Origin of the sequence: Streptomyces sp. NBC_00459, assembly GCF_036013955.1 — a bacterium.
In the GTDB taxonomy this organism is placed as follows: domain Bacteria; phylum Actinomycetota; class Actinomycetes; order Streptomycetales; family Streptomycetaceae; genus Streptomyces.
In genome coordinates, this window is record NZ_CP107903.1 from 2683112 (window position 1) to 2798454 (window position 115343).

Annotated in this window: 100 protein-coding genes and 1 tRNA gene (2 of these 101 running past the window's edge); 54 read left to right on the forward strand and 47 right to left on the reverse strand. The window is 70.0% G+C overall.

All coding sequences use genetic code 11. The features are described from left to right. On the reverse strand, positions 1-579 hold the 5' portion of the coding sequence (locus OHN74_RS11780) for a phosphotransferase (protein ID WP_327694512.1). 102 nt of this gene lie to the left of the window's left edge; only the first 579 of its 681 coding nucleotides appear in the window; the start codon lies at positions 577-579; the stop codon falls past the left edge of the window. A 370-nt stretch (positions 580-949) separates the two neighbouring features. Between OHN74_RS11780 and OHN74_RS11785 the strand changes: the two genes are divergently transcribed. The 3 genes from OHN74_RS11785 to OHN74_RS11795 all read left to right on the forward strand — a co-directional run bounded on the left by OHN74_RS11785 (position 950) and on the right by OHN74_RS11795 (position 2752). Continuing rightward, a complete protein-coding gene (locus tag OHN74_RS11785) occupies positions 950-1369 on the forward strand; it encodes a transglycosylase SLT domain-containing protein (RefSeq protein WP_327694513.1) in 420 nt (139 codons plus the stop codon). Between the two features lie 173 nt (positions 1370-1542). Beyond that, positions 1543-2256, forward strand: coding sequence for a YoaK family protein (locus OHN74_RS11790; protein WP_327694514.1), 714 nt, complete (start codon positions 1543-1545; stop codon positions 2254-2256). A gap of 274 nt (positions 2257-2530) precedes the next feature. Beyond that, complete coding sequence (locus tag OHN74_RS11795; protein WP_044473203.1) at positions 2531-2752, forward strand: hypothetical protein; 222 nt, start codon at positions 2531-2533, stop codon at positions 2750-2752. 276 nt (positions 2753-3028) lie between these two features. Here the strand turns inward: OHN74_RS11795 and OHN74_RS11800 are convergent, their stop codons facing one another. From OHN74_RS11800 to OHN74_RS11825, 6 genes are all read right to left on the reverse strand, one after another. Then, positions 3029-5410 (reverse strand): protein kinase domain-containing protein, encoded by a 2382-nt coding sequence (locus tag OHN74_RS11800; protein WP_327694515.1) that lies wholly within the window; start codon positions 5408-5410, stop codon positions 3029-3031. A 180-nt stretch (positions 5411-5590) separates the two neighbouring features. Further along, a complete protein-coding gene (locus OHN74_RS11805) occupies positions 5591-6235 on the reverse strand; it encodes a class F sortase (RefSeq protein ID WP_327694516.1) in 645 nt (214 codons plus the stop codon). Between the two features lie 101 nt (positions 6236-6336). Continuing rightward, positions 6337-6726: a hypothetical protein gene (locus OHN74_RS11810; RefSeq protein WP_327694517.1), complete on the reverse strand. Its 390-nt coding sequence runs from the start codon at positions 6724-6726 to the stop codon at positions 6337-6339. A 123-nt stretch (positions 6727-6849) separates the two neighbouring features. Then, a complete protein-coding gene (locus OHN74_RS11815; protein WP_327694519.1) occupies positions 6850-8946 on the reverse strand; it encodes a sensor histidine kinase in 2097 nt (698 codons plus the stop codon). Next, complete coding sequence (locus tag OHN74_RS11820; protein ID WP_327694520.1) at positions 8933-9715, reverse strand: response regulator transcription factor; 783 nt, start codon at positions 9713-9715, stop codon at positions 8933-8935. The genes OHN74_RS11815 and OHN74_RS11820 overlap by 14 nt, the downstream gene beginning before the upstream one ends. 46 nt (positions 9716-9761) lie before the next feature. After that, positions 9762-11108, reverse strand: a complete 1347-nt coding sequence (locus OHN74_RS11825; protein ID WP_327694521.1) for a glycoside hydrolase family 125 protein — start codon at positions 11106-11108, stop codon at positions 9762-9764. A 234-nt stretch (positions 11109-11342) separates the two neighbouring features. Between OHN74_RS11825 and OHN74_RS11830 the strand changes: the two genes are divergently transcribed. The 4 genes from OHN74_RS11830 to OHN74_RS11845 all read left to right on the forward strand — a co-directional run bounded on the left by OHN74_RS11830 (position 11343) and on the right by OHN74_RS11845 (position 15317). Next, the gene (locus OHN74_RS11830; protein ID WP_327694522.1) at positions 11343-12344 is read left to right on the forward strand and encodes a LacI family DNA-binding transcriptional regulator; all 1002 of its coding nucleotides are present in this window, start codon (positions 11343-11345) and stop codon (positions 12342-12344) included. After that, complete coding sequence (locus tag OHN74_RS11835) at positions 12341-13213, forward strand: ATP-binding cassette domain-containing protein (RefSeq protein ID WP_327694524.1); 873 nt, start codon at positions 12341-12343, stop codon at positions 13211-13213. The genes OHN74_RS11830 and OHN74_RS11835 overlap by 4 nt, the downstream gene beginning before the upstream one ends. Next, positions 13210-14256: an ABC transporter permease gene (locus tag OHN74_RS11840; protein ID WP_327694525.1), complete on the forward strand. Its 1047-nt coding sequence runs from the start codon at positions 13210-13212 to the stop codon at positions 14254-14256. Before OHN74_RS11835 ends, OHN74_RS11840 begins: the two co-directional genes overlap by 4 nt. Positions 14257-14333: 77 nt before the next feature. Beyond that, positions 14334-15317: an ABC transporter substrate-binding protein gene (locus OHN74_RS11845; protein WP_327694526.1), complete on the forward strand. Its 984-nt coding sequence runs from the start codon at positions 14334-14336 to the stop codon at positions 15315-15317. An 82-nt stretch (positions 15318-15399) separates the two neighbouring features. Here OHN74_RS11845 and OHN74_RS11850 read toward each other — a convergent pair whose 3' ends face one another. The 4 genes from OHN74_RS11850 to OHN74_RS11865 form a co-directional block, all read right to left on the reverse strand. Then, positions 15400-17247, reverse strand: a complete 1848-nt coding sequence (locus tag OHN74_RS11850; protein ID WP_327694527.1) for a serine/threonine-protein kinase — start codon at positions 17245-17247, stop codon at positions 15400-15402. A 90-nt stretch (positions 17248-17337) separates the two neighbouring features. After that, the gene (locus OHN74_RS11855; RefSeq protein WP_327694528.1) at positions 17338-17607 is read right to left on the reverse strand and encodes a DUF397 domain-containing protein; all 270 of its coding nucleotides are present in this window, start codon (positions 17605-17607) and stop codon (positions 17338-17340) included. Continuing rightward, a complete protein-coding gene (locus OHN74_RS11860; RefSeq protein WP_327694529.1) occupies positions 17589-18440 on the reverse strand; it encodes a helix-turn-helix domain-containing protein in 852 nt (283 codons plus the stop codon). The genes OHN74_RS11855 and OHN74_RS11860 overlap by 19 nt, the downstream gene beginning before the upstream one ends. A 114-nt stretch (positions 18441-18554) precedes the next feature. Further along, positions 18555-19724, reverse strand: coding sequence for a steroid 3-ketoacyl-CoA thiolase (locus tag OHN74_RS11865; RefSeq protein ID WP_327694530.1), 1170 nt, complete (start codon positions 19722-19724; stop codon positions 18555-18557). A gap of 268 nt (positions 19725-19992) precedes the next feature. On the opposite strand from OHN74_RS11865, the gene OHN74_RS11870 reads away from it, so the two are divergent. The 3 genes from OHN74_RS11870 to OHN74_RS11880 all read left to right on the forward strand — a co-directional run bounded on the left by OHN74_RS11870 (position 19993) and on the right by OHN74_RS11880 (position 23488). After that, positions 19993-21231 carry a cytochrome P450 gene (locus OHN74_RS11870; RefSeq protein ID WP_327694531.1) on the forward strand — a complete coding sequence of 413 codons (1239 nt, stop codon included), beginning with the start codon at positions 19993-19995 and terminating at the stop codon, positions 21229-21231. 165 nt (positions 21232-21396) lie between these two features. Then, positions 21397-22323 (forward strand): phytoene/squalene synthase family protein, encoded by a 927-nt coding sequence (locus tag OHN74_RS11875; RefSeq protein WP_327694532.1) that lies wholly within the window; start codon positions 21397-21399, stop codon positions 22321-22323. A gap of 121 nt (positions 22324-22444) precedes the next feature. Next, entirely contained in the window at positions 22445-23488 is a 1044-nt protein-coding gene (locus tag OHN74_RS11880; protein ID WP_327694533.1) for a helix-turn-helix domain-containing protein, read from the forward strand. A 61-nt stretch (positions 23489-23549) separates the two neighbouring features. Here the strand turns inward: OHN74_RS11880 and OHN74_RS11885 are convergent, their stop codons facing one another. Continuing rightward, positions 23550-25601, reverse strand: coding sequence for a bifunctional glycosyltransferase 87/phosphatase PAP2 family protein (locus tag OHN74_RS11885; RefSeq protein WP_327694534.1), 2052 nt, complete (start codon positions 25599-25601; stop codon positions 23550-23552). Between the two features lie 320 nt (positions 25602-25921). Between OHN74_RS11885 and OHN74_RS11890 the strand changes: the two genes are divergently transcribed. Both OHN74_RS11890 and OHN74_RS11895 read left to right on the forward strand, forming a co-directional pair. Next, positions 25922-26803 carry a metallophosphoesterase gene (locus OHN74_RS11890; protein WP_327694535.1) on the forward strand — a complete coding sequence of 294 codons (882 nt, stop codon included), beginning with the start codon at positions 25922-25924 and terminating at the stop codon, positions 26801-26803. A 77-nt stretch (positions 26804-26880) separates the two neighbouring features. Beyond that, on the forward strand, positions 26881-27552 hold the full coding sequence (locus OHN74_RS11895; RefSeq protein WP_327694536.1) for an O-methyltransferase: 672 nt from the start codon (positions 26881-26883) through the stop codon (positions 27550-27552). A 20-nt stretch (positions 27553-27572) separates the two neighbouring features. On the opposite strand, the gene OHN74_RS11900 is transcribed toward OHN74_RS11895, so the two are convergent. After that, positions 27573-27965, reverse strand: coding sequence for a hypothetical protein (locus OHN74_RS11900; protein WP_327694537.1), 393 nt, complete (start codon positions 27963-27965; stop codon positions 27573-27575). A gap of 156 nt (positions 27966-28121) precedes the next feature. Here OHN74_RS11900 and OHN74_RS11905 point away from each other — a divergent pair, with 156 nt between their 5' ends. Then, a complete protein-coding gene (locus OHN74_RS11905; RefSeq protein WP_327694538.1) occupies positions 28122-28526 on the forward strand; it encodes a J-domain-containing protein in 405 nt (134 codons plus the stop codon). 54 nt (positions 28527-28580) lie between these two features. Here the strand turns inward: OHN74_RS11905 and OHN74_RS11910 are convergent, their stop codons facing one another. Together OHN74_RS11910 and OHN74_RS11915 are read right to left on the reverse strand one after the other, a co-directional pair. Beyond that, complete coding sequence (locus tag OHN74_RS11910; protein WP_327694539.1) at positions 28581-29378, reverse strand: hypothetical protein; 798 nt, start codon at positions 29376-29378, stop codon at positions 28581-28583. A 5-nt stretch (positions 29379-29383) separates the two neighbouring features. After that, positions 29384-29983: a hypothetical protein gene (locus OHN74_RS11915; protein ID WP_327694540.1), complete on the reverse strand. Its 600-nt coding sequence runs from the start codon at positions 29981-29983 to the stop codon at positions 29384-29386. A gap of 175 nt (positions 29984-30158) precedes the next feature. Here OHN74_RS11915 and OHN74_RS11920 point away from each other — a divergent pair, with 175 nt between their 5' ends. After that, on the forward strand, positions 30159-30668 hold the full coding sequence (locus OHN74_RS11920) for a GNAT family N-acetyltransferase (protein WP_327694541.1): 510 nt from the start codon (positions 30159-30161) through the stop codon (positions 30666-30668). Positions 30669-30672: 4 nt separating this feature from the next. Here the strand turns inward: OHN74_RS11920 and OHN74_RS11925 are convergent, their stop codons facing one another. After that, positions 30673-32730, reverse strand: a complete 2058-nt coding sequence (locus tag OHN74_RS11925) for an MDR family MFS transporter (protein ID WP_327694542.1) — start codon at positions 32728-32730, stop codon at positions 30673-30675. Between the two features lie 185 nt (positions 32731-32915). On the opposite strand from OHN74_RS11925, the gene OHN74_RS11930 reads away from it, so the two are divergent. Further along, positions 32916-33917 carry a peptidoglycan-binding domain-containing protein gene (locus OHN74_RS11930; RefSeq protein WP_327694543.1) on the forward strand — a complete coding sequence of 334 codons (1002 nt, stop codon included), beginning with the start codon at positions 32916-32918 and terminating at the stop codon, positions 33915-33917. Positions 33918-34098: 181 nt separating this feature from the next. Here the strand turns inward: OHN74_RS11930 and OHN74_RS11935 are convergent, their stop codons facing one another. Both OHN74_RS11935 and OHN74_RS11940 read right to left on the reverse strand, forming a co-directional pair. Then, on the reverse strand, positions 34099-34770 hold the full coding sequence (locus OHN74_RS11935) for an HAD family hydrolase (protein ID WP_327694544.1): 672 nt from the start codon (positions 34768-34770) through the stop codon (positions 34099-34101). A 183-nt stretch (positions 34771-34953) separates the two neighbouring features. Continuing rightward, positions 34954-35535: a TMEM165/GDT1 family protein gene (locus OHN74_RS11940; protein ID WP_327694545.1), complete on the reverse strand. Its 582-nt coding sequence runs from the start codon at positions 35533-35535 to the stop codon at positions 34954-34956. Positions 35536-35908: 373 nt separating this feature from the next. On the opposite strand from OHN74_RS11940, the gene OHN74_RS11945 reads away from it, so the two are divergent. The 6 genes from OHN74_RS11945 (at position 35909) to OHN74_RS11970 (ending at position 44242) form a co-directional block, all read left to right on the forward strand. Continuing rightward, on the forward strand, positions 35909-36553 hold the full coding sequence (locus tag OHN74_RS11945) for an HNH endonuclease family protein (RefSeq protein WP_327694546.1): 645 nt from the start codon (positions 35909-35911) through the stop codon (positions 36551-36553). 124 nt (positions 36554-36677) lie between these two features. After that, positions 36678-38339: an alkaline phosphatase D family protein gene (locus tag OHN74_RS11950; RefSeq protein ID WP_327694547.1), complete on the forward strand. Its 1662-nt coding sequence runs from the start codon at positions 36678-36680 to the stop codon at positions 38337-38339. Positions 38340-38562: 223 nt separating this feature from the next. Then, positions 38563-40497, forward strand: coding sequence for an FAD/NAD(P)-binding protein (locus OHN74_RS11955; protein WP_327700080.1), 1935 nt, complete (start codon positions 38563-38565; stop codon positions 40495-40497). Positions 40498-40624: 127 nt separating this feature from the next. Beyond that, a complete protein-coding gene (locus OHN74_RS11960; RefSeq protein WP_327694548.1) occupies positions 40625-41065 on the forward strand; it encodes a DoxX family protein in 441 nt (146 codons plus the stop codon). Between the two features lie 234 nt (positions 41066-41299). Continuing rightward, complete coding sequence (locus OHN74_RS11965; RefSeq protein ID WP_327694549.1) at positions 41300-41926, forward strand: DedA family protein; 627 nt, start codon at positions 41300-41302, stop codon at positions 41924-41926. Between the two features lie 330 nt (positions 41927-42256). Next, entirely contained in the window at positions 42257-44242 is a 1986-nt protein-coding gene (locus OHN74_RS11970; protein ID WP_327694550.1) for a ricin-type beta-trefoil lectin domain protein, read from the forward strand. A 52-nt stretch (positions 44243-44294) separates the two neighbouring features. Here the strand turns inward: OHN74_RS11970 and OHN74_RS11975 are convergent, their stop codons facing one another. Next, positions 44295-44540: a DUF2277 domain-containing protein gene (locus OHN74_RS11975; protein ID WP_327694551.1), complete on the reverse strand. Its 246-nt coding sequence runs from the start codon at positions 44538-44540 to the stop codon at positions 44295-44297. A 139-nt stretch (positions 44541-44679) separates the two neighbouring features. Here OHN74_RS11975 and OHN74_RS11980 point away from each other — a divergent pair, with 139 nt between their 5' ends. Both OHN74_RS11980 and OHN74_RS11985 read left to right on the forward strand, forming a co-directional pair. After that, positions 44680-45642: a ketopantoate reductase family protein gene (locus OHN74_RS11980; RefSeq protein WP_327694552.1), complete on the forward strand. Its 963-nt coding sequence runs from the start codon at positions 44680-44682 to the stop codon at positions 45640-45642. A 108-nt stretch (positions 45643-45750) separates the two neighbouring features. Beyond that, a complete protein-coding gene (locus OHN74_RS11985; protein WP_327694553.1) occupies positions 45751-46098 on the forward strand; it encodes a hypothetical protein in 348 nt (115 codons plus the stop codon). Between the two features lie 34 nt (positions 46099-46132). On the opposite strand, the gene OHN74_RS11990 is transcribed toward OHN74_RS11985, so the two are convergent. Further along, on the reverse strand, positions 46133-47722 hold the full coding sequence (locus OHN74_RS11990) for a serine/threonine-protein kinase (RefSeq protein WP_443060375.1): 1590 nt from the start codon (positions 47720-47722) through the stop codon (positions 46133-46135). Positions 47723-47849: 127 nt separating this feature from the next. Further along, positions 47850-47924 (reverse strand) — tRNA-Val (locus OHN74_RS11995). Between the two features lie 222 nt (positions 47925-48146). Between OHN74_RS11995 and OHN74_RS12000 the strand changes: the two genes are divergently transcribed. Together OHN74_RS12000 and OHN74_RS12005 are read left to right on the forward strand one after the other, a co-directional pair. Continuing rightward, on the forward strand, positions 48147-48926 hold the full coding sequence (locus OHN74_RS12000; RefSeq protein ID WP_327694554.1) for a DUF4097 family beta strand repeat-containing protein: 780 nt from the start codon (positions 48147-48149) through the stop codon (positions 48924-48926). Between the two features lie 144 nt (positions 48927-49070). After that, positions 49071-50501: a hypothetical protein gene (locus OHN74_RS12005; RefSeq protein ID WP_327694555.1), complete on the forward strand. Its 1431-nt coding sequence runs from the start codon at positions 49071-49073 to the stop codon at positions 50499-50501. An 87-nt stretch (positions 50502-50588) separates the two neighbouring features. On the opposite strand, the gene OHN74_RS12010 is transcribed toward OHN74_RS12005, so the two are convergent. The 3 genes from OHN74_RS12010 to OHN74_RS12020 form a co-directional block, all read right to left on the reverse strand. After that, positions 50589-51782 carry an amidase domain-containing protein gene (locus OHN74_RS12010; RefSeq protein ID WP_327694556.1) on the reverse strand — a complete coding sequence of 398 codons (1194 nt, stop codon included), beginning with the start codon at positions 51780-51782 and terminating at the stop codon, positions 50589-50591. Between the two features lie 158 nt (positions 51783-51940). Continuing rightward, complete coding sequence (locus OHN74_RS12015) at positions 51941-53254, reverse strand: hypothetical protein (RefSeq protein ID WP_327694557.1); 1314 nt, start codon at positions 53252-53254, stop codon at positions 51941-51943. Between the two features lie 41 nt (positions 53255-53295). After that, entirely contained in the window at positions 53296-55272 is a 1977-nt protein-coding gene (locus tag OHN74_RS12020; RefSeq protein WP_443060545.1) for a transglycosylase domain-containing protein, read from the reverse strand. A gap of 311 nt (positions 55273-55583) precedes the next feature. Between OHN74_RS12020 and OHN74_RS12025 the strand changes: the two genes are divergently transcribed. Next, entirely contained in the window at positions 55584-55814 is a 231-nt protein-coding gene (locus OHN74_RS12025) for an FmdB family zinc ribbon protein (RefSeq protein ID WP_006382627.1), read from the forward strand. Between the two features lie 70 nt (positions 55815-55884). After that, positions 55885-56649, forward strand: a complete 765-nt coding sequence (locus tag OHN74_RS12030; protein WP_327694558.1) for a DedA family protein — start codon at positions 55885-55887, stop codon at positions 56647-56649. Here the strand turns inward: OHN74_RS12030 and OHN74_RS12035 are convergent. The 3 genes from OHN74_RS12035 to OHN74_RS12045 form a co-directional block, all read right to left on the reverse strand. After that, positions 56576-57382 (reverse strand): HAD family hydrolase, encoded by an 807-nt coding sequence (locus tag OHN74_RS12035; RefSeq protein ID WP_327694559.1) that lies wholly within the window; start codon positions 57380-57382, stop codon positions 56576-56578. The two genes, OHN74_RS12030 and OHN74_RS12035, sit on opposite strands and share 74 nt — an antisense overlap. Then, positions 57379-59862, reverse strand: coding sequence for a phosphoribosyltransferase (locus OHN74_RS12040; protein WP_327694560.1), 2484 nt, complete (start codon positions 59860-59862; stop codon positions 57379-57381). The genes OHN74_RS12035 and OHN74_RS12040 overlap by 4 nt, the downstream gene beginning before the upstream one ends. An 89-nt stretch (positions 59863-59951) precedes the next feature. Further along, entirely contained in the window at positions 59952-61124 is a 1173-nt protein-coding gene (locus OHN74_RS12045) for an HpcH/HpaI aldolase/citrate lyase family protein (protein ID WP_327694561.1), read from the reverse strand. 194 nt (positions 61125-61318) lie between these two features. Between OHN74_RS12045 and OHN74_RS12050 the strand changes: the two genes are divergently transcribed. Next, positions 61319-62092: a TerD family protein gene (locus OHN74_RS12050; protein ID WP_327694562.1), complete on the forward strand. Its 774-nt coding sequence runs from the start codon at positions 61319-61321 to the stop codon at positions 62090-62092. A gap of 113 nt (positions 62093-62205) precedes the next feature. On the opposite strand, the gene OHN74_RS12055 is transcribed toward OHN74_RS12050, so the two are convergent. The 6 genes from OHN74_RS12055 to OHN74_RS12080 form a co-directional block, all read right to left on the reverse strand. Then, complete coding sequence (locus tag OHN74_RS12055; RefSeq protein ID WP_327694564.1) at positions 62206-62943, reverse strand: TerD family protein; 738 nt, start codon at positions 62941-62943, stop codon at positions 62206-62208. A 132-nt stretch (positions 62944-63075) separates the two neighbouring features. Further along, a complete protein-coding gene (locus tag OHN74_RS12060) occupies positions 63076-64224 on the reverse strand; it encodes a DUF475 domain-containing protein (RefSeq protein ID WP_327694566.1) in 1149 nt (382 codons plus the stop codon). 50 nt (positions 64225-64274) lie between these two features. Next, positions 64275-64850 (reverse strand): TerD family protein, encoded by a 576-nt coding sequence (locus OHN74_RS12065; RefSeq protein WP_327694567.1) that lies wholly within the window; start codon positions 64848-64850, stop codon positions 64275-64277. Between the two features lie 102 nt (positions 64851-64952). Next, positions 64953-65528: a TerD family protein gene (locus tag OHN74_RS12070; protein WP_327694568.1), complete on the reverse strand. Its 576-nt coding sequence runs from the start codon at positions 65526-65528 to the stop codon at positions 64953-64955. Positions 65529-65650: 122 nt separating this feature from the next. Next, a complete protein-coding gene (locus OHN74_RS12075) occupies positions 65651-66109 on the reverse strand; it encodes a peroxiredoxin (protein ID WP_327694569.1) in 459 nt (152 codons plus the stop codon). Between the two features lie 184 nt (positions 66110-66293). Beyond that, the gene (locus OHN74_RS12080) at positions 66294-66731 is read right to left on the reverse strand and encodes a DUF3052 domain-containing protein (RefSeq protein WP_327694570.1); all 438 of its coding nucleotides are present in this window, start codon (positions 66729-66731) and stop codon (positions 66294-66296) included. A gap of 467 nt (positions 66732-67198) precedes the next feature. Here OHN74_RS12080 and aceE point away from each other — a divergent pair, with 467 nt between their 5' ends. Together aceE and OHN74_RS12090 are read left to right on the forward strand one after the other, a co-directional pair. Next, positions 67199-69931, forward strand: a complete 2733-nt coding sequence (gene aceE, locus OHN74_RS12085; protein WP_327694571.1) for a pyruvate dehydrogenase (acetyl-transferring), homodimeric type — start codon at positions 67199-67201, stop codon at positions 69929-69931. Between the two features lie 130 nt (positions 69932-70061). Then, on the forward strand, positions 70062-70835 hold the full coding sequence (locus tag OHN74_RS12090; RefSeq protein ID WP_327694572.1) for a potassium channel family protein: 774 nt from the start codon (positions 70062-70064) through the stop codon (positions 70833-70835). 234 nt (positions 70836-71069) lie between these two features. Here OHN74_RS12090 and OHN74_RS12095 read toward each other — a convergent pair whose 3' ends face one another. Next, complete coding sequence (locus OHN74_RS12095; RefSeq protein WP_327694573.1) at positions 71070-72689, reverse strand: MFS transporter; 1620 nt, start codon at positions 72687-72689, stop codon at positions 71070-71072. A gap of 136 nt (positions 72690-72825) precedes the next feature. Between OHN74_RS12095 and OHN74_RS12100 the strand changes: the two genes are divergently transcribed. The 3 genes from OHN74_RS12100 (at position 72826) to OHN74_RS12110 (ending at position 75767) form a co-directional block, all read left to right on the forward strand. Further along, on the forward strand, positions 72826-73494 hold the full coding sequence (locus OHN74_RS12100; RefSeq protein WP_327694574.1) for a TetR family transcriptional regulator: 669 nt from the start codon (positions 72826-72828) through the stop codon (positions 73492-73494). Positions 73495-73606: 112 nt separating this feature from the next. After that, positions 73607-74851: an alpha/beta hydrolase gene (locus tag OHN74_RS12105; RefSeq protein WP_327694575.1), complete on the forward strand. Its 1245-nt coding sequence runs from the start codon at positions 73607-73609 to the stop codon at positions 74849-74851. A 58-nt stretch (positions 74852-74909) separates the two neighbouring features. Next, positions 74910-75767: a DUF4429 domain-containing protein gene (locus tag OHN74_RS12110; RefSeq protein WP_327700083.1), complete on the forward strand. Its 858-nt coding sequence runs from the start codon at positions 74910-74912 to the stop codon at positions 75765-75767. A gap of 102 nt (positions 75768-75869) precedes the next feature. Here the strand turns inward: OHN74_RS12110 and OHN74_RS12115 are convergent, their stop codons facing one another. Together OHN74_RS12115 and OHN74_RS12120 are read right to left on the reverse strand one after the other, a co-directional pair. Beyond that, the gene (locus tag OHN74_RS12115) at positions 75870-76904 is read right to left on the reverse strand and encodes an aldo/keto reductase (RefSeq protein ID WP_327694576.1); all 1035 of its coding nucleotides are present in this window, start codon (positions 76902-76904) and stop codon (positions 75870-75872) included. Continuing rightward, entirely contained in the window at positions 76901-77413 is a 513-nt protein-coding gene (locus OHN74_RS12120) for a MerR family transcriptional regulator (protein ID WP_327694577.1), read from the reverse strand. Before OHN74_RS12120 ends, OHN74_RS12115 begins: the two co-directional genes overlap by 4 nt. Positions 77414-77508: 95 nt before the next feature. On the opposite strand from OHN74_RS12120, the gene OHN74_RS12125 reads away from it, so the two are divergent. Both OHN74_RS12125 and OHN74_RS12130 read left to right on the forward strand, forming a co-directional pair. Beyond that, a complete protein-coding gene (locus OHN74_RS12125) occupies positions 77509-77979 on the forward strand; it encodes a GNAT family N-acetyltransferase (protein WP_327694578.1) in 471 nt (156 codons plus the stop codon). Between the two features lie 19 nt (positions 77980-77998). Then, entirely contained in the window at positions 77999-78838 is an 840-nt protein-coding gene (locus OHN74_RS12130) for a serine hydrolase domain-containing protein (protein WP_327694579.1), read from the forward strand. Positions 78839-78979: 141 nt separating this feature from the next. Here the strand turns inward: OHN74_RS12130 and OHN74_RS12135 are convergent, their stop codons facing one another. After that, entirely contained in the window at positions 78980-79633 is a 654-nt protein-coding gene (locus OHN74_RS12135; protein ID WP_327700084.1) for a pirin family protein, read from the reverse strand. 60 nt (positions 79634-79693) lie between these two features. On the opposite strand from OHN74_RS12135, the gene OHN74_RS12140 reads away from it, so the two are divergent. The 5 genes from OHN74_RS12140 (at position 79694) to fabF (ending at position 84679) form a co-directional block, all read left to right on the forward strand. Then, positions 79694-80899, forward strand: a complete 1206-nt coding sequence (locus OHN74_RS12140) for a PucR family transcriptional regulator (RefSeq protein WP_327694580.1) — start codon at positions 79694-79696, stop codon at positions 80897-80899. 89 nt (positions 80900-80988) lie between these two features. Next, positions 80989-81945, forward strand: coding sequence for an ACP S-malonyltransferase (locus OHN74_RS12145; RefSeq protein WP_327694581.1), 957 nt, complete (start codon positions 80989-80991; stop codon positions 81943-81945). A 14-nt stretch (positions 81946-81959) separates the two neighbouring features. Beyond that, the gene (locus OHN74_RS12150) at positions 81960-82955 is read left to right on the forward strand and encodes a ketoacyl-ACP synthase III (protein WP_327694582.1); all 996 of its coding nucleotides are present in this window, start codon (positions 81960-81962) and stop codon (positions 82953-82955) included. A gap of 89 nt (positions 82956-83044) precedes the next feature. Continuing rightward, positions 83045-83293, forward strand: coding sequence for an acyl carrier protein (locus OHN74_RS12155; protein WP_055525601.1), 249 nt, complete (start codon positions 83045-83047; stop codon positions 83291-83293). A gap of 114 nt (positions 83294-83407) precedes the next feature. Next, positions 83408-84679: a beta-ketoacyl-ACP synthase II gene (gene fabF, locus OHN74_RS12160; protein WP_327694583.1), complete on the forward strand. Its 1272-nt coding sequence runs from the start codon at positions 83408-83410 to the stop codon at positions 84677-84679. A gap of 70 nt (positions 84680-84749) precedes the next feature. On the opposite strand, the gene OHN74_RS12165 is transcribed toward fabF, so the two are convergent. After that, a complete protein-coding gene (locus tag OHN74_RS12165; RefSeq protein WP_006374635.1) occupies positions 84750-85244 on the reverse strand; it encodes a DUF3145 domain-containing protein in 495 nt (164 codons plus the stop codon). Positions 85245-85514: 270 nt separating this feature from the next. Between OHN74_RS12165 and OHN74_RS12170 the strand changes: the two genes are divergently transcribed. Next, positions 85515-86417 (forward strand): SGNH/GDSL hydrolase family protein, encoded by a 903-nt coding sequence (locus OHN74_RS12170; protein WP_327694584.1) that lies wholly within the window; start codon positions 85515-85517, stop codon positions 86415-86417. An 18-nt stretch (positions 86418-86435) separates the two neighbouring features. Beyond that, positions 86436-87413, forward strand: a complete 978-nt coding sequence (locus OHN74_RS12175) for an aldose epimerase family protein (protein WP_327700085.1) — start codon at positions 86436-86438, stop codon at positions 87411-87413. A gap of 106 nt (positions 87414-87519) precedes the next feature. Here OHN74_RS12175 and OHN74_RS12180 read toward each other — a convergent pair whose 3' ends face one another. Continuing rightward, positions 87520-90006 carry a beta-glucosidase gene (locus OHN74_RS12180; RefSeq protein WP_327694585.1) on the reverse strand — a complete coding sequence of 829 codons (2487 nt, stop codon included), beginning with the start codon at positions 90004-90006 and terminating at the stop codon, positions 87520-87522. A 137-nt stretch (positions 90007-90143) separates the two neighbouring features. On the opposite strand from OHN74_RS12180, the gene OHN74_RS12185 reads away from it, so the two are divergent. Then, positions 90144-91430, forward strand: a complete 1287-nt coding sequence (locus OHN74_RS12185) for a pyroglutamyl-peptidase I family protein (protein WP_327694586.1) — start codon at positions 90144-90146, stop codon at positions 91428-91430. Here the strand turns inward: OHN74_RS12185 and OHN74_RS12190 are convergent. Then, complete coding sequence (locus tag OHN74_RS12190) at positions 91403-92209, reverse strand: EI24 domain-containing protein (protein ID WP_327694587.1); 807 nt, start codon at positions 92207-92209, stop codon at positions 91403-91405. The two genes, OHN74_RS12185 and OHN74_RS12190, sit on opposite strands and share 28 nt — an antisense overlap. Positions 92210-92336: 127 nt before the next feature. Here OHN74_RS12190 and OHN74_RS12195 point away from each other — a divergent pair, with 127 nt between their 5' ends. Continuing rightward, positions 92337-94928: a M14 family zinc carboxypeptidase gene (locus OHN74_RS12195; protein ID WP_327694588.1), complete on the forward strand. Its 2592-nt coding sequence runs from the start codon at positions 92337-92339 to the stop codon at positions 94926-94928. 8 nt (positions 94929-94936) lie between these two features. After that, positions 94937-96124, forward strand: coding sequence for a serine hydrolase domain-containing protein (locus OHN74_RS12200; RefSeq protein WP_327700086.1), 1188 nt, complete (start codon positions 94937-94939; stop codon positions 96122-96124). An 82-nt stretch (positions 96125-96206) separates the two neighbouring features. Here OHN74_RS12200 and OHN74_RS12205 read toward each other — a convergent pair whose 3' ends face one another. Beyond that, entirely contained in the window at positions 96207-97229 is a 1023-nt protein-coding gene (locus tag OHN74_RS12205; protein ID WP_327694589.1) for an NADP-dependent oxidoreductase, read from the reverse strand. Between the two features lie 121 nt (positions 97230-97350). Here OHN74_RS12205 and OHN74_RS12210 point away from each other — a divergent pair, with 121 nt between their 5' ends. Together OHN74_RS12210 and OHN74_RS12215 are read left to right on the forward strand one after the other, a co-directional pair. Next, complete coding sequence (locus tag OHN74_RS12210; RefSeq protein ID WP_327694590.1) at positions 97351-97788, forward strand: MarR family winged helix-turn-helix transcriptional regulator; 438 nt, start codon at positions 97351-97353, stop codon at positions 97786-97788. A 145-nt stretch (positions 97789-97933) separates the two neighbouring features. Continuing rightward, positions 97934-99577: a subtype B tannase gene (locus OHN74_RS12215; protein ID WP_443060376.1), complete on the forward strand. Its 1644-nt coding sequence runs from the start codon at positions 97934-97936 to the stop codon at positions 99575-99577. 136 nt (positions 99578-99713) lie between these two features. On the opposite strand, the gene OHN74_RS12220 is transcribed toward OHN74_RS12215, so the two are convergent. The 6 genes from OHN74_RS12220 to OHN74_RS12245 form a co-directional block, all read right to left on the reverse strand. Further along, a complete protein-coding gene (locus OHN74_RS12220; RefSeq protein WP_327694592.1) occupies positions 99714-100517 on the reverse strand; it encodes an SCO2400 family protein in 804 nt (267 codons plus the stop codon). A 187-nt stretch (positions 100518-100704) separates the two neighbouring features. Next, on the reverse strand, positions 100705-101730 hold the full coding sequence (yjfF, locus tag OHN74_RS12225) for a galactofuranose ABC transporter, permease protein YjfF (protein WP_327694593.1): 1026 nt from the start codon (positions 101728-101730) through the stop codon (positions 100705-100707). Further along, positions 101730-102839: an ABC transporter permease gene (locus OHN74_RS12230; protein ID WP_327694594.1), complete on the reverse strand. Its 1110-nt coding sequence runs from the start codon at positions 102837-102839 to the stop codon at positions 101730-101732. Before OHN74_RS12230 ends, yjfF begins: the two co-directional genes overlap by 1 nt. Further along, positions 102836-104374 carry a sugar ABC transporter ATP-binding protein gene (locus OHN74_RS12235; protein ID WP_327694595.1) on the reverse strand — a complete coding sequence of 513 codons (1539 nt, stop codon included), beginning with the start codon at positions 104372-104374 and terminating at the stop codon, positions 102836-102838. Before OHN74_RS12235 ends, OHN74_RS12230 begins: the two co-directional genes overlap by 4 nt. A 147-nt stretch (positions 104375-104521) precedes the next feature. Then, positions 104522-105523 (reverse strand): ABC transporter substrate-binding protein, encoded by a 1002-nt coding sequence (locus OHN74_RS12240; RefSeq protein WP_327694596.1) that lies wholly within the window; start codon positions 105521-105523, stop codon positions 104522-104524. A 212-nt stretch (positions 105524-105735) separates the two neighbouring features. Continuing rightward, the gene (locus tag OHN74_RS12245) at positions 105736-106752 is read right to left on the reverse strand and encodes a LacI family DNA-binding transcriptional regulator (protein WP_327700087.1); all 1017 of its coding nucleotides are present in this window, start codon (positions 106750-106752) and stop codon (positions 105736-105738) included. Positions 106753-107239: 487 nt separating this feature from the next. Between OHN74_RS12245 and OHN74_RS12250 the strand changes: the two genes are divergently transcribed. From OHN74_RS12250 to OHN74_RS12280, 7 genes are all read left to right on the forward strand, one after another. Beyond that, positions 107240-108397 carry a mandelate racemase/muconate lactonizing enzyme family protein gene (locus OHN74_RS12250; protein ID WP_327694597.1) on the forward strand — a complete coding sequence of 386 codons (1158 nt, stop codon included), beginning with the start codon at positions 107240-107242 and terminating at the stop codon, positions 108395-108397. Then, positions 108394-109398 (forward strand): zinc-dependent alcohol dehydrogenase, encoded by a 1005-nt coding sequence (locus OHN74_RS12255; protein WP_327694598.1) that lies wholly within the window; start codon positions 108394-108396, stop codon positions 109396-109398. The genes OHN74_RS12250 and OHN74_RS12255 overlap by 4 nt, the downstream gene beginning before the upstream one ends. Positions 109399-109555: 157 nt before the next feature. Next, positions 109556-110524 carry a hypothetical protein gene (locus tag OHN74_RS12260; RefSeq protein WP_327694599.1) on the forward strand — a complete coding sequence of 323 codons (969 nt, stop codon included), beginning with the start codon at positions 109556-109558 and terminating at the stop codon, positions 110522-110524. Between the two features lie 144 nt (positions 110525-110668). Next, positions 110669-111781, forward strand: coding sequence for a multiple monosaccharide ABC transporter substrate-binding protein (gene chvE, locus OHN74_RS12265; protein WP_371659694.1), 1113 nt, complete (start codon positions 110669-110671; stop codon positions 111779-111781). Positions 111782-111813: 32 nt separating this feature from the next. Next, positions 111814-113364 carry a multiple monosaccharide ABC transporter ATP-binding protein gene (gene mmsA / locus OHN74_RS12270; protein ID WP_327694601.1) on the forward strand — a complete coding sequence of 517 codons (1551 nt, stop codon included), beginning with the start codon at positions 111814-111816 and terminating at the stop codon, positions 113362-113364. Next, positions 113361-114602 (forward strand): multiple monosaccharide ABC transporter permease, encoded by a 1242-nt coding sequence (gene mmsB, locus OHN74_RS12275; protein WP_327694602.1) that lies wholly within the window; start codon positions 113361-113363, stop codon positions 114600-114602. Before mmsA ends, mmsB begins: the two co-directional genes overlap by 4 nt. 64 nt (positions 114603-114666) lie before the next feature. Beyond that, on the forward strand, positions 114667-115343 hold the 5' portion of the coding sequence (locus tag OHN74_RS12280) for an aldose epimerase family protein (RefSeq protein WP_443060377.1). The gene runs 403 nt beyond the window's last position; 677 of the gene's 1080 nt are visible here — the first part of the coding sequence; the start codon lies at positions 114667-114669; its stop codon lies beyond the right edge, outside the window.

Consider the following 115343-nt stretch of genomic DNA (forward strand, 5'->3'; position numbering starts at 1 on the left):
CAGACCCTCCGCCGTCCGGCCCGCCTCCGGCACGGCGGACGGGGCTGTCAGCAGAGCGGTCAGCATCGCACGGGCCGGTTCGGCCAAGGGATCCACGGATACCGCGACCTGGGCCAGGATCACGGCGGACATCGCCCGGTCCAGGCCCGGCGCCCCTTCCTCCGAGTTGGCCCAGTCGATGACCCGGGGGCCGTCGGGAGTGAGGATCACGTTCTCCGGATGCAGGTCGAGGTGGAGGACGCGGGTCCCGGGTTCGGCGGCCGGGTCCAGGGGCGGGACGCCGTGCAGACCGCGCAGGAGCGTCGCCAGCAGCTCGCCGCTCTCGCGCGCGTCCAGCAGGCCCGCACCGAACGCCTCCAGCATCGTCGGGCCGGACAGCCGTTCCAGGACCAGGTCGGTCCGAGTCGCCGTGCGCACCTCGGGCACCGGGTATCCGTGGCCGCGTACGTGCTCCATGACCGCCGCCTCGGCCACCGCGTCGCCGTATCCGTCCCGGTAGCGGCGCAGCACCCACGTCGGCTCGTCGAGTTCGTAGACATCGGCGGTGCGCCCCGAGCCGAGCAGTCTCCCCATCAGCATTTGATGAACATATCCGGGCCGCCTTCGAGAGCCAGGTCACTTCCGAGGTGCCCGGCGCGTGAAGCGGCCCACAGGACGCAGATCACCTACGAGGCGGATTAGTAGACCGAAGTCCATGTCATGCCCACACAGAAACCGCCTCTGACCTGCACATTGAGAGCCAGGTCACAAAGTGCAGTTATCAACCACATACGAACACAACTAGCAAAAGGGGTGATTGCGGACGACCGTCGGGTTTGTTTCTCTGGAGCAGTCGCACGGCGCCGACGAACCCTCACGGGTCGCGGCGCCGCCGCATGTCACCGCCACACGAGCAGCACGTGGCATCGGCTTGCCCGCGACGGTCCTGACCCCGAAGAAAAGGTTCTCCGTGTTCGTCTCCCGTATCGCCCGCACCATCGCCTCCCCCAAGAAGGCCCTCACCACCGCCGCCGTGGCCGCCGCCACCGCCGGCATGGTGCTGGCCGCGGCTCCCGCGGAGGCGGCGACCACCGCTTCCGCGTCCGACGCCAAGGCGATCGCGCAGAAGCTGATCCCGAACGACGCGCAGTTCAACGCCTTCAGCAAGATCGTCGAGCACGAGAGCGGCTGGGACGTCGACGCCACCAACGCCTCCTCCGGTGCGTACGGCCTGGTCCAGGCCCTCCCCGGTTCGAAGATGGCCTCGGCCGGCTCCGACTGGAAGACCAGCGCCGCCACCCAGATCAAGTGGGGCCTGGACTACATGAACGACCGCTACGGCAGCCCGGTCGGCGCCTGGAACTTCTGGCAGGCCCACCACTGGTACTGAGCCGGCCCAGCAGGACGCGAGTACGAAGGCGCCGGTCCCCGATCACTTCGGGGGCCGGCGCCTTCGTGGTCCCTCCGTATCCCGCCGCCCCTGCCCTCCGTGCCCCTTCCCCCCTGTCTCTCCGTACCTGTCCCTCCGTACTTCTCCGCGCCTCCCCGTGGTGGACTGACCCGATGAGCGCAGAGGCAACCGAGCCGACCCAGCCGCAGCCGTCGTCACCGCCGTACGATCCCGAATCGCGCGGTCTGCGTCTGGTGGCCGTTCTGCTGGTGCTGACGGTGGTCAGCGGGCTGATCGACGCCGTCAGCTATCTCGGGCTCGGCCATGTCTTCACCGCGAACATGACCGGAAACGTCGTCGTACTGGGCTTCGCCGCCGCCGGGGCACCCGGGTTCTCCGTACCGCACACCCTGGTGTCGCTGAGTGCGTTCGTGGTGGGCGCGGTGGCCGGCGGGCGCGTCGCGGGACGGCTGGGCGGTGGCTCGCGCCGGAGGTGGGCCCGGGTCACGCTCGCCGTCGAGGCGGTGTTCCTGGGCGCGTCCTCGGCGGTGGCCTTCGCGGCACCGGACGCGACGGTCACCGTCTACACACTGATCGCGGTCACGGCCTTCGCGATGGGCCTGCGCAACGCCACCGTACGAAGGCTGGGCGTCCCCGACCTGACGACCACCGTCCTGACGATGACCCTCACCGGTCTCGCCGCCGACTCCCGCGCGGCCGGCGGCACGGGCAGGCACTCCCCGCGCCGCTCGGCGTCGGTGGTGGCCATGGCCGTGGGCGCGCTGCTCGGCGCGTGGCTGGTGGTCCATCACGGTCTCGGAATTCCGCTCCTCGTAGCGGCTGTCGTGGTGGCCGTGTTGGCGGTGTGTACGTCGGGGCGGGAGTGATCGGGGCTCGCGCCATGCCGTTCGATACCGCGAAAGTGGCTACCGATTCATAACTCTTCGCGATCATGCTGCGTAGGGCGAGGCCGTCCGACGGGCCGCCGCAGAGGCTCGCACCGGCTCTCCGCACCCCGCGTGACCTGCGCGATCCATGTTCGCGAGTGACCCCGTGCCCGTCCTCGCGCGCCCGTACGCGGGGAGGGCGCGAGCATGGCCCGCAAGAGTCGGGGGTATCCATCGGGCCCACGACAGGCCCGCGCGGAGCATACTGGAGTCAATGACAAAGACAGCGGTAACGCGGGCCCATCTGGCCACCAGCCCCTTCAAAGCCCCTGTGGCACCCCCTACCAAGCTGTTCGCGGTAGGCGACCGAGTCACTCACGACGTCTTCGGCCTCGGCCGGGTGACCACCGTGGAGGACGGCATCGCAGTACTCGTCGACTTCGGCGGGCGTCAGGAACGGATCATCAGTCCCTACGCCAAGCTGACCGTTCTCTGAGTTCCGCACTGCCGCATCGAGGATCAGGAGACCCTTCCATCGAGCTGACATCTCTGTTCTCCGCGCCGGAACCGACAGCGTTCCACGCGAGGACCGATTCGCCGACCCCGGAGATCGACCCCTTCCAGGCGCCGGCCTTCCGGGAGGGCACTCCCGGCGCCTCCGCCACCCTGGCCGATGACCCCGGCAGCTGGGAGCAGCTCTGAGCCGCGGCGCCACGCTCGTGTGACCGCCGACCGAATCGCCCAGTAACGGGTCGCGGGCTCCCGGGTGCCTTCAGGACCGAGGCATCGGAAGCGCGTACACCCTGTCGAAGTGCTGGGCGATCAGCGGGTGATCGGTGCCGCCGTCGGCGTCGCAGGAGAGCTGCCAGTCGTTGATGCCCGTGTCCCGGCCATCCGTGAAGTTCCACAGCAGTTCGCCCCGCCGGGCATCGATCGCGTAGAAGCCGTCCTTGTTGGCCGCGGCCGTGACGAACACCGCGTCGCCGCCCGCGACGAGCGGGTTCTCCAGGTCCAGCCTGGGGGTTTCGCAGAACCAGCGCCGGGAGCCGTCTGCGGCGTCGAACGCCTCGACGCCGTGCGGGTTGCTCGTCGTGCAGTACACCGTGCCGTTCGCCGCCGCGACAGAGGCGAAGCCGCCCTTCTCCTCCCGTACTCGCCAGCGCAGCGCACCGGTCTCCAGATCCACGGCGACGAGCTCGCTGTCCGCTGCGAACACGGTCCCGTCCAGCACCACCGGGGCCGACCGGCCTTCCGAGTCGGACGCCATGGGCTGGCTCCACAGCACGCTTCCGCGGGCGTCGCCGCCACGGGCCGTGAGACGGTGCAGCCCGTCCAGGTAGACGAAGCGGACGGAGTCGATGAACGGTTTCAGGTCGAGGCCGATGTCCTCCGGGCTGATGGGGATCACCTGGGCCAGGCGCGCCCGCAGATTCGTACCGAGGACGACGTTCGTCGAGGTGGCCGAGCCCCGCGACCCGTCCGCGTTGTCCTGGCGGTCGAACCGGATTCCGACGATGGTGGCCGAGCCGGCGGCACCGCCGAGCAGCGTGTCGAACCGGAAGTCCTCGCCGAAGTCCAGCGAGTAGCGCTCCGTTCCCGTGACCGGGTCGACGCCGAGCACGGTCGCGCCGGTGCCGAGGGCGACGACGACGTCCGAGACGATCAGGGGCGAGGTGGGTGACTGGCTGATGCCCCGGTAGGTCCACCGGGGACTGGTGCCGTCGGCGAGGCCCAGGCAGAACAGGGTGCCGGACTGCGTCTTCAGCAGGGTCGTGCCCTTGTAGAGGACCGCCGGTGCCTGGACGAGCGGGTCGCTGCGGTACGTCCACAGCGGTTCCGGCGCCGGACCGGCAGGTGTCGCCGCACCGCTCGGCCCGTCGTCCTTCGATCCGTGCAGCAGTGCGACGACACCGGTCCCCAGAGCGAGCGCGGCGGCGGCGAGGACCCCTCGGCGGGAGGGCGCCGGCCGGGACGAGCGCGGAGCGCGGTGGGCGCCCCGGTCGGGCGACTGCTCGGGCTGCTGCGGCGGGGACTGCTCGCGCGTCGGGCCGGGCTTCGGCCGGTCGGGGAGTTCGTCGGAGCCGGGGGGTTCGGGGAGTTCCGGGAAGACGACGCGTTGGGGGCTGCCCGGGCGCCCCGCGACCAGTCGTTGAACGGCTGCCAGGCGCGGGTCGACGCGGAGGCCGCCACCGGAGCCGGGGGCTGCTCCCACGGTGGCAGGGGCGGACTGACGCCCGAGGGCTTCCGACTTCGTGTCCAGACCGAGGTCGAGATCCATGAGGGCGGCGCCCTGGCGTCTTATCGCGCCGAGGACGGCTTCCGGAAGCCAGCCGTCCCAGTCCAGCGCGTCGGCGCCCCCGGGCGCGCACGCCGCCGACACCCGGTCCGGACTGGGCCGGGCCACCGGGGACTTCTCCAGACACAGCCGCATGATCGTGTCCAGCGGTTCCTGGACGCCTGTCAGGTCGGGCGTGCCGTGCACCACCTGGTACAGCAGGGTGGCCGCCGACGCGCCGTCGAAGGGCGCCTTCCCGGTGGCCGCGTACGCCAGGACCGAGCCGAGGCAGAACACGTCGCCCGCCGGGCCCATCGGATCCCCGGTGGCATGCTCGGGGCACATGTACCGCGGGGAGCCCAACAGCACGCCGGACAGGGTGAGTTCGTAGCCGTCGGTGGCGCGGACGATGCCGAAGTCGATGACCCGCGGGCCCTCGGCGGAGAGCAGTACGTTGGACGGTTTCAGGTCGCGGTGCACCAGCCCGGCGGAGTGCACGGCGATCAGTGCCTCGGCGAGTCCGGCGCCGAGGGCCAGCACGGATCTCGGGGGCAGCGGCCCGTACGCCTCGACCGCGTCGGCCAGCGTCGGGCCGATGATGTGTGTGGTGGCCAGCCAGGGGACGGGTCCGTCCGGGTCGGCGTCCACGACGGACGCCGTGTAGGTGCCGCTCACCGCCCGCGCCGCGTCCACCTCGCGGCGGAACCGGTCACGGAACGCCCTGCCCGAGGCCAGCTCGGGACGGATGACCTTGACGGCGACGGTCTGTTGCCTGTCGTCCTTGGCGAGGAAGACCTCGCCCATCCCTCCGGCGCCCAGGCGCGCGACAGGACGGTACGGCCCCAGCCGCTCCGGATCCGTGGGACGAAGTGGCTCCATGGTCCTCAGCTCGCCTGTTCTCCGTCTGTCCCCGTCGAATGGTTTTGGAGGGAGAGTAGGTGCTGGAGGGACGGTTGGCGCACGCAATCGAGCAACTCGTGGCCAATACTTGAGACTTCATGCAGGGACTGTCCGGACGTTACTCGTGACGACAGGGCGAATCGGACACGCGAACGGCCCTCAGCTCGCTGTCGCGTACACGATGAGGTTGTCCACCGGATGCCCCTGCGCGTCGAAGTCGCCGTCGCACGTGATGAGCCGTAGAGCACGCTCCTGGGTCGGCCCGTAGACCTTCTCCGTCGGGAAGGCGTTCTTGCTGACGCTCTCCGTGGCCGTGACGGTGAAGTGGAGGGCTTTTCCCGTCGCGTCGGTGACGGTGATGTCCGCCCCCTCCTCGATCTTCTTGAGGTCGTGGAAGACGGCTTCGCCGAAGCGGGTGTCGTTGTGGCCGATGATGACGGCCGCGCCGACCTCACCGGGCACCGCACCGCCCGTGTACCAGCCCGCGGTCATCCCCTTCTCGGCCGGCGGGACCTCGACCTTCCCGTCCGTGTTGAGGCCCAGCTCCATCAGCGGACCGGTGATCCCCACGGAGGGGACGGCCACCTCGGCAGGGGCCGCCGGAGCGTCGGGGGCCGAGGGCTGTCCGGACTGCCCGGACCGCGGAGCGCCCGACGCGGCGGCGGGGGCGGTGGGGGCGACCCGGACCGTCGGATCGGGGCCGGTCGAGCAGCCGCTGAGCACGGTGCCGAGGGTCAGCAGGGTGAGGATCGCGAGGCGGGTCCGGGACAGGGCAAGACGGTGTACACGGTGTACAGGGGGCAACTCGGGCTCCAGAACAGGGTGCGGGGGTTCGCCGGAACGCACAGGGCGCCGCCTGGTGAAGGGCGGCGCCACCGTTTCGTACGAGAGGTCGTGCCGCCGGGTCAGCCTTCGCGGCGGGCGGCGGTGCGGCGGCGCAGTACATAGGTGCCGGCGCCCGCGAGCAGCAGCGCGCCCGTGGCCGAACCGATGAGCGTGCCGGTGTTGTCGTCCTGGGCGGGGGCCTCGCCCGCGTCGACACCGCCCCGCGGGTAGTCCTTGCCGAGCTTCTGGGCTTCCCTGGCCTTCCGGGCCTCGGCCTCCTTGAGGGTCCTGGCGTCCTCGGCCCTCTTCTTCTCCAAGGCCTCCTTGTCGGCCGGGGTCGCGTCGGTCGCGCCCGGCGTCGGGGTCGGGTCGGAGGCGAAGGCCGCGCTGGCCGGGACGAGCAGCGCGCCGGCCGCGACGCCGGTCAGGACAGCGATACGCAGCGGGCGCAGGGTGAGACGGCGGGACATGTAAGGGCTCCAGTTCCAGCCCGGCTTGGTCGTTCCTGGTTGCCGATCCGCACCAGGTTCCGGGCATGGCTTCACCCTGACGGCCACTTGTGAGGAAACTGTCAGAGCGCTGTCGTCATCCCATCAGGGTCGACCGGGGCTCTCCGTCCTCTCCGATCCGGCTGTCGGCAGCCTCAGGGTGAAGATGGCTCCCTCCCCCTCCGTGCTCGCCACGTCCACCGTGCCGCCGTGGGCCTCGGCGAGCTTGAGGACGATCGCCAGGCCGAGACCGCTGCCGCCGGTGCTGCGGTTGCGGGACTTCTCCGCCCGCCAGAAACGGTCGAACACATACGGGAGATCGCCCGCCGGGATGCCGCTGCCGGTGTCGGACACCTCGACGGCCAGTTCGTCCCCGGCCTCACTGACGTACGAGCGCAGGGTCACCGTGCCGCCGGCCGGGGTGTGGCGCACCGCGTTGGAGAGCAGGTTGCTGACGGTCTGGCGCAGCCGTACGGGGTCGGCGTCGAGAAGCGGTGGGCGAGGAGTGACCGGCGGCGGTGCCAGGACCGTGAGGGTGACGCCCGCCGTCTCGGCCAACCCCTGGTGCGCGGAGGCGACCTGGCCGAGCAGCTCGTCGATCCGTACCGGCTTCCGGTGCAGCCGCAGGGCGCCCGCGTCGGCCGCGCCCAGGTCCTGGAGGTCGTTGATGAGGTGCTGGAGCTGCACCGCCTCCTCCAGGAGCGAGGAGACGAACGCCGGGTCCGGGTCGGCCAGTCCGTCGTGGGCCGCCTCCAGCCAGCCCCGGATGTTGCTCAGCGGCGTCCGCAGCTCATGGGCGACATCGCTGACCATCACCTTGCGCTGCTCCTCCAGGCGGGCCCGGTGCGCGGCCATGTCGTTGAAGGCCGCCGTCAGCCGCCCGATCTCGTTGTCCGAGACGACGGGCACGGGCACCGGCGTCGCGTCGAGGCCGTCCCGCATGCGCTGGGCCGCGCCGGTGAGCGCGTGCAACGGGCGGACGAGCCTGGCTCCGGCGAGGACCGAGGCACCGACGGTGAGGGCGAGGACCAGGGCGGTGACCCCGGCGATGCGTGCGGTTTTGGCCCGGGAGAGGTCGAAGCCGGGTACGCCGGCCGCACCGGGGCCGTCGATGAACAGGAGTGCGGACTCGGCGACATAGCCCGTGAGCTGTTCCCGGCGGGCGCTGCCGACGCATGCGGCGACGGCCCTGTCGTACTCGCTGTCGCGGATCTCGTAGGGGGTGTGGTCGAGCGCGTCGCCGGCCGCCGCCGCCTTCCGCGCTGCCGTCTCGGCGTCCTCCCTCTTCTTGGCGGCCAGGGCTGCCGCCTCCCGCTCGCTGAGACCCTTCTCGATGCCGAGGGCCACGTCGTCCCGCCCGTATACGTAACTCCGGTCCCAGGACAGGTCCAGGTTGAGTTTCACTGCCGCCCGGCCCTTTCGTTTCAGGCAGGCGTCCGCCAGTTGGTTGAGGGCGCTCAGGGCCTTTTGCTCGGTCGGGGTGGGTCCGACCGGGAAGGCCTCCAGGCACTTCGCTTCCATGTCACGGTCGATCTCGCTGTCGGTGCCGGCCTCCGTCTCGTCGCTCACGAACTGGACGCGGGGGCGTCCGCCCGGGCTGTCGACGACGTCGGCGGCGATACCCATCCTGCTGAGGCACTCCACCCTCCCGGCGGACGCCTTCCGCAGCGCCGCGCGTTCCCTCGCGGGCAGCCGGAAGGGCCCCACGGCCCGTGGATCGACGCGGTTCGCGCCGGCCTTGGCCGCGTCGGGCACCAGCACGGTGTCGACGGCCAGCGGATCCACGACGGCCGAGGGCTGCGGGGCAAGTGAACCGGCGGACGAACCGCCGCCCGGCGAGCGCGAGTAGGCCGAGTCAACGAACGGGCGTCGGTCCTCGTCGGTGAGCACGATCCGGCGCCCGGACTCGCTCGCCAGTTCTCGCACGGTGGTGTCGACGCCGTCCCAGCCGGGGTGGGTGGCCGCGTAGCCGAGGAGGGTGTTGTAGATCTTCGCGTCGGACTGGAGGGTCTGCCCCTGCTCCTGGCGGATCGCGACGGTGGTCGTCTGCACGGCCAGCCAGGCGGTCGCGGCGACCGAGCACGAGGCAACCAGCGCCGACACGGTCAACAGCCGCCCCGCCAGGCTCTTGCGCAGCGGCAGCCGGGCCCCCGCCGCTCTGCCCCCCTTGTCGGGCCTGTCGGGCCTGTCAGGAAGACGCATGGCGCACGTTCCTTGCGGGGTCCGTGAGTTTGTAGCCGACGCCGAAGACGGTGATGAGGCGGGCGGGCCGCCGCGGGGCGCGTTCGATCTTCTTGCGCAGGTTCATGACGTGCACGTCGACGGTCCGGCCGCTGATGTACTTGTCGAAGCCGTGCAGCTCGTCCAGGAGCCGCGCCCTGGTGAAGACCCGGCCGGGCTCGGCCGCCATCGCCGCGAGGATACGGAACTCACCGGGGGTGCACTCGACGGGTGCCCCGGCGACCCACACCTCGTGCCGCGAGGGATCGACCCTGAGCGCGCCGACCGTCAACACCTCGTCTTCCGGGGCCACTTCGGGCTCCGAGACGGGAGCGGAGGTGGAAGCGGGGGCGGGTGCGGCAACCGGAGCCGGGTCGGTGCCGCGCCGGTTGCGGCGCAGCAACGTCCTTACCCGGGCCGTGAGTTCGCGCGGGCTGAACGGCTTGGTCATGTAGTCGTCGGCGCCGAGGTCGAGGCCGAGCAGCAGATCGTCCTCGGTGCTGCGGGCCGTCAGCATCAGCACCGGCACCTCCCGGCGTTCGGCGCGCAGGATCCGTACGACGTCGAGGCCGTCGGCTCCGGGCATCATCACGTCGAGGACGACCAGGTCGGGTTCCTGCTGCCGGACCGTCTCGAGAGCCGTCCGGCCGTCCTCGACGACCGTGACGGTGTGACCCTCGTGCTCCAGGTAGCGGCGCACCAGTTCGGCCTGCTTCGCGTCGTCTTCGGCGACCACAATGTTTGCGCACACGCCGGAGATCGTAGCGACCGCCGGCGCCGGGAGGCCGGAAGTGCGCTTACCGCGAGGGCAGTTCGGTGGTGGACAGGCGAGGGTGCAGGCGGGCCGTCGAGCGGCCCGTGAGGTCGAGGAGCAGCTCGGCGAAGAGGGCGTCGCCCCAGCCGAACCAGGGGCGGGTGAAGGTCGCGGGATCGTCGACGTGGAAGCTCTCGTGCATGGAGCCGGTGCCCCCGTCGGTACTCAGCAGCAGCTCGGCGAGGCGGGTCCGCTCGGCCTCGTCGTCGCTGGTCAGCGCCTGCATGGTGAGGGAGAGCGGCCAGATGTGGCCGGGCGGGGTGTGCGGGCTGCCGATGCCGGACGCCGAACTGCCCGCGTAGTAGAAGGGGTTGGCGTCGCTGAGGACGAACTCGCGGGTGCGCAGGTAGAGCTGGTCGCCCGGGTCGCACCAGCCGAGGTAGGGCAGCGAGAGCAGGCTCGGGATGTTGGCGTCGTCCATCAGCAACTGCCCGCCGAGACCGTCGACTTCGTACGCGTACACCGTCGGGTCTGCCCCTGCGGTCACCCCGTGCGTACGCACCCCGGTGGCGATCTCGCCCGAGAGGGCGGTGGCGTCGGCGGCGAGGCCGGGGTCGCCGATCGCCGTCGCCAGCTCGGCGAGACCGCTCAGCGCTACGGCCGCCATGGCGTTGGACGGGACCAGATAGCCGTGGTGGCAGCGGTCGTCGCTGGGGCGGAAGCCGGACCAGGTCATGCCGGTGGGCGCGACCGGCGCGCCCCGGCCGCCGCGCGGCAGCGAGTCGAACGCGTCGTCGCCGAGACGCCGGAACTCGTACGGTGAGCGGTTCTCGTGGTCCTGCTCGACCCGCCACAGGGCGATGATGCGGCGCGCGGCGCGGACGAAGCGGTCGTCGGCGGTGAGGTGGCCGAGGCTGCCGGTGGCCCGCCAGATGCCGTAGGCCAGCTGGAGCGGGGCGCAGAGCGAGTCGACCTCGTACTTCTGCTCCCAGACCAGCGGGGCGGGGGCCGGCTCGTCGACGTAGCCGGCGCCGGAGCCGTCGGGTTCGGCGTTGAAGGCGTTGGCGTACGGATCGGCGAGGACGTACCGCAGCTGGCGGCGCAGGACGCCGGTGAGCGCGGCGGCGACGGCGGGGTCGTCGGCGGCGAGGAGGTACGGGCGGACCTGGGCGGTGCTGTCGCGCAGCCACATCGCGGGGATGTCGCCGGTGAGGACGAAGACCTCGCCGTCGGGGAGCGGGCGCATGGCCCTGCCCCAGGTGCCGGTCAGCAGCCCGGTGAAGCGGTCGGCGGCGTGCGGGGCGAGGGAGCGCAGCTCGCGGTGCACATCGGCTCGCAGAGCCCGGAGGCCTTCCGGCAGCTCACCTTCCGGTTCGTCGATCGACCGCATGATCATCCTTTCGCGCACTTCCCACAGCGCTTCTCGAGGATTCCTCAAAGCGCTTCTCACACACTGAGACAACGTTGTTTCGAAACAACGTTGTCGGACCCTACGCACCGACCCCCGTACCGCGCAAGGGCATGCAAAATCCCTGTTCCGATCCATTGACAACGTTGTTTCACGGAGGTTTGCTGTGCGGCACACAGCGACACCCAAGTGACCCTTTTCGGAGTGATGCCGGACATGCGAACGCCCACCATGCGGGAGGTCGCCGCCCTCGCCGGGGTGTCGATCAAGACCGTCTCCCGGTTCGTCAACGGTGACGAGACGGTCTCCCCCGCGATCGCGGAACGGGTGCGCGCTGCCATAGACGAGACCGGCTACCGCCGTAACGACCTCGCCCGGAGCCTGCGCCCCGGGCAGCGCAGCACCACCCTCGCGCTGCTGGTCGGCGACCTGTCCAACCCCTTCTACGGCTCGATGGCCAACGGCGTCATGGGTGTGGCCCGCGCCCACGGCCACAACGTCGTGCTGGCCAGCTCCGACGAGGACCCCCAGGCCGAGCGCCGGGGCATCGACGACCTGCTCGGGCAGCGCGTCGCCGGGCTGCTGATCGTGCCGGGCGCGATGGACTACGGCTATCTCGGCCGCGAGGTCGCCCAGGGCACCCCGGTGGTCTTCCTCGACCGGCCCGCGCTCGGCCTGGACGCGGACACCGTGCTGCTGGACAACCACGGGGGCGCCCGGAAGGCCACCGAGCATCTGATCGCCGCGGGTCACCGGCGGATCGGCGTCCTGGTGGCGGCCAGCTACCACACCACGGGCCGCCGACTCGACGGCTATCTGGAGGCCATGCGTGCCGCCTTCGGCGAGGTCGACGAGGCCCTGATCGCGAAGCTGGAGCACGGCACCCGGGCGGAGGCCGAGGAGGCCGCCGTCGAACTGCTGGCACTGCCCCCGGACCGGCGCCCCACGGCGCTGTTCACCACCACCAACTTCCTGACCCACGGCGCGCTGCGTGCCATGGGCCCGGGGCAGGGCCTGGCCCTGGTCGGCTTCGACGACTTCCCGTTCGCCGATCTGCTGCCTACCCCCGTGACGGTCGTGTCCGGGGACGCCTACGAGATGGGCCGCGAGGCCGCCCGACTGCTGCTGGCCCGGATCGCGGGCGAGAGCGGACCACCCCGCCGGGTCGAGCTCGGCACCGTACTGACCCCCCGTGGAAGCGGAGAGCAGAAGCCATGAGCACCCCAACTCCGGCCACCCCGACTCCGGGGTACGCCGGCCCGAAGCCGCACGGGGCCACCGCCGTCGCCACCCCGGTCCTCGAACTGTCCGGCATAGTCAAGAGCTACGGCCAGGTCCAGGCGCTGCGCGGTGCCGCGCTCACCGTCTACCCGGGCGAGGTGGTCGCGCTGGTCGGCGACAACGGCGCCGGCAAGAGCACCACCATCAAGGTCATCTCCGGGGTGATCCAGCCCGACGCGGGCGAGATACGGGTCGACGGCAAGCCTGTCACCATCCCGGACCCGATCGCCGCCCGCCGTCTGGGCATCGAGACCGTCTACCAGGATCTGGCCCTCGCCCCCGACCTGGACCCCGCCGAGAACCTCTTCCTCGGCCGCGAGATCATGCGCCCCGGGCTGCTCGGCAGGCTCGGTTTCCTGGACCGGAAGGCCATGCGGGCCAAGGCCGACGAGGCGTTCGGCTCGCTCGGGGTCGGCATCCAGGACACCGCCGCGCAGGTCGTCACGATGTCCGGCGGCCAGCGCCAGGGCATCGCGGTCGGCCGGGCGGTGAACTGGGCGGACCGGGTGCTGCTGATGGACGAACCGACGGCGGCACTGGGCGTCGTACAGACGGAACGGGTCGGACAGCTGATCCAGCGGGTCCGGGCCTCGGGCGTGGCGGTGGTGCTGATCAGCCACAACCTGCCGTTCGTCTTCGAGTACGCGGACCGTATCGAGGTGCTGCGGCTCGGACAACGGGTGGCCCGGCTGTCCGGGGAGACGGCCACCAGCGAGAACGTGCTCGGCGCCATGACGGGCGCGCTCACCTTCGAGGACGCCTCGGATCCCGCCCTCGACCCGGCAGACAGCGAGGACCGGTCATGACCCCCACCACTGAGGTGAAGTCCGCTTCGGAACCCGCCGAGGACACGCCCCGTTCCCTCCGCTCGGCGGCCCTCGCCTCCGCCTGGCGCAACATGAAGGGCACCCGGAGCCTGGCCCTGGTCGTCCTGCTGGTGCTGCTGGCGGTGTTCGGCGCCATGTACCCGGACAACTTCCTCACCGCGTACAACCTGCGCAGCGTGGCCATCGAGGCCGCCTCCTACTGTGTGCTGGCCATCGGGATGACGTTCGTGATGACCACCGGGGGCATCGACCTGTCGGTCGGCTCGGTGCTGATCTTCTCCGGGGTCGTGGGTGTGAAGGTGATGTCGGCGCTGGGCGGCGGCGGCCCGCTGACGCTGCTGGCGGGCCTGGTGACAACGATGGCAACGGGTCTGGCCTGGGGTGTGCTGAACGGCCTCCTGGTCACGAAGGCCAAACTCCCGCCGCTGATCGCCACGTTGGCGACCCTCTCGGCGGCGGGCGGCGGCGCCCTGGTCCTCACCAACGGCCTGGACCTGCGCGGGGTCCCCGACTCCCTGGTCAGCGGCCTCGGCTTCGGGCGCTTTCTGGGCATCCCGTACACGGTCTGGCTGGCCATCGGTCTGACCATCGGCGGCGCGATCGTGCTCGGCCTGACCCGCTTCGGCACCTACACCCGCACGATCGGCTCCAACGTCGAGGCGGCCCGCCGCGCCGGAGTCGCCGTCGACCGCCATCTGATCAAGGTGTACGCGCTCTGCGGACTCCTCGCCGGAATCGCCGCGTACGTCAACCTGGCCCGTTTCTCCACCACCACCGTCGGCGGCCACACCGGGGACAACCTCCAGGCGATCGTCGCCACCGTGCTCGGCGGCACCAGCCTCTTCGGCGGTGTGGGCAGCGTCCTGGGCACCGCCTTCGGCTCCCTCATCCCGGCCGTGCTGAGCAACGGCCTGGTCATCATCGGCCTCCAGCCGTTCTGGCAGCAGGTCGCGGTCGGCGCGGTCCTGGCGGGGGTCGTCTACGTCGACCACGTCAACCGGCGCCGCCGCACGCTGCGTTAGCACCGCCGACGCCCTCCCGATCGCCCCCCGCTCGACGCCCCTCGCTCAATGTCCCGTCGCACCAATGGAGTTGCACCATGAAGACCGCCCACGTCACCCTCAGAGGCGCTGCCCTCGCCACCGTCATCGTCCTCGGGGCCACCGCCTGCGGGTCCGGCGACTCCTCGTCCTCCACCGCGAACCCCAAGGTGACCGTCATCCTCGGCACCGCGTCCGACTCCTTCTACAACACCCTCGGCTGCGGGGCGAAGGCCGAGGGCAAGAAACTCGGCGCCACTGTGGACGTCCAGGGCGCGACGACCTTCGACCCGGCCACCCAGACGCCGATCCTGACCAGCACGGTGGCCAAGAAGCCGAACGCCATCGTCATCGCGCCGACGGACTCGAAGGCGCTGGGTACGCCGTTGAAGCAGGCCAACGAGGCCGGCATCAAGATCGTGACGGCCGACACGGGCCTCGACGACACGAGTTTCCTCTCCTCCGCCGTCTCCTCCAACAACGTGGAGGGCGGCGCCGAGGCGGCCCGCACCCTGGCCGAGCTCGTCGGCGAGAAGGGCAAGGTCGTCATCATCGGCGGCACCCCGGGGGTCACCACGGCCGACCAGCGGATCAAGGGCTTCGAGGACGAGATCAAGAAGTACCCGAACATCTCCTTCGTCGGCGTCCAGCCGTCCACGCCCAGCGGTGGCGTGGTCGAGGCGGCCCGTCTGACCGCCGCGTCCCTCTCCAAGGACCCCGACCTGGCGGGCATCTTCTCCATCAGCACCCCGGCGAGCGACGGCGCCAACAACGCCATCAAGGACGCCGGCAAGGTCGGCAAGATCAAGGTCGTCGGCTTCGACGCGGGACCCGCGCAGGTCGAGCAGCTGAAGAAGGGCACGGTCCAGGCACTGATCGCCCAGAAGGCGGAGGAGATCGGCGCCCAGGCGGTGCGGCAGGCGGTGAACGCGATCCAGGGGAAGAAGGTGACGAAGTCGATCGGCACGTCGTTCGTGTCCATCACGGCGGCCAACCTCGGAGACGCAAACGTGAGCAAGTACGTGTACCGGTCGACCTGCTGACGCCTCGTCACCTCACGTCAGATCCGTGTGTCGCGTTTCGGCGCCAACCGCCGGGTGACTCCGTCCCGTTACCGGGGCGGAGTCACTTCGACGCCCGCAGGTTGTCCCAGGTCACCCGCTTCACGATGCCGTTGACGGCCAGTCCCTTGTCCACCTGGAAGTTCTTCATCGCGGCCTCCAGGCCCGTCCCGAACACACCGTCCACGCCGGTGCCGCCGATGTCGTACCCGCGCAGCATGAGGATGCACTGGACCTGCTTGACGCGCTTGCCGGTGTCGCCGATGGCCGTGCGGACCTTGCCCGCGTAGTACGTGCAGTCGGTGGTCCAGGGCGCCGAGGCGGGCTCGGTCGTGGAGGTGACCGGGGACGGTGTGGGAGTGGGGGTGGTGCTGGTGCCGCCGTCCGTTCCGGTGCCGGGGTCGGAGCCCGGGTCGGAGCCCGTCCCCGTACCTGCGGTCGGGTCAGTGTCCGTAGACGTGTCAGGGCCCGCGGGGTCGTTCCCGGAGTCGCCGTCACCATCGCCGTCGGTGCCGTCGGAGACCTGGGAGGGGTCGGCGGGGCCGTCGGCGGTCTCGGTGCCGTTGCCGGACGTGCTCGGGACCGACTTTCCGTCCGAGGTGCCCGGCTTCGGCAGGGCGTTGCCCGCTTCGGCCGCGGTGTCGGCGGAGGCCGCCGGGCCGACTCCCGGCGGCGCGGCGGTCGCCTGGGCCTCCGGGCGGGTGAGTACGAAGCCCATCGCGGCCAGGGCGCAGAGAGCGAGGGCCACCGCCGCAGCCGGCACGGGCCGTCTGCGGGCCCAGGCAAGAGCTCCGGTCGGGCGTCGCTGCCCCAGGGACGTCTCGGCGGACGCGGCGGCCGGAACGGCCGACTCCGCTGCCGGGACGGGGGCAGCGTCCTTCGCCGGAACCGGCAGTGCCGACGCCGGCACCGGGTTCGGGCGGTGCCCCGGGAGGCGCAGCTCGGCCGCCCGTGCGACGGGGACGCGGTAAAGGACGTCGTACGCCCGCTGCCGCTCCACCACCCTGCCGAGCAGCGGTTCCGGCCATCTGGACGCCTCCGCCGACTCGCCGGCACACTCACGCGCCGCCTGGATCAGCACCCTCGGCGTCGGCCGCAGCTCGGGTTCCTTGGAGAGGCAGGCGGCCAGCAGCGCGCCCAGCGCCGGGTCGGTCGCCGTGATCTCGCCGATCACCTCGGCGTCGGGCTCCTCGAACGCGACCCGGTGCATCACGTCGACGCCGGTGCCGTCGCCGAAGGGGGCCCGGCCGACCGCCGCGTAGATCAGTGTCCCGGCGAGCGAGAACACGTCGGACGTCGCGTCGCAGTGGCCGGTCCGCAGATACTCCGGGGACATGTAGGCGGGCGTTCCGACCCGGTTGCCGGTGCCGGTGATCGCGCTCGCGTCAGCGGCCTTGGAGATGCCGAAGTCGATGACGTGGGCGCCCCGGAGGGACAGCAGAACGTTGGACGGCTTCAGATCCCGGTGCACGATCCCCGTGGCGGCGAGGTCGGCGAGCGCCTGCCCCAACTCCGCCACCAGCCGCCAGACGGCGCCCGACTCCAGGGCACCGTCCTCCCGTACGGCTTCCGTGAGGTCGAGTGCGGCGAGGTACTCCGTGGCCATCCACAGCAACTCGTCCTGGAACCCCGTACCGCACAGCCTCGGCGCGCGCGGGGAACGGACCCGGCCGTGCACCAACGCCTCCTGCTCGAACCGGCGCCGGAACGTCGGGTCCTCGGCGTACTCCGGGCGGATCACCTTGACCGCGAACAGGCCGGGACCGTCGTCCGCTGGGCGCGCCAGATAGACCCGCCCCATGCCACCGCTGCCGAGCAACGCCAACGGCACGTAGGGACCGATGCGTTCAGGGTCGGCGGGACGCAGGGGGGTAGCGCCGGCTTGCCGCAGCGCGGCAGCTTCGACTGTCACAAAACCCCCGAAGTGATGTTCTACATACGCCAGTTCGCCTCACTGGCACAACGAGGCTAACTCAGGTCTCGCGTACGCACAGGGTTTCGATCAGTTCCGCAGGGTAATGACGAAGGCTGCCCAGGCTTCGGCGGGGAACAGGAGGGCGTGGCCGTGGGGGTTCTTGGAGTCACGGACGGGTACGAAGGGGAGGTTTTCGGCGACTTCGAGGCACGCGCCGCCGTCCGGATTGCTGTAGCTGCTCTTGCGCCAGGAGGCAGCGCCCAGGAAGTCGTCGGAAACCTCGACGCACTCGCCGCCGTCCGGATTGCTGTAGCTGCTCTTGCGCCACGTCGCAGCCGTCAGGTCGATGGATCGCACGGTGCTTCCTCCAGCATTTGGCCGATGAACTTCCGCGACTCGGCGGGAGTCAGAGCCATGTCGCGCATCGAATCGTACGCACGTTGCAGGCGCTCAACTCGCGCGTTTTCCTCGATCAGTTCACCTTGGTAAGCGGTCTCGGCGTAAGCCCTGGTTCGGCCATCGCCCAGGCGCAGGAACATCACGGCGGTACCGACCAAGCCGTGCACGCCGACGGCCAAGGGCAGCACATGGAGCGTGACGTTCGGACGGTCGGCCATCTCCACGAGGTATTCGAGCTGATCCCGCCAGGCCTTGGCGTCCCGCAGTGGTGTGCGCAGCACCGCCTCCGACAGGATGGTGCGGAACACCGGCGCGTCCTCGCCCAGCAGCAACGCCCGTCGGCCGGCGCGTGCTTCCACCTGCTGGATCAGCGCCTCGCCCTTGGTGCCACCCACCGCGAGCACTTCACGCCCGTACTCATCCGTCTGCAGCACACCCGGCAGGATGCTCACCGCGAAGTGCCACAAGCTCACCGCCTCGGACTCCAGCTGCATGTACTCGCGGTACTGCTCCTTGAACTCGGCCTTGTCCCCCAGCGCCAGCTCCCACAACGTCACCAGCAACGTGCCCGTGTCGTAGTACTGGTCGAGCGCCACGACCACATCCGCGCTGCCGAGGGTGTGGCCGTTCTCCATCTTGCCGAAGAGGGAGAAGTCCCAGCCCACCTTCTCGGCCAGCTGCCGCAGGCTCTCCCCGCTCGCCTCGCGCAACGCCTTCAGCTCCTCGGCGAACCGTTGACGCGGCTCCTGGCTGCGGCTCGTCACCGTACGTCGCTGTGGTCGCTGCGGCATCGCACCCTCCCCCTACGCACCCAGTGGATTCTCACGCACCGTAATCCACCGAATGCACAGGGCACGGACAAACGCCGAACAACCCCCTCCACGAGTGAGCCGCAGCCGCACCCCTCACAACCGCTGGATGATCGTCCCCGTCGCCAGCGCCCCGCCCGCGCACATGGTGATCAGCGCGAACTCCTTGTCCACGCGCTCCAGTTCGTGCAGCGCCGTGGCGATCAGCCGCGCCCCGGTCGCGCCCACCGGGTGCCCGAGGGCGATGGCCCCGCCGTTCACGTTCACCTTGTCCAGGTCCTGCTCGAAGACCTGCGACCAGCTCAACACCACGGAGGCGAACGCCTCGTTGATCTCGATCAGGTCGATGTCCTTCAGCGTCATGCCCGCCTTGCCGAGCACCGCCCGGGTCGCGTCGATGGGACCGTCGAGGTGGAAGTGCGGGTCGGAGCCGACCAGCGCCTGGGCCACGATCCGGGCCCTCGGGCGCAGCTTCAGCGCTCGCGCCATCCGCTTCGACGCCCACAGCAGCGCCGACGAACCGTCGCTGATCTGGGAGGAGTTGCCCGCCGTGTGGACAGCGGCCGGCATGATCGGCTTCAGGGCGGCCAGCGCGTCGGCCGACGTGTCGCGCAGCCCCTCGTCCCGGTCGACCAGGCGCCACATGCCCTGCCCGGCGCCCTGCTCCTCCTCCGTCGTGGGTACCTGAACGGCGAACGTCTCCCGCTTGAACCGCTCCTCCGCCCAGGCGACCGCCGCCCGCTCCTGCGAGAGAAGCCCCAGCGCGTCCACGTTCTCCCTGGTCAGTCCGCGGTGCCGGGCGATCCTTTCCGCCGCCTCGAACTGGTTGGGCAGGTCCACGTTCCACTCCTCCGGGAACGGTTTCCCGGGGCCGTGCTTGGACGCCGATCCCAGCGGCACCCGCGACATGGCCTCGACCCCGCAGCTGATGCCGACGTCGATGACACCCGCCGCGATCATGTTGGCGACCATGTGCGAGGCCTGCTGGGAGGAGCCGCACTGGGCGTTGACGGTGGTCGCCGCGGTCTCGTACGGCAGGCCCATGGTCAGCCAGGCGGTGCGGGCGGGGTTGGCGGACTGTTCGCCGGCCTGGGTGACCGCGCCGCCGACGATCTGTTCGACGCAGTCGGCGGGGATGCCGGTGCGGCCCAGAAGTTCGCGGTAGGTCTCGCCCAGGAGGTAGGCGGGGTGCAGATTGGCGAGTGCGCCGCCGCGCCTGCCGATGGGGGTGCGTACGGCTTCGACGATCACGGGTTCCGCGGCCATGATGGGGAGTTCCTCTCCTCAGGTCACCCGCGCGGCGCGGGCGTCCCGGCCACCCGCCACGCAGAACTAGTACGCGTTCTAGTTCTGCTTGCAGTCTGCTGACGGCCCGTCCGACACCGCAACCCCCTTGCAGCGCCCGATAGCACAAGCCATGCCCGGAATTGGTGGCGTCGCACCCCTTGCCTCTTCTAGAACCCGTTACTACCTTCGCGGCACCCACTCATTCCTGATGGACCGTCAGATACTGGTCAGATGACGGGAGTTTCCGATGGCGTCCTGTCCCGCGATGCCCGAAGGGTTCGACTTCACCGACCCCGACCTGCTCCAACACCGCGTACCTCTCCCGGAGTTAGCCGAGCTGCGCGCCACCGAGCCGGTCCACTGGGTGCCCCAGCACCACAACATCGCGGGCTTCGCCGACGACGGCTACTGGGCCGTCACCCGGCACGCGGACGTCAAGTACGTCTCCACGCACCCGGAGTTGTTCTCGTCCACCACCAACACGGCGATCATCCGCTTCAACGAGCGCATCGAGCGCGACGCGATCGACGCCCAGCGGCTGATCCTGCTCAACATGGACCCGCCGGAGCACACCCGCGTCCGCCAGATCGTCCAGCGCGGCTTCACCCCGCGCGCGATCCGCGCCCTGGAGGACAACCTGCGCAGCCGCGCGCTCGCCATCGCCGCGAACGCCGCCGCCCGCAGCGGCCCCTTCGACTTCGTCACCGAGGTCGCCTGCGAACTGCCCCTCCAGGCCATCGCCGAGCTGATCGGGATCCCCCAGGAGGACCGCCTCAGGATCTTCGAGTGGTCCAACAGGATGATCTCGTACGACGATCCGGAGGTCGCGATCACCGAGGAGATCGGCCAGGAGTCGGCCATGGAACTCATCGGGTACGCCATGAACATGTCCGCCGACCGCAAGCAGTGCCCGGCGAAGGACATCGTCACCACGCTGGTGGCCGCGGAGGACGAGGGCAACCTCGCCTCGGACGAGTTCGGCTTCTTCGTGCTGATGCTGGCCGTCGCGGGCAACGAGACGACGCGCAACGCGATCACCCACGGCATGCACGCCTTCCTCACCCATCCCGACCAGTGGGAGCTGTACAAGCGCGAACGCCCGGCGACCACCGCCGAGGAGATCGTGCGCTGGGCGACCCCCATCGTCTCGTTCCAGCGAACGGCCACCCAGGACACGGAGTTGGGCGGCCAGAAGATCAAAGAGGGCGACCGCGTCGGCCTGTTCTACTCCTCCGCCAACCGCGACCCCGAGGTCTTCGACTCCCCGGACGTGTTCGACATCACCCGCGACCCCAATCCGCACCTCGGCTTCGGCGGCGGGGGCCCGCACTTCTGCCTCGGCAAGTCCCTGGCCGTCATGGAGATCAACCTGATCTTCAACGCCCTCGCCGACGCCATGCCGGGCCTCACCCTGGCGGGCGACCCGCGCCGACTGCGCTCGGCCTGGGTCAACGGCGTGAAGGAACTCCAGGTGAGCGCGGGCTAGCCACAGCCAAGCGAGAAGGCCGCGAGACTCGGGCCGGCGGCCTCCCGGCGTCGCCGGCCCGTCCCGACGTGAGGCAGGGGCACATCCCACGCCCCGCCCCTGCCTCCGTCCACCACCCCCCGTAGACTGCGATGGCAAGTGCAACTACGACGGTGAGGCGTGCCGGTGCGATCCTGGCAACGTTGTCTGGACGCGGCGGGAGTGGCCGGCGGTGGCGACCGCGCCGCCTATCTGAAGGCCAAGCAGTTCATGCTGCGCCGGGAACCCGCCGGCCATGCCGCGGTCCGGCTGCTGACGCCCGCCCGCCTCCAGCCCCACATCCTGGCCGGATACGCGTTCGCGTCGTTCACGGACGACCTGTGCGACCGGGGCACGGTGGAGGAGCGGACGCGCCGCTACGCGGGCTGGGCCGAGCAGGTACGCGCGGCGCTGGACACCGGAACCGCCCGGCATCCCCTGCTGCGGGCCTTCCTGCACACCGCCGGGGCACGTGAACTGCCGCGTTCCTGGGTGGACTCGTATCTCGTCGGGGCCGAGATCGACCTGGACTTCGGCGGGTTCACGACCGAGGACGACTACCAGGCGTACATCGACAAGCTCACCTGGCCGTTCCTCATGATCACCTCGGGACTGTCGATGCCGGGCGGCGGCAGCCGGGCGTACGCGGACAGTTGCCGGCTGCTCGCCGACGCCTGCCAGCGCACCGACTTCCTCACCGACCTGGCCGAGGACCTGCGCGACGGACGCCTCTACCTCCCCACCGACGACCTGGAGAAACACGGTGTCGTACGGGCCGACCTGGAGCGCGGCCGGGACCTCCCCGGCGTCCGCTCCCTGCTCTCCGCCACGGCGGCGACCGCCCATGCCACGCTCCGCGAGGCCACCCGGATCGTCGCCGAACTCCCGGAGGAACAGCGGACGTTGACCCGCTTCGTCATCCTCCTCCACGACCAGCGTCTGCGCCGGGCAGCCGCCATGGGCGCCGCGGTCACCCGCCGCCCCGTCCGAGACAACCCGGCCGTCTGCCTGGCGCTGCTGGCCCGCTCGCGCCGCCCGGACCTGACCCTGCCCGCGCTGCGAGCCGCCTCCTAGTCCGTCGGCACACGCTCTCAACTACGCTTTCGGGCGAGCACATTGAAGCCTGTCGGGGCCCCTGCCGCAGTTGTCTGCGACGGGGAGGGGCGAGGTGGATGAGGACAGGGGTGCGAGCACAATGATCGGGACGGTGTTCCGGAGTGAGGACGTGGCGGCGGAGGACCGGTTCGAGTACTGGCGGGAGTTGATCGGCCGGACGCACGCGCCCAGCGACATGAGCAGCGACTACGCCGCCGACTTCTGGGCGGAGCAGCGGCTGTTGCAGCTGGGGCCGGTGACGGTGTGGCCGGGGGCGTTCCGGCCGATGCGGTTCAGGCGGACCGCGCGGATGGTGCGGCAGTCGGACCCGGAGTTCTACCACGTGTCCCTGGTGCTCGGCGGCGGCCTCGGGGTCGACCATGCCGGGCGGGCCGACACCCACGGCCCACAGGACCTGTACGTGGTCGACACCTCACGGCCGTACGACGTGGGGCCCCCGGAGGACAATTCCGGGGTCAGGGGCGTGGGGGTGGAGATCCCCAAGGCCCTGGTACCCGTGTCGCCGGACCGGGTCGCGGATCTGCTGGCCAGACGGCTGTCGGCGCAGGAGGGGGTGGGCGCCCTGCTCTCCGGCTTCCTCACCGGCGTGGCGCGGCAGGCCGACACCCTCAAGCCGTCCGACGTGCCGCGCCTGGGCACCGTGGCGCTCGACCTGCTGCTGGCCTGGTTCGCCCAGGAGCTCGACACCGAGTCGGCCCTGACCCCGGAAACCCGGCAGCACACCCTCACCGCGCACATACGGGCCTTCATCCGGCGGAACCTCCACGACCCGGACCTCACCCCGCCCGTGATCGCCGCCGCGCACCACATCTCCGTCAGCTATCTGCACCGCCTCTTCCAGCAGCAGAACGGCGGTGAGACGGTCGCGGCCTGGATCCGCGCCCAGCGGCTGGAAGGAGCCCGCCGCGACCTGGCGGACCCCGCCCTGCGCGCCATGCCCGTGCAGACCGTCGCCGCCCGCTGGGGCCTGAGCCGCCCCGCCGAGTTCAGCCGGGCCTTCCGTACCGCCTACGGCGTGCCGCCCACCGAGTACCGGCTCCGGGCAGCGGCGCCGACCGCACCGCCGGACACCGCGAAGGGGTTCGTCGGCGGACAGGTGGTCCGGGTGCCGAGCGGGAACTGAACCCGCCGGGCGGGCCCGGCCGAGTGCTGCCGCGGCGACGGGCCCGGTGACCGGTGACCGGTCAGGTGCGGCTTTTCGCCGCCCAGGCAGGCCGCGGCCTGCCGTCGCTCTCCGCCGCCGCCACGACCGTACGAGCACGCGGGCCCATGAACACGTACGACAGTCCGAATCCGGCGAGGACCACCGCCGCCCCGCCCACCGCGTCCAGCACCCAGTGGTTGCCGGTCGCGACGATCGCGGAGACGGTGAAGAACGGATGCAGCATCCCCAGCGCCTTCATCCACCACTTCGGGGCAACGATCGCGATGACGAGCCCGCACCACAGCGACCACCCGAAGTGCAGCGAGGGCATCGCCGCGTACTGGTTGGTGAGGGCCGTGAGCGTGCCGTAGTCCGGCTTGGAGAAGTCCTGGACGCCGTGCACGGTGTCGATGATGCCGAGGCCCGGCATCAGGCGCGGCGGGGCCAGCGGGTAGAGCCAGAAGCCGACGAGGGCGAGCAGCGTGGCGAAGCCGAGGGAGGCCCGGGCCCAGCGGTAGTCGACCGGGCGGCGCCAGTAGAGGACACCGAGGACCGTCAGGGGCACGAAGAAGTGGAACGACGTGTAGTAGAAGTTGAAGAAGTCCCGCATCCAGCCGATCTTCACGACCGTGTGGTTGACCCAGTGCTCGATGTCGATGTGCAGGAACTTCTCGATGTCGTGGATCTGGTGGCCGTGCGCCTCGGCGGTGGACCGGCCACCCGTGGTCGTGCCACCGGTCGCGGCCAGCCGGACCTTCTGGTACGCGGCGTACGTGACCCGGATCAGCAGCAGTTCCAGGAGCAGGTTCGGGCGGGTGAGCACCCGGCGCAGGAAGGGCATGAGCGGGACGCGCCCGAAGCGGGCGGGGACCGGCGCCGCGAAGTCCGTCGGGACCGGTGAGCGGTAGTGCTCCGAGGTCCGGGACAGGAACGGTACGACGGTGGCGGCGGCGACCGCGGCCAGCAGCACGATGTTGTCGCGGACCGGGTAGAGCGCGCCCATGTTCGGGATGACCATCTTGGCGGGCAGCGTCATCACGATGATGACGGCGACCGGCCACATGTAGCGGTCGGAGGCGCGCTTGCCGACCCGGCCGACGACCGCGAGCAGCACCCACAGCAGCTGGTGCTGCCAGGTGGTCGGCGAGACCGCGATCGCGGCGCAGCCGGTGATCGCCACGGCCAGCAGCAGCTGGCCGTCCCGGGCGTAGCGCACGGCCCGGCGCAGGCCGAGGGCGGCGACGCCGGCGCCGAGCACCAGGAACAGGGCGATCTCGACGGGGCCCTCGACGCCCAGCCGCAGCAGGGCGCCGTGCAGGGACTGGTTGGCGAGGTCGTCGGCGGCGCCACCGAGCCCGGCCCCGCCCATGTGGTGGACCCAGTAGGTGTACGAGTCGTCCGCCATCGCGGCCCAGGCGAGCGCGGTGCAGGCGGCGAAGGTGATCCCGGCGGAGACGGCGGCCCGGCGCCGGCCGGTGAACCAGAGCAGCGGCGCGAACAGCAGCACGGTGGGCTGGAGGGCCGCGGCGAGGCCGATCAGGGCGCCGGCGGCCCGTTCCTCGCGCGCGACGAAGCAGCCGAGCAGGACCAGCAGTACGGGGATGATGCTGGTCTGGCCGAGGTAGAGGGTGTTGCGCACGGGCAGCGACAGCATCAGCAGGCTGATCGCGACGGGCGCGGCGAGCAGCGAGGTGCGACGGCTCACGGGCGCCGGCAGGGCACGGGCTGCGACCACACCGAGCGCGACGACCAGCAGCAGCGTGCCGAAGGTCCAGCCCCAGCCGAGGGCCTGTTCGGCGGCCCGGGTGAGCGGCTTGAGGACGAGTCCGCCGAAGGGTGTGCCGGTGAACTGCGTCGAGTCGTAGAGCGAGCCGTTCACATGCAGGACGCCGTCGGGTCCGACCCAGGTCTCCAGGTCGGTCAGCCGGTCGGCCTTCGGGGTGCCGAGGACGGCGGCCACCTGTCTGACCGCGAGAACGGCGACCATGAGCCAGAGCGCCGCACGGGCCACTTTCAGCCGTGCCTGCACCGTCCCGGAGGCACCCGTTCCGAAGGCACCTCCCGCTCCACCACCGTGCTCTGCGTTCGCCACGCCTCGCAGGCCTCCCGCCCGGTAAGTCCCATACACGCGATGGGAGCCATTTGTCCCATACGTATCATCCTGTACGAATCCCCTGTGGATCGCACCGCCCCTGATGTGAGACGCGAGCAACCCCCGCTTCACCTGAGGGATCCCGGCCGTTGGTCCGGCCTTCTGTCCGGTCGACGATAGTCGGCCCGGATTCCGCTTCCGTCGCTCGGTCGTGGCGCGGACCGCACGGGCGCCGGAAACCGGTCGTTTCCAGGCTGGATCGAACAATCTCGGACCTGAGACGACCGCGGCCTGTCGGGGCCCGGAGTAGCGTCGCCGGGATGCGGATCCTCCATCTCTCCGACACCCACATCGATCACGCCGGCGCACCCAACCGCCACGGCGTCGACACCACCGAGTCGCTGCGCCGGATACTCGCCGACGTCCGCCATCTCACGGGCCTCGGGGCCGTCGTCGTCAGCGGGGACCTCGCGGACAGCGGGGCGCCCGAGGAGTACGCGGTCGTACGGGACCTCGTGGGCGGGTTCGCCCGGGAGCGCGGCATCCCGGTGTTCTGCACCACCGGCAACCACGACGAGCGCGGCGCGTTCGCGAAGGCGCTGGGCAGCGGACACCTGGACCCGACGGGCGAAGACCGCGCCGAGACCCGGCTCACCTCTGCCGACGGCGAGCTGGCTGCTTCGAGCGTGGTCGACGGGCATCGGATCGTCACGCTCGACTCGCTCGTACCGGGCAAGGTGTACGGGTACCTCGGCACCGCCCAACTCGACTGGCTGCGCGAGGTGTTGCGTACCCCAGCGCCGCACGGCACGACGGTCGTCCTGCACCATCCGCCGGTCACCCTCGACAACGCGCTCCAGCGGGCGCTGGGACTGGGCAACCCGGCGGACCTGGCCGACGCGGTCCGGGACAGCGACGTACGGCTGATCCTGTGCGGCCACTTCCACCTCCAGATCATGGGGTACCTGGAGTCGGTGCCGGTGTGGGTGACGCCGGGAGTGGTCAACCGGATCGACCTGACCGGCCCGGCGGACACGGAACGGGCGGTGCGCGGGGCCTCGGCCACACTCGTCGACCTGGGCTCGCCGCACGGCCCGCTGTTCCACACCCTGCACGCCCGCGACCCCCGGGCCGGCGAGACGGTCTACGAAATCGACGGGGCGCGGATCACCGACGTGATCGCCCGTGAGGGCTACAAATAACAGGGGGCACAACCCGCAGGGCTACGAAAGACTCGGCAGACACCGCACCAAGGTCACGAACGGAAGGCACGGCTCTCATGAGCGAGTCCCAGCACTGGGAAGACGTCGACGACTACTTCACCGGCCTCCTGGCCCCGGCCGACGAGGCCCTGGAGGCGGCGCTGCGCGACAGCGACGCGGAGGGGCTGCCGCACATCAACGTCGCCCCGAACCAGGGCAAGCTGCTCCAGCTCCTCGCCCAGATCCAGGGCGCCCGCCGCATCCTGGAGATCGGCACGCTCGGCGGCTACAGCACCATCTGGCTGGCCCGCGCGCTCCCGGCCGACGGCAGGCTGATCACCCTGGAGTACGACGCGACCCACGCCGACGTCGCCCGGCGCAACCTCGCCCGGGCCGGCCTCGACGGCATCACCGAGGTGCGGACGGGACCCGCCCTGGAGACGCTGCCCAAGCTGGCCGACGAGAACCCCGCGCCGTTCGACCTGGTCTTCATCGACGCCGACAAGGCCAACAACCCTCACTACGTGGAGTGGGCCCTGCGGCTGACCACCACGGGCAGCCTGATCATCGTCGACAACGTGGTGCGCGGCGGCGCGGTGACCGACGCGGACTCCGCCGACCCGGGCATCCGGGGCACCCGCGCCGCGCTCCGACTCATCGCCGAGCACCCGAGGCTGAGCGGCACGGCGGTGCAGACGGTGGGCAGCAAGGGGTACGACGGCTTCGCGCTGGCGAGGGTCGTGGCGTAGCCAGAGATCCTCGCCGGGCATCAACCCTCGTGGTAGAAGCCCACGTTGACGCTGCGCGGCCCGGTGCGGTCCTGGACGATGATCTCGCCGGAGCCGCCCCGGGGCAGCGGGACGCTCCCTCCGTACGGCACGGTCTGGGCGTACTCGCCGACCACCAGCCGGACTTCGGAGGACGGGTCGGACTGGGAGCCCTGCAGCCAGGAGAGGTGCCAGGTGCTGTCGGGGCCGCACAGGAACTCCAGGTGGACCCGTGAGACGAACAGCCAGTCGTCGGGGGTCACGAGACGGCACACCGCCTTGTCCCGGCCCACCCGCATGATGGCCCCCGGTTCGCTGGGCGCCTCGGCCATGAGCATGCCGGCCGTGGCGCCGGCGTCCGTCCCGGAGACGGTGGCCATGGTGAGTTCGAGCACGTGCGCTCCTTCTGAACGGTCACCGGAGGTGACCCGACCGCTCCGCGCGGAACAGTCGTTGCTGAACAGTCCCTGTACGGCAGCCATGTTGCCGTACGACGCCGCATGATAAATCGCCCCATCGTCGGGTAGGGCCAGGTCCGGCACAATGGACACATGACCGAACGCAAACCACCCGGTGTGAGTTTCGAGTCCTGGGTCGACCGGCAGATCCGCGAGGCGGAGGCGCGCGGGGAGTTCGCCGAGCTTCCCGGTGCGGGCAAGCCGCTGTCCGACGGTGCTGACACGCCGTACGACGAACTGTGGTGGATCAAGCAGAAGATGGCCCGCGAGGGGCTGTCGGTCCTGCCGCCGACGCTGGCCCTGCGCAAGGAGGCGGAGGACGCGCTCGCGGCAGCGCGCAAAGCCCCCTCCGAGGGGGCGGTGCGCCGGATCGTGACGGAGATCAACGTCAAGATCCGCGACATGATGTTCAGGCCGCCGCCCGGCCCCCCGCTGGGTCTCAAGCCGTACGACGTCGACGAGGTCGTACGGGAGTGGCGGGAGGCGCGGGCGGGCTAGGCGGGGCAGGCCGACTGGACGGGCGGTGCACAGGCCGCAGCGGTGTGCGGGGGCTCAGCTGTGCAGCAGCCGTTCCGCCAGTTCGCGGTAGTCCCGCATGGCGAGACGGAGCCGCTCGGTGTCGCCGCCGGTGTCGTTGGCACCGGTGGACTGCAGGGTCGCGCGGACGGTACGGCGGCTGCGCGCCACCGCCTCCGCGAGGCGCTCGGTGATCTCCTCCAGTACCCGGTCGGCCTCCTCCACGGACTCCTGGGGGCCGTCCACGAACCCGGTGACGGCGTGCTGGAGCCGCAGTGTGAGCTTGTCCCGCTCGTCCTGCGCGAGCAGCGCGGTCCCGTGGGACGACCGGGCTTCGTGGGAACGGGTGGGAGCGGGCGCGGAGCCGGGCGGCCGTATCGCGGCACCATCGACCGACTTCCTGTCGTCCGACCGTTCGGTGGCCGACCTCTCGGTGACCGACCTCTCCGCGGCCGACCGTTCACCGGCCGACTTCCTGGCGTCGGACCTGTCGGCGGCCGACCGTTCGCCTGCCTGCCTGTCGGCGGCCAACCCCTCGCGGCCAGCCCGCTCGCCGGTCAGCCTTCCACCGGCCGACTTCTCGGCGGCGGACCGCTCGCCGGCCGGCCATTCCCCGGTCGCACTCGTGGTGCCCGACCTCTCGGCGGCCGACCGTTCGCCGGTCTGCCTCCCGCCGGTCGCGCTCCCGGTGCCCGACCTGTCGACTCCCGACCGGTCGCCGGTCGCCCGCTCGGCGGCCTGCTTCTCGGCGGCCGACCTCTCCGCGGCCGACTTCTCCGGATCCAGCCTCTCGGTGTCCGGCTTCGCCGCGTCCCGGTTGCCGTTGTCCGTCATATCCGTCAACTTCCCTTCAGCTGAAGCTTGTTGAGTCGCGACTTCGACTTCGGCCGGGGCCGCTCCCGTTCGTCGACCAGGTCGTCGAAGAAGGCGCGGGCCTCGATCATCGCCGTGCGCATCTCCTCCGTGTCGGCCCGCTCGTCGTGGGCCGCGCTGTGCACTCGCCGGTAGCCGTGCACATGCTCGGCGTGGTGGACCGAGAGCGCCGCGAACTGCTCCTCGTACTCGCCGCCCTTGGGGAAGCCACGGACACCGGCCAGCTCGCCGAGGAGCTGATCGGCTTCGGCGACCGCCTGCTGCGGCGACTCGACGAACTGTTCCTGGGCAGCCGCCCAGCGCGCCGTGAAGCGTTCGCGCTCGGCGGGATCCAGCGGGTGTTCCCGCAGGTCACCATGGCGCTGGACACGCTCGGCGAGTTCGTGGTCGGCCGCCTTGGTGTCTCCGTCGTGACGGGAGACGACCCGGTCGTACTCGGGTCCGAAGCGCCGTTTCAGGTTGTGCGGACCGTGCGCGCCGCCGGCCCGCCGGTTCAGGGCGACCGCGCCTATGACGACGGCCGCGACAATGATCACGATCAGAACGATGAGCACTCCTGTGGACATGAACGCCTTCCGGATCTCTCGACCGACTTCTCGACCGGCCCGACCGACGGTCCGAACAGGGCGGTCAAAGTCCCGGGTTGCCCGGATGCCGCTCCCCAAACAGCCGGGGGCCGGACTCGCCGGTCACGCATATTCGGTTGCGCACCCGCCGGGGCTGTTCCCGAGAATGCGGGTCATGACCTGGACCATCGCCCCGGAACCCTTCGACTCCCCTGTCGCCGCCGCGCTCTGGCGGACGTACTACACGGAGGTCAGCGACCGCTGGTACCTCCTGCACCAGGGCCGGCGTACGGAGCCCGGCGAGCTGGAGCGCGGGGTCGCTGCCGACTCGGGTGCCGAACTGGCGCCGCCGGGCGGGCAGTTGCTCGTCGCCCGGTACGACGGTGAGCCGGCCGGCAGCGCGGGGGTACGGCTTCTCGACGCGACGACCGGTGAGCTGAAGCGGGTCTTCCTGCGCGAGGAGATGCGGGGCAAGGGCGGCGCCGCGCGTCTCGTGGCCGCGGCGGAGAACGCGGCGCGGGCCCTCGGTGCCCGGGAGTTGGTCCTCGACACCCGCTCCGACCTGGTCGAGGCACGCGCCCTGTACACACGCCTGGGCTACTCGGAGACCGCGCCCTACAACGACAACCCGTACGCCGAACACTGGTTCCGCAAGAGCCTGGACGACGATCAGGAGCGGCGGTAGTACCTCAACTGAGCCTGTCCACCGACCCGTTGTGCGGCTGTTCCGCGTCCGAGCCGCACAGCTCCTCGTTCAGCAGCTTCACCAGCTGCACCAGGTCGGTGGGCCGGTCCGGGCCCCACCAGTCGCCCAGCAGCTCGGCCAGGGACTCCTCACGGGCCTGTGCCAGCAGTTCGGCGGCCGAGTGGCCCTCGGCGGTGAGGCTCATGTCGAGGCCCTCGCGTACGACGAGCCGGCGCTCCTCGATCTGCCGGGCGGCCTTGATGATCACGGCCGGCGGTACGAGGCTGCGCTCGGCCAGCACCGCGGGCTCCGCCCACCCGTACCGCCGGATGCGCAGCAGCAGCCAGCTCGCCGCCGGGTACAGGTCGAGGCCGGCCCGTGCGGTGATCGTCCGGTAGATCTCGCGGCGCCCCTCCCTGGTGCCGAGCACGGACAGCGCACGGCACACCTCGTCGTACGACGACCGCTGGACCGGGTTGCTGGCCAGGGTCTCCGTGACGTCGGGCGCGGTCACCGAGCCGCGCAGCTTGTCCTCGCGCAGGAACCAGGCGAGGACGAAGCCGAGAACGGCGACGGGAGCGGCGTACAGGAAGACGTCGGTGATGGCGGACGCGTAGGCGTGCAGCGCGGGCGGGCGCAGCGCCTCGGGGAGGGCGGCGATGCCGCGCGGGTCGGACTCCAGCGCGTCCGCCGAGATCCCGGCGGGCAGTCGTACGCCCCGGAAGGCGTCCGTGAGCTTGTCGCCGAGGCGGCCGGCGAAGACCGTACCGAAGACGGCCACGCCGAAGGAGGCGCCGATGGAGCGGAAGAAGGTGGCGCCGGAGGTGGCGACGCCCAGATCCTCGTACGAGACCGCGTTCTGCACGATCAGCACCAGGACCTGCATGACCAGGCCGAGGCCCAGGCCGAAGACGAGGAAGCAGGCGCTCATCTCGGCGGTTGAGCTGTGCTCGTCGAGCCGGTGGAGCAGCAGGAGGCCGAGGGCGGTGACGCCGGTGCCCGCGATGGGGAACACCTTCCAGCGGCCCGTGCGGCTGACGATCTGGCCGGAGACGGTGGAGGCGAGGAGCAGGCCGAACACCATCGGCAGCATGTGCACACCCGACATGGTCGGCGAGACGCCCTGGACGACCTGGAGGAACGTCGGCAGGTAGGTCATCGCGCCGAACATGGCGAAGCCGACGATGAAGCTGATGACGGCGGTGAGGGTGAAGGTCCGCAGCCGGAAGAGTTTCAGCGGGAGGACGGGTTCGGCCGCCCGTCGCTCGACGGCGACGAAGGCGAAGGTGAGGACGACCCCCAGCACAGCGAGGCCCACGATCCGCGCCGAGCCCCAGCCCCAGGAGGCGCCGAGGGAGGTGACGAGGATCAGACAGGTCGCGACGGAGGCGATGAGCAGGGTGCCCAGGTAGTCGATGACGTGCCGTGCGGACCGGCGCGGGATGCGCAGGACGGTCGCGATGACGGCGAGGGCGACGACGCCCACGGGAAGGTTGACGTAGAACACCCAGCGCCAGCTGAGGTGTTCGGTGAAGAGCCCGCCGAGCAGCGGGCCGAGCACACTGGTCGCCCCGAAGACGGCACCGAACAGGCCCTGGTAGCGGCCTCGTTCGCGCGGCGGCACCAGATCCCCCACGATCGCCATCGACAGCACCATCAGTCCGCCGCCGCCGAGCCCCTGCAACGCCCGGAAACCGATCAGCTGGGGCATGTTCTGCGCCATGCCGCACAGGGCGGAGCCGATCAGGAAGATCACGATCGCGGCCTGGAACAGCCGTTTCCGGCCGTACTGGTCGCCGAGTTTCCCCCAGAGGGGGGTCGCGGCGGTCGACGCGAGCAGATAGGCGGTGACCACCCACGACAGGTGATCCATTCCGCCGAGATCGCTGACGATGGTCGGCAGCGCGGTCGACACGATGGTCTGGTCGAGGGCGGCGAGCAGCATCCCGAGCAACAGGGCACCGATGGAGACGAGCACGTTCCCGGGCACGTGTTCGGGCCCAGGAGTCGCCGGTCGCTCGTCCGCGACATCCCCCGTCCTACCGCGTGCTTCCCCGGCCATGAAGTCCTCCTGTGACTCTTGCGACATCCCCATCGTGGTCGGTGTGACCGGTTATGGCCTGTCGAATCCTCACGGGATTCGCTGGAAGCCCGGATTCCGGGGGTCGCCGGGAGAAGGTGTGAAGAGGCTTTGGATAACCTCTGAGATTCGTACGGGGGTTCGTACGCGGAAGGAATCGACGCGCAGTGAACGATCCGAAGGGGCATGTGTGTCCGGAGTGCGGCGCGCCCCGGGGGGCCGACAACACGCCCTCCTGCGCCTGCGCCGAACGCGCCGCCGACGCCCACCTCGAAGCACGCACGGCGGAGGCCGCGGCGGCGGAGGACTTCGACCCCCTGCGCATACGCCCGTACGTGGAACTGACTCCGGAATCACCCGCACCGCCCGCGTCGTCCGAGCACCTGCCCCCCGACCGGGCGGCCGAGGTCACGATGCCGATGCCGGCGGTCCAGGAGACCGGCTGGGGGACGGAGGAGGCCGCGACCGCGGCGATTCCGGCCGTACGACACCCCTCGGACAGCCCCGCCCAGTCCTTCCAGCCCGCCCAGCCCGCTCTCTCCGCCGAGGACGAGCAGCCGGGCGTTCCGGGCCGCCGCCCCCGGGTCCTTCTCCTCGGCGCCGCCGGAGCGGTCGTCGTCTTACTGGCGGCGGGCGGACTCGTGGGCGGAGTGTTCACGTACGACAAACCGGACCGGAACGACACGGCCGCCCAGGACGTCCGGGAGAGCGTGCCGGCGGCGACGACCAGCGCGGCGTCCCCGACCCCGTCCGACATTCCTACGCCGTCGGTGTCGCCGTCACCCACCCCCGTCCCGTCCCGCAGCGCGACCCCGACCTTCTCCCCCACACCGACGGCCCCCTCCGCGACCCCGTCCAGGTCGGCCACCCCGACCCAGGCACCGACGACCGCCCAGGCCACCGGCACGATCACCCCGGCCCCCGGCGGCGAGGACAAGGACACCGCCCCTGTCCTGCGCCCCGGCGACCGCGGCGACGAGGTCCTCGAACTACAGCTGCGGCTGCGCCAGTTGGCCATCTACCTCAACGACACCGACGGCGTCTACGACGACAACGTCGAGACCGCGGTGACCACGTACCAGACGACGCGGGGCCTCACCCCGGACGAACCCGGCGTGTACGACCGCACCACGCGCGAACGGCTGGAGACGGAGACGACAGAACCGTAGGGCTGCGTAGAGCTGCGCAGGCTTGGCGGGTGGCACCGGCGTCGGCCTGGACGCGACTGGGGGCTGCGCCCCCAGACCCCCGCATCGGCCCTGAAAGGGCCTCGTCCTCAAACGCCGGACGGGCCGAAGGTGCGGGCCGGCGCTCAAGAGGTGCCGCCTGACCGGAGTCACTCCCCCGGGATCAAACCCCGCCCACCCCGAAACTCACCCGCAGTTCCCCGTCCCCCACGCGCTCGACCCGTACCCCCACCAGATCCGGCACCACCACATCCGGCCGGTGACGGTGGGCCCGCGGCCCGACCCCCACCACACGCATCCCCGCCGCACGGCCCGCCGAGATGCCCGCCCCGGAGTCCTCGAAGACGACACACTCCGCGGGGTCGACCCCCAGCTCGGCCGCGCCCTTCAGGAACCCCTCGGGATCCGGTTTGCTCGCCCCGACCGACTCCGCGGTGATGCGGACATCGGGCAGACCCAGCCCCGCCGCGGCCATCCGCGCGGTCGACAGACCCACATCCGCGGAGGTCACCAGCGCATGCGGGAGCCCGCGCAGGGAGGCGAGAAACTCGGGCGCTCCCGGGATCGCGACCACACCTTCCAGGTCGGCCGTCTCCTCCGCGAGCATCCGCGCGTTGTCCGCGTGGTTCTGCTTCATCGGCCGGTCGGGCAGCAGCACCGCCATGGAGGCATAGCCCTGCCGTCCGTGCACCACCTTCATCACCTCGTCGCCCTCCAGCCCGTGCCGGTCCGCCCAGCGGCGCCAGATGCGCTCGACGACGGCGTCCGAGTTGACGAGGGTGCCGTCCATGTCGAGGAGGAGGGCGCGGGCGGTGAGCACGGTGGTGGCCGTCATCGGCAGGGCTCCAAGGAACAGGTACGGGACCAAGGCGGCCCCGCCCGCCGGTCAGGGAAAACGGGCGGGAGCCACTTTGTTCCTACACGGTACAAAAGAAACCGTGCCGCCCGCTACCGTCTGAGGCAATCGTTCACCGACCGGTCACCTCCGGGGCGCCCCAGCGGGGCGCCCGGTCCCCGCCTACCCGGCCACCGCCTCCCAAAGACTCCACACCCCGAGCCCCAGCATCAGCACGGCCGCGACCTTGGTGATCAGATCCAGCGGCACCCGCTTCATCAGCGCACGACCGCCCACGATCCCGAGCCCGGCCACCGCCCACAGCGCGAGCACCGCACCCAGACCGACCGAGAGCGGATCGTCGTAGCGGGCCGCGAGGTTGGCCGTCATGATCTGCGTGAGATCGCCGAACTCGGCGACGAGGATGAGCATGAAGCCGGTCCCCGCGACCTTCCAGAAGGACTGGTCCTCGGGGCGCGGGACCTCCCCCTCGCCCTCGTCCTTCTTCATCAGCAGCACGGCTGCGCCACCGAGGAACAGCACACCGGTCAGCGCGTGCACGATCTGCTGCGGCAGCAGCGTGAGGACACTGCCCGCCGCGACGGCCAGCGCGACATGGACGGCGAAGGCGGCGGCGACGCCCGCGAAGACGTACGAGGCCCGGTAGCGGGTGCCGAGGACGAGCCCGGCGAGGGCGGTCTTGTCCGGGAGTTCGGCCAGGAAGACGACGCCGAAGACGAGCGCCATGACACTGAAGCTGATCAAGGTTCCTCAATCGGTAGGGGCTGCCCCACCGAGAGTGCGACGACTGCACGCTCACCGCGCTGCGACACCTCGGCACGGCAGCACACGTGACACGTAAACACGTATTGCTGCTCTGCCGAAGGTCTCGCTGGCCGGCCCGCACAGACTGTGCGGAACCTGCCTCCGGGCGCCGGCTCAGACGAGCTGAGCAGTATGTCGACGGTCCGGCGAAGAGCTACTCCCCTTCTGCACCGTCCACGATAACCGACCCCAGAGGGTTGTTATGTCATGCCCACGTCACTAACTTCTTACCGATCGCACATCTCACGGCAATCAAGCGACGCGACGATTCACTCGCCCGCGCTCAACACCCCCATCCCCCGAGGGAGTTCGCATGCCGAAGTTCTACGCGCGTCGACGGCTCAGCATACTCGCGGCGCTCACCGGGCTCATAGCCTCGGTCGGACTTTTCAATGGTCCGACCGCCTCCGCCGCTCTCCCCACCCCGGTCAGCGCCGCCACCGCCCGTACCTACCTCGCCTCGCTCACCGTGGCGACGGAGGACCGCACCGGCTACGACCGTGACCTGTTCCCGCACTGGATCACCATCTCCGGCACCTGCAACACCCGCGAGACGGTCCTGAAGCGGGACGGTACGAACGTCGTCACCAGCTCCGCCTGCGCCGCCACCAGCGGCAGCTGGTACTCCGTCTACGACGGCGCCACCTGGACCGCGGCCTCCGACCTCGACATCGACCACCTCGTCCCGCTCGCCGAGGCCTGGGACTCGGGCGCCGACGCCTGGACCACCGCCCAGCGCCAGGCGTTCGCCAACGACCTCACCCGGCCCCAGCTCATCGCCGTCACGGACAACGTGAACCAGCAGAAGAGCGACCAGGACCCGGCCGAGTGGATGCCCCCGGTCGCCTCGTACGCCTGCACGTACGTCCGCGCCTGGGTCCAGGTGAAGTACTACTACGACCTCTCGGTCGACTCCGCCGAGAAGACCAAGCTGAGCTCGGTACTCAGCGGCTGCTGACTGACTGCGCCATGCACGGAACCTCCCCGCCCTCCGTCGTCGTTCCGTACCGTACGGGGCGACGTCGGATGGCGAGCCGAACAGGCACGCCCGACCATGGAAATGGAAAGGGCCGGGAGATCACGTGGCGAAACTTCGCCTGGGACCACTGCTGAGGTACGCCGACAGTTCGTCCGCGACCGTCTGGGTCGAGGCGAACCGTCCCTGCGTCGCCGAGGCGCGCTGCGCGGACGGCGTCGGCGGTGAGACCCGCACCTTCCAGGTCGCCGGGCACCACTACGCGCTGATCCCGGTGACCGGCCTCACCCCGGGCACGACAACTCCCTACGAGGTACTGCTGGACGGCGTCCGCGTGTGGCCGCTGCCCGACTCGCCCTTCCCGCCCTCCGTCATCCGCACCCCCGAGGAGACAGCGGGCGAAGGAGGGAGCGACGACGCGTTCCGGGTCGCCTTCGGGTCCTGCCGCTGGGCGGCACCGGCCGCCGACGACAAGGACCCGGTGGGCGCGGACGCCCTGGACACCCTGGCGGCGCGTATCGCGGCCGACCCCACGGCCGAACGCCCGGACGTCCTCCTCCTGCTGGGCGACCAGGTGTACGCCGACGAGGTGTCCGACGCGACCCGCGACTGGCTGGCCGCCCGCCGCGACCTGTCCGAGCCGCCGGGCGCCGAGGTCGCGGACTACGAGGAGTACACCCACCTCTACTACGAGTCCTGGCTGGACCCCGAGGTCCGCTGGCTCCTCTCCACCGTCCCCAGCTGCATGATCTTCGACGACCACGACGTCATCGACGACTGGAACACCAGCGCCGCCTGGCTGGCCGACATGCGGGAGACCCCCTGGTGGCGCGAACGGCTGCTGAGCGGCCTGATGTCGTACTGGGTGCACCAGCACCTGGGCAACCTCGCCCCGGACGAGCTGGCCACCGACCCGCTGTACGCGGCCGTGCGCGAGAGTGCCGACGGTACGGACGCCGTGCGCGCCTTCGCCTCCCGGGCGGACGCCGACCCGGCCTCGGTCCGTTGGAGCTACCGGCGCGACTTCGGCCGCGTACGGCTGCTGATGGTGGACAGCAGGGCGGCCCGGGTCCTCGACGAGGACGAGCGCGCGATGCTGGACCCGGGTGAGGAGGCCTGGGTGCGGGAACAGGCACTGGCCGATCCCGGCTCCTACGACCACCTCCTCATCGGCACCTCGCTCCCCTGGCTGCTGCCTCATCTGGTGCACGACGCCGAGGCGTGGGACGAGGCTCTGTGCAGGGGCGAACGGGGCGCGCGCTGGGCCCGGTTCGGGGAGAAGCTGCGTCGCGGGGCCGACCTCGAACACTGGGCGGCCTTCAACAGCTCGTTCACCGCCCTGGCCGACCTGATCGCGGAGGCCGGCTCGGGTCCCGAGGCCCCGGCGACGGTGCTGGTCCTGTCGGGGGACGTCCACCACGCGTACGCGGCCGAGGCCACCTGGCCCGAAGCGGCCCGCCCGGACGCCCGCGTCCTCCAGCTGACCTGCTCCCCGGTCCACAACGCCATCCCCCGCTACATCAAGGTCGGCTTCCGCCTGGGCTGGAGCGGTCTGGGCCGCGCCCTGGGCCGGCGCCTGGCCCGGCACGGCAGGGTCCCGCGTCCACCGGTCACCTGGCGCAAGACGGGCGGCGGCCCCTGGTTCGGCAACATGCTGATGACCCTGACCCTGCACGGCCGTTCGGCCCGGCTGCGGCTGGAGCGGACGCAGGGGCAGAAGGACAGCGCCCGGCTGGAGACCGTCATGGAGTCGAAGCTGAGCGGGTGAGGGATCCCACACCGGCGGCGAGCCCGGTCCCCGGTGCTCGGTTCGTGTGGTCGCCGACGGCATGATGAGGCGGACCGTCTGCTTCCGTTTGACGGTTCGCTGCCAACGCGCCCCACACGCACGGGAGTTCCCCACGATGTCTCCAGCACCCGCCGAGCCGTCCAGGACCGCCTCAGGGACCGGCTCGGGGTCCGCCTCAGGGACCGCGTCCGGCCCCCTCGTCATGTCCGTCGCCCTGGTCGGTGCAGGGCCGCGCGGCACCAGCGTGCTGGAACGCCTGTGCGCCTCCGCTCCCGAACTCCTGCCGCGCGGGGCCCGGTTGACCGTCCACGTCGTCGACCCGGCACCGCCGGGCGCCGGCCAGGTCTGGCGCACCTCGCAGTCGCCCCGGCTGCTGATGAACACCGTGGCCTCCCAGGTGACCCTCTTCACCGACGACAGCGTGGACTGCTCCGGCCCGGTCCGGCCGGGCCCGAGCCTGTACGAGTGGGCGCGCGACTCACCTGGTGTGACAGGCGAGTTGGGTCCGGACGACTATCCGACCCGCGCCCACTACGGCCGCTACCTGGAGTGGGTGTTCTCCAAGGTCGTGCGCGAGGCGCCGCCCGCCGTGCGCGTCCGGACGCACCGGGCCCGCGCGACCCGCCTCGACGACGCCCCCGACGGCAGCCAGACCCTCACCCTCGCGGACGGCCGCACCCTGACCGCTCTGACCGCCGTCGTCCTGGCCCAGGGCCACCTCCCCCTCGTCCCCGACGACGAACAGCGCCGCCTCGCCTCGTACGCCCTGCACCGCGGCCTGTGCCACATACCGCCCGCCAACCCGGCCGACGTCGACCTCTCACCGCTCGCCGCCGGCGAACCGGTCCTGCTGCGCGGCCTCGGCCTCAACTTCTTCGACCATCTGACCCTGCTGACGACGGGCCGCGGCGGCCGTTTCGTTCGCGACACGCCCAACTCCGGCGCGGGCGGGCTGCGTTATCTGCCCTCCGGGCGTGAGCCGCGGCTCTACGCGGGTTCGCGGCGCGGCATCCCCTACCAGGCACGCGGCGACAACACGAAGGGGCCGTACGGCAGGCACACCCCGCTCGTCCTCACCGACGAGGTGATCGCCCGCTTCCGCAAACGCGCCGACTCCGGCGAGGCACCCGACTTCCGCGGGGAGATATGGCCGCTGGTGGCGAAGGAGGTCGAGACGGTCTACTACGAAACCCTGCTGCGCACACGGGAGTTGACGGACCGCCCGCTCGACGGCTTCCGGGACCGCTTCCTCGGCACCCCGCACCGCGACCCCCAAGAGGCGGCCGTACTGGACGAGTTCGGCGTACCGGAGGGTGAGCGCTGGTCCTGGGAGCGGATGTCACGGCCGTACGCCGGACAGGTCTTTCCCGATACCGCCGCCTGGCGGAGCTGGCTGCTCGCCCATCTCCACGAGGACGTCGCCCAGGCCGCGTCGGGCAATGTCGACGGGCCCGTGAAGGCGGCCCAGGACGTACTGCGCGACCTGCGCAACGAGTTGAGGCTGATCGTCGACCACGGCGGGCTGGCGGGCGACTCGCGCCGGGACCACCTGGACCGCTGGTACACCCCGCTCAACGCCTTCCTGTCCATCGGACCGCCCCGTCGGCGCGTCGAGGAGCTGGCGGCGCTGGTGACGGCGGGCGTGGTGGAGATACTCGGGCCCCGGCTCGACGTACGGGCCGAGGACGGGGCCTGGGTGGCACACTCCCCCGACGTGCCGGGCTCGGCCGTACGCGTGACCTCGCTCGTGGAAGCACGGCTGCCGGAGGCCGACCTCCGCCGCACGGCCGACCCACTCCTCGCCCGACTGCTGAGCACCGGCGGGGCGAGGCCTCATGTGAGCGACGGCCACGAAACCGGCGGACTGGACGTGACACCGCGTCCTTATTTCCTGATGAACCGTCAAGGACGTTCACATGCAAGGAGGTTGGCGTTCGGAGTGCCCACGGAGGGCGTGCACTGGGTGACGGCGGCCGGGGCCCGCCCCGGTGTGGATTCGGTCATACTTTCGGACGCGGATGCGATGGCGCGGGCGGTACTGCGGATGACCCCACCGACGCTCCCCACGTGCGGAGACCGGCGAATCGGAAGGGCGGGCGGAGGTCCGTCAAGAGGCAAAGCAGTGGCCAAATGTTGAACTTGTAAGCATTGATCAGGCCCCCCTACGGTGGATTACCCGCTCGGTTCCGCCCCCGGACCGATCCGCCCTCAGGTCTCGAAACCTTTCGGACGGAACGGTCCCGACCGAAGGAGACATCCCCCACATGTCCGCTCGCCTCAACAACGCTCAGCCCTACGCCATCGGCCTCTTCCGGATCGTGGTCGGCCTGCTCTTCGCCTGCCATGGCGCCCGGTCGCTCTTCGGCGTCCTCGGCGGCGAGGAGACCGTCGCGGCCGGCACCTGGCCCGGCTGGTACGCGGCCGTCATCGAGCTGGTCGGCGGCACCCTGGTCCTGCTGGGCCTCGGCACCCGTGCCGCCTCGTTCATCGCCTCGGGCGCGATGGCGTACGCGTACTTCGACGTCCACCAGCCGAGCGCTCTCATGCCGATCCAGAACCAGGGCGAACTGGCCGCCGCCTTCTGCTGGGCCTTCTTCCTGCTCATCTTCACCGGTTCCGGCGCCTTCGGCCTGGACCGGTTCCTCGCGAAGCGCTCGTCGGGCGCGACGAAGGGGTCACGGGAGAAGACCCCGGTAGCAGCCTGATCCATCCGGTCCATCCGATCCATCGCTCGTTCGCACGCCGGTGCCCATCCCCGCATCCCGGGGATGGGCACCGGCGTGCGTCAGGGTGAACATCGTGTGCCGAACACATGCGCCCCCCGTGGATCTCCTGTCAGACCCGCCGCGTACGCTGTATGGCTGTCACAGGCCGCCCGCCGCTCCCCCGCGAGGTAGCGGCACGGATCGGGCCGACGGGGGAGTTTCGGGGAGTCTGCGGTGCTTGAGAGTGTGGGGTCCCTGACCGGAACCCCGTGGATCTACGCCCTGGTGGGTGTGTCCGTCCTGTTCGACGTCCTGGTGCCGGTACTGCCGAGCGGTGTCCTGGTCATCACGGCCGCCACGGCGGCCGCCGCCGGTTCGGGCGCGGCCACCGGGCAGGTGCCGCAGGAGGTCCCCGACATCCTCGCGCTCACCCTGTGCGCGGCCACGGCGTCGGTCCTCGGCGACCTGGTGGCGTACCGGCTGGCCTGGCACGGCGGGGCCCGCCTGGACCGCGCGATCGCCCGCTCCCGGCGCCTGACCAGTGCGCAGGAACGTCTCGGCCAGGCCCTCGCGCACAGCGGCGGCATCCTGGTCGTCGTCGCCCGCTTCGCCCCGGCGGGCCGCTCGGTCGTCTCCCTCGGCGCGGGCGCCGCCCACCGCCGGGTCGGCGAGTTCCTCCCCTGGTCCATCGTGGCCGGGCTGGCCTGGGCCGCGTACAGCGTCGCCCTCGGCTACTTCGGCGGCCAGTGGCTGGGCGCGACCTGGCTCGCGACAGGCGTGTCCGTGGCCGCCCTCTTCGGCGCGGGCGCGGGCGCGGCCTTCCTGATGCGCCGGCCGAGGGTGACGGGCGCACCCCTGTAGGCGGTGCCGTGTTCAAGGACACCTGTTGTCGGGCGCCGAGAAGACGCGCCCGACCGGGGCGCGGGGCTGTGTCATTTTGCGGCTCCGCCGCGGAGCACGACAAGCCACAACGCCGCCGCACCCGCCATACAGCAGCACCCGCGCGCTCATAGGCGCCCCAACCCCCGCCCGAAATCCCCCGGTTGGGAACCCCACTCCTGCCACACCCGTTGACTTAACCCTCCCGTGGCTCTAATTTCAGCGCGCCCCCTCGTTCGGTTCGCCGATCGCGGTTCGAAATATCGACCAAAGCTCCGGGAGTCGCACCGTCGCGCCCCGGAAAGGAGCCGCATGTATCCCCCGCCGCGCTCGTCCCTCTTCAGACGCACCGCCATCCGCGCCCTCGCGCTCGCGACAGCGGCAACCGCCGCCCTCCTCTTCGCCCAGCCGCAGGCCGATGAAGCCACCGCCCTCGACAGCGCCGCCCCCGTCGCCGCCTCCACACGCCAGATACCGGTCCCCACCGCCCCCATGGGCTGGGCCTCCTGGAACAGCTTCGCGGCGGTCATCGACTACAGCGTGATCAAGGGCCAGGTCGACGCGTTCGTCGCCTCCGGGCTGCCCGAGGCCGGCTACAAGTACATCAACATCGACGAGGGCTGGTGGCAGGGCACCCGGGACAGTGCCGGCAACATCACGGTCGACGAGTCCGAGTGGCCCGGCGGCATGAAGGCCATCGCCGACTACATCCACAGCAAGGGCCTCAAGGCCGGGATCTACACCGACGCGGGCAAGGACGGCTGCGGCTACTACTTCCCGACCGGCCGCCCCGCCGCCCCGGGCAGCGGCAGCGAGGGCCACTACGCCCAGGACATGCTCCAGTTCTCCACGTGGGGCTTCGACTTCGTCAAGGTCGACTGGTGCGGCGGTGACGTCGAAGGCCTCGACGCGGCGACGACGTACAAGTCGATCAGCGACGCGGTGGCGACCGCCTCCGCCACCACCGGGCGCCCGCTCACCCTCTCCATCTGCAACTGGGGCTACCAGAACACCTGGAACTGGGCCCCGGGTCTCGCCCCCATGTTCCGGACCAGCACCGACATCATCTTCTGGGGCAACAACCCCTCGATGTCGAACATGCTGTCCAACTACGACCAGGGCCTGCACCCCACCGCCCAGCACACCGGCTACTACAACGACCCGGACATGCTGATGGTCGGCATGACCGGCCTCACCGCCGCCCAGAACCGCACCCACATGGCCCTGTGGGCCATCTCCGGCGCCCCGCTGCTGGCCGGCAACAACCTCTCGACGATGACCGCCGAGTCCGCCGCGATCCTCAAGAACCCCGAGGTCGTCGCCGTGGACCAGGACCCGCGCGGCCTCCAGGGCGTCAAGGTCGCCGAGGACACCACGGGCGCGCAGGTGTACGGCAAGGTGCTGTCCGGCACCGGCAAGCGTGCCGCCGTGCTCCTCAACCGCACCTCCTCCGCCCAGAACATCACCGTCCGCTGGGCCGACCTCGGCCTGACGAGCGCGTCCGCGACCGTCCGTGACCTGTGGAGCCGCACGAACATCGGCTCGTACGCCACCGGTTACACCACCAGCGTCCCGGCCGGCGGCTCGGTCCTGCTCTCGATCACCGGCGGCACGGAGGCGGCGAGCAGCGCGTACGAGCCCGACTCGTCCGCCAGTTACACCGGCGTGAGTGCGGCGAACACGGGTGTCGCGGTCGCCGACTTCACGTACACGAACAACACGAGCACCGCCCGCACGGCGACCCTCAAGGTCAACGGCCAGACGGCCACCACGGTGTCGTTCCCGCCGACCGGCTCGACCCCGGGCACGATCTCCGTCCAGGTCGCCCTCTCCAAGGGAGCCACCAACACGCTGGCGGTCACCAACGGCCCGGCCTTGGGCACACTGACCGTCCAGCCGGTCCCCGGCACGAACGGCAACCTGATCGTCGGCAAGCAGTCCGGGCGCTGCCTGGACCTGTTCAACAGCACGATCACCAACGGCACCCAGGCCGAGCTGTGGGACTGCAACGGCGGCTCCAACCAGGCCTGGACGTACACCTCCCGCAAGGAACTCGTGGTGTACGGCAACAAGTGCCTGGACGCCTACGACAGCGGCAAGACCAACGGTACGAAGGTCGTCATCTGGGACTGCCACGGCGGCAACAACCAGAAGTGGAACGTCAACACCGACGGCACGATCACGAACGTCAACGCGGGCCTCTGCCTGGACGCGTACGGCGCGGCCACGGCCAACGGCACACAGATGGTGCTGTGGGCATGCGGCACGGGCGACAACCAGAAGTGGACGGTCAGCTAGAGGTTCGGTGGCCTGGAGGCTCAGCCAGTGACCTCACAGCCCGGCGCGCGTCTCAGGACGCGTGCCGGGCTGTCGTCGTACTGCCGCCCCCGCCTCGCACCTCGATACCGGCCAGCAGTTCCGCCGTGGCCGCCGCGATGACGTCGACGGCGTGTTCGAAAACCTCACGGTTGTGGGCGGCCGGAGCCCGGAAGCCGGAGACCTTGCGGACGTACTGCAGGGCGGCGGCCCTGATCTCGTCCTCGGTGGCCTCTTCGGGGAGCACGGGTGGGCGAAGGGTCTTGATGCTGCGGCACATGCCTCCAGTCTCGCGCGTGCCCGGCGATCCGCGCCGCCCGCATGCTGAAAGGGGAGTGCCCTTCGCCGCCACCGGCTGCGATCATGCTCCGCGAAGCGGCCACCTGTCAGGGGCCGACCGAGGAGAGGTTCGACCAGTCATGCAGACGAACACACCCGCAGACGTACGCCAGGACACGCTCACCTTTGCCGTACTCGGCCCCGGAGGCGTCGGCGGCCTCCTCGCCGCCCTTCTCTCCCTGGCCGGTCACCGCGTGCTCTGCCTCGCCGGGGACGACACCGCGCGTACTCTCCGCGAGGGCGGAATCCGCGTCCGCAGCGGCCGGTTCGGCGAGTTCACAGCGAGGGTGGACGCGGCGACCGAGCTGCCGGAGGCATCGGACCCCGCCGACGCCGTGGACTCCTTCGGCGCCGTCGACGCGGTCCTCGTAGCGGTCAAGCACACCAACCTCGACGCGGCCCTGGCCCGCGTCCCGGCGAAGGCGCTGGGCGACGCCCTGCTCGTACCGTTCCTGAACGGCGTCGAACACCCGGCCGCACTGCGCGCCCGCTACGGCGCCGACCGTGTCGCCCCGGCCGTGATCCGGGTCGAGTCGACCCGTACGGCACCCGGCGTGATCGAACACGCGAGCCCCTTCGTGGAGATCGACCTGGCCGGCGACCCGGTGCCGCGTGAACGTCTCGACGCGCTGTCCGCCGCTTTCGCGGCGGCCGGACCGGCCACCCGCGTCCTGCCCGACGAGGCGGCGGCACTGTGGGCGAAGATGTCGTTCCTCGCCCCCTTCGCCCTGCTGACCACGCTGTACGGCCTCCCGCTGGGCGACGTCCGCACCCGCCACCGCGACGAACTGACCGCCCTGGTCGAGGAGACGGCGGCGGTGAGTCTGGCCTGCGGCGGCCCGGCGGACCCCGCCCAGGCCCTGGCCCGCTACGACACCTTCCCGCCCGCCACCAGGTCGTCGATGCAGCGCGACGCGGAGGCGGGCCGCCCGCTGGAGCTGGACGCGATCGGCGGAGCCCTGCTGCGCGCGGCCGAACGGCACGGCGTGGACGTACCGGTGGCCACGCGGGTGGTGCGGGAGCTGGCGGCCGGGGGCCGCTGACCGCCCTCCCCGGCACAGTCCGGCGGCGGTCACCCGTTCGCGTGAAGACAGGGAGGAAGTCCCCGGAGGAACTCGCTTCTCAAAATCGAACAGGCGTACCATTACCGCGTGGCGACGACCTATGACTTCCCGAGTGACCTCCTGGCCGGTCAGGAGGAGCTGCATCAGGTCCGGGCCGAGCTGTCCGCCCTCCTGAAGCGGCTCCCCTGGTCGGTCGAGCCGCTGGACGGTTTCAGTGACACCGGCGGCTGGCGCAAGGTGGAGCGCCCCGCGTCACCGGGCTGGTCGGCCGATGAACAGGCCGAGGTGGAGAAGCTGCGGCGGCGGGAGCACGAGCTCGCGGTGTTCGTGAGCGGCCACCGCTTCTGGGCCGAGGTCACGGGACCGGACCGGGTCGACGCACGTACGCGGCTCAAGCACGCACACGAAGACACGGACGAGGGGCTTGAGGCCTGAGATCTGAGGTCTGAGGTCTGAGGCGACCCGGGAGTCAGGACGTGGAGGCGATCCGGAAACCTTCCCGGACCCGGTCGAAGACCGGCCGGTAGGTGTCCCACTGCGCCTCGGGCGCCGAGACGTAGATGTCGTACTCCCGGCCGCCCTCCTGCCCGAAGCCGAGGTTGATGGCGTGGAACACGCGCGCCCGGCCCTCGATGGTGAACTCCCAGATGGCGGCCTTCTGACCCCGGTACGTCGTGCGCTGCATGTAGATCTTGCGGTACTTGTCCCCGGGGTAGTTGAGCTTCGTGTTGGCCTCGATGTCCTTGAAGTGCGCCAAGGTGTCGCCGGCCGGGTCCACCATGCCGATGCTGAGGCTGACCAGGCGGGTCTCGTCGATGTAGACGACCCCGTCGGACTTCCGCTTGCTCAGCTGCCAGCCGTCCGGCACCGGGAAGGCGACACCGAGCGCCTTCTCCGTGACCAGGTGGTAGCCGTCGGGAACAGGTGACGGCGCGTAGGTCGTCGGGGTGGGGCTGGTCCCCGAACCCGCGCTCTGTGTGTCCCTGCCGGACGAGTTCACGTAGTAGAGGCCGCCCGCGGTACCCCCTGCGACCAGGATCACCGCGACCGCGCTCCAGAGGACGGTGAGGCGCCCACGCCCGCCGCTCGGTCGTACGGGAACCGCCTCCCCTGTGTCGCCGGTCCTCCTCCGCGTGCCACCGGTGCGGTCCGGATCCGGGGCCCGTCCCCCCGGGACCGACAGCAGAACGGGCGCCGTCCACGCACGCGGCTCCGTATCCTCGGTCACCGACCGCAGCGCCAGTTCCGTCTCCTGGGCCGAGGGCCGCTCGGCGGGGTCCTTGGCCAGCAGGGCCGTGATCAGCGGCTCCAGCGGGCCGGCCTGCTTCATCGGCTCCAGGGGGGCGGTGACGATGGAGTACGCCGTCTCGACCGGCGTCAGCCGACGGAACGGCGGCCGGCCCTCCACCGCCTGATAGAGGGTCGCGCCGAGCGCCCAGAGATCGGAGGCCGGGCCGGGGGTGTCGCCCTGGATGCGCTCCGGTGCCATGAAGTCGATGGAGCCGACGATCTCGCCGGTCCGGGTGAGGGTGCTGGTACCGGTCGCCGTGGCGATGCCGAAGTCGGTGAGGACGACCCGGCCGCCCTCGGTGAGCAGGACGTTGCCCGGCTTGACGTCACGGTGCAGTACGCCGGCCTCGTGGGCGGCGCGCAGCGCGCCGACCATGCCCCGACCGACCCGGGCGGCCTCCTCGGGCGAAACGGTTCCGCCGCTCTTGAGCAGGGCGCCCAGCGTGGTCGAGGGCACGTACTCCATGACGATGCAGGGCAGCCCGTCGTCCTCGACGACGTCATGGACGACGACCACGTTCGGGTGCGCGATCCGGGCCGCGCTCTGCGCCTCGCGGCGGGTGCGCTCGTACATCAGGGCCAGTTCGTCGTCGGCGTACCGGGAGTCCTCGTGCAGACGCTTGAGCGCGACCCGGCGGTTGAGCATCTCGTCGGCGGCCAGCCAGACCGTGCCCATGCCCCCACGGCCGATCTGCTCGGTCAGCCGGTACCGCCCGGCGATGAGCCGTCCCTCGTCCGACACGTCCGACACGGCAACCTCTCTGATCACGCCGTCACTTCCACTCACGATATCCGGCACGCTTACGAGGGTGATCCGAAGGTCGCGTTCACCACACCTGGCCACACGAAACAGCCCCTCGGCGAATCCGCCGAGGGGCCACTCGTTACGTTGATCCTGGTGGGCGCGGACGGTTTCGAACCGCCGACATCCGCCTTGTAAGGGCGGCGCTCTACCACTGAGCTACGCGCCCAGGACGAGTCGTCAGCCTACATTGCCCGGGGCCCTGCCTCGCAAACCCGTATCCGCCCCGGAGATCGGCGGCCCCGGATTCGGGGGTTTTCCCCCGTACGCATCGGGGAGCGTCCCGGATGCCCCGGCGGGCGTCGGCTCCGTACGGTCGAAGAGTGTCGCAGGACCGGCTCCACCGATCGCCGATCACCGGTCCCGCGTTCACCTCAGGGGGATTGGGACCATGGCCCGTTCAGCATTTCCGCGCACCCGTGTCATCGCCGTCACCGGCGCGGTGGTCGCGCTCGTCGCCACCGCGTCGGCCTGCTCCTCCGCCGGGGACGACAAGGATCCGGAGCACCGTTCCTTCGCCCTGCAGGGGCGCACGCTCACCGTCGACTCGAACGAGTCCGCGCTCGACATCGTCACCGCGGACTCCGGCAGGTCGGGCCGGATCGAGGTCACCCGCTGGTTCCAGGGCTCCGTCACCATGGGCAAGGACCCCAAGGTGACCTGGTCCATGGAGGACGACCGGCTCAAGCTGCGGGTGAAGTGCTCGGGCGTGGTCGCCGACTGCTCGGCCAAGCACCGGATCGAGGTGCCGCGCGGTGTCTCCGTCGTCGTGCGGAACGGGGACGGGAGGGTCACCGCACGCGGCTTCGACCAGGCCCTCGACATCCGTTCCGAGGACGGCTCGGTCACCGTCAAGGACTCCACCGGCCCGCTGAAGCTGCACACCGACGACGGTTCGATCCGTGCCCTCGGTGTGCGCTCCCAGCAGGTGCGGGCACATTCCGAGGACGGCTCGGTGCGGCTCGAACTCGCCTCCGTGCCGGACCTGGTCGAGTCGAGCAGCGACGACGGCTCGCTCACGATCGAGCTGCCCCGGGAGACGTACCGCGTGACGGCGGACTCCGACGACGGCTCCGTGAAGGTGTCCGTGCCGCGCGCCGAGAACAGTGCGCATGTGGTGTCGGCGAAGACCCAGGACGGGAGCATACGGGTGCGGATCGCCGGGGGGTGAGCCTCGCGGTGGCCCGGTCTGCGCTCGGTACTCGACCGGATTCGTGACCGGGTACGCGCAGCGCGAACCGATCGGCCCGTGTGTTCGTCCTCAACCGGTGGGAGAATGAACCGGGCAGGGCAGATCACAGCACGGGAGAGGGATGTGACGGCGATCACTTCTGAGCCGCACACGCCGATTGCGCCGCGCGCGCGGCAGTCACCTCACCGCTCGCCGCACCGCCCGCCCGAGGCCTCTCGAACCGGCGTGCGCGCCACGGCGCGGGACGTGCTGACGCTCGTACTGCTGCCGTTGCCGCTGCTCCTCGCCCTGCCCGCGGCTTTCGCCGGTGGTGGTACGCGGCGGTGGTTCGGTGGACGGGCCGAGAGCCAGCGCGCCGAGGCGCAGGCCGCGAAGGACGCCGCCGCCGCTGCCTTCTACGAACTGGACACCGCCCAGCGGGATCTGCGGATCTCGATAGAGACCATCAAGGCCGTCGACGACACCCCAGCGGCCCGGCGGGCGGTCGCCGACTTCGAGGGGCTCGGGCGCCGGATCGACGAGGCCAGCGGCCGGTACATCACCGCCATCGACGCCCATGACCTCGACCGTGACGACCTGGAGGCCTCGGCCGCCACCCACGCCCGGTCCGAGCTGACGAAGGCCAAGGAGGAGCTGGGGCGGGTCAAGCAGGACCTGGACCGCTTCGCGGACGGGCTCGGGCCGCTGCTCGGCAAGGCCGAGACGCAGTTGGCCCGGCTCGCACCCTCCGTGGAGCGCGCCCGCCAGTCCCTGCTGGCCGCGTCGAACGCCCTGGACGCGGTCCGGGGATCGGGGCTGCGGGCGGACGACCTGGCCGCCCGGCTCGCCGCCCTCGGGCCCGAGCTGACCCGGCTCAACCAGGGCGCCGGGCAGCACGGCGTGCCGGAGACGCTGGAGCGGGCCGACCGGGTCGCGCGCGAGGCGGAGGCGGTACGGGCGGAGGCGGCGCGGCTGCCCGAGCGGGCCGCCGAGATCGATCACCGGCTGGTGTCGCTGCGTACCCGCGCCGAGGCGCTGACCACGCGGTCCGGGCAGGTGGAGCCGCAGCTGAGCGAGTTGCGCAGACGGTTCTCGGCGGCGTGCTGGCAGGACCTCCAGCATGTACCGGAGCAGGCGACGGACCATGTGCGGCAGGCCGAGGCCAGGCTCAAGGAGGCGCAGGCCGCGCGGGACGCCCAGCGCTGGCCGGACGCGACGGCGCTGTTGTCGACGGCGCGGGCGCTGCTGAACACCACCGACGAGGCGGTGTCGGCGGCCGGGGACCGGCTGCGGCAGCTGAACGCCGTGCAGAAGGACCCGCGGGGCGAGATCGACCGGACGCGCTTCGCGATCCGGGACGCGCAGCGGCTGGCCATGTCGGGGCGCAACACCCCGGACCCGAGGGACGCCCGTCCGCTGGACGAGTCGGTGGCCCGGCTGGAGCGCGCGATCGCCGGGCTGGAGGGCCGCCACCCCGACTACTGGCACTTCCTGACGGAGACGGAGGCCGTACGGCGCACGGTGGCCGGCGTGGTGAGCCGTATCCGCGAGGAACGCGGGACGACCGCCCACTGAGCGCGCGCTACAGGGCTGCGGGGCGGTCGGACCATGTGTCCCGCCGCCCCGGCCCGGGAAGGGGCCGGCGCGGCGGGACCGGGGCGATCAGGTGCGGTAGGCGTAGTAGTAGGCGTTCGGTTCCGACGCGATGATGCTCGCCACCGACCTGCGGTAGGTGTTGGCGGAGTGGTACGTCAGGTACGGCACGCCCTGTGCGTTGCGGTACGTGACGATCATCGTGTGGTCCTTGGACCCGTCCTTGTCGAAGTCCATCTGAAGCACGTCGCCGACGTCCATCTGGTAGACGTACGCGAGGCTGGTGGTGCGCTTCGAGTTCTGGGCGAACCAGGACCACTCGTTGACGCCGACGAAGGAGTCCGACTGGATCTCGGCGTTGCCGAACCACTTGGTGTAGTCGTAGACGTAGCCGGGTGCGTGCTTCCAGCCGCCGGCCTTCAGGGACTGGCTGACGAAGTTGGTGCAGTCGCCGCCGGCGCCGTGCCCGTTGAAGTTCGGGTAGGCCTTGTTGTAGGTGCTCCAGTACTTCTCCGCGTACGTGGCCATGGCCTTGTAGTCGAAGGCGCCGGTGGTGAGGTTCTTGGCCTTGGCCGGTGTTGTGCGGGTGGTGGCCGCGCGGGGGGCGTTGGGCGTGGCGCCGGCCCTGGCCGTGCGGACCTTGGCCGTGACGGACGGCTTGGCCGGCTGGTTCACCGCGATGTCGGCGGCCGGGTCGGTGTTCCGGATGGCCGTCAGCTGCCAGTCGCCGCGCGCGCCGGCGGTGAACGTCAGCTCGTGGTGGGCCTGGAAGCCGGTGGTCCCCGGCTCGTCGCCGCGGACCTTCCGGTAGGTCAGGGCCGTGGTCTCGGTGACCTGGACCCTGGCGGTGGTGCCCTGGAGGCGGGCGCTGTTCAGGGTGACGACGGTGTCGGCCTTGCTGTACTTCTCGCCGAGCGCCGCGAGGCGGTTCTTGCGCAGGTCCAGCGAGGACAGTGCGGCCTTCTCGCTGCGGGCCAGTGCGGCGGACAGCCTGACGTCACCGGAGAAGCCACTGGTCAGCGGCTTCTTCCGGTCGCCCTGCCCGCCGTCGACCAGCGCGTCCGTACGGTCGGTGAGGACCGCGTCGGCCAGGCGCTGGAAGGTGGCCCTGGTCTGCTGGTCCACGACCGGGGCGGCGGAGCGCGCGGTCGCCGCGCTCGCGCTTGCGGCCGGCAGCAGCGCCGCTCCCGCGGCGACCGAGGCAGCGGCCGCGACGACTATGGCGGCGCGGCTGCGCGTACGGCCCATGTTCCTTGACTTCACGAATGTTTCCCCTCTTGCCCCGGCGATGGGGGATGCCGGGTTGTGGAATTTTTGCATGCCATGTGGAGCTTCGGTGAACGGGGATACCCGTTGCCGGCAAGGGAGTTGACGAATCGTCAGATATCGGTGGTCAGTCCAGGACGGTCACTTGGCGGCGGTCACTTCACGACCGTCGACCAGTCCGGCGACTGCGCCGGGTCCAGGCCGCGCAGCCGCTCCAGCGTCGCCGGGGTCTGCACGTCGAGCCAGTCGGCGAGTTCCTTGAAGGAGACGCACTTGACGTCCTTCTTCACGCACATGGTCGCCATGACCTCGTCGACGGCCTTCATGTAGATGCCGCCGTTCCAGTCCTCGAAGTGGTTGCCGATGAACAGCGGGGCGCGGCTGCCGTAGTAGACCCGGTCGAAGCCGGCCATGTAGGCGTCGACGGTCTCCTGCTGCCACCGCGGGTAGTTGGCCGGAGCCCCGTCTGTCTCACCCTCGGACTGGTTGTAGAGGAAGTTGAAGTCCATGGACAGGCCCTGGTACTCGCCGCCCTCGTACGGGAGCATCTGCAGCGGGAAGTCCCACATGCCGTTCTTCTTCGTCGGCCAGATCTGGAAGTCGCCCGCGGAACTCGCGTCGTAGCGCCAGCCGTAGCTCTCGGCGGCCTTCAGCAGGTTCTTCTGGCCCTCCAGACAGGGGGCGCGCCCGCCGGTGACCTCCTTCTTGATGTCGAACGGCAGCGGGTCGAGGTCGGTGTAACCGGTGTTGGTCTTCCACTTCTGCACGAAGTCGAAGAACTGGTCGATCTCGCTCTTCCACTCGGCGACGCTCCAGTCGTCGCCGCCCTTCGCACCGCAGAAGTGGCCGTTGAAGTGGGTGCCGATCTCGTTGCCCGACTGCCACGCCCTGCCGAGCTGTTCGAGGGTGGTGCGGATGTGGTCGTCGGTCGCGTAGCTGATCGCCGCCGAACCCTCGGGGTGCTGCGGGGGCTTGTAGAGCTCCGCCTTGCTCTTGGGCAGCAGGTAGATGCCCGTGAGGAAGTACGTCATATGGGCGTTGTACTTCTCGGACAGCTCCAGGTAGTGCGCGAAGAGTTCGTCGTCGCCCGCCAGCGCGCCGTCCCAGGAGAAGACGACGAACTGCGGCGGTTTCTCACCGGGCTTGAGCGGTACGGGCTTCAACCGGCCCTGCTGCGGGCCGGTGTAGGAGGTGGAGCCGTCCCCCAGGACCTTGGTCCTGCCGTCCCACTTCGGTTCGCCGGTCGCCTGCGCGGGGGCTTTCACGGTCTCCCCGGACCCCACGGAGGCTGTCGGTGCGGTGCGGTCGGCGCGGACCAGCGTGAGGTATCCGGCGGTCAGGGACGCCATGGTCAGGGACGCGACGACGAGGTACGCCGCGATCCGCGGGCGGGTCGGGGCGGGGCGACGTGTCGCCGGGGCCTTGCGACTTGCCGGGGCCTTGCGACGGCGGCCCGACGCTTGTCTCATGTCGTGCTCATTTCGAGGGGGGTGGGGGCCCCGTCCGGTGGTCAGCCGAGCGGGCTCATGGCACCCGACCAGATGCCGAACGGAACGCTGTCGTCGTCGGTGCCGGCGAGGCCCTTCAACGGCAGCGGTTCGAGGCTCTTGGCCAGGTCGATGCGGTAGACGACGACGGCCGTGGACACGAACTTGTGCGTGCCGACGAACCAGGAGGCGGTGTCGTCCTGGGTGGTCCCCGCCTTCCCGGCCACGTTCCCGTCGGCGGACGCGGCGGTGTCGGGGTGAGCGGTGCTGAAGGCGTCGATGAGCGCCGAGGTGACCTCCTCGGCCACGTCGGCGCTGATCGCGCGGGTCGGGGCGGGCGTGTCGAGGGGCATGCCGATGCCGTTGCGGGTGATCTTGCGCACCGAGTACGGCTCGGTGCGCTTGCCGCCCGCGACGAAGGTGGTGTAGCCGCCGGCCATGCGGATCGCGCTCGGTGTGGAGGTGCCCGTCGACAGCGCGGGCACCTGCGCCCCGATGCTGGCGGGCAGCAGGCCGGCGGCCTCGGCGGTCGCGCGGACGTTGTCCAGGCCGGTGTCCATGCCGAGCTGCATGAACGGCGTGTTCACCGACAGCTCCAGCGCGCGGTGCAGCGAGATCTGCCCGTAGGACAGGTCGCCGTCGTTGCTGGCGGCCACCTTCTTGCCGCTGCGGTCCCAGTAGGGCCCCTCGGGAGTGGTCACGGGCACGTCGTCATTGCCGTTGTACAGGGTCTCCCCAGTGACACGTGTCGCTTCGTCGTCCCGGCTCTCGTGGACGCCGTGTTCCAGGCCGGCCGCGTAGACGAACGGCAGGAAGGCCGAACCGGCGGGAACGGTGCTGGAGTTGGACTCGTTGTAGCCCTGCGTACGGTGGTCGGGGCCGCCGTAGACGGCGAGGATCCGGCCGTCGGCGGTCACCGAGGCGGCGCCGTAGTGGGCGGTCTTCGCGGCGTTCGGATCGGACTTCAGCGCCTGCTTGCGGGCCTTGGCCACGGCGTCGGCGAGCTTGCGCTCCCGGGTGCGGTCGAACGTCGTGTAGACCTGGTAGCCGCCGAGGTCGAAGTCCTTGTCGGAGATCCCCCCGGCCTTCCTGGCGTACTGCGAGGCCACCTCCACCAGATAGTCGGTCTGCTCACCGGTGTCGTACAGCGGGTTGCTCTTCAGCGGCTCGGGGAACTTCGTGTACGTGGCCCGCTCGGCCTTCGTCAGCCGGCCGATGTCGACCATCCGGTCGAGGGTCCAGGACCAGCGTTCCACCGCGCGAGCCCGGTTGGCCTTGCTCAGGGTCGGGTCGTACAGGCCCGCGCCCTTGAGGAGGGAGGCGAGGAACGCGCCCTCACCGGCGTCGAGTTGGCTGACGTCCTTGCCGTAGTAGGCCTGGGCGGCACGCTGGATGCCGTAGCAACCGCGGCCGAACCAGCTGGTGTTGAGGTAGCCCTCAAGGATGTCGTCCTTGCTCATCCGGTTGTCGAGCTTGAGGGCGATCATCGCCTCGGTGAACTTACGGCTGATCGTCTGGTTCTGGCTGAGATAGACGTTTTTGACGTACTGCTGGGTGATGGTGGATCCGCCCTGGGTGTCACCCTGGCCGACCGTACGGAAAAGGGCACGGCTGATGCCCTTGAGGGAAATGCCGGAATCGCTGTAGAAACTCGCGTTCTCGGCGGCGAGCACCGCCCAGCGGACGTCCTCCGGGATCTCCTTCAGCGGCATCGCCTGCCGCTGCACCCAGCCGGTCCGGGCCATGGGTGTCCCGTCGGCCCAGAAATACACGTTGTCCTGCTGGGTGGCGTACGTGTTGAGGTTGTCGGGGATGTCCGTGGCCGCGTAGGCGATGCCCAGGAGCAGGCAGCCCAGCCCCACGGACGTCAGGACGCCTCCCAGCCACTGGCGCCAGGAGGGAATCCAGCGCCGCCAGCCGGTGCGGCCGGGCCGCGGGTACTTCGGCGCACGGGACGCGACGACCGACCGGAGGCGGGCAAGGAGGTGAGGGAGGGATATTCGGCGGGCTTTACGAGCTAATCGGGCTTTACGCCTGTTTCCCGGTACGGGCGGTTCCTTCCCGCCGTCGGGAATGTCCGGATCTAATATCCGAAATTGCAGAGTGGCATCCGATTCATCCGATTTCTGGGTCACGACACACCCCTCCGCACTCCGTGCAAACCCTGAATTCCCCGACCTCACGGCTCATCGCGGCGTACACAAATTACCAGCGACCTTCGCAGGTTCTCCACATGGGGAATGAACGGAAAGGATCACCGTCGGAACCGTCGGGCTCCGCGCGGCGAGCAATTGGGGACTAATCTGTCCGCATGCCTCGCTACGAGTACCGCTGCCGCACCTGCGGTGACACCTTCGAACTCAGCCGCCCGATGGCCGAGTCGGCCGCCCCCGCGGACTGCCCCGCCGGTCATGACGACACCGTGAAGCTTCTGTCGACGGTCGCCGTCGGCGGCTCGGCGTCCGCGCAGGCCTCGGCGCCGCGCGCGAGCGGCGGTGGCGGAGGCGGCGGCGGTTGCTGCGGCGGGGGCTGCTGCGGCTGAGGGCCCGCACCGCAGGGCGGCTCGGAGGTCCTTCAGGCTGGGTTCAGGTTGGGTTTCCTAGCCTGGCCGTATGACAGCCACGACGGCCGCACCCCAGTGGGTCACCGACCTCATGGACACGCTGGGCGCCCCCGGCGCTGGCCTCGCCATCGCGCTGGAGAACCTCTTCCCGCCGCTGCCGAGCGAGGTGATCCTGCCGCTCGCCGGTTTCGCGGCGAGCACCGGGCAGATGAGCCTGCTCGCCGCGCTGCTCTGGACCACGGCCGGCTCGGTCGTCGGCGCGCTCGCCCTGTACGGGGTCGGCGCGCTCCTCGGCCGTGACCGCACCGTCGCCCTCGCCGCCCGGCTGCCGCTGGTCAAGGTGTCGGACATCGAGAAGACCGAGGCGTGGTTCCTCAGGCACGGTACGAAGGCGGTGTTCTTCGGCCGGATGATCCCCGTCTTCCGCAGCCTGATCTCCGTACCGGCCGGCGTCGAACGCATGCCTCTGCCCGTGTTCCTCGGCCTCACCACCCTCGGCAGCGCACTGTGGAACACCGCCTTCGTGTGCGCGGGCTATCTGCTGGGCGACAACTGGGCCGAGGTCACGACCGCCGTCTCCGCGTACTCGAAGGTGGTGCTCATCGGGGCGGCGGTGGCGCTGGCCGCGTTCATCGCCGTACGGGTCACGCGACAGCGCCCTGTAGAGGCGCGGAGAATCGCGCGACCAGCCACGACGGCGCCGCAGCGACCCGACACCCCCTCACCGCACCCCCAGCCCGCTAGCGCGTCTCCCTCAGGAACTCCCGAAGGATCCGCTCCCCCGCCGCGACCCCCCGCTCGGGAAGCGCGGTGACCGTATCGGCCACCCACTCGGTCTCGGCCAGTTCCCCGTGCCCCGGGCGCCAGCCCCGATCGGCGGCAAGGAGCAGATCGGCGTCGAGGAGCGAGTCGCCGGCGGCGAGAGTGAGCGTCGCCCCGGAACGACGTGCGACCTCGTGCATCGCCGCGCTCTTGGTGAGCGGCTTCGGCACGGCGTAGATCTTGCGGCCCTGGAGGGAGACCGTCCAGCCACGGCTCTCCGCCCAGACGGCGAGCTCCTTCACCCACTCCTCGGGCAGCAGTTCGCGCTCGACGACGAGGTAGGCGAAGAAGTCCTCGGCGATACGGTGCTTGCGCACCCAGAGCGGGTCGGCGGTGGCGGCGAGATGGTCCCTGACCTCGTCCAGGGGCGCGCACTCGTCCGCGAGCCGTGTCTGCACCCGATCGTGCCAGTCCTGGTCGGCGACACCGTCGACGAGGATGTGACCGCCGTTCGCACAGATCGCGTACTTCGGTGCCGGGCCCGGCAGGTTGATGCGCAGGTACTGCTTACGGGTCCGGGTGGTCGTCGGCACGAAGACGGCCGCGTCGCCGAGTTCGGTGAGCAGTCCGGCGGCCACCTCCGTCATGTACGACAGCGGCCGGGCCTCGTGCACCTCGACGCAGAGCAGCCGGGGCGCGCGGGCGTCCGGCATGGTCAGCGCGAGGGCCGCGGCGGAGTAGATGAGCGTGCGGTCGAGATCGCTGGCGACAAGGACATGGCTCATGCCGACACCGCCTTGCCGTCGGCACCGGTCGCGCCCCGCGTGTATTTGGGGTGGATCAACCCGACGCAGGTGTAGGGGAGTTCGGCCACCTCCTCGACGGGTACGCCCCGCTGCTCGGCGAGCAGGCGTACGTGGTCGAGGTCGGCGCCCGCTCCGGCGCGGGCCAGGATCTTCCAGGGGACGCGGCGCAGCAGCACCCGGGTGGTCTCGCCGACGCCGGGCTTGACGAGGTTCACGTCGTGGATCTCGTACTCCTCGCTGATCCGCTCGACCGCCGCCCAGCCCTCCCAGGTCGGTGCCCGGTCGGCGGCGAGCAGTTCCTTGACCGAGCTGTCGACGGCGTCCGCGACCTCCGGGAAGCGGGCGGCGACGGCGTCGAGGAAGTCCACCGAGACGTCGGCGCCTGCGAGTTCGCGGTAGAACTTGGCGCCGTGGAAGTCGTTCGGGCCGACCAGGTCAGCGCGCAGGACGGTCCGCGAAATCAGCCCCGACACCGTGGAGTTGAGGCAGGCGGAGGGGATGAGGAAGTCCTCGCGGGTGCCGTACGTACGGACGCAGGAGCCCGGGTCGGCCAGCACCGCGATCTCCGGGTCGAAGCCGGTGATGCCGTCGGAGGCCTCGAACTCCTCGATGGCGTCGGCGAGTTCGCGGGTGATGGCACCCTTGCCGGTCCAGCCGTCGACGAACACGACGTCGGCGGGGTCGTGGTGGGCGGCCAGCCAGCGCAGCGCGTTGGCGTCGATTCCCCGGCCCCGGACGATCGACACGGCGTAGTGGGGCAGTTCGAGGCCGTGGCGGTGCTTGGCCCAGCGGCGCATCAGCACACCGACGGGCGTCCCGGCACGGGCCAGCGACACCAGCACCGGACGCGGTGAGCGCTCGGCGAGCACCAACTCCGTGACCGCGCCCACGGCTTGGGCGATACGGGCGGCGGAGGTGTCGAGGGCGGCGCGGAACAGCTCCTGGTACTGGTCGCTGGGCTGGTACTCGACCGGCAGCGACTCGGCGTAGTGGGCGCCGCCCGCCTGGATCGCCTCCTCGCGCTCCTCGGTGGGCGCCTCCAGGCTGACGTCCGAGAGATCCCGAAGCAGCCAGCCGACCTCGTCCGGTGGGTACGAGGAGAACGCGGGTCCACGGAGGGGCTCGGGCAGCATGCGGGGCCTTTCGGGTACGTGCGAGGCAGCGGGTACGTACGAGGGGACGACGGCGAGCACGACGTTCGGCGTGTGCGCGGCGAGCGTGGCCAACAGGCCGTCGGGGGCGTGCAGTTCGGGTGTGTCGGCGGCGGAGTCCACGACCGCGACGACGGCGTCGAAGCCGGCGCCGGCCACGTTGTAGGCGTAGCGCTCGCCGGGCCCGTCGGCCGGGTCGTCGTGGGCCGGGAAGACGAGGCGGCTGCGGATCGCGTACCCGGGGTCGTCCACGGCGAGGACCGGTGAGCGGGTTGTCGTCGAGTAGCGGACCTCGACGCCCTCTGTCACCTGCTCCAGCTCTCGGGCGAGGCGGAGGGGGGCGTACATCAGCTCTTCGAAACCGAGAACGAGGATGCGGTGCGCGTCCGCTGGGAGGGCTTCGGCGAGCCTTGCCGCCATCGCGGGCAGCGCGGCCTCCATGCGTATTCGGTGCCCGGGCGTGAAGCCGTGGCGACCGCCGTCCGGGATGCCTCGGGGCCAGCGCAGTTCGACTCGGGTGAAACGGTTGTGTGGCGGCTGCGGGTCGGTGGGGGCCGTTCGCGCAGTTCCCCGCGCCCCTGAGGGGGGATTCTCGTACCGCTCGACGAGTTCCTGCCCTTTTTCCAGCACGCCCTCCGGCAGGCGGACCGTTCCGTCGGCCGTGGTGACCAGGTCGACACGGGCGCCGATCTCGTCGGCGAACACGTCGAGGCGGCCGGCGTCCGCGGCGGACCGCATGTCGACGAGGGCGACTATGACGTACCGCTCGCGCGGGTAGCGCTCGTGCAGGGCTCGGATGGTGTTGAGGACCGTGTTCCCGGTGGAGAACTCGTCGTCGACGAGGACCAGCGGGCCGGGGCCGGCCAGCAGCGCGGGGTTCTCCGGGAGGAGGAGGTGGGAGGTGGCGTGCGAGTGGGACTCCTCGAAGCCGCCCGCCCGGGCGACGCCGTCGACCGGGCGCCGGGTGGAGTGGAGGTAGGGCGCCAGGCCCACGCCGTCGGCGACGCAATGGCCGAGCCCGGTGGCCGTCTCGGCGTACCCGAGGACGACGGCACGCCGCGACTCGTCGGCGCCCAGCAGCTCACGGACGCGCTCGCCCAGGGCGAAGCCGTGGCCGTAGACGACGGCGGGCGACTGCGGTACGTGCTTGCCGAGCACGTTCGAGACCAGCAGGTGCGCCCGCTTGGGGTTGCGCCGCAGAGCGAGCCCGAGCAGCTCGCGCAGGTCGTCGCCGCCGACCAGCTCGACCCCGAGCCGCTCGGCGACCCAGGTGCCGGACCAGACCCCGTTGTGCACAGCGTTGTTCATGAATCCCTATGTGTGGTCGTCGGGGGTGCCAGGTCGAGAATGTCGGCCATATCAGTCATATCAGTCGCACAGGTGATCGAACGCGGTGATCAGTCGGGGATACCGGCGGTGAGCAGTTCCACGAAGCCGATGTCCTCGTTGGCGACGCCGAAGACCTCGGCGCGCAGCAGGGTCCGCTCCGCCCAGGCGCGGTGCGGCTTCACCTCGTTCATCTTGTTCGTGTACGCCGACCGCAGGACGCCTCCGCCGCAGCGCTCGGGCCGCAGGATGTCCTGCGCGTCACTGAACTCCTCGTGGCTGACCACGGACAGGGTGTGCACGGGCAGCACGTGCGAGGGGTGGATGCAGGTCTTGCCGAGCAGCCCGTTGGCCTGGTCGAGGCTGATCTCGCGGAGCAGCCCGTCCATGGCGTGCTCGATCAGCGTCTCACGCAGTTCCTCGGCCTGGCCCTCCAGGAAGGGGCTGCGGCGCAGCTGTGGCTTGAACATGCGCTCCTGGACCCGGAAGTACTCCCAGACGGGCCCGGTGACGGTGTACCCGGTGCCGTCGGCCCGCCCCAGCATGTTGACGACGTCGGCGATGACGGAGGCGACGACGTGGACGTCGTACGCGGTCATGTCCGGGGCTCTGCGCAGCCCGTACGAGGAGCAGAAGTCGGTGACGCCGAGGCGGAGGGCGAGGACGCGGTCGCGGTACTTGTCGACGGCGCGGGAGATGCCCTCCAGGGTCTCTACGCGCGTCTCCCGGTACATGAGCTCGGGGGATTCGAGCACCGGCATGCCGAACAGACGGTGGCCGCTCACGGCCTCGGCGTCGGCGAGGGCCTCCAGGAACGGCATCCCGCGTTCCTCGGTGAACTTCGGCATCACGAACCCGGAGAGCAGCCCGACGGTGGACCCGAGGCGCCGTACGAGGTCGGGGATCTGTTCGGGCGTACGGACCCGGATGAACAGCAGCGGCAGCCCGGTGGCGGCGTCGGGGCGCTCGGCGAGCACGTCGAACTCCCGCACCAGGTTCTCCTCGGCGTCCGCGACCTCCGAGTCGTCGATCGAGTCCTCCAGGCACAGCACCATCGAGACGACACCGCGGGCGACCTGCTTGACGATGGCGTCGGCGAGGTGCGGGCGGGTGGCAGGGCTGTAGAGGGTGGCCCCCAGGGCCGTGGCGAGCAGCCGGGCCGGGGAGTCGGCGGTGAACTCGCACGGCTCCTGGTGGAACAGGCGCTGCCGTACCTCAGGCGCGATGTGCCCGAAATGACGCATGAAATTCCCCCGTGGCGGCTGGACGGCCGGTCGAGTGGTGATCGAGTGTCGGTCAGTGTTGATGGGTGGCCGGTAATAGTACGTAGGGATCCATGTCAGGGGTTCCCACTGAGAATGAAGTTCAGGTAACGCGGACAAGCAGAACCGATGCCCCCGCGTTGTCGTGACCAGGACCGAGAAGGCAGGATGACCGCATGACGCACGCGATGCTGAAGGGGTCGAACATCCCGCTCGAAGCCACGACGGTGCGGGCTGTGCTGCGCTGGACGCCCGGGCAGGGGGTTCCGGATGTCGACGCCTCGGCGCTGCTCCTCGGCCCCGACGGTCGTGTGCGCTCCGACGAGGACTTCGTCTTCTACAACCAGCCCCGCCACCCCTCGGGCAAGGTCTGGCGCCTCGGCAAGAAGCGCGTGGCCGAGGGCCTGACCGACACGATCCAGACGGATCTGACCGGTGTCGAGTCAGGAGTCGGACAGATTCTGCTGATCGCCTCGGCGGACGGCGTTCCCTTCGACCGCGTACGGTCTCTGCGCATCGTGCTGTACGACGGTGCCGTCGCGGACGGCGAACCGCTGGCGTACTTCGACGTCAAACCGGAGACGGGCGAGGAGACGGCGCTGATCTGCGGCGAGCTGTACCGGCGCGGCGACGGCTGGAAGTTCCGCGCCCTGGGCGAGGGCTACTCGAACGGCCTGGAGGGCCTGGCGACGGACTTCGGTATCTCGGTGGAGGACCAGCCGGCCGGGGATCCGTTCCCGGACACCACGGACGCCCCGCCCTCGGACACCTCCGCGGTCACCACCGTCCAGCATCCGCCCACCCTCCCTCCGCAGCCGACCTACGGCTACCCGCAGCCCACAAGCCCGAACGCGACCCAACCGGCGTACGGCTACCCCCAACCGGTGGGAACATCCCCGTCCCCGGACTTCCACCTGCCGCCGCAGGGCCCACAGTTCATCGGCCGGTAGGACAGGCGCCCCTGAGGGGCGCGGGGAACTGCGCGATCAACCACACACAACCCGCAGCCGCCACTCCACAGAACCCCCCGAGCTCCACCAGGGCGCCCCGCCAGGACCAGGCGTCAGCGCTCAGCCTTCGTCTTGTAGCCCCTGCCCCACTGCAACCCCCACCCGTACAACCGGTCGAGCTCCGCCTGGAACCCGTAGACGAACTTCACTTCCCGCCGGACGATCAGCTCGTTCTTCACGTTCTCGATGAGCACCACCGCACACGACCGGGCCTGGGAGTGCCGCTCGTCGAGGCCTATCTCGATACGCGGCCCGTTGCTGGGATAGAGCGTCACGATCGCATGGGTCCGGTCGAACGCCGGCGTCTGGTCGTAGATGTACACGAACACCAGCAGCCGCTTGATCTCGTCCCGGTGATCAAGGTTGACGTACGCCGTCTCCCCGGACGCCGACCCGAACCGGTCGTCACCGCTGAGCTTGACGTACGGCGGGGCGTTCGTGTCGCCGAGGAACCCGCCCAGCGGCTGTACGACCCCCTTCGTGCCGTCGGCCAGCTCGTACAGGATGCCCAGGTCGAGGTCGACGTTGACCATGCTCTGGGTGTGGCCCTTGACCTCCTCCGGCCGCAGGGCCTGGAGGGGGTGTCGCCACAGGCTCTGCCGCTTGGGGCCGCCGATGTCCGACGTGCGCATCCGCCAGGACAGATTGATGCGCAGGTGACCGGTCGCGGCGCCCTGCCTGGTGAGCGAGACCCGCTGATGCCGCTTGGTCAGCTCGATGGAGTTGCTCGCCGCACTGCCGGCGTCGAAGTCCGTCGTACGGCCGCGCCACAGATCGTCCCAGAAACTCATCCCGCCCCCACCCGTCCAGCCCCCGCACGTTCGCCCGTGCCGTCGGTCCACTGCCCACAGAACCGCGGGGCGGCCGACGAGGACGATTCCTCGTAGCCGCCCCGCTCAGAGCGTTCCTCACTGCGGAGGTTGTCACACCCCGGACGAGACCTCAGTCTTCTCGTCCGAGCCCGTCGCTTTTCCCTCTGCCGCTGCCAGCTTGGTGTTGCGGCGCACGGAGGACCAGAAGGACCAGGCGATCAGGACGACACCCACCAGGCCGGTGATGACCTCGTGGATCTCGTACTGGATGGTGACGAGCAGGATGGCGGCGAGGGCGCCGATCGCGTAGTGCGCGCCGTGCTCCAGGTAGACGTAGTCGTCGAGGGTGCCCTGGCGGACCAGGTAGACCGTGAGCGACCGGACGTACATGGCGCCGATACCGAGGCCCAGGGCCATCAGCACGATGTCGTTGGTGACGGCGAAGGCGCCGATCACACCGTCGAAGGAGAAGGACGCGTCCAGCACTTCGAGGTAGAGGAACATGAAGAACGCGGCCTGGCCGGCGAGGACGATGGCCGGCTTCTTCTTGCCGGTGCGCTCGGCCTCTTCCTCCTCCTCGTGCTCGCGCTCCTCCTCTTCCTCCAGTTTGTCCTCGAAGTAGCCGGAGAGCCCGCCGACGATCATGTACGTGATCAGACCGGCGATGCCGGAGATGAGTACCGTCTGCGCCTTGTCGACGTGGGCGCCACCGTGCTGGTGGGCGTTGGTCGCGAAGGTCATGGCGGAGATCATGAGCACGATCAGGGCGATGCAGACCGACAGCATGTCGACCTTGCCCAGCTTGGCCAGCGGGCGTTCCAGCCAGCCGAGCCACTTGATGTCCCGGTCCTCGAAGATGAAGTCCAGGAAGATCATCAACAGGAACATGCCACCGAAGGCGGCGATCGCCGGGTGGGCGTCGGTGACCAGCTGCTGGTACTGGTCCTTGTTGTTGAGCGCGAGGTCGACCGCGTCGATCGGACCGATCTTGGCGCTGATGGCCACGATCACGACGGGGAAGACGAGCCGCATACCGAAGACGGCGATGAGGACACCGATGGTGAGGAAGATCTTCTGCCAGAAGGCACTCATCTTCTTCAGGATTCCGGCGTTGACCACCGCGTTGTCGAAGGACAGCGAGATCTCGAGGATGGAGAGGATCGCCACGATGCCGAAGCCGGTCCACCCCCCGTAGAAGACCGCCGCGACCAGGCCGAGCGCGGTGACCGCGAACGACCAGCCGAAGGTTTTCAGAATCACTGGCTACCCAATCGTGTGTTTACGGGTCTCCCCCGCTGCCGTACTCGGCTTTACGAAACGTTGACTCCGAAGTCTAGAGCGATGCCCTTCAGACCCGACGCGTACCCCTGTCCAACTGCACGGAACTTCCACTCGCCCTGATAGCGGTACAACTCCCCGAAGATCATTGCGGTCTCCGTCGACGCGTCCTCGCTCAGGTCGTAGCGCGCCAACTCCTGGCCGTCGGCCTGGTTGACGACCCGGATGAAGGCGTTGCCGACCTGGCCGAAGGTCTGGCCGCGGTTGTCCGCGTCGTGGATCGAGACCGGAAAGATGATCTTGTCGCAGGCGGCCGGCACCCTGGGGAGGTCGACGATCAGCGACTCGTCGTCGCCCTCGCCCTCGCCGGTGAGGTTGTCGCCGGTGTGCTCGACCGAGCCGTCAGGGCTCGTGAGCTGGTTGTAGAAGATGAACCACTCGTCGCCGAGTACCCGTCCACCGCCGCACAGCAGCGCGCTGGCGTCGAGGTCGAAGGGTGCGCCGGTGGTGGAACGCGCGTCCCAGCCGAGCCCGACCAACACCTGGGTGAGGTTCGGTGCGGCTTTGGAGAGGGAGACATTGCCCCCCTTGGCAAGCGTGACGCCCATAGTGCTGGTCCTCCCCGAGGTCATGCGAACAGATGTACCGAGCGCGTCCGGCGCCGCACCCTGGAGTGCGGCGCCGGACGACGGAGCCGGAGGGAGTCCGGCTCAGACGTTCACGCCGAAGTCCTGCGCGATGCCGCGCAGGCCGGACGCGTATCCCTGGCCGATGGCACGGAACTTCCACTCCGTACCGTGCCGGTACAGCTCGCCGAAGACCATGGCGGTCTCCGTCGAGGCGTCCTCGGAGAGGTCGTAGCGGGCGAGCTCCGCCTCGCCCGCCTGGTTCACCACGCGGATGTACGCGTTGCGCACCTGCCCGAAGGACTGCTGACGGTTCTCGGCGTCGTAGATCGAGACCGGGAACACGACCTTGTCGATGTCGGCCGGGACCGCCGCGAGGTTGACCTTGATCTGCTCGTCGTCGCCCTCGCCCTCACCGGTGGTGTTGTCACCGGTGTGCTCGACGGAGCCGTCGGGGCTCTTGAGGTTGTTGAAGAACACGAAGTTGGCGTCGGAACTGACCTTGCCGTCCGCGTTCGTCAGGATCGCGCTGGCGTCGAGGTCGAAGTCGGTGCCGGTGGTGGAACGCGCGTCCCACCCCAGACCAACGATGACCGCGGTGAGACCCGGGGCCTCCTTGGTCAGCGATACGTTGCCGCCCTTGCTGAGGCTGACTCCCACGAGTCCTCCATTGGTGTCTCGTCTGCGTCCAGGGGCGGTGTGCCCCCTCGTGCGCCGGTATCGGATCAACGTGTCGATCCTAGTGACGGGTTCCCGCCCAACGCAGGGCCGGAACCGAAGAATCACAGGGTGTCGAGGGCCGTCACGTACTCGTTCAGGTCACGCGCGTCCGGCAGGCCGTTGACCACGGTCCACCGCACGACGCCCTCCTTGTCGATGATGAAGGTCCCGCGCACCGCACAACCCTTGTCCTCGTCGAAGACGCCGTACGCACGCGAAATGTTGCCGTGCGGCCAGAAGTCGGACAGCAGGGGGTAGTCGAAGCCCTCCTGCTCGCCGAAGACGCGCAGGGTGTGGATGGAGTCGTTGGACACGGCGAGCACCTGCGTGTCCCGGTCGGAGAACCTCGGCAGGTTGTCCCGCAGGTCGCAGAGTTCGCCGGTGCACACACCTGTGAAGGCGAAGGGGTAGAAGAGCAGCACCACGTTCTTCGCGCCGCGGAAGTCCGAGAGCCGCACGGTGGCGCCGTGGTTGTCCTTGAGCTCGAAGTCCGGGGCCTTGTCGCCGACCTCGATCGCCATGATCCTGCATCCCTTCGATGGGCTGTTCGGGTGAGAACACCCTAGTGACCACCCACCGAGGGTCGTATAAGCCCGTCCGGGGACTCCCCCTCCGGGGGAGGCTGAGGACGAGGCCGTTCAGGCCGAAGCGGGGGTCCGGGGGCGACAACCCCCGGCGGACGCCCGCTCCGGCACACGGTGACTGCTACTTCTTCGACTTCGCTGCCTTGGGCGTCGCCAGACGACTCCCACTCCAGTCCTTGCCCACACTGACGCTCTTGGTCGCCGACAGACCCGCCGTCGTCGCGGCTTCAGAGATGTCGCTCGGCTCCACGTAGCCGTCACGGCCCGTCTTGGGCGTGAGGAGCAGGATCGCGCCGCCTTCTTCGATGTACGCGGTGGCGTCCACCAGCGAATCGGTCAGGTCGCCGTCGTCGTCGCGGAACCAGAGCACCACGGCATCTGCGACGTCGTCGTACTCCTCGTCAACGAGATCGCTGCCGATGACTTCCTCAATGGCCTCGCGGAGCTCCTGGTCGACGTCGTCGTCGTAGCCGATCTCCTGGACCACCTGCTCGGGCTGGAACCCCAGCCTTGCGGCAGGGTTAGTCCGCTCCTCCGCGTGGTCCGCGGTCGCGCTCACGGGTTGCCTCCTGATCATGTTTCGAGAATTGTCCAGCCACGCGCGTGCGCGAAGCATTGGCCGTAGTCCACACGGGCGGGGCGGATCGCGCAAGTACCCGGCCGCCGAGACCGCCGAAACGGTGACGATCCTGGCGGTGTCGCCGCAACTTCAGACAGCGACTCCCGGGAACTAGTGACGCACACCACACCATTCTGCCCGCTTTGCGGTTTTGCTGCTCCCGAGTGGCTCCCGAACCTCTCACACATGCGTACGAGATCCGAATCGCTTTACGGAACACGTCACGGACTGGGCGTATCGTTGCGATTTGGCTGCGGACACCCCGCCCGGCGATCTCCACCGGGCCTACTTCTGAGTAGAGGTGACGTACCCGGCCTCGGGGTACACGATGGGGCCAGTGCATTCGCAGCCCCGGGACAGGCCCACAGCGTGCCCCGGATCAAGCCCTCCGAGAGCGAAGGAACAGCGTGGCTTCCGGATCAGATCGCAACCCGATCATCATTGGCGGCCTTCCGAGTCAGGTTCCTGACTTCGATCCCGAAGAAACCCAGGAATGGCTCGACTCCCTCGATGCCGCGGTTGACGAGCGCGGCCGGGAGCGGGCCCGTTATCTGATGCTGCGGCTGATCGAGCGGGCCCGCGAGAAGCGCGTGGCCGTGCCCGAGATGCGGAGCACGGACTACGTCAACACGATCGCGACGAAGGACGAGCCCTTCTTCCCCGGCAACGAGGAGATCGAGCGCCGCATCCTGAACGCGACCCGCTGGAACGCGGCAGTGATGGTCTCGCGCGCCCAGCGGCCCGGGATCGGCGTCGGCGGCCACATCGCGACCTTCGCCTCCTCCGCCTCCCTGTATGACGTGGGCTTCAACCACTTCTTCCGGGGCAAGGACGAGGGCGACGGCGGCGACCAGATCTTCTTCCAGGGCCACGCCTCCCCCGGTATCTACGCCCGCGCGTTCCTGCTCGACCGGCTCAGCGAGCAGCAGCTCGACGCGTTCCGCCAGGAGAAGTCGAAGGCGCCGTACGGCCTGTCCTCGTACCCGCACCCGCGGCTGATGCCGGACTTCTGGGAGTTCCCGACCGTGTCGATGGGCCTCGGCCCGCTCGGCGCGATCTTCCAGGCGCGGATGAACCGCTACATGGAGGCGCGCGGTATCGCGGACACCTCCAAGTCGCACGTATGGGCGTTCCTCGGTGACGGCGAGATGGACGAGCCGGAGTCGCTCGGCCAGCTGTCGATCGCCGCGCGCGAGGGCCTCGACAACCTGACCTTCGTCGTCAACTGCAACCTCCAGCGGCTCGACGGCCCGGTGCGCGGCAACGGCAAGATCATCCAGGAGCTGGAGTCCCAGTTCCGGGGCGCCGGCTGGAACGTCGTCAAGCTGGTGTGGGACCGCAGCTGGGACCCGCTGCTCGCGCAGGACCGGGACGGCGTGCTGGTCAACAAGATGAACACGACCCCCGACGGGCAGTTCCAGACGTACGCCACCGAGACGGGCGCGTACATCCGCGACCACTTCTTCGGGGACGACACCCGGCTGCGCGCGATGGTCGAGAACATGAGCGACGACCAGGTCCTGCACCTGGGCCGCGGTGGCCACGACCACAAGAAGATCTTCGCGGCGTTCGCGGCGGCCAAGGCGCACAAGGGCCAGCCGACCGTCATCCTCGCCAAGACCGTCAAGGGCTGGACTCTCGGACCCAACTTCGAGGGCCGCAACGCCACGCACCAGATGAAGAAGCTGACGGCGGCCGACCTCAAGGGCTTCCGCGACCGGCTCCACCTGCCGATCTCCGACAAGGAGCTGGAGGGCGGCGCGCCGCCGTACTTCCACCCGGGCCGGAACTCGGAAGAGATCCAGTACATGCACGACCGCCGCAAGTCGCTCGGCGGTTATGTCCCGACCCGCGTCGTCCGTGCCAAGCCGCTGACCCTGCCGGCGGAGAAGACGTACGCGAGTGTGAAGAAGGGTTCGGGCCAGCAGTCGATCGCCACGACCATGGCGTTCGTCCGGCTGCTCAAGGACCTCATGCGGGACAAGGAGATCGGCAAGCGTTTCGTGCTGATCGCGCCGGACGAGTACCGCACGTTCGGCATGGACTCGTTCTTCCCGAGCGCGAAGATCTACAACCCGCTCGGCCAGCAGTACGAGTCGGTCGACCGGGAGCTGCTGCTCGCGTACAAGGAGTCGCCGACCGGCCAGATGCTGCACGACGGCATCTCGGAGGCGGGCTGTACCGCCTCGCTGATCGCGGCGGGTTCGGCGTACGCCACGCACGGCGAGCCGCTCATCCCGGTGTACGTCTTCTACTCGATGTTCGGTTTCCAGCGCACCGGAGACCAGTTCTGGCAGATGGCCGACCAGTTGGCGCGCGGTTTCGTACTGGGTGCGACCGCCGGCCGTACGACGCTGACCGGCGAGGGTCTCCAGCACGCCGACGGCCACTCGCAGCTGCTCGCCTCGACGAACCCGGGCTGTGTGGCGTACGACCCGGCGTACTCGTACGAGATCGCGTACATCGTGCAGGACGGTCTGCGCCGGATGTACGGGCCCGACAGTGAGGACGTCTTCTACTACCTCACCGTCTACAACGAGCCGATCCAGCACCCGGCCGAGCCTACGAGCGTCGACGTCGACGGCATCCTCAAGGGCATCCACCGCGTGGGCGAAGGGACTTCGGGCACCATCCCGGCCCAGGTCATCGCGTCCGGTGTCGCGGTGCCGTGGGCGCTGGAGGCGCAGCGGATCCTCGCCGAGGACTGGGACGTCAAGGCGGACGTCTGGTCGGCGACCTCCTGGAACGAGCTGCGGCGCGAGGCGGTCGCGGTGGAGCAGCACAACCTGCTGCACCCGGAGGAGGAGCAGCGCGTCCCGTACGTGACGCGGAAGCTGAGCGGTGCCGAGGGCCCGTTCGTGGCCGTGTCCGACTGGATGCGTTCGGTTCCGGACCAGATCTCGCGCTGGGTCCCGGGGACTTACCAGTCACTGGGCGCGGACGGCTTCGGCTTCGCGGACACGCGGGGTGCGGCGCGGCGGTTCTTCCACATCGACCCGCAGTCGATCGTGGTGGGGGTGCTGACCGAGCTGGCGCGGGAGGGCAAGGTCGACCGTTCGGTGCTGAAGCAGGCGATCGACCGGTACCAGCTGCTCGACGTGGCGGCGGCGGACCCGGGCGCCGCGGGCGGCGACGCGTAGCGCTCCGCGGGTCGGGCGGTAGTTCGTCTGCGGGGCCGTGGTGGCTGGTCGCGCAGTTCCTCGCGCCCCTATGAGGCTGCCCCTTCGGGGCGCCTTATAGGGGCGCTTCCGGACCCTTACGATGCGGGGCATGAAGGAACCGTCGGCACAGGTCCGTTGGGAGCGGCACACCCAGCGGCCTCTGATGGCGCTCGCGGTCGTGTTCACCGTCGCCTACGCGGTGCCCATCGTGGACAGCCCAGCGAGCCGCTCCGTGTCGGTCGCGTGCACGATCGCGGAGTGGACGGTGTGGGCCGCGTTCGCTGTCGACTATCTCGTCCGGATAGCCCTCGCCGACCGGCGCCGGGACTACGTACGACGGCACTGGCTGGACCTCTTCGCCGTGCTGCTGCCGCTGCTCCAGCCACTGCGGCTGCTGCGGGTCGTCTCCACGCTGATGCTGGTGGGCCGGCGGGCCCAGATGGCGTCCCAGGTCCGGCTGACGACCTACGTCGGCGGGGCCGTGGTGGGACTGCTGATGTTCGGTTCGCTGGCCGTGCTGTCGGTGGAACGCGCGTCGCCGGAGGGGAACATCCGAACGCTGGATGACGCGCTGTGGTGGTCGTTCACGACGATGACGACAGTGGGGTACGGGGACCACGCGCCGACGACCGGCGTGGGCCGGATGCTCGCGGTCGGGCTGATGCTGTCCGGGATCGCGCTGCTCGGTCTCGTCACCGCGAACATCGCCGCCTGGTTCATCTCCCGGTTCGAGATGGACGACGTGGAGGAGAAGCGCCAGACGGCGGCGATCTCTGCGCTGACGGACGAGGTGCGGGCGCTGCGGGCCGAGGTGGCCGCGCTGACCGTCACGAGGGACACAAGAGACACAAGGCAACGGGTGAGTGAGGAACAGTCCCGTTAGCCCTGGCCCACAACCGGGTTCACTCTTCGGCGGGCCCGCCGGCGCGCTGTCCCCCTCCGGCAGCGCGCCGCGGCCCGGCCGTCCTCCCGGCCATGTCGTGGTGACCATGTCGTGCGGAGGACTTGACTAACTGTGACCTGTCGCGTGGGCCGAAGGGGAGGAATCTTTAGGGGAGTCACCCTGATAGGGGAACTCCCCCGCGTCGGCCGTAGATATATGCGCGATATATGCGCCTCAGATGTGCGCCGCGCCCGCGCCCGCCTCCGCGTTCTCGCCCCGCTTCGTCAGCAGCGCGACCAGGATCGCGACCACGGCCACGCCCGCCGCGACCAGACAGGCCAGGCTCATGCCGGAGATGAAGGTGTCGTGGGCGACCTTCGTGATCTGGGCGACGACCGTCTCCGGCGTGCCCTTCGCCACCGGCGGTACGCCGACCTGGACCGCTTCCGAGGCCTGCGCCTGCTGTTCCGGGGTGAGCTGCGGGAGGCCCGCCGCCGTCCAGTTGCCCGCGAGGTCGCTGTCGACCTTGGAGGCCATGACCGCGCCCAGGACCGCCGTACCGAGGCTGCCGCCGATCTGCATCGCCGCCTGCTGGAGGCCGCCGGCGACACCGGAGAGTTCCATGGGGGCGTTGCCGACGATGACCTCCGTCGCACCGACCATGACGGGGGCGAGGCCGAGACCGAGCAGGGCGAACCAGACCGACATGATGCCGCTGCCGGTGTCCGTCTCCAGCGTGGACATGCCGAACATGGCGATCGCGACGCACGCCATGCCGCCCGCGAGCGGGATGCGCGGGCCCGTCTTGCTGATCATGGCGCCGGCCAGGGGCGAGCCGACGATCATCATCCCGGTGAGTGGGAGCAGGTGCAGACCCGCGTCGATCGGGCTCATACCGTGCACGTTCTGCAGGTAGAAGGTGACGAAGAAGAGGCCGCCCATGAAGGCGATGGCCATCAGGACCATCAGGACCACGCCCGCCGAGAGCGGGACCGAACGGAACAGGTTGAGCGGGATCAGCGGCTCCTTGACCTTCTGCTCCCAGAACGCGAAGAGCCCGAAGCCCGCCACCGCGACAAGCAGGAACAGCCAGGTCTTGCCGTCGCCCCAGCCCCACGCGGGTGCCTTGATGAGCGCCCACACCAGACAGAACATCGCGCCGGAGAGCAGGGCGATACCGAGGAGGTCGAAGGAGCGCGGGGCGTTCTCGGCGCGGTGGTCGACCAGGATCACCAGGCCGATGACAAGGGCCAGGATGCCCACCGGCACGTTGATGAAGAACACCGACTGCCAGCTGACGTGCTCGACGAGCAGTCCGCCGAGGATCGGGCCGCCCGCGGTGGACGCACCGATGACCATGCCCCAGATGCCGATGGCCATGTTCAGCTTGTCGGCGGGGAAGGTGGCGCGCAGCAGACCGAGCGCCGCCGGCATCAGCAGCGCGCCGAACAGCCCCTGGAACACCCGGAAGGTGACGACCAGGGCGATACTGCTGGACAGGCCGATGGCCGCCGACGCGGTGGCGAAGCCGACGATGCCGATGAGGAAGGTCTGCCGGTGCCCGAACCGGTCGCCGAGTTTGCCCGCTGTGATCAGCGTGACCGCGAGCGCGAGGAAGTAGCCGTTGGTGATCCACTGGACGTCGGCGAAACTCGCGCCCAGGTCCTTCTGGATGGCCGGGTTGGCGATGGCCACGATGGTGCCGTCGAGGGCCACCATCATGACCCCCACGGCCACGGATATCAGGGTCAGCCACGGATGGCCGCGCAAGCCCTTGCCAGGCGTGTGTTGCGACGGAGCGGCCGGCGTTCCGTCCCCCGGCTCCGTCGTGTCGATGGTGGTCTGACTAGTCATGCGTTCGAGGCTAGTGACAGCCACTGACAATTGACAAACGGGTTCACAAGTCGGTAACTGACACGTCACTCACCGAGAAGAAGCACGAAGAGAAGCAGAAGCAGCAGTACACGAGGAACGGAGAGGCCCGATCGTCATGAGCGCCGCCGAAACCGAGGTGGGTCCGGACTCCGGCCCCGGCCTGCGCGAGCGCAAGAAGCAGCGCACCCGGGACGCGCTGATGCGCGCCGCCCTCACCCTGTTCACCAGCAACGGGTACGAGCACACGACCGTCGACGAGATCGCCGACGCCGTCGAGGTCTCGCAGCGCACCTTCTTCCGCTACTTCGCCGGCAAGGAGGACGCCGCCTTCGCCGTACACCGCATCGCCGAGGCCCACTTCATCCAGGCGCTACGCGAACGCCCGCCGCACGAGGCCCCCCTGGAGGCGCTGCGCCAGGCGGTGCTGGAGGGCTGGCACACGATCCACGAGGCCGTGGAGTCCGTCGTACCGGCGGAGTTGCAGATGCGTATGTACTACCTCGTCGAGTCGACGCCGACGCTGCTCGCCGCGCACATGCGCCGCTCCGCCGAGACGGAGGAGGCGGTGGCGCGGCTGATCGCCGAGCGCGAGGGCGTCGACGTGGACCGCGACCTCCGGCCGCGGGTCGTGGTGGCCCTGTTCAGCGGGCTGATGCGGCTGACGGAACGACGGTGGGGCGCCGGGTCGGACATGAGCGTGGCCGCCATGCGCGAGCTGACCAGCACATATCTCGACGCGATGGGTCCGGCACTGGCGGGGAACTGGCGTACGGAACGGCCGTGACGCCCCGTACCGGCATACGTACGGAGTGACTTGACCAGCGTCGGTTATCGAAACGTGATCCCCGTCACTCGGTTACCGCGAGACCCTCTCGTTCTCCTAGTGTGTCCTTTCAGTGACTTCCTTCGACACCTCCCCGCAACTGAACGTCTGGCGCGCACTGCTCGCGCTGGCCGTGGTCTTCGTGATGCTCGCGACGACCGGCTGGACCGCGGTCCGCAGCCATCGCACGCCTTCGCCGCTCCAGGCGTCGCTCTCCGCGTGGGAGCACGGACGGATCGGCGGTCACGCGCTGCCCGACCCGGACGAGGCGCCCGCCCGGCTGGCCCGGTTCTTCGCCTCGCTCACCGACCGCCAGCGCGACCGGCTCGTCCGCCGCTACCCCCTGGCGCTCGGCAACATGAACGGTGCTCCCGTCGTACTGCGCTATCGCGCCAACCGTGTCGCGCTGTACACGGCCCGTGAGACCGAGCGGGTGCGTATGCACGACGACCGGCTGTCGGCCGTCGGCCAGTACGCCGCGGGGCGGCGCATGCACCGCTACGACGCGCTGCTGGAGAGCGGCCGCCAGATCCTGGCGTTCGACCCCGAGGGCTCGGGCCGTGTCGCCGAGGTCTTCGGCGACCTCGACAAGGCGCAGCGCGTCTCGGTCGTGGTCCCCGGCGTGGACACCGACCTCCTCACCTTCCAGCGCACCAACCGCAAGTACTCGGCGCCCGTCGGCATGGCCTCGGCGCTGTACCGCGCCGAGTGGGAGGCGAGCCCCACGACGCGTACCGCCGTGATCGCCTGGGCCGACTACACCGCGCCCAACGGGCTCGGTATGGACGCGGCCACCGCGATGCGCGCCAACTCCGGGGCGCTGCGGCTGAACGCGCTGGTGCGCGGGCTGCCCGGCCGGGCGCCGGTCGCGCTGTACTGCCACAGCTACGGCTCGGTGGTGTGCGGTGTCGCCGCGCACACGCTGCCGCGCCGGGTGACCGACATCGCGGTGGCCGGCAGCCCCGGCATGCGGGTCGAGAACGCGGCGGGGCTGCACACCGACGCCCGGGTGTGGTCGATGCGGGACTCCGACGACTGGATCCAGGACGTGCCGTATCTGGAGGTCGGCGGCCTCGGACACGGCGCGGATCCGGTGTCGTCGGCGTTCGGCGCGCGCGTGCTGTCCGCGCGGGGCGCGAAAGGGCACGGCGGCTACTTCGAGCCGGGTACGGAGAGTCTGCACAACTTCGCGGAGATCGGCGTCGGCGCGTTCGGCGCCGTGCGGTGCGCTCGGCGGGATCAGAACGATCAGCGGGACCGCAAGGATGACGTGTGTCTGAAGGGTTTGCCCGACGGGGCTATGGCCGGACGCGCGTAGAGGACGCAGAATTCACGGTGTGCCTGGGGAGGGGACTATGAAGCTCGCGCCGCATACGATGAGCCGCATGGGTGACGTACTGGCCGGATTGCATGCCGCCTGGGAGTTCGAGTCCGACTCCGTGCTCATCCGCTTCGAACGGGGCATCCGCACGCCGAAGCTGTTCCAGGCGCTCGGCGAACGCCGTATCCCCCTGGAGGCGATCGCGGGGGTGACACTGACCCCGGGCAAGCGCGGAACGGTGGTTCTGCGTGCCGAACCCCGCCCGGGCGCCGACCCGTTGATGGAGGCGGCCGACGGCCAGCTCAAGGAGGCCTGCGATCCGTACCGGCTGGTGCTGCCGGCCGAGCGGGAGACGCTCGCCGAGTACTACGCGGACGAACTGCGCGGCCAGCTGACCCAACAGGGGCCCGCTGAAAGGTTCCTGGTGGATGCGCCCGAGGTGCCGCGGGCGTTCAAGGCGTACGACGCGAAGGCGTCCTTCGACGGGCGGGCCGTCTCCTTCCGGTGGTTCTGGACGGGCGCGTCGTCGGCGAAGTGGAAGGCCGGCGACCAGACGTTTCCGGTCGCCGACCTGAGCGGGGTGGAGTGGCGGTCCCCCGAGGTGTTCGAGGGTCATCTGCGACTGCTGAGGCGTACCGATTCTTCTGTCACACCGGTCGACCAGGACCCCGCGTCCGTGGTGTTCGGGCTGGGGTACGGGCCTGTGCACGAGTCGTTGCCGTTCGCGGCGGCGGTGTTGGCGGCGGTTCGGCGTTCCTCCGGAGGTTCGGCGGTGGTCGGCGTGAACTCCGGTCGGCGTGATCCTGCGGATGTCGCCGAACGGATTCGGCATCTTGGGGAGTTGCACGAGGCCGGGTTGGTTACGGACGAGGAGTTCTCGGTCAAGAAGGCTGAGTTGTTGGCGGAGTTGTAGCGCCTGTGGGGGGGGTGGGTTCGGCGTGTTCGGCGGCTGCGGGCTCGTCGTGGCTTGTCGCGCAGTTCCCCGCGCCCCTGAAAACACACCGGTCCCGCGCCTCTAGGGGGTTTCCCTGGCCGCCGATGTGAACGTCATGTCGGCGTAGCGGGCCCCCGCGACCTGCGCCGCGATGGGTTCCAGCTGAGCCATGTCCTTCTCGCCCAGCACGATGCGGGTCGCCGCCGTGTTCTCCTCCACCCTCGTCCTCCTGCGGGTGCCCGGGATCGGGACGACCGGGAGGTCGTGGATGGTCGCCTGCTGCTGGACCCAGGCCAGGGCGATCTGGCCGACGGAGGCGCCGTGGGCTTCCGCGACCGTCCTGATGGGGTCCAACAGGGCGGCGTTCGCTGTGGCGTTGGTGCCCGTGAAGCGGGGCTGCGTACGGCGGTAGTCGTCCGCGGTCAGTTCCTGGTCGGCGTCGGTGAAGGAGCCGGTCAGGAAGCCTCGGCCGAGCGGGGAGTACGGGACCAGGGTGACGCCCAGTTCGCGGGCCACCGGGACCACGCCCGCCTCGATGTCCCGGCTGAACAGGGACCACTCCGACTGGAGGGCGGCGATCGGGTGCACGGCCTGGGCCGCGCGCAGCTCCGGGCCCGTGACCTCGCTCAGGCCCAGCTGCTTGACCTTGCCCTCGCGCACCAGCTCGGCCATGACCCCGACCGACTCCTCGATCGGGACGTTCACATCGCGCCGGTGCATGTAGTAGAGGTCGATGACGTCCAGGTCGAGGCGCTTGAGGCTGGCCTCGACGGCCTGGCGTATGTAGGGGGCGTCGTTGCGGATGATCCGCCGGGTCGGCTCGCCGGGCGGGATCGCCAGGGCGAACTTCGTCGCGACGACGACCTCGTCGCGGTGGGCCCGGAAGAACGGGGACAGGAAACGTTCGTTCTCCCCGTCCGCGTAGGCGTCCGCGGTGTCGTAGAGGGTCACGCCCAGTTCGAGTGCGCGTTCCAGCGTGGCGCGGGCCTCGTCGGCGTCCGTGGGGCCGTACGCGAAGCTCATGCCCATGCAGCCGAGGCCCTGCACGCCGACCTCGGGGCCGCCGGTGCCCAGCGGGGCCGTGGTGAGCCTGCCGGCGGTGTCGTCGTTCGTCATCGAGCCCTCTCCATCTCACGGACGACGCGGACAAGGCCCGCGTCCTGGTCCGCTTCCGCGTAGAAACTGATCTTCCGGTCGAGTACCGCGAGCGTGTCCTGGAGTTCGGCGATCCGGTCCAGGACGGCCCGGCGGGTCGATTCGAGCAGTTCGAACCGCTCGCCGTACGTGTGGTCGCCCTCGCGCACGAGTTCGGCGTACCGCACCATGTCCGCGACCGGCATCCCGGTGAGCCGTAGCTTGCCGACGAGGTCGAGCCAGTCGAGGTCGCGGTTGCTGTAGCGGCGCTGGCCGGTGTGCGAACGATCGATGTGCGGCATCAGCCCGATGCGCTCGTACCAGCGCAGGGTGTGCGCGGTCAGCCCGGTGAAGACGACGACCTCGCTGATCGTGTAGTGGTCCTGTCCGTCCGGGCGCCGGTCGGGCCGCCGCGGCCCCGCGCAGCCGTCGGCCGTGGCGGGATCCGTCGTGGTGTCCGTGGTGGGGTCTGTGGTCTCCAGCACCGTCATGACCCCCACGCTAAAACCTTGGAGTGCACTCCAAGCAAGCGGATACCGCGATATTGCGGAGACTTGGCCGGTGCACGCTCATTACCGTACGGATCATGACTCTCGTACGCCGTGCCCAGCCCGAGGATGCCGGAGAGCTGCTGCGACTGCGCCAGGTGATGATCGACTCGATGTCCGGTGCGGACACCGACACGGGCTGGCAGTCGGCGTCCCTGGCCACCGTGACCGCGAGGCTCGCCGATCCGGCCGGGGGCTTCGCCGCGTTCGTGGTCGACCATCCGGAGCGGTCCGGCTCGCTGGCCGCGCTGGTCGTGGGGACCGTCGAGTACCGGATCGGGCGGGCGGGCAATCCGCACGGGCGGATCGGGTACGTCTTCAGTGTCGCCACCGATCCGGACGCGCGCCGCCGCGGATACGCGCGAGCCTGCATGGAGGCGTTGGTGGACTGGTTCCGGGAGCAGGACGTCGGCCAGATCGACCTCACCGCCTCCGCGGACGCGGTTCCGCTGTACGCGTCGCTGGGCTTCGTCCGGCAACCCGACCCCTTGATGCGGCTCCGGTTCTGAGGCTCCTAAGCTCGACGGCATGTCGTCGAAGTCGTTGTCGCCGTTGAAGAGCCTCGCGCTGATCGAGAACTGGCCCGTGCCCACCGCCGCCGCTGCCGTCGTTCGGGCGGACGGTGCCGTTCTCGGCGGCCACGGCCCCCTCGACCACCGGTTCCCGCTCGCCTCGGTCACCAAGCCGCTCGCCGCGTACGCCGCCCTCGTCGCGTACGAGGAGGGCGCCATCGAGCTCGACGAGCCGGCCGGGCCGCCCGGATCGACGGTCCGCCATCTCCTCGCGCACACCTCGGGCCTCGCCTTCGACGAGCACCGGGTGACGGCTCCGCCCGGGGAGCGGCGGCTGTACTCCAACGCCGGGTTCGAGGTGCTGGGGGATCACGTGGCGAAGGCGACGGAGATCCCGTTCGCGGAGTATGCGCGGCAGGCGGTGCTGGAGCCGCTCGGGATGACGTCGACGGGGGTGGAGGGCTCACCCGCGAAGGACGGCGTGTCGACCGTCGAGGACCTGGTGCGGTTCGCCGCCGAGGTACAGGCTCCCCGGCTGCTCGATCCGCGTACGGTCGCGGAGGCGATGACCGTGCAGTACCCGGGGACGAAGGGTGTCCTGCCGGGGTACGGGCATCAGAACCCCAACGACTGGGGGCTCGGGTTCGAGATCCGGGGCGCGAAGTCGCCGCACTGGACGGGGAGTTCGTCGTCGGCGCGGACGTTCGGGCACTTCGGGCAGTCCGGTACGTTCCTCTGGGTCGATCCGGTGGCAGGGGTGGCGTGTGTCGCACTGACCGATCGGGCGTTCGGGGCGTGGGCGGTGGAGGTCTGGCCGGGGTTCACGGATGCGGTGCTGGCGGAGGTGCGGGGCTGAGGCCGGCGGTTTTCGCCCCCGCCGCCCCTACCCGTCCCATCCCTGGGGCTGCGCCCCCAGACCCCGCTGTCGGCCCTGAAGGGGCCTCGTCCTCGAACTCCCCCAGAGGGGGGACCCCCAGACGGGCTGAAATGCCCCCGCTCAGGGCCCCATTTCCCACAGCAGCAGCTCCGTCGGCGTCACCCCTACCGCCTCCAGGCCCTCCGCCGCCGTGATCCGTGCCGCGTCCCCCGGGCCCAGTTCCTCCGGGCCCAGGCGCACCTCACCCCGTACGACATGGACGTACACGTACGCCGCGTCCGGCACCGCCGTGCGCTCCCCCGCGGCCAGCCTGCGTACGTGCAGCATCGCGCCCGCCTCCGGGACCGCGTACGGCGTGGAGTCCGCGATGCCGTGGACGGTCTCGTAGGACGGGGTGCCGCCGGGGGTGAGCGGGGCCAGCCAGGTCTGGACGAAGGTCAGGGGGGTGGCCCCCTCGTTGCGTTCCACATGGCGCACGCCCGCCGCCGCGCTCAGGCGTTGCACGTCCCCCGGGAGCACCACCGTCTCGTGGCCCGTCGAGTCGCGGTGGGTGAGCGCCCCTTCCGTCACCCAGGTCACGATCTCCGTGTGGCTGTGCGGGTGTTCGTCGAAACCGGCGCCGGGCGCGAGGCGCTCCTCGTTGCAGGCGATCATCGCGCCGAAGCGGAGGTTGTCCGGGTCGTAGTGGGGGCCGAAGGAGAAAGCGTGCCAGGATTCGACGCCGGTTGCCGGGTCGCCCCCTGGATAGCGCTCGTGCGCGCGCCGTACGTCCATCACCCACCCACCGTAGACCCGACGCCGCACACTCCCGTCCCGATAAGGCAGTCTTGTTCCGTGCCCGAACCCGAATCCCATCGCCCCGAGCCCACCGCACGTCCCGAGCACCCGCACCCGGCGACCCTGAGGCGGCTGGAGAAGTCGTCCGGGAGTCTCGCCGCGCAGGCGATCACGCGCATGGACGAGACGCTGTCGTGGTACCGGGCCATGCCCCCGGAGAACCGTTCCTGGATCGGGCTGGTCGCCCAGGCCGGTATCGCCGCCTTCACCGAGTGGTTCCGGCATCCCGACGCTCCGCAGGCCATCTCCACGGATGTCTTCGGCACCGCTCCCCGCGAGCTGACCAGGGCGATCACCCTGCGCCAGACCGTCGAGATGGTCCGAACGACCATCGAGGTCATGGAGAGCGCCATCGACGAGGTGGCCGCTCCCGGTGACGAGTCGGTGCTGCGCGAGGCGCTGCTCGTCTACGCCCGTGAGATCGCCTTCGCCACCGCACAGGTGTACGCCCAGGCCGCCGAGGCACGGGGTGCCTGGGACGCCCGGCTGGAGTCGCTCGTCGTCAACGCCGTGCTCAGCGGTGAGGCCGACGAGGGGGCGGTTTCACGGGCCGCCGCGCTCGGCTGGAACTCGCCCGACCATGTGTGCGTGGTGCTGGGTACCGCGCCCGACGGCGACAGTGAGCTGACCGTCGAGGCGATCCGGCGGGCCGCCCGGCACGCAAAGCTGCAGGTGCTGACCGGTGTGCTGGGCGATCGGCTCGTCGTCATCGCGGGCGGCAGCGACGATCCGCTCGCCGTCGCCAAGTCGCTGATCGGGCCTTATGCCGCCGGGCCCGTGGTCGCGGGCCCGATCGTGCCCGATCTGCTCGCCGCCACCCGGTCCGCGCAGGCCGCCGCCGCGGGGCTCAAGGCGTGTTCCGCCTGGCAGGACGCACCGCGTCCGGTGCTGTCGGACGATCTCCTTCCGGAGCGCGCGATCGCCGGTGACCCGGGGGCGCGCGACCAGTTGGTGGAGGAGATCTACAGACCGCTGGAGGAGGCCGGATCCGCGCTTCTCGAGACCCTCGCCGTCTATCTCGAACAGGCGAGCAGTCTCGAGGGCGCGGCCCGCATGCTCTTCGTTCACCCCAACACCGTGCGCTACCGGCTTCGACGTGTGACTGACGTCACCGGATGGTCACCTTCAGATGTACGATCCGCATTCACACTGCGGATCGCGCTGATCCTGGGGCGCCTGGCCGATGGGGATCTCCAGCCCTAGGGTTTTGTCGGGGGCCTACAAAACCCCCTGCTGTTCTTCGTCCCTGTCCCCACGGGCGGCCGTGCCCGTACCCAAGAGAGAGTGTGAGAGTGCTCGTACTCGTCGCTCCCGGCCAAGGCGCCCAGACGCCCGGCTTCCTGACTCCCTGGCTCGAACTGCCCGGTGCCGCCGAGCGCGTCGCCGCGTGGTCCGACGCCATCGGGCTCGACCTCGCCCACTACGGGACCGAGGCCGACGCCGACGCGATCCGCGACACCGCTGTCGCCCAGCCGCTGCTCGTCGCGGCCGGGATACTGTCCGCCTCGGCACTGGGTGCCATGGGCGGTGACGTCACGCCCGGCGCCGTCGCCGGTCACAGCGTCGGTGAGATCACCGCGGCCGCCTTCGCCGGCGTACTGGACGACACTGCCGCCCTGACCCTCGTACGCAAGCGCGGTCTAGCCATGGCCGAGGCCGCCGCCGTCACGGAGACCGGGATGGCGGCGCTCCTCGGTGGTGACCCCGAGGTGACCGTGAAGCACCTGGAGAAGCTGGGGCTGACCCCGGCGAACGTGAACGGCGCAGGGCAGATCGTCGCCGCGGGTACGGTCGAGCAGATCGCGGCCCTCGTCGAGGACAAGCCCGAAGGGGTGCGCAAGGTCGTCACGCTGAAGGTGGCCGGTGCCTTCCACACGCACCACATGGCTCCCGCCGTCGACGTCCTCGCCTCGGCCGCCGCTTCGCTGACGCCCTGCGCCCCGAAGATCACGTACGTCTCGAACAAGGACGGACAGACGGTCTCGGACGGCTCCGAGGTGCTCGCCCGGCTGGTCGGGCAGGTCGCCAACCCGGTGCGCTGGGACCTGTGCATGGAGACGTTCAAAACGCTGGGCGTGACCGCGTTCATCGAGGTGTGCCCCGGCGGCACCCTCACCGGTCTCGCCAAGCGCGCGCTGCCCGGGGTGAAGACCCTGGCCCTGAAGACCCCCGACGACCTCGACGCCGCTCGTGAGCTCATCGCCGAGTCGCTGACCTCGACCTCTGCCGCTGACGCGGCGGGCGCCTGAAAGGAGCCCGGGCAATGTCGAAGATCAAGCCCAGCAAGGGCGCCCCGTACGCGCGGATCCTGGGTGTGGGCGGGTACCGGCCGGTCCGGGTCGTGCCCAACGAGGTGATCCTGGAGACGATCGACTCGTCCGACGAGTGGATCCGCTCGCGCTCCGGCATCGAGACCCGGCACTGGGCCTCGGACGAGGAGACCGTCGCCGCGATGTCCCTGGAGGCGTCCGGCAAGGCGATCGCCGACGCGGGGATCACCGCCCAGCAGATCGGCGGCGTGGTCGTCGCCACCGTCTCGCACTTCAAGCAGACCCCGGCCGTGGCCACCGAGATCGCCGACAAGCTCGGCACGGCCAAGGCCGCCGCGTTCGACATCTCGGCCGGCTGCGCGGGTTTCGGCTACGGCCTGACCCTGGCCAAGGGCATGATCGTCGACGGTTCGGCGGAGTACGTCCTTGTCATCGGCGTCGAGCGGCTGTCCGACCTCACCGACCTGGAGGACCGGGCGACCGCTTTCCTCTTCGGTGACGGCGCGGGCGCGGTCGTCGTGGGCCCGTCCCAGGAACCGCACATCGGTCCGACCGTGTGGGGCTCCGAGGGTGACAAGTCGGACACGATCAAACAGACCGTTCCATGGAACGAGTACGACAGTTCCGGCAAGTTTCCTGCGATCACGCAGGAGGGCCAGGCGGTGTTCCGCTGGGCCGTGTTCGAGATGGCGAAGGTTGCCCAGCAGGCGCTGGACGCGGCCGGGATCACCCCGGACGACCTGGACGTCTTCATTCCCCACCAGGCCAACGAGCGGATCATCGACTCGATGGTGAAGACACTGAAACTGCCGGAGCACGTCACGGTCGCGCGCGACGTGCGCACCACCGGCAACACGTCGGCAGCCTCGATCCCGCTCGCGATGGAGCGGCTTCTGGCGACCGGCGAGGCGAAGAGCGGCGACACCGCGCTCGTCATCGGCTTCGGGGCGGGTCTCGTGTACGCCGCGACGGTCGTTACCCTCCCCTAGGCACCCCGCACCGGATCCGGATCATCGGAACCGGGACGGGGACAACTGCCAACCCTCTCTGGATAGATACACAAGAAGGAGCGCCTGCCATGGCCGCCACTCAGGAAGAGATCGTCGCCGGTCTCGCCGACATCGTGAACGAGATCGCCGGCATCCCGGTTGAGGACGTCCAGCTGGACAAGTCCTTCACCGACGACCTGGACGTCGACTCGCTGTCCATGGTCGAGGTCGTCGTCGCCGCCGAGGAGCGCTTCGACGTCAAGATCCCCGACGAGGACGTCAAGAACCTCAAGACGGTCGGCGACGCCACCGAGTACATCCTCAAGAACCAGGCCTGACCGCCGCGGGGCCGGCTCTTCGGCCGGCCCCCCAGCCCCGCCACCCGGCGGTGGCGCCGTTCTCCCCGCCTGTGCGGGGGTTGTCCTCCCGTATCAGTTGGAGAAGGAATTCCCGTGAGCCCGACCAATCGCACCGTGGTCGTCACCGGTATCGGCGCAACCACACCGTTGGGTGGCGACGCGGCCTCTACCTGGGAGGGTCTGATCGCCGGCAAGTCCGGTGTCCGTCCCCTGGAGCAGGAGTGGGCGGCCGAGCAGGCCGTCCGTATCGCCGCGCAGATCGCCGTGGAACCGTCCGAGGTGATTCCGCGGCCCCAGGCCCGCCGCCTCGACCGGTCGGCGCAGTTCGCGCTGATCGCCGCCAAGGAGGCGTGGGCCGACGCGGGCTTCACCGACCGGGCGGGCGAGGGCGAGAGCCCTGCCGTCGACCCGGACCGGCTCGGTGCCGTCATCGCCTCGGGCATCGGCGGAGTCACGACTCTGCTCGACCAGTACGACGTGATGAAGGAGAAGGGCGTACGCCGCGTCTCCCCGCACACCGTCCCGATGCTGATGCCCAACAGCCCCTCCGCCAACGTGGGCCTGCTCGTCGGTGCCCGCGCCGGCGTGCACACCCCGGTCTCCGCCTGCGCATCGGGCGCCGAGGCCATCGGCTACGCCATCGAGATGATCCGTACCGGCCGCGCCGACGTCGTCGTCGCCGGTGGCACGGAGGCGGCCATCCACCCGCTGCCCATCGCCGCGTTCGGCAACATGATGGCGATGTCCAAGAACAACGAGAACCCGCAGGCAGCGTCCCGTCCCTACGACACGGGCCGCGACGGCTTCGTGATGGGCGAGGGCTCAGGTGTGATCGTCCTTGAGTCCGCGGAGCACGCCGCCGCGCGCGGTGCCCGTGTCTACGCGGAGGCGGTCGGCCAGGGCATCTCGGCCGACGGCCACGACATCGTGCAGCCGGAGCCGGAGGGGCGCGGTATCTCCGCGGCGCTGCGGAATCTGCTGGCCGCGACCGACCTTGATCCGGCGGAGATCGTGCACGTCAACGCGCACGCCACGTCGACTCCGGCGGGCGATGTGGCCGAACTGAAGGCGCTGCGGAATGTGTTCGGCGACGATGTCGACCACATGGCTGTGTCCGCGACGAAGTCGATGACCGGGCATCTGCTCGGTGGCGCCGGCGGAGTCGAGACGGTCGCGACCGTCCTCGCCCTCTACCACCGGGTCGCCCCGCCGACGATCAACGTCGAGAACCTCGACCCCGAGGCCGACGCGGACATCGTGCGTGGAGAGGCTCGCAAGTTGCCTGTCGACGGGCGTATCGCCGCGCTCAACGACTCGTTCGGGTTCGGTGGGCACAACGTGGTGCTGGCGTTCAGGTCGGTCTGACGGACACCGGTACAGATGTGAGTACGCGAAGGCCCCCCACCGATCGGTGGGGGGCCTTCGCGTGCAGAAGTCACACCACCTGGTGCAGCCATCGCACCGGAGCGCCCTCGCCCGCGTACCGGAAAGGCTCCAGTTCGTCGTCCCAGGGTTTGCCCAGAAGCTTGGCCAACTCGGCCTCCAGGTCCGTCTCGCCCCGCTGCGAGCGGGTGAGGGCGGCGCGGAGGCGGTCCTCGGGGATGAGGATGTCGCCGTGGATGCCGGTGACGGCGTGGTAGATGCCGAGATCGGGGGTGCAGCTGTAGCGCTCGCCCTCGGCGGTTGCGCAGGGTTCCGCGGTGACCTCGAAGCGGAGCAGCTGCCAGCCGCGCAGGGCCGACGCCAGCTTGGAGGCGGTGCCGACCTGGCCCTTCCAGGAGAACTCGGAGCGCCAGGTGCCGGGTGCGGCGGGCTGGCGGATCCAGTCGAGGCTGACGCGCGTGCCGAGGACCCCGGCGACGGCCCACTCGACGTGCGGGCACAGCGCGCGCGGCGCGGAGTGCACGTACAGAACTCCACGTGTCGTCACTGCAACCTCCGGACAGAGCGGGACATCTTGCGAACTGGCTGAGCAGCGGTGGCGGGCAGCCGCGTTGATGGCGAGGCTACCGTGCGACGGCGCAAGGAGTGTGACGTACCGTCGGTCCCGATGCCATGAAACGCCCGCCATTCACCCAGGGGGACGCCTGTACGGGTGTGCGACGTTGCGACGTTCGGCGCATTTGTTGTTTCGGTTCGGGAACTGTCGTGCGTTGTTAAGGACGAGGGCCATCGCACGTCGACCGAGGGGACCCGAAGGATGCGGAAACGAAGTCACCGTTCGCGGGCCGTCGTCGCCGTGGTGTCGGCGGCCCTGCTGGGCGTCGCCGGGTGTGACGCCGCCGGTGGCACGTCTCCGGCTCCGGACGGCACGCGGGCGAAGGCGAAGCCGTCCGCCACCCCGACGTCCGCCTGGGACGGCAGCCCGGCCTCCGTGGCCGCCGTGGGCGATTCCATCACGCGTGGTTTCGACGCCTGTTCGGTGCTGTCCGACTGTCCCGAGGTGTCCTGGGCGACCGGCAGCGACAAGGACGTGAACAGTCTGGCCGTACGGCTGCTGGGGGCGTCCGGGGCTGCCGCGCGCAGCTGGAACTACGCGGTCACCGGGTCCCGGATGGCCGATCTGCCCGCCCAGATGACGAAGGCCGCCGCCCGGAAGCCCGCGCTGGTGACGGTGATGACGGGGGCCAACGACGCGTGCCGGGCGTCGGTGGCGGAGATGACGCCGGTGGCCGACTTCCGGTCGTCGTTCGAGAAGGCGCTGCGGACCCTGCGTACGGCGGCGCCCAAGAGCCAGGTGTACGTGGCGAGCGTGCCGGATCTCAAGCGGCTCTGGTCGCAGGGGCGGACCAACGAGACGGGCAAGGCGGTGTGGAAGCTGGGGCTCTGCCCGTCGATGCTGGCCGACCCGGACGCGGTCGACCCGGTGGCGACCACGCGGCGGGACGAGGTGCGGGGGCGGGTGGAGGAGTACAACTCGGTGCTGAAGGAGGTGTGCGCCACGGACCGGCTCTGCCGGTTCGACGGGGGCGCGGTCTTCGACTACGACTTCGGGACGCGGCAGCTGAGCACCTGGGACTGGTTCCATCCGAGCCGCGACGGACAGGCGCGGCTGGCCGAGATCGCGTACCGCGGGGTCACGGGCGAGAAGGCGGTGACCTAGGGTTTTCGCATGGCCCACATCAACGAGCTCTTCGGCACACTTCCCGACGGCACCCCCGTCCACCGCTGGACGCTGGAGCGGGCCGGGGTCAGGGTGCGCGTGCTGTCGTACGGCGGGATCGTGCAGGCGGTCGAGGTTCCGGACCGGGACGGGCGGCTCGTGGACGTGGTGCTGGGGTTCCCCGACCTGGCCGGTTATCTGGCGCACCCGGAGCCGTACTTCGGCGCGCTGGTGGGCCGGTACGCGAACCGCATCGCGGGCGGCGCCTTCGCGCTGGACGGCCGGATGTACCGGCTCGCGCAGAACAACGCGCCCAACTGCCTCCACGGGGGCGTCCACGGTTTCGACAAGCGGGTGTGGGACGCGGAGCCGGTCGAGCACGGGGTGCGGCTTTCCCGGGTGAGCCCGGACGGCGAGGAGGGGTTCCCGGGGCGCCTGGAGCTCTCGGCGACGTACACGCTGGACGCGGACGGGGCGCTGCGGATCGCGTACGAGGCGGTCACGGACGCGCCGACGGTGATCAACCTGACGAACCACACGTACTGGAACGTGTCGGGGCACGCATCCGGCAGCGCGGCCGGGCACGAACTGCGCATCGACGCCTCGCGGTACACCCCGGTCGACGCGGACCTGATCCCGACGGGCGTCGAGCCGGTGGCGGGCACCCGCTTCGACTTCCGCAAGGAACGGGAGGTGGGTGCCTGGTACGACCACAACTTCGTCCTCGACAAGGGGCGGACGGACGGTTCGGTGGCGGTCGCCGAGTTGTACGACCCGGCCTCGGGGCGGTTCCTGACCGTGGCGACGACCGAGCCCGGCCTTCAGCTCTACACCGCCGACCACCTGGGCGAGCCGTTCGGCCCCCGGCGCGGCATCGCGCTGGAGACGCAGCACTTCCCCGACTCGCCCAACCGGCCCGAGTTCCCGAGCACGGAACTGCGGCCGGGGGGCACCTACCGCTCGGAGACGGTGTACGGGTTCGGCGTACGGGGCTGAGGGGCGCGGCACTCCAGGGTGCGCGGTCCGTGCGGGCCGCCGGCGAGCCCCGGTCCGGGGGTCAGGTCCCGGGCCGGGGCCGGCTGGTGGGGCGGACTGCCCTCGGTCAGACCGTAATCGGCGCGGTGAGCCTGCGGTCGGTGATCGAGCGGCCCACCTGGATTTCGTACGAACCCTTCACAAAGGCCCAGCCGTTGGCGGCCTCGTCCCAGATCTCGAAGGCGCGGCGCGGGAGTTCGAGGACTGCTTCCACCGTTTCGCCCGGCCCGGCCTCGATCCCGGCGAAGGCCGCCAGCCGGCGGGCCGGGCGGTCGGGGTCCGGGGCGGTCGGTGCGAGGTACACCTGCACGACCTCACGGCCCACGCGCGCGCCCGAGTTGGTGACCCGGACGGTGACCGTCACCCCGTCCGCCCGACTGAGCGCCGCTTCGGCCGTCTCGTACGTCCAGTCCGTGTAGCCGAGGCCGTGGCCGAAGGGGTACGAGGGGCTGCGGCCCTCCTTCTCCCAGGCGCGGTAGCCGATGAAAACGCCCTCGGTGTACGGGAGTTCGCCGTCGGTGGGGGTGACCCGGGTGACCGGGGCGTCGGCGAGGGCGCCCCAGGTGGTGGGGAGCCGGCCGCCGGGTTCCCGGTCGCCGGTGAGGACGTCCGCCAGGGCCGCGCCGCCCTCCTGGCCGGGGAACCAGCTCAGCAGCACGGCGGCCACCTCGTCGCGCCAGGGCAGTTCCACCGGGGAGCCGGAGTTGACGACCACGACGGTGTTCGGGTTGGCGGCGGCGACGGCGCGTACCAAATCGTCCTGGCGGCCGGGGAGTCGGAGGTCGGTGCGGTCGAAGCCCTCGGACTCGACGCGGTCGGTGGTGGCGACCACGACGACAGCGGTGTCGGCGGCGCGGGCGGTCTCGGCGGCCTCGGCGATCAGTTCGTCGGGGTCGCGCTGCGGTTCCTGGTGGCACAGGCTGAAGCCGATGGACTTCATGGCGGCGCCGGCGGGGAAGGTGACGCCGTAGGTGAGGGACACCTCGACCGGTGTGTCCGCGGTGAGCGGGACCTCGGCGCGGGGTTCGGGGTCGCCGAAGAACGAGATGAAGGGGTCGTCGCTGTCGGTGGTCTGGACGTCGTCGTAGTACGTCGTGCCGTCGACGGTGAGGGTGAAGGCGCCGAGGCCCTTGATGCCGAAGGTGTGCGGGCCGGTGTCGCGCGGGGTGAAGGTGCCGGTGAGTTCGACGGAGTGGAGCCGGTCGTGGGTGACGCCGTCGGGGAGGTCCGCGCCCATCCAGTTGATCTGGCCGCTGGGCGCGGAGCCGGTGCCGAGGACCGTTCCGGCGGTGTCGCGGCAGACGGCGCGCAGGGCGAACCCCTTGTCGGCGACGGCGAGTTCGGTGTTGGGGTCGGCGCCGACGGCGTAGGTCAGGGTGCCTTCGGGGAGGGCGGCGGTGAGGCCGTCGAGCGGGGAGACGACGCGGGCCGGGAAGACGGTGGCGGAGCCTCCGCCGAGGACGCGGGCGTCGCGGGCGGCGGCGCCGATGAGGGCGACCGTACGCCCTTCGGGCAGCGGGAGGGCGCCCTGGTTACGGACCAGGACGAAGGAGCGGTGGGCGATCTCGCGGGCCAGGGCCTCCCCGTCGACCGGCGCGGGGAGGTCGGTGTCGGCGACGGCGGGTTCGGCGCCCGCCAGGATGCCGACGCGGGCGGCGAGGCGCAACACGTTGCGTACGGCTCCGTCGAGGGTGGCCTCGGGCACGTCTCCGTCCCGTACCGCCTGTGCGAGAGGGGCGCCGTACACGGTCCTCGGGCCGGGCATGGCGACGTCGAGCCCGCCCTCGATCGCGCCGGTGGTCGAGCGGGCGGCCATCCAGTCGGAGACGTTGTAGCCGTCGAAGCCCCATTCGCCGCGCAGGACCTCGTTGACCAGGTAGCGGTGCTCGCTCATCGTGGTGCCGTTGACCGTGTTGTAGGCGGTCATGATGCCCCAGGGATGGGCGTTCTCCACGATGGCTTCGAAGGGGGCCAGGTAGAGCTCGCGCAGGGCTCGTTCGGAGACGAGGTTGTCCACGGTGAAGCGGTCGGTCTCGGCGTCGTTGGCGACGAAGTGCTTGACGGTGGTGCCGACACCGCCGGACTGGACGCCGTTCACATAGCCGGCGCCGATCCGCCCGGTGAGGTACGGGTCCTCGCTGTACGCCTCGAAGTGCCGGCCGCCGAGCGGGGAGCGGTGCAGGTTGACGGTGGGCGCGAGGAGCACGTGGACGCCCTTGCGGCGGGCCTCCTGGGCCAGCAACACCCCTGCCCTGTGGGCGAGTTCTGGGTCCCAGGTGGCGGCGAGCGCGGTCGGGGAGGGCAGGGCGACGGAGGGGTCGTCGGCGGTCCAGCGGGTGCCGCGCACGCCGATCGGGCCGTCGGACATGACCAGGGACCGTAGCCCGATCTCGGGCAGCTCGGGCAGCGACCACATGTCCTGCCCGGCCAGCAGCCGGGCCTTGGCGTCCAGGTCGAGCTTGCCGAGGGCCGCCTCGACGGCCGCCTCACGCGCCTTGTCGCTCGGTGCCTGCGATACCTGTGATGCCTGGGGTACCTGCGGTGTCTTCGTCACGTGGGCGCCTCCTCGTCGAAGTCCATGAACGTCTCCCGCCTTCCACTATGGCGTAGACCACTTCCGCCACGCGATACTGCGGCCGTCCGGCAGCACCCCACCGCTGTGTCCCCACGACGACGGAAGGCTGAACTCCCTTGAATTCCCCACGTGTTCGGATCGGCATACTCGGACTCGCACTGCTGACAGGGCTCTCGGCGCCCGCCACGGCATCGGCGGCGGAAACCTCGGTCGCGCCGCCCACGGTCGAGGAGCAGCGGCTCGACAAGGCGGCGCCGCAGGAGATCCTCCGGCGTTCCGGGTTCGACGCCGTGGCCCCGGCGTTCGCCCGGGCGCTCGGCGGCGCACGCTCCTACGCGGACGCCCGCGGACTCGTCGTACGCCGGGGAGCGGCGCTGTGGCAGCGGGCCGTCGACCGGGCGCAGGGGCGCGGGCCGGCCGGCGGTGATCTCAGCCGGGACGACGACCGGCCGCTGTACTGGGCGCGGCTCGGGATGACCCGTGAACTGCGGGCATGGCAGCCGTCGTTCGAGGTCAGTGACGCTCAACGAGCTGCGTTGCTGGGCGAGTTGGAGCGGAACTCGCGCGGGCAGACGTCGATCCGCTATCCGTGCGGCGGGGCGCTGAAGCGGGTTCTCGTCACCGGGTTCGATCCGTTCACGCTCGACCGGGACATACGGATCTCCAACCCGTCCGGTGCCACCGCACTGGCGCTGGACGGCACGGTGATCGAGACGGCGGAGGGCCGGGTCAGGGTCGAGACCGCGGTGTTCCCGGTGCGCTGGCAGGACTTCGCGGAGGGCACGGTGGAGCGGACGCTGAAGCCGTATCTGCCGAAGGTCGATCTGTTCGCCACCGTGAGTCAGGGGCGGGTCGGGCGGTTCGACGTGGAGCGGACCAACGGGGCCTGGCGGGGCGGCTTCGCGGACAACGAGAACGTCGGCCGGAAGGAGACCGTTCCGGTCAGCGACCCGGTCTCGCAGCCGCAGTGGACGTCGACGACCTTGCCCTACAAGGCGATTGTCGCCGCGAACACCGGGCGGTTCCCCGTGTACGACAACACGAGCGTGACCGAGATACCGGCGGGAGGCACCGATCCCGTCGTACGGGCCGACGGTCCCACCGCCGGGTCGACGGCGCGTGCCGGGGGCGGCGGGGACTACCTGTCCAACGAGATCGCCTACCGGGCGACCCTGTTGCGCGACCGGCTCGGTCTGGGCGCCTCGCTTCCCGGCGGGCATGTGCACACGCCCGTGCTGCAGTTCGGGACGGGCAACACCGATCCGGCGACCGGGGCCGTGACCGACCCCGAGTTCGTGCGGAACCGGCTGGACATCATCGCCCAGGTGCGGTCGATCCTGGCCGTGGCGGTGGACGCGTCCGGTGACTCCTCCGGTCAGGAGGCCGCTGCCGACGTCTCCTGATCGTCGGAGTCCTCGTCCTCCGAGGGCTCCCCTGTTTCCTCGCCGAGCAGGTCGCGGGCCATCATCGTGGCGCCCGCGACCGCGCCCGGCATCAGGAAGACGGCGACGAACGGCACCAGGAAGGCCAGCCCGAGCGGCGTGCCGAACCCCCACACGAGCAGCGTGCGGGAGCGCAACAGGGCCAGCCGCTCCCGGAGTTCGACCCGGCGCCGCTGAAGGGCGACTCCGGTCAGCTCCTCGGTGAGGAAGAAGCCGGTGACCATGAAGCCGAGCACGGGTACGACCGTCTGCCCGGCGACCGGGACGAAGCCGAGGGCGAAGAGGAGCACCGCCCAGCACAGGGCCCGTACGAGGATCCGGAGGCTGTCGCGGGCGGAGATCCACAGCTCCCTGTGCAGCGGCAGGCCCGATTCGGGGGCCGTGCCGTCGGGGGACACGTCCCGGTCGACCTTCTCGGAGAGGTTCTCGTAGAAGGGCTGGCCGATGAGGAGGGTCATCGCGGTGAAGGTGAGGACCGAGAGAAGCAGGGCCAGGGCGAAGAGGAGGGCGGTGAGGAAGCCCCGGAAGAGGCCCAGCCAGGGGCTCGACCAGTCGTCGGCGAAGGGGGTGGCCCAGGCGGTGAGATCGGTGCCGTAGAGGGCGAGGGAGGTCAGGGCGGCGAGGTAGAGGACGAGGGTCAGCAGACCGGGAAGCAGCCCGAATCCGTACTGCTTGCCGTGTCGGGCGACCCAGCGCTGGCCCTTCAGGAGGTAGCGGAAACCCGTCGCGAGATCACTCATGGGGGAACTCTATCCGGGGCGCGTGATCCGTCCGGGGGACGCGTGGCGTGAAGGCCCTCTTGTTGGCGTTGAGTCGGGAAGGTACATCTCGCGTACCGATCCCAGGAAGCATGTGGAGGAGCCAAGCGTGCGTCTCACAAGACCCGTTCCGCCGACATCGGTTCAACGGCCTGTTCTGCTCGCCGCCCTCGCCGTCACCACGGCGGGCTCACTCCTGCTCACCCCCACCACCGCCACCGCCGACCGGGGGCCCGTCACCCGTGAGGCGGCGGACAGCGAACGTTCCGCCATCAGCCCGGCCGGCCCCGCCACCCGCGCCCTCACCTCCCCCGTCACCGACCTCGCCGACAGGGGGCGCGGCTACCCCCGCGAGCAGACCCTGTCGCCCGACCCGGAGAACCCGGCCGACAAGTCCATCAAGCTGGGCCTGACCCCGTACCACGCCATCGCGCCGAAGCTGAACGCCCTCCAGCAGCTGGGCGACCGGGTGAGCGTCGAGGTCGCCGGCCGTTCGGCGGGCGGGCACCGGCTGTATCTCGTCACGGTCACCGCGCCGGAGAGCGCGGCGCAGACGCGCGCCCAGGAGTCCATGCGCGAGCTGATCGAGAACGCGCCCTCCGTCGCCGCCAGGAGCCAGGCGGTCAAACGGAGTTACAAGGCGCCCGTCTTCGTCAACAACAACATCCACGGCAACGAGTGGGAGGGCACCGACGCCTCCCTGAAGCTCGTCGAGCGGCTCGCGACCGCCACGGACGCCAGGACGCGGGACCTGCTCGCGCACAGCCGGCTCTACTTCAACATCACCGCCAACCCGGACGGCCGGATCGCCGGCACCCGCGCCAACGCCAACGGGTTCGATCTGAACCGGGACTTCGTCACCTCCTCGCAGCCCGAGGGGCGGGCGATGCGGCAGATCGAGATCGACAAGCAGCCGACCGTCATGCTCGACCTGCACGGATACGTCAACGGCACCCTGATCGAGCCCACCACTCCCCCGCACGGCGAGAACTACGAGTACGACCTCTTCCTGAAGAACACCTACGCCAACGCCCTCGGTATGGAGGCCGCGGTCAACGGCCTCGGCTACACACCGCAGAAGGACGGCGTCGAGCCGGTCCAGATCCCGTTCCGTGATCAGGAGGAGGGCTGGGACGACTGGCCGCCGATCTTCACCCCGCAGTACGCGGCCTTCCACGGCACGGTCGCCGCGCACACCGTCGAGATCCCCATGACGGTCAACAACCGGGCCTACGACACCCTCCCGGTCGATGAGTTGCGCCGCCGCAGCGCGATCAACGTCGCCGTGGCCGGCGCGGCCATCACGGCGACCCTCGACTACGTCCGGGAGCACCGGACTTCGCTCGTCGCCGACCAGATCGAGGTCTTCCGGCGCGGCGCCACGGGGGCCGCGCAGGTGCCGGTGTCGGCGGCGACCGTCCCCGGGGTGCCGGGAATCGGGCCGGAGGACGTCTACACGACCACCTTCCCCCGCGCGTACGTCATCCCGGCCGGCGCCTCCGCCCAGCGCTCCGGGCCCGCCGCCGCCCGGCTGGTCGACCACCTGCTCGCCAACGACGTCCAGGTCACCCGCGCGAGCCGTGCGTTCCGGCTCGGCGGACGGACGTACGCGAAGGGCTCCTACGTCGTCGACATGCGTCAGCCGAAGCGCGGGCTCGCGAACGTGCTGCTCGCCGACGGGCGGGACATCAGCGACAAGGTGTCGGTGATGTACGACATCTCGGGCTGGAGCCTGGGGCGGTTGTGGGGCGCGACCGTGCAACCGGTCGGCAGCGGCAGCCTGTCGGGAGTGCCTCTGCTGGCGGTCACCGCTGCCGCGCGGGTCGGGTATGTCGCCCCGCAGGGGAGGCTGCGGCTGCGGCTGGACGACCCGCGTGAGATCGCCGCTCTCAACTCGCTTCTCCGGGACGGGGTTTCGGTACGGCGGGCGGCGGACGGCAGCGCGATCGTCCCGGCGTCGGCGCGCAAGGAGGCGGTCGCGCTGGCCCGTACGTACGACGTGGCCTTCGACGCGACGAAGGCGACCGGCACCGCCGCGCTGCATCGCACCCGGGTCGCGGCGGCCGTCACGCCCGGGGAGCTGTTCGCGCTGCGTGAGATGAACTTCGAGGTCACGCCCGTCTCGACGGCCGTGCTCAACGCCGGTTTCGACTGGTCGGGGGCGGATGTGCTGTTCGTGTCGCAGGGTGTCGAGTACGAGGGCCTGAACCCCGCCGCTCGTACGGCACTCGACGCCTTCCTCGGCTCCCGGGGGCTGGTCGGCCGGGGTGCCGACGGGGCCGCGCTGAACTCCGCCGCCGGGGTGCTGGCGGCCAAGCCGGTCGAGGGCAACGGGGACGCCAACGGTGTTGTCCGGGTGGTCAATTCGGGCCGGAGTCCCGTCACCGGCGGGGCGCCGGACCACGGGTTCGTCTACGCGCCCGTCTGGTTCACGGACCTGGGGCCGGGCGTGCGTGTCGACCAGTCGTACGGGACCGGGAACCTTCTGGTCTCCGGGCACTGGCGGCCGTTCGCGGACGGGTCCGGAGGGCCGGCGGCAGCGGCCGGACAGGCGTCGGTGGTCAGCGGGCCGCACGCGGTGCTGTTCGGCACCGAGCCGCTGTTCCGGGACCACCCCAAGGGGGAGTTCGCGCAGGTGGCACGTGCTTTGCTGAGCGTGCCGACCACGCCGATCGGTACGTCGAGCGAGGAGAGCCGATGACACAGAGGATGACGCGGGAGACCACCGGGGCCGCGGGACGACTCGTCCGGGGCACGGTGGCCGAGGGCTTCGAGGCGGTGCGGGAGGAGTTCGCCGCCTTCTTCGCCGGTGAACTGCCTGATTACGAGGGCCAGTTGTGTGCGTACGTGCACGGCAGGCGGGTCGTCGACCTGTGGGCGGGCCCGGACACCGAGCCGGACGCGGGGCCGGACAGCCTCTACGGCGTGTACTCGTCCACCAAGGGCGCCGCCCATCTCGTCGTCGCCCTGCTGGTCCAGGAGGGCACGCTGGAGCTGGACCGCAAAGTCACCTACTACTGGCCGGAGTTCGCCCCCGAGGGCAAGGCATCCCTCACGCTGCGCGACCTGATCGCGCACCGGGCCGGTCTGGTCGGCGCCGACTCCGGTTTCACCCTGGAGGAGCTGGCCTGCGACCGGCTGATCGCCGAACGCCTCGCGGACCAGCGCCCGTTCTGGCGCCCGGGCACCGCCTTCGGCTACCACGCCCTGGTCATCGGCGCGTTGACCGGCGAGATCGTACGGCGTGCCACGGGCCGTACGCTCCAGGCGGTCCACGAGGAGCGGGTGCGGGCTCCGTACGGCCTCGACTTCCACCTGGGACTGCCGGAGGCGCTGGAGCCGCGCTTCCGTACCGTCCAGCCGATGCTGCCGACGCCGGAGCAACGGGAGTCGCTCGACGCGCTGCCCTCGGGGCCGCACACGCTCGCGTCGATCGCCTTCAACCGCAACGGGGTCGAGCCCACCGACATCGAGTCGCTGCCCAACCACCGGGTGGTCCGCGCCAAGGGTCCGGCGTCAGTGGGCGGGGTGGCGTCGGCGCGTGGGCTGGCCGGGCTGTACGCGGCGGCGATCAGCCAGGTCGGGGAGCACGCGCCGCTGCTGAAGCCGGACACGGTGGCGGAGTTCGGCCAGTTCCACTCGGCCGGCTACGACCTGGTGGCCCGGACCCACAAGTCGTTCGGCCTGGGCTTCCAGAAGACCGCGGACGTGGCCTACCCGTTCCTGGGTGCGGGCACGATCGGCCACAGCGGTGCGGGCGGCTCCCAGGCCTTCGCCGACCCGCACAGCGGTCTGGCCTACGGTTACACCCGCCGCCGGTACGCCTTCCCGGGCGGTGCGGCGCCGGAGAACGAGCGGTTCGTACGGGCGGCGCACACGGCGGCGCTGCGCGGCTGACCCGCTGCCCCGCCACGACGGCAGAGGCCGCACCCCACGTCCAGGGGTGCGGCCGGTCTGTGACGGCTCAGATGTCGTCAGCTCAGAACTTGACGATCATCTTGCCGGTGTTGTCGCCGCGCAGAACCCCGAAGAACGCCTCCAGGTTGTTCTCGATGCCCTCGACGACCGTCTCGCGGTACTTGAGCTCGCCGGAGCGGACCCAGGCGCCGACCTCCTCGACGAACTGCGGCTGGAGGTCGTTGTGGTCGTTGACCAGCAGACCCTCGATACGGCCGCGGGTGGCGATGAGGCGGGCGAGGTTCTTCGGGCCGGGGGCGGGCTCCGTGTTGTTGTAGACGGAGATCATGCCGCAGATGGCGATACGGCCGGCGTGCCTGAGGGCGCCGATGGCCGCCTCCAGGTGGTCGCCGCCCACGTTGTCGAAGTACACGTCGATGCCGTCGGGGGCGGCCTCGCGGAGCTGCGAACTGACCGACCCGTCCTTGTAGTTGAAGGCGGCGTCGAAGCCGTACTCCTCCACCAGCAGCTTGACCTTCTCGTCGGACCCGGCGGACCCGATGACCCGGGAGGCGCCCTTGAGCTTGGCGATCTGCCCGACCTGGCCGCCCACGGCACCGGCCGCGCCGGACACGAACACGACGTCGCCCTCCTTGAAGGAGGCGGTGCGCAGGAGGCCCGCGTAGGCGGTGAGACCGGTCATACCGAGCACACCGAGGTACGTCGACAGCGGCGCGGCCTCGGGGTCGACCTTGACCGCGTCCTTCGCGTTCACGGCCGCGTACTCGCGCCAGCCGAGGAAGTGCAGGACATGGTCGCCGACGGAGAGGCCCTCGGCGTTGGAGGCGACGACCTCGCCGACGGCCCCGCCCTGCATGACCTTGCCGAGCTCGAAGGGGGCGACGTACGACTTGGCGTCGCTCATCCGGCCACGCATGTAGGGGTCCACGGACACGTACAGGTTCCGCACCAGCACCTGGCCCTCGCGGGGCTGCGGGACCTCGGTCTCGACGAGGGCGAAGTCCTCGGCCTTGGGCACACCGACCGGACGGCTGAGCAGGTGCCATTCGCGGTTGACGGTGGGGAGGGTGGTGGTCTCGGACATGAGGGGGGCCTTCCGGTGCGGCTGGGTGTCCACGTAATCTACGGCTCAAATGCTTCAGTACGTGAAACAATAATGCTCCTGAATATTTCAGGGTGTCAAGTAAAGGGGTAGCCTGGAGAGCATGGCCACACCAGAGAAGACCCGCCGCCGCGACCCCATGACCCTGGAGGTCATCGACCTCATCGGCGCGGTCGTGGCCCGCTACCACGAGGAGTACGAGGAGGCGGCCACCCAGCACTCCCTCACCGGAGCGCAGGCGCGGCTGCTGAGTCTGCTCTCCCTGGAACCCCTGCCGATGCGGCAACTGGCACGGAAGCTGCGGTGCGAGCCGTCGAACGTCACGGGGATCGTGGACCGGCTGGAGTCCCGGGACCTGGTCGAGCGCCGCCCCGACCCCTCGGACCGCCGGGTGAAGCTGGCCGCCTGCACGGACGAGGGGCTCCGGGTCGCGCGGAGCCTGCGTGACTCCCTGGACTTCGCCCGGGAGCCGCTGGCCGGGCTGTCGGACGATGAGCGGGTGCTGTTGCGGGGGTTGTTGCTGCGGATGGTGCAGGCGTAGGCGCGGGCACGCGCGCGGACACCGGCGCAGAGACAGGCACAGGGACAGGCGCGGGGCGGCTTTACGTTCGATGAGAGGCGGCTGTGCGTTGGCGATGAGTTGAACGAAATTGTTGACGATTTCTCCGCCACCAAATTACGTTCGCATGCGCAGACACCCCTCACGGACCCGAGGAGACATCGTGAAGCGCAGGACCGTAATCGGAGGAATCGGCGCGGCTGTCGCCGTCCCGGCGATCGCCACGTTCGTGAACAACGAGGCCATGGCATCCGGGTCGGAGTCGGCGTCGGCCACCTCGTCGGGCGCGCTCGTCTTCGACAAGGACGCGTACACCGAGCTGACCACGACGATCACCACGGACGCCGGCGACAGGTCGGTGACGTACCACTTCTACAAGGCGATCACGTACGTCACGAACCCGGTCGACGAGAAGTACCAGAGCCTGAACGTCAGCGTCCCCGTCAGGATCGACGGCACGGCGGTCGACGCGACCCGTGCGCCCATCCTGTTCGCCAACTCGGTGGGCGGATACATGCCGTCGTCGGTGGCGGACGCGACCGGAGTGGGCGGCGCCGAGATGACCGGCACGCCCGGCGGTGGCGCCCCCACGGCATCCGCGTCCGCCTCGGCGTCGACCGGTTCGGGCGAGGTGGAGTCCGGCGGCAACGCCCAGGTGGACGGCCAGGGCGGGATGGTGAGCAACGCCAAGCTGGGGCTGGCGGCGGGGTACGTGGTCGTGGAACCGGGGGCGCGCGGCCGTACGCTGGTCGACTCGTCCGGCACGTACTACGGCACGGCGCCCGCCGCGATCGTGGACCTGAAGGCCGCGGTCAGGTATGTCCGCTTCAACAAGGGCCGGATACCCGGCAACACCGACCGGATCGTCTCCTCCGGTACGAGTGCCGGCGGCGCCCTGTCCGCCCTGCTCGGGGCGTCCGGCGACAGCCCGCTGTACGCCAAGCACCTGAAGGCGCTGGGCGCTGCCGACGCGAGCGACGCGATCTTCGCCAGTGGTGACTGGTGCCCGATCACCGACCTCGAACACGCGGACATGGCGTACGAGTGGAACTGGGGTGCCAACAAGCTTGGTTCGGGTTCGCTGGTGGACCGGACGGTGTCGAAGGAACTGAGCACGGCGTTCACGGAGTACCAGGCGTCGCTGGGGCTCCGGGCGAAGGGGTTCGGCGCGCTGACCGCACGCAACCTGGACGACTACCTGCTGCGGACCTTCCTCCAGCCGGCCGCGACCAAGTACCTCAAGTCCCTTTCGGAGACGGCGCGTTCGACGTACCTGGCGGCGAACACCTTCATCACGTGGGCGGACGGGAAGGCGACGTTCACCTGGGCCGACTTCCTGACGCATGTCGGGGCACGGAAGAAGGACACACCGGCGTTCGACGCGTTCGACCTGTCCGCCGGGGAGAACAACCTGTTCGGGGTGGGGACGACGAAGGCCCGGCACTTCACGCTGTACAGCCTCCGGCACGAGGGCAGCAGCAGTGCGCGGCTGGACAGCGACCTGCCCGAGAAGCTGACGCTGATGAACCCGATGCCCTTCATCGCGAAGCGGAATCCGTCGCGGGCGAAGCACTGGTGGATCCGGGTCGGCACGAAGGACAGCGACACGTCGCTGTCGGTGGTGGGGAACCTCGCGGCCGGCCTTGAGGGGCTGGGGGACGACGTGAACGCGGCGATGTACTGGGACTCGGGGCACGGGGCGAACGATGACGCGGCGGACTTCATCGCGTGGATCGCGAAGGTGACGGGGTACAGGGGGTACAAGAAGTGAGCCGGTCCGGGCGGACGGTTCCTCGCCTTCCCGGGGGCCGCGACCCCAGACCCCCGCTTCGGCCCTGAAGGGGCCCCGTCCTCGAACGCCGGACAGGCTGCACACGCGGGCCGGAGCCGAAAGGGCAACCCTGGCTCTACGAACACCACCACAGGAACTGCTCGCACGTTTCCGAAGGTGACGGTTCCGGGGTCGGGTCCGCGGTCGTCGGGTCGGAGGACGGGGTCGTCGAGTCCGACGTGGTCGGTGAGGACTCACCCCTCGTCGGGGTCGGCGCCGCGCCGATCGGCGCCGACTGGGCGTCCTTGCTTCTGCTCGGTGAGACCGACGGCGACGGCGATCCGGCGCTCTCCGACTCCGACGGCGAGGCCGATGAGGACGGGGACGCCGAGTCCGACGTGCCGGTGTCCACCGCACCCGCCTTGTCGGACAGGGGCGTCTCGGTGGCGCCGGCCTCCGTCGTCGACGCGCCGTCCGACGTATCGCCGTCCGCAGTGGCGGAGTTCGGGTTCGAGCCCGGCGCGTCCGTGCCCAACTCAGCGAGGCTCAGTCCGCCCGCCGCGAGCACGAACCCCGCGACGACGAGCAGCGCCCGCTTCCGTCGCCGCCGGTGCGCCGCGGCCTTGCGGTCACGTCTGCTGCCGCGCGCCGGCCCGGCGTCCTCGGCATCGTCCTCGTACTCGTCGGTGTCTTCCGGGGCCGGGGCGGCGGCAGTCGCCTCGTGCCCCCGCCCGCGTCCGCGACCTGCCTTACGGGCCGCCGCTCGCCCAGGACGGCCCACCTCGGCGACAGCACCGGCGGAGCCGTCCGCGCCCGCGTCCGTTCCCGGGCGCGCGCCGACTTCCTCCAGCCGCGTATGGAGGGGTGCTGTTGCTGAGCCGCACCCCGGGCAGGCAAGTGCGCCGTTGAGGTGCCGTTGGCACTGGTGGCAGTAGTCCATGACGCGGGAAGAATAGGTTCCTTGCAGGGGGCGTTCCTAGGGGTCCCAGTGAATATTCCGTGTGGAACTGGCGTTTTGAGTTTGCCCAGTTGAGACCAAGCCTGATCATGCCATGCCAACTTCTGACACGCCAGAGCGGTCCGTCGCACGGTGTACGTGCGACGGACCGCTTCGGACCCGCAAGGGGTCAGGTTTTCTTACGCGCCGTCATGGCCCGCTGGATCAGGATGAACGCGCAGAGCAGCACACCGGTGGCGATCTTCGTCCACCAGGAGCTGAGCGTGCCCTCGAACTGGATGATGCTCTTGATGAGGCCCAGGACGAGGACGCCGAACAGGGTGCCCACGACATAGCCCGAGCCGCCCGTCAGCAGCGTGCCGCCGATGACGACCGCGGCGATCGCGTCGAGTTCCATGCCGGTCGCGTGCAGCGGGTCGCCGGACTGGATGTACAGGGTGAAGAGCAGGCCCGCCAGCGCGGAGCAGAAGCCGCTCACCGTGTAGACCGCGATCTTCGTGCCGCCCTGCGGCAGGCCCATCAGCATGGCCGAGTGCTCGTTGCCGCCGATGGCGTACACCCGGCGGCCGAAGCGGGTGTAGTGGAGGACGTAGAAGGCGACGGCCAGCACCACCAGCGCGATGATCGCGCCGATCGACAGGAAGCCCACCCCCAGTTGTGCCTGCGCCTGCGCCATGCTGCTCACCGAGGAGTCGTCGATGGCGATCGACTCCTTGCTGATGACCAGGCACAGGCCCCGGAAGAGGAAGAGGCCGGCGAGGGTCACGATGAACGGCTGGATCTCGAAGTTGTGGATCACATAGCCCATCAGGAAGCCGCCGAAGGCTCCGACGCCCAGCGCGATGGGGATGACGACCACGATGGGCAGGCCCTGCTTCTCCACCAGCCATGCGGTGAGCATGGTCGTGAAGCCGATCACGGAGCCCACGGAGAGGTCGATGCCGCCCGAGAGGATGACGAAGGTGGCGCCGACCGCGGCGACCAGCAGATAGCCGTTGTCGATGAACAGGTTGAGGAAGACCTGGGGTTCGCCGAAACCGTAGTTCTGGTAGCGGCCGAGGCCCACGAGGTACATCACGAGGAAGAGCGTGGCGGTCACCACGACGGGCAGGCGCCGGTCGCCGAGCAACTGCGCGGCCCTGGACGGCGTACGACGGTTGTGGGGGGCCGTGGGGGTCTTGGTGGCCGTGCTCATCACGACACCTCCATCTTCGGGGCTGTCGCGGTCGTCGGGGCGGTGTCCGCCGGGGTGGCGGCCGGGGCGCCGCCGCCCTTCGCGCCGGACCCGGAGCCGAACTTCCCGCCGAAGACCTTGGTGCGGAACTTCGGGGACTGCAGCAGGCAGACCACGATGACGACGGCGGCCTTGAAGACCAGGTTGGTCTGGGTCGGTACGCCGATGGTGTAGATCGTGGTGGTCAGGGTCTGGATGACGAGGGCGCCCACCACCGTGCCGCCGACGGAGAACCGGCCGCCCAGGAGCGAGGTGCCGCCGATCACCACGGCGAGGATCGCGTCGAGCTCGATCCACAGGCCGGCGTTGTTGCCGTCCGCGGCGGAGGTGTTGGAGCTGATCATCAGGCCCGCGATGCCGGCGCACAGGGCGCAGAACACGTACACCATGATCTTGATGCGCATGGACCTGATGCCGACCAGGCGGCTGGCCTCGGCGTTGCCGCCGACCGACTCGACCAGCAGGCCGAGGGCGGTGCGGCGGGTCAGGGCCACGGTGATGGCGACGACCGCGGCCACCACGAAGATGGAGAAGGGCAGCGTCAGCCAGTAGCCGCCGCCGATCAGCTTGTACGGCTCGCTGTTGATCGTGATGATCTGGCCGTCGGTGATCAGCTGGGCCACGCCTCGGCCCGCGACCATGATGATGAGGGTCGCGATGATCGGCTGGATGCCCATCCGGGCGACCAGGAAGCCGTTCCACAGACCGCAGACGACCGCGGCCACCAGGCCGATCCCCATGGCCAGGAACACCCCGGCCAGGGAGTCCTGGTCGGCCTGGTCACTGATGTACGAGCAGGTCAGGGCGCCGGTGATGGCGACCACCGCGCCGACCGAGAGGTCGATGCCGCCGGTGGCGATGACCAGGGTCATGCCGACCGCCACCAGGATGAGCGGCGAGCCGAACAGCACGATCGAGACGAGGCTGCCGTAGAGGTGGCCGTCCGTCATCTTGATCGAGAAGAAGTCGGGGGTGAAGGGAACGTTGATCAGCAGCAGGACGACCAGCACGGCCACCGGCCAGAACAGGTGGTGCTGTGTCAGCGCCCGCCAACGGGGAGTGGTGGTCACTGGTGCTCTCCGCTCGCGATGGTCTCCAGGATCCGGGTGGGGGTGATCTCCGGCCCGTTGGCGATCTGGGCGACCAGTTTGCGGTCGCGCAGCACGCCGATGGTGTGGCTGAGCCGGAGTACCTCCTCCAGTTCGGCCGCGATGTACAGCACGGACATACCTTCCTCGGAGAGCGAGACCACGAGTTTCTGGATCTCCGCCTTCGCGCCGACGTCGATGCCGCGCGTCGGTTCGTCCAGGATCAACAGCTTCGGCTGGGTGATCAACCAGCGTGCCAGGAGCACCTTCTGCTGGTTGCCGCCGCTCAACTGGCCGACCCGGGCCTCCGGGTTGGCGGGGCGGATGTCCAGCGCCTTGATGTACTTGGCGACGAGTTCGTCGCGCTGGGCGGCCGGGATGGGCCGGGTCCAGCCGCGCGAGGCCTGCAGGGCGAGGATGATGTTCTCCCGCACCGTCAGGTCGGGTACCAGGCCCTCGGTCTTGCGGTTCTCGGAGCAGAACGCGACCCCGGCGCCGATGGCGTCGTTCGGGGCGCTCATCGAGACCTGCTTGCCGCCGATGGTGACCTTGCCGCTGTCGGGCTGGTCGGCGCCGAAGAGCAGCCGGGCGAGTTCGGTGCGGCCGGAGCCGAGCAGGCCGGCCAGGCCCAGGACCTCGCCCTTCTTGATCTCCAGGTCGAAGGGGGCGACACCGCCCGTCCTGCCGAGACCTTCCGCCTGGAGCAGGGGCTCGCCGACCTCGGCGTGCAGCTGGTGCTCGTGGAGCCCCTCCAGCTGGTCCATGGCCTTGCCGATCATGAGCTGGATCAGTCCGACCTGGTCGAGCTCGCTGACCAGGTGCTCGCCGACGAGCGTGCCGTTGCGCAGGACGGTCATGCGGTCGCAGATCTCGTAGATCTGGTCGAGGAAGTGGGAGACGAACAGGATCGCGACGCCTTCGTCCCTGAGCCTGCGCATCAGACGGAACAGTTCGAGGACCTCGTCGCGGTCGAGGCTGGAGGTCGGCTCGTCCAGGACCAGCACCTTGGTGCCGGCTCCGGCGCCGTCGCTGTCGCCGGTGCCCACCGCCCTTACGATCGCGACCAGTTGCTGCACGGCCAGCGGGTACGAGGACAGGGGCGCGGTGACGTCGAGGTCGAGGCCGAGGCGGTCGACCAGCTCCGCCGCGTCCTTGCGCATACGGCTCCACTGGATGCGGCCGTAGCGCGTGGGTTCACGTCCGATGAAGATGTTCTCCGCCACCGACAGGTTGGGGCAGAGGTTCACCTCCTGGTAGACGGTGCTGATGCCGGCCTGCTGTGCCTGGAAGGGGCTGTCGATCTGCACGGTCTGCCCGTCGAGGGCGATCGTGCCGCCGTCCAGCGCGTAGACACCGGTCAACACCTTGATGAGGGTGGACTTGCCGGCTCCGTTCTCGCCCATCAGGGCGTGGATCTCGCCGGGGAAAAGCCGGAAGTCGACACCCGACAGAGCCCGTACCCCCGGAAACTCCTTGACTATGCCCGTCATTTCCAGGACGGGCCGCGGCTCTGCCATGGCAGCGCTCCTCTTGACTCTCGTTCAGGCCCACGGATTTTTTGGCCGGGCCTTCGATTTCGTTCAGGCCCGCAGGGAGCCCCCAAGTCCGTCCTCCGTACGGAGGGTCCGGTCGGGTGGAGGCTCCCTGCCGATGGGTGCGGTCGGTCAGTACTTGCGGGTGGGGAGCGCGGCCTTGGCCTGGTCCTGCATGAAGTCGCTCTCCTTGGTCTTGATCCAGCGCTCGACCGTCTCGCCGTTCTTGACCTTCTTCACGACCTCCATCAGCTGGGGGCCGAGCAGCGGGTTGCACTCGACGATGGCGTTGATCTTGCCCTCGGACATCGCGATGAAGCCGTCCTTCACGCCGTCGATCGTGACGATCAGGATGTCCTTGCCGGGCTTCTTGCCGGCCGCCTCGATGGCCTGGATGGCACCGATGCCCATGTCGTCGTTGTGCGCGAAGAGGACGTTGATGTCCGGGTTGGACTGCAGGAAGGCGGCCATGACCTGCTTGCCGCCGGCGCGGGTGAAGTCACCGGTCTGGCTGACGACGATCTTCCAGTCGTCCGCGTGGTCGGCGTCCATGACCTCCTTGAAGCCCTTGGCGCGCTCGATCGCGGGGGCGGCACCGGTGGTGCCCTCCAGCTGGGCGATCTTCACGGCACCCTTGTGTCCGGCCTTCTCCAGGACCTTCTCCAGGATCTTGCCGGCGCGGCGGCCCTCGTCCGTGAAGTCGGAGCCGACGAGGGTGACGTACAGGGATTCGTCGGAGGTCTCGACGGAGCGGTCGGTGAGGACCACGGGGATCTTCTTGGCCTTGGCCTCCTTGAGCACCGCGTCCCAGCCGGTGACGACCACCGGGGAGAAGGCGATGACGTCCACGCCCTGGGTGATGTAGCTGCGGATCGCGGAGATCTGGTTCTCCTGCTTCTGCTGCGCGTCGGAGAACTTCAGGTTGTAGCCGGCCTCCTTGGCCGCCGCCTTCACCGAGTCGGTGTTGGCGCTGCGCCAGCCGCTCTCCGAGCCGACCTGGGAGAAGCCGAGGACGATCTTGCCGTCGCCACCGGAGCTGGTGGAGCCGCCGTCGTCCTCCTTGGCGCAGGCCGCCAGGCCCGTCGCAGCCGCCACGCCGACCGCCGCAGTGAGGAAGTTCCTTCTGTTGAGCATGTGTCTTCTCCTTTGAAGAGCCGGCCCGGGGATGGACCCGCTGTACTCGTGGTGCTCGTTGGTACTTGTGGGGCTTGGTGGTGCTGGTGGTGCTTTTGGTTCTCGTGGGGCTCAAGGTGACAGGCGGCTATACGTCCAACCTGTCGATCATTGTTCGAGATATCGGCCGCGCTGATGGGGCGGGGACGATCGTCGAACCGGTCGGTGCCCCCTCAGCCGGGAGCGGTCGCCGACTGAGGGGCGTACGGGAAGGTGCTGGCGCGGACGAGGAGTTGGGGTTCGATGGCGACCCGGGAAGTCCCGGAGGGGGTGCGGCCCTCGATGAGGTCGAGCAGCAGGGCGATGCTCTGCTTGCCGACCGCCGAGAAGTCCTGCCGGACGGTGGTGAGCGGCGGAGCGAAGAACTCCGACTCCGGGATGTCGTCGAAGCCGACCACAGCGACGTCCTGGGGAGTGCGCACGCCCGCCTCACGCAGCGCCCACAACACCCCCAGTGCCATCTGGTCGTTGGCGACGAAGACGGCGGTCAGGCCCCGGCCCACCCAGCCGGCCAGTTCCTGGCCCGCACGATAGCCCGACAGCGGACTCCAGTCCCCCCGCAGCGGCGACGGCGGTTCCACGCCGGCCTCTTCCAGGGTCGTCCGCCAGCCGTCGGCCCGGTCCACCGCCTCCTGCCAGTTCTCGGGTCCGGCGAGATGCCAGACCGTGCGATGACCGGTGGCCAGCAGATGGCCGGTGGCCAGCCGCGCGCCCAGCCGCTGGTCCACGTTGACGCTGGGGATCTCCACGCCGGAGCCGGTGCCCACGGCCACCACCGGGAAGGGGTGGCGGAGTTCGGTGAGGGCCTCGACCGCCGACCGCTGCGGGGCGAGGGCGATCACCCCCTCCACCCCACCCTCACTGAGCCGGTGCATGGCCTCGGACAACGTCTCGACCGTCAGTTCGCGAAGACTGACCGTCGAGACGAGATACCCCTCGGCGCGTGCCGCCTCCTCCAGCGCGAACAGCGTGCTGGCCGGCCCGTAGAGCGTGGTGTTGGAGGCGACCACACCCAGGGTGAGGGTGCGCCGGGTCGCCAGTGCCCGTGCGGAGGAGTTGCGGCGGTAGCCCATCTCCTCGATGGCCTGCAGCACCCTGGCCCGTGTCTCGTCGCGCACATTGGGGTGGTCGCCCAGTACGCGGGACACGGTCTGGTGGGACACGCCGGCCTGGCGTGCCACGTCGGCCATGGTGGGCGGCCGGAGCTGCGAGCTGGTCTGAGAGTAGGTCACGGCTGCACCTCCCTGGCGGTCGTCTGTGGATAAGTCCTTCGATGGGGGCGGTCGTCTCCGCGCCGCCGGCTTCACTCCGGGCTTCCGGAAAGCCCCGAGACGCCGGGCGGGTAAGCAAGTTGGGGCACTGCCGACATGACGCTCGTACCTCCCTGGATGCCGTTCGTAGACGACTGGTGAATGCGGAGGTCATTGTGAGCGCTAACAATCGACGGCGGTCAAGAGGGCTGCGCCAGGGAGGTCGTCACGGTTGGATAACGCGGCAGTCGGCGGGCAGGAGGGCTCCCGGTGCGGCAATGTGGGAACGGATGGCGGCGGTCCAAAACGCGGCAAGGGTTGTTCGTTCGACCCATTGACACTCCGCCCGAAGCATCCTTACTGTCGCGACAGCATTTCGAACAAGTGACGAAATCTCGAACAGGCCACACAGGACTTAGGGAGTACCGTGCGCATCACGGGAATCAGCACGCACGTGGTCGGGACGCCGTGGCGGAACCTGACCTACGTCCAGGTGCACACCGACGAGGGACTCACCGGCGTCGGCGAGACCCGCATGCTGGGCCACACCGACGCGCTGCTCGGCTATCTGCACGAGGCGAAGACCAACCACATTCTCGGCTCCGACCCGTTCGCTGTCGAGGACCTGGTCAAGCGCATGAAGTACGGCGACTACGGGCGCGCCGGCGAGATCGTGATGTCCGGCATCGCCGTGATCGAGATGGCGTGCTGGGACATCAAGGGCAAGGCCCTCGGCGTGCCGGTGTGGCAGCTGCTCGGCGGCAAGGTCACCGACAAGGTCAAGGCGTACGCCAACGGCTGGTACACCACCGAGCGCACGCCGGAGGCCTACCACAAGGCGGCGCAGGGCGTCATGGAGCGCGGTTACAAGGCGCTCAAGATCGACCCCTTCGGGACCGGCCACTTCGAGCTGGACCACGAGCAGAGCATGTACGCCGTCTCTCTGATCGAGGCCGTGCGGGACGCCATCGGGCCGGACGCCGAGCTGATGCTGGAGATGCACGGCCGCTTCTCCCCCGCCACCGCCATCCGCCTCGCCAAGGACCTGGCGCCCTTCAAGCCCGCGTGGCTGGAGGAGCCCTGCCCGCCGGAGAACCTGAAGGCACTGGAGAAGGTCGCCGCCAAGGTCGACATCCCGGTGGCCACGGGTGAGCGCATCCACGACCGGATCGAGTTCCGGGAGCTCTTCGAGAGCCAGGCCGTGGACATCATCCAGCCCGACGTCGGTCACATCGGCGGCATCTGGGAGACCCGCAAGCTGGCCGCGACCGCCGAGACGCACTACGTGCTGGTCGCGCCGCACAACGTGGGCGGGCCCGTGCTGACCGCGGCCTCCCTCCAGGTCGGGTTCACCTCCCCGAACTTCAAGATCCTCGAGCACTTCAACGACTTCGCGGACGCGGACATCAAGAAGGTCGTCTCGGGCGCCCCGGAGGTCGTGGACGGCTACTTCCACCTCTCCGACAAGCCCGGCCTCGGTGTCGAGCTGGACGTGGACGCGGCGGCGGAGTTCCCGCAGCAGCAGGCCCGCTTCGACCTGTGGGCCGAGGGCTGGGAGCAGCGCAAGCCCAAGGGGACCGAGTGAGCAGCGCGGTAGTGATCGAGGCTCCGGGCGAGCACCGTCTGGTGCCGCACGAGCCTCGTCAGCCGGAGGCCGGCGAGGCCCTCGTCCGGGTCCACGCCGCCGGCATCTGCGGCAGCGACCGGGAGGTCTACCAGGGCAACCGGCCCGAGGGATACGTCCGTTACCCCCTCACGCCGGGCCACGAGTGGTCCGGGACGGTGACCGCGGTCGGTACCGGGGTTCCTTCAACTCTCGTAGGCCGCAAGGTCGTTGGCGAGGGCTTCCGCAACTGCCAGGTGTGCGACCGCTGTCACGCGGGCGAGACCACGCTGTGCTCGGCGGGATACGAGGAGACCGGGTTCACCGAGCCCGGCGCGATGGCCACCACGCTGACGCTGCCCGCCCGTCTGCTGCACGTTCTGCCGGACGACGCGGATCTCACGGCGGCGGCGCTGCTGGAGCCGGCCGCGTGCATCGCGGCCGCCGCGCTCAAGGCGAACGCCGTTCCGGGTGAGCGGGTCGCCGTGGTGGGCACCGGAACACTCGGGATGTTCGCCGTTCAGTTCCTGAAGGCGGGCTCGCCGTCCGAGCTGCTCGTCGTGGGAACGCGTCCGGACCGGGCGGAGCTGTCGAAGAAGTTCGGCGCCACCGACTTCCGTACCAAGGACCAGGAACTGCCCGACGACTTCGACGTCGTCATCGAGACCGCCGGGTCGGCGGACGCGGCGGTCACCGCCGCCGCCCTGCTGCGGCGCGGCGGCCGGCTGGTCCTGACGGGCATCCCGGCGGCGGGTGCGGACGGGCTGGACCCGACGGATCTCGTCGTACGGCAGCTGGAGGTGCACACCGTGTTCGGTGCGGCGCCCGATGCCTGGGCGCACACGGTGCGGGTCTTCGGGGCCGGGCTCCTCGACCCGCTGCCGCTCGTCACGCACGAGCTGCCGTTGGAGGAGTTTCCCCAGGCCATCGAGTTGGTGGGATCCGGTGATCCGAAGGTCGGGAAGGTCCTGCTGCGGCCATGACACACCCCTGAGCCGTACGCCGGTACGGGGTACCTGACGACTCCGTACCGGCGTACATCCAAAGCCTTGCGCACCCAGAGCCGCGAACCTTGTCCGAAATACCGAACCTGCCGGACCTCGCGAACCCGCCGGACCTGCCGATCCTGAAGGACAGATTGTGACCGACACCACCGCCTCCGCAGCCCGCCGCCCCGGAGAGCAGGCGCTCGCCGCGCTCGGCCTGGCCGCGCCCGCCCTCGACCCCGCCGACGCCTCTCCGCACACCTTCCCCGGTGGCGGTCGCTGGCGTACCGAGGTTCCCTCCGTGGAGGGGCCCGAGGCACTCGGTGTGGTCCTCAAGGAGTCCTCGCGGCTCGATGTGCCGATCCACCGGGTCAGCCAGGGCAGCGGTATCTGGATGCTGACCGACGCCGAGATCACCGAGATGGTGGAGGCGACGGCCGAACGCGACATCGAGCTCTGCCTGTTCACCGGCCCTCGCGGCACCTGGGACATCGGCGGCTCCACCCGTACCGACTCCAAGGGCGGCGGACTGCGCGCCCGCGGTCACGACGCGGTCGCCGGGTGCGTCGAGGACGCCGTCCGGGCAACGGAGTTGGGCGTCCAGTGCCTGCTCGTCGCCGACGAGGGCGTGCTGTGGACGCTGCACCGGGCGCGGCTCGCCGGGATCATCCCGGCCGAGACGACGCTGAAGGTGTCGGCGCTGATCGGGCCGGTGAACCCGGCCGCGTACGCCGTGTACGAGAACCTCGGCGGCGACTCGATCAACGTGCCGAGCGACCTGACGCTCGATCACCTCACCGAGATCCGGCGGGTTTCCGCCGCCCCCATGGACATGTACATCGAGGCCCCCGACGATCTCGGCGGCTACATCCGGATGTACGAGGTCGCCGAGCTGATCCGGCGCGGCGCACCGCTCTACCTGAAGTTCGGCCTGTCGAAGGCTCCCGGGATCTACCCCTACGGGAACCACCTGCGGGACCTGGCCCTGAACACGGCCAAGGAGCGGGTGCGGCGCGGCCGGCTCGCCCTGGACCTGCTCGCGCGACACGGGGCGGACGGCGACATGGCGCCGCTCGGCTCGCGACTGCCGGGCGATCTCAAGCGGTTCGAAACGCCTGCATAACGTTACGGACAACTCCCCTTCACAAAACCCGACGCAGTCGAACAGACTCCGACACGACTCCCTCGGGATCCTCTCGCACCCCCCGACAGGGCGCCCTCGAACCGCCAGACCGCTCCTGGCCTCACGACATCAAGGATGATGATCATGCGTACTCGCAGAGCCGCACTCTCCGCCATAGCCACCTCGGCCGTCCTCGCCCTCACCCTCTCCGCCTGCGGTCAGGACAGTGAGGGTGGCAGCGAAACGAGCGGGGACAGCGCCAAGGGCGGCACCATCGGCATCGCGATGCCGACCAAGTCCTCGGAGCGCTGGATCGCCGACGGCGCCAACGTGGAGAAGGACCTGCAGTCGAAGGGCTACAAGACCACGCTGGTCTACGGCGAGGACGACCCCGACCAGCAGGTGTCGCAGATCGAGAACCTGATCACGCAGGGTGTGAAGGCACTGATCATCGCGGCCATCGACAACAAGTCGCTGAACAACGTGCTTCAGCAGGCCGCCGACGCCAAGATCCCGGTCATCTCCTACGACCGTCTGATCCTCGGCACGAAGAACGTCGACTACTACGCGTCCTTCGACAACGAGAAGGTCGGCGAGCTCCAGGGCAACTACATCCTGGAGAAGCTCGGCCTCGCGGACGGCTCGAAGAAGGGCCCGTTCAACATCGAGCTCTTCGCCGGCTCCAACGACGACAACAACACGAAGTACTTCTTCGGCGGCGCGATGAAGGTCCTGCAGCCGTACATCGACAAGAAGCAGCTCGTCGTCAGGTCCGGCCAGACCGCGCTGACCCAGGTCACCACGCTCCGCTGGGACGGCGGCACCGCCCAGAAGCGCATGGACGACATCCTGACCGCGGCCTACAAGACCGAGCGGGTCGACGCGGTGCTCTCGCCGTACGACGGCATCTCCATCGGCATCCTGTCCTCGCTGAAGTCGGACGACTACGGCTCCAAGAACAAGCCGCTGCCGATCGTCACCGGCCAGGACGCCGAGGTCGCCTCGGTGAAGTCGATCATCGCCGACGAGCAGTCGATGACCGTCTACAAGGACACCCGCGAACTCGCCAAGGTGGCCTCGAACATGGTCGACTCCGCGCTCACGGGCAAGACCCCGGAGACCAACGACACCAAGACGTACGACAACGGTTCGAAGGTCGTTCCCGCGTACCTGCTGGTCCCGGTGAGCGTCGACAAGAGCAACTACCAGAAGGTCGTCGTCGACTCCGGTTACATCAAGGCCGGCGACCTCAAGTAACACCCGCACTCCAGAGATTGGCAGGCACGACCATGGCGGGACCCGTCCTGGAAATGCGCTCGATCGTCAAGACCTTTCCCGGCGTCAAAGCGCTGTCGGACGTCACACTGACCGTCCGTCAAGGCGAGGTCCACGCCATCTGCGGGGAGAACGGCGCCGGCAAGTCGACCTTGATGAAGGTCCTCTCCGGCGTCCACCCGCACGGAACCTACGAGGGGGACATCCTCTTCGAGGGGGAGGTCGTCTCCTTCAAGGACATCAGGGCCAGTGAGCACCACGGCATCGTGATCATCCATCAGGAACTGGCCCTGGTGCCGTACATGTCCATCGCGGAGAACATCTTCCTCGGCAACGAGCAGGCCAGCGGTGGCGTCATCAGCTGGAACGAGACGCTGAAGCACGCGACCCGGCTGATGCGCCGGGTCGGCCTGGAGGACCATCCGCAGACGCGGGTGGCGGACATCGGGGTCGGCAAGCAGCAGCTCGTGGAGATCGCGAAGGCGTTGTCGAAGGAGGTGAAGCTGCTCGTCCTGGACGAGCCGACGGCCGCCCTGAACGACGAGGACAGCGGCAAACTCGTCGACCTGATCCTGGAGTTGAAGGAACAGGGCATCACCTCCATCATCATCTCCCACAAGCTCAACGAGATCCGGAAGGTCGCCGACTCGGTGACGATCCTCCGCGACGGCCGGACCATCGAGACCCTCGATGTGAAGGCCCCGGAGACCACCGAGGAGCGGATCATCAACGGGATGATCGGCCGGGACCTCGACCACCGCTTCCCCGAGCGCACCCCGCACGACGCGGTGGCGGGCGAGGCACCTGCCCTGGAGATCCGCAACTGGACCGTCCATCACCCGATCGACCAGCAGCGCAAGGTGGTCGACGATGTGTCGATCAACGTGCGCCGCGGGGAGATCGTCGGTATCGCGGGCCTGATGGGCGCCGGCCGCACCGAACTCGCGATGAGCGTCTTCGGGCGGACGTACGGCCGGTACGCGGGCGGCACGGTCCTCAAGGACGGCGCGGAGATCCGTACGAAGACCGTCCCGCAGGCGGTCGCGCACGGCATCGCGTACGTCACCGAGGACCGCAAGCACTACGGGCTCAACCTCGACGACACCGTCGGCCGCAACATCTCGCTCAGCGCGCTGGACAAGGTGTCCAAGCGGGGCGTCGTCGACAGCCACGAAGAGCGCAAGGTCGCCGAGGGCTTCCGCAAGTCCATGAACATCAAGGCACCCAACGTCTTCGAAGCGGTGGGCAGGCTGTCCGGCGGCAACCAGCAGAAGGTCGTCCTCAGCAAGTGGATCTTCACGGGTCCGGACGTGCTGATCATGGACGAACCGACGCGCGGTATCGACGTGGGCGCCAAGTTCGAGATCTACACGGTCATCGACAAGCTGGCCGCCGAGGGCAAGGCGGTCGTTTTCATCTCCTCCGAGCTGCCGGAACTGCTCGGAATGTGCGACCGCATCTACACCATGGCCGCAGGGCGGCTGACCGGTGAGTTCTCGCGGGCGGAAGCCTCGCAGGAATCGCTGATGCGTCAGATGACGAAGGACAAAGAGGTAATGCGATGAGCACGGATGTGACCGCCAAGACGCCGGCCCCCGCGCCGGCGGGAAAGAGCGGAGCCGCCGCTGACGGCCTGCTGCGGCTGCTGTTCGACGGTATGCGCCGCAACATGCGTCAGTACGGCATGCTGATCGCCCTCGGCGTGATCGTGGCCCTGTTCGCGGTGTGGACCGACGGCGACCTCCTGCTGCCGCGCAACGTCTCCAACCTGGTGCTGCAGAACAGCTACATCCTGATCCTGGCGATCGGCATGATGATCGTCATCATCGCGGGTCACATCGACCTGTCGGTCGGCTCGATCACCGCCTTCATCGGGGGTGTGGCAGCGGTACTGATGGTCAGGAACGACATTCCCTGGCCGCTCGCGGTGCTGCTGTGCCTGGCCATGGGTGCCGCCGCGGGCGCGGCACAAGGGTTCCTGATCGCCTACGCCGGCATGCCGTCCTTCATCGTGACCCTGGCCGGCATGCTGATCTTCCGCGGTCTGACCGAGGTCTTCCTGGAGGGCCAGACGCTCGGCCCGTTCCCGGAGGGCCTGCAGAAGACCGCCAACGGCTTCCTGCCCGAGATCGGCCCCGACACCAACTACCACAACCTCACGCTGCTGCTCGGCTTCGCACTGTGCGGCTTCGTGATCCTCCAGGAGGTACGCGACCGCAAGCGGCAGTCGGAGTACTCGCTGGAGGTGCTGCCGGCCAAGCTCTTCGCGGTGAAGCTGGCGGCGCTCAGCGCGGCCGTCCTGACCTTCACGATGCTCCTGGCCAGCTACAAGGGTGCCCCGGTCGTCCTCCTCATCCTGGGCGTGCTGCTGGTCGGCTTCGGCTACGTCATGCGCAACGGTGTCATCGGCCGCCACGTCTACGCCATCGGCGGCAACCTCCCGGCGGCCAAGCTGTCGGGCGTGAAGGACAAGAAGGTCACCTTCCTGGTCTTCGTGAACATGGGCATGCTCGCCGCGCTGGCGGGTCTGGTCTTCGCGGCCCGCTTCAACGCGGCCTCGCCGAAGGCCGGCCTGAACTTCGAACTGGAGGCGATCGCCGCCTCGTTCATCGGCGGCGCCTCGATGAGCGGCGGTGTGGGCACCGTTCTCGGCGCGATCATCGGTGGTCTGGTCCTGGGTGTCCTGAACAACGGTATGAACCTCGTCGGCGTCGGCACCGACTGGCAGCAGGTCATCAAGGGCCTGGTACTGCTGGCGGCGGTCGGGTTCGACGTGTGGAACAAGCGCAAGGTCGGTTCGTAGGTACGGCTTGTCGGGGGTCCCGCGGACTACTGTCCGCGGGACCCTTCGGCTTTTGTCCGTTGTCATGGGAGGCAGGGTTATGGGAGGCAGGAACCCCGTGAAGGAACTCTTCGGCAAACTCGCCGACGGTACGGAGATCCACCGCTGGTCGCTGGAGAACGGCGGCACCCGTCTGAAGGTCCTGTCGTACGGCGGGATCGTGCAGTCCCTGGAGATCCCGGACGGCGAGGGCCGGTACGCCAACGTCTCCCTGGGCTTCGACACCGTCGAGGACTACGTCGCCGCCAGCCCCTACTTCGGCGCCCTGATCGGCCGGTACGGCAACCGCATCGGCAAGGGCCGGTTCACGCTGGACGGCACGTCGTACCAACTGTCCGTCAACGACGGGGAGAACAGCCTGCACGGCGGCAGCGCGGGCTTCGACAAGTCCGTCTGGGACGTCGAGCCGTTCACACGGGGTTCGGACGTCGGTCTGGTCCTCCGGCACACCAGCGCCGACGGCGAGATGGGCTTCCCCGGCACACTGAGCACGAAGGTCACCTACACCCTCACCGAGCACGGCGACTGGCGCATCGACTACGAGGCGACCACCGACAAGGTCACCGTCGTCAACCTCACCAGTCACGTCTACTGGAACCTCGCCGGCGAGAGCGGCGGCTCGATCAGCGGCCATGAACTGGAGATCTCCGCCGCCCGCTACACCCCCGTCGACTCCGGTCTCATCCCCGCCGGTGAGCCGGC

Coding starts and splice junctions, on each gene's coding strand:
- OHN74_RS11810 (WP_327694517.1), bottom strand. CDS start 6,726: ATGTCCCGCCGTCTCACCCTGCGCCCGCTGCGTATCGCTGTCCTGACC.
- OHN74_RS11960 (WP_327694548.1), top strand. CDS start 40,625: ATGTCCGCTCGCCTCAACAACGCTCAGCCCTACGCCATCGGCCTCTTC.
- OHN74_RS11955 (WP_327700080.1), top strand. CDS start 38,563: ATGTCCGTCGCCCTGGTCGGTGCAGGGCCGCGCGGCACCAGCGTGCTG.
- OHN74_RS12030 (WP_327694558.1), top strand. CDS start 55,885: ATGACAGCCACGACGGCCGCACCCCAGTGGGTCACCGACCTCATGGAC.
- OHN74_RS12000 (WP_327694554.1), top strand. CDS start 48,147: ATGGCCCGTTCAGCATTTCCGCGCACCCGTGTCATCGCCGTCACCGGC.
- OHN74_RS12065 (WP_327694567.1), bottom strand. CDS start 64,850: ATGGGCGTCACGCTTGCCAAGGGGGGCAATGTCTCCCTCTCCAAAGCC.
- chvE (WP_371659694.1), top strand. CDS start 110,669: ATGCGTACTCGCAGAGCCGCACTCTCCGCCATAGCCACCTCGGCCGTC.
- OHN74_RS12155 (WP_055525601.1), top strand. CDS start 83,045: ATGGCCGCCACTCAGGAAGAGATCGTCGCCGGTCTCGCCGACATCGTG.
- OHN74_RS11845 (WP_327694526.1), top strand. CDS start 14,334: ATGAAGACCGCCCACGTCACCCTCAGAGGCGCTGCCCTCGCCACCGTC.
- OHN74_RS11920 (WP_327694541.1), top strand. CDS start 30,159: ATGACCTGGACCATCGCCCCGGAACCCTTCGACTCCCCTGTCGCCGCC.
- OHN74_RS11970 (WP_327694550.1), top strand. CDS start 42,257: ATGTATCCCCCGCCGCGCTCGTCCCTCTTCAGACGCACCGCCATCCGC.
- OHN74_RS11915 (WP_327694540.1), bottom strand. CDS start 29,983: ATGTCCACAGGAGTGCTCATCGTTCTGATCGTGATCATTGTCGCGGCC.
- mmsB (WP_327694602.1), top strand. CDS start 113,361: ATGAGCACGGATGTGACCGCCAAGACGCCGGCCCCCGCGCCGGCGGGA.
- OHN74_RS11835 (WP_327694524.1), top strand. CDS start 12,341: ATGAGCACCCCAACTCCGGCCACCCCGACTCCGGGGTACGCCGGCCCG.
- OHN74_RS12025 (WP_006382627.1), top strand. CDS start 55,584: ATGCCTCGCTACGAGTACCGCTGCCGCACCTGCGGTGACACCTTCGAA.
- OHN74_RS11910 (WP_327694539.1), bottom strand. CDS start 29,378: ATGACGGACAACGGCAACCGGGACGCGGCGAAGCCGGACACCGAGAGG.
- mmsA (WP_327694601.1), top strand. CDS start 111,814: ATGGCGGGACCCGTCCTGGAAATGCGCTCGATCGTCAAGACCTTTCCC.
- OHN74_RS11975 (WP_327694551.1), bottom strand. CDS start 44,540: ATGTGCCGCAGCATCAAGACCCTTCGCCCACCCGTGCTCCCCGAAGAG.
- OHN74_RS11870 (WP_327694531.1), top strand. CDS start 19,993: ATGGCGTCCTGTCCCGCGATGCCCGAAGGGTTCGACTTCACCGACCCC.
- OHN74_RS11800 (WP_327694515.1), bottom strand. CDS start 5,410: ATGGAGCCACTTCGTCCCACGGATCCGGAGCGGCTGGGGCCGTACCGT.
- OHN74_RS12040 (WP_327694560.1), bottom strand. CDS start 59,862: ATGAACAACGCTGTGCACAACGGGGTCTGGTCCGGCACCTGGGTCGCC.
- OHN74_RS12215 (WP_443060376.1), top strand. CDS start 97,934: ATGCGCAGACACCCCTCACGGACCCGAGGAGACATCGTGAAGCGCAGG.
- OHN74_RS12050 (WP_327694562.1), top strand. CDS start 61,319: ATGACGCACGCGATGCTGAAGGGGTCGAACATCCCGCTCGAAGCCACG.
- OHN74_RS12130 (WP_327694579.1), top strand. CDS start 77,999: ATGTCGTCGAAGTCGTTGTCGCCGTTGAAGAGCCTCGCGCTGATCGAG.
- OHN74_RS11905 (WP_327694538.1), top strand. CDS start 28,122: ATGACCGAACGCAAACCACCCGGTGTGAGTTTCGAGTCCTGGGTCGAC.
- OHN74_RS11865 (WP_327694530.1), bottom strand. CDS start 19,724: ATGGCCGCGGAACCCGTGATCGTCGAAGCCGTACGCACCCCCATCGGC.
- OHN74_RS11890 (WP_327694535.1), top strand. CDS start 25,922: ATGCGGATCCTCCATCTCTCCGACACCCACATCGATCACGCCGGCGCA.
- OHN74_RS11840 (WP_327694525.1), top strand. CDS start 13,210: ATGACCCCCACCACTGAGGTGAAGTCCGCTTCGGAACCCGCCGAGGAC.
- OHN74_RS12200 (WP_327700086.1), top strand. CDS start 94,937: ATGACGCGGGAGACCACCGGGGCCGCGGGACGACTCGTCCGGGGCACG.
- OHN74_RS12235 (WP_327694595.1), bottom strand. CDS start 104,374: ATGGCAGAGCCGCGGCCCGTCCTGGAAATGACGGGCATAGTCAAGGAG.
- OHN74_RS12055 (WP_327694564.1), bottom strand. CDS start 62,943: ATGAGTTTCTGGGACGATCTGTGGCGCGGCCGTACGACGGACTTCGAC.
- OHN74_RS12220 (WP_327694592.1), bottom strand. CDS start 100,517: ATGGACTACTGCCACCAGTGCCAACGGCACCTCAACGGCGCACTTGCC.
- OHN74_RS11980 (WP_327694552.1), top strand. CDS start 44,680: ATGCAGACGAACACACCCGCAGACGTACGCCAGGACACGCTCACCTTT.
- OHN74_RS12245 (WP_327700087.1), bottom strand. CDS start 106,752: ATGGCCGACGTGGCACGCCAGGCCGGCGTGTCCCACCAGACCGTGTCC.
- OHN74_RS12115 (WP_327694576.1), bottom strand. CDS start 76,904: ATGACGAACGACGACACCGCCGGCAGGCTCACCACGGCCCCGCTGGGC.
- OHN74_RS12075 (WP_327694569.1), bottom strand. CDS start 66,109: ATGGCGATCGAGGTCGGCGACAAGGCCCCGGACTTCGAGCTCAAGGAC.
- OHN74_RS12170 (WP_327694584.1), top strand. CDS start 85,515: ATGCGGAAACGAAGTCACCGTTCGCGGGCCGTCGTCGCCGTGGTGTCG.
- OHN74_RS11795 (WP_044473203.1), top strand. CDS start 2,531: ATGACAAAGACAGCGGTAACGCGGGCCCATCTGGCCACCAGCCCCTTC.
- OHN74_RS12110 (WP_327700083.1), top strand. CDS start 74,910: ATGAGCCGCATGGGTGACGTACTGGCCGGATTGCATGCCGCCTGGGAG.
- OHN74_RS11860 (WP_327694529.1), bottom strand. CDS start 18,440: ATGCCGCAGCGACCACAGCGACGTACGGTGACGAGCCGCAGCCAGGAG.
- OHN74_RS11945 (WP_327694546.1), top strand. CDS start 35,909: ATGCCGAAGTTCTACGCGCGTCGACGGCTCAGCATACTCGCGGCGCTC.
- OHN74_RS11790 (WP_327694514.1), top strand. CDS start 1,543: ATGAGCGCAGAGGCAACCGAGCCGACCCAGCCGCAGCCGTCGTCACCG.
- OHN74_RS12100 (WP_327694574.1), top strand. CDS start 72,826: ATGAGCGCCGCCGAAACCGAGGTGGGTCCGGACTCCGGCCCCGGCCTG.
- OHN74_RS12120 (WP_327694577.1), bottom strand. CDS start 77,413: ATGACGGTGCTGGAGACCACAGACCCCACCACGGACACCACGACGGAT.
- OHN74_RS12015 (WP_327694557.1), bottom strand. CDS start 53,254: ATGAGACAAGCGTCGGGCCGCCGTCGCAAGGCCCCGGCAAGTCGCAAG.
- OHN74_RS12240 (WP_327694596.1), bottom strand. CDS start 105,523: ATGCTCAACAGAAGGAACTTCCTCACTGCGGCGGTCGGCGTGGCGGCT.
- OHN74_RS12095 (WP_327694573.1), bottom strand. CDS start 72,689: ATGACTAGTCAGACCACCATCGACACGACGGAGCCGGGGGACGGAACG.
- OHN74_RS11825 (WP_327694521.1), bottom strand. CDS start 11,108: ATGCGGTCGATCGACGAACCGGAAGGTGAGCTGCCGGAAGGCCTCCGG.
- OHN74_RS12090 (WP_327694572.1), top strand. CDS start 70,062: ATGAAGGAACCGTCGGCACAGGTCCGTTGGGAGCGGCACACCCAGCGG.
- OHN74_RS12135 (WP_327700084.1), bottom strand. CDS start 79,633: ATGGACGTACGGCGCGCGCACGAGCGCTATCCAGGGGGCGACCCGGCA.
- OHN74_RS12125 (WP_327694578.1), top strand. CDS start 77,509: ATGACTCTCGTACGCCGTGCCCAGCCCGAGGATGCCGGAGAGCTGCTG.
- OHN74_RS11880 (WP_327694533.1), top strand. CDS start 22,445: ATGATCGGGACGGTGTTCCGGAGTGAGGACGTGGCGGCGGAGGACCGG.
- OHN74_RS11830 (WP_327694522.1), top strand. CDS start 11,343: ATGCGAACGCCCACCATGCGGGAGGTCGCCGCCCTCGCCGGGGTGTCG.
- OHN74_RS11895 (WP_327694536.1), top strand. CDS start 26,881: ATGAGCGAGTCCCAGCACTGGGAAGACGTCGACGACTACTTCACCGGC.
- yjfF (WP_327694593.1), bottom strand. CDS start 101,730: ATGAGCACGGCCACCAAGACCCCCACGGCCCCCCACAACCGTCGTACG.
- OHN74_RS11815 (WP_327694519.1), bottom strand. CDS start 8,946: ATGCGTCTTCCTGACAGGCCCGACAGGCCCGACAAGGGGGGCAGAGCG.
- OHN74_RS12210 (WP_327694590.1), top strand. CDS start 97,351: ATGGCCACACCAGAGAAGACCCGCCGCCGCGACCCCATGACCCTGGAG.
- OHN74_RS12150 (WP_327694582.1), top strand. CDS start 81,960: ATGTCGAAGATCAAGCCCAGCAAGGGCGCCCCGTACGCGCGGATCCTG.
- OHN74_RS11925 (WP_327694542.1), bottom strand. CDS start 32,730: ATGGCCGGGGAAGCACGCGGTAGGACGGGGGATGTCGCGGACGAGCGA.
- OHN74_RS12190 (WP_327694587.1), bottom strand. CDS start 92,209: ATGAGTGATCTCGCGACGGGTTTCCGCTACCTCCTGAAGGGCCAGCGC.
- OHN74_RS11935 (WP_327694544.1), bottom strand. CDS start 34,770: ATGACGGCCACCACCGTGCTCACCGCCCGCGCCCTCCTCCTCGACATG.
- OHN74_RS12045 (WP_327694561.1), bottom strand. CDS start 61,124: ATGCGTCATTTCGGGCACATCGCGCCTGAGGTACGGCAGCGCCTGTTC.
- OHN74_RS12035 (WP_327694559.1), bottom strand. CDS start 57,382: ATGAGCCATGTCCTTGTCGCCAGCGATCTCGACCGCACGCTCATCTAC.
- OHN74_RS12205 (WP_327694589.1), bottom strand. CDS start 97,229: ATGTCCGAGACCACCACCCTCCCCACCGTCAACCGCGAATGGCACCTG.